Annotated in this window: 88 protein-coding genes and 1 tRNA gene (2 of these 89 running past the window's edge); 29 read left to right on the top strand and 60 right to left on the bottom strand. The window is 44.9% G+C overall.

All coding sequences use genetic code 11. The annotated features are described in order from the left end of the window. Positions 1-277, top strand: the 3' portion of a protein-coding gene (locus BFP72_RS04710; RefSeq protein WP_099598044.1) for a response regulator. It extends 128 nt beyond the left edge of the window; 277 of the gene's 405 nt are visible here — the last part of the coding sequence; its start codon lies off the left edge, out of view; it ends in the stop codon at positions 275-277. Between the two features lie 71 nt (positions 278-348). Here the strand turns inward: BFP72_RS04710 and BFP72_RS04705 are convergent, their stop codons facing one another. Then, the gene (locus BFP72_RS04705) at positions 349-1134 is read right to left on the bottom strand and encodes a glycosyltransferase (protein ID WP_099598043.1); all 786 of its coding nucleotides are present in this window, start codon (positions 1132-1134) and stop codon (positions 349-351) included. A gap of 215 nt (positions 1135-1349) precedes the next feature. On the opposite strand from BFP72_RS04705, the gene BFP72_RS04700 reads away from it, so the two are divergent. The 4 genes from BFP72_RS04700 to BFP72_RS04685 are packed head-to-tail and all read left to right on the top strand — an operon-like array spanning position 1350 to position 8344. Next, positions 1350-4415 carry a hypothetical protein gene (locus tag BFP72_RS04700; protein WP_099598042.1) on the top strand — a complete coding sequence of 1022 codons (3066 nt, stop codon included), beginning with the start codon at positions 1350-1352 and terminating at the stop codon, positions 4413-4415. A gap of 1 nt (position 4416) precedes the next feature. After that, positions 4417-5592, top strand: a complete 1176-nt coding sequence (locus tag BFP72_RS04695) for a hypothetical protein (RefSeq protein WP_099598041.1) — start codon at positions 4417-4419, stop codon at positions 5590-5592. Then, on the top strand, positions 5589-7163 hold the full coding sequence (locus BFP72_RS04690; RefSeq protein ID WP_099598040.1) for a cellulase family glycosylhydrolase: 1575 nt from the start codon (positions 5589-5591) through the stop codon (positions 7161-7163). Before BFP72_RS04695 ends, BFP72_RS04690 begins: the two co-directional genes overlap by 4 nt. After that, on the top strand, positions 7160-8344 hold the full coding sequence (locus tag BFP72_RS04685) for a glycosyltransferase (protein WP_221406472.1): 1185 nt from the start codon (positions 7160-7162) through the stop codon (positions 8342-8344). The genes BFP72_RS04690 and BFP72_RS04685 overlap by 4 nt, the downstream gene beginning before the upstream one ends. A gap of 8 nt (positions 8345-8352) precedes the next feature. Here BFP72_RS04685 and BFP72_RS04680 read toward each other — a convergent pair whose 3' ends face one another. Both BFP72_RS04680 and BFP72_RS04675 read right to left on the bottom strand, forming a co-directional pair. Further along, positions 8353-9597 carry an oligosaccharide flippase family protein gene (locus tag BFP72_RS04680; protein WP_099598039.1) on the bottom strand — a complete coding sequence of 415 codons (1245 nt, stop codon included), beginning with the start codon at positions 9595-9597 and terminating at the stop codon, positions 8353-8355. Beyond that, complete coding sequence (locus BFP72_RS04675) at positions 9581-9853, bottom strand: hypothetical protein (RefSeq protein WP_099598038.1); 273 nt, start codon at positions 9851-9853, stop codon at positions 9581-9583. Before BFP72_RS04675 ends, BFP72_RS04680 begins: the two co-directional genes overlap by 17 nt. 251 nt (positions 9854-10104) lie before the next feature. Here BFP72_RS04675 and BFP72_RS04670 point away from each other — a divergent pair, with 251 nt between their 5' ends. Then, positions 10105-12192, top strand: a complete 2088-nt coding sequence (locus BFP72_RS04670) for a lipopolysaccharide assembly protein LapB (protein ID WP_099598037.1) — start codon at positions 10105-10107, stop codon at positions 12190-12192. Here BFP72_RS04670 and BFP72_RS04665 read toward each other — a convergent pair. The 3 genes from BFP72_RS04665 to BFP72_RS04655 are packed head-to-tail and all read right to left on the bottom strand — an operon-like array spanning position 12179 to position 16001. After that, positions 12179-12904, bottom strand: a complete 726-nt coding sequence (locus BFP72_RS04665; RefSeq protein WP_099598036.1) for a LytTR family DNA-binding domain-containing protein — start codon at positions 12902-12904, stop codon at positions 12179-12181. The two genes, BFP72_RS04670 and BFP72_RS04665, sit on opposite strands and share 14 nt — an antisense overlap. Before the next feature lie 2 nt (positions 12905-12906). After that, positions 12907-14907, bottom strand: a complete 2001-nt coding sequence (locus BFP72_RS04660) for a PAS domain-containing sensor histidine kinase (protein WP_099598035.1) — start codon at positions 14905-14907, stop codon at positions 12907-12909. 8 nt (positions 14908-14915) lie between these two features. Then, complete coding sequence (locus tag BFP72_RS04655) at positions 14916-16001, bottom strand: FIST signal transduction protein (RefSeq protein WP_099598034.1); 1086 nt, start codon at positions 15999-16001, stop codon at positions 14916-14918. A gap of 264 nt (positions 16002-16265) precedes the next feature. Between BFP72_RS04655 and BFP72_RS04650 the strand changes: the two genes are divergently transcribed. Beyond that, complete coding sequence (locus tag BFP72_RS04650; RefSeq protein WP_099598033.1) at positions 16266-18677, top strand: DUF4114 domain-containing protein; 2412 nt, start codon at positions 16266-16268, stop codon at positions 18675-18677. 903 nt (positions 18678-19580) lie between these two features. Here the strand turns inward: BFP72_RS04650 and BFP72_RS04640 are convergent. From BFP72_RS04640 to BFP72_RS04615, 6 genes are all read right to left on the bottom strand, one after another. Beyond that, on the bottom strand, positions 19581-20147 hold the full coding sequence (locus BFP72_RS04640; RefSeq protein WP_099598031.1) for a hypothetical protein: 567 nt from the start codon (positions 20145-20147) through the stop codon (positions 19581-19583). A gap of 10 nt (positions 20148-20157) precedes the next feature. Beyond that, on the bottom strand, positions 20158-20598 hold the full coding sequence (locus BFP72_RS04635; protein WP_099598030.1) for a hypothetical protein: 441 nt from the start codon (positions 20596-20598) through the stop codon (positions 20158-20160). Between the two features lie 174 nt (positions 20599-20772). Then, positions 20773-21429: a response regulator transcription factor gene (locus BFP72_RS19255; RefSeq protein ID WP_099598029.1), complete on the bottom strand. Its 657-nt coding sequence runs from the start codon at positions 21427-21429 to the stop codon at positions 20773-20775. Continuing rightward, positions 21422-23989: a PAS domain-containing protein gene (locus BFP72_RS04625; protein ID WP_099598028.1), complete on the bottom strand. Its 2568-nt coding sequence runs from the start codon at positions 23987-23989 to the stop codon at positions 21422-21424. The genes BFP72_RS19255 and BFP72_RS04625 overlap by 8 nt, the downstream gene beginning before the upstream one ends. Positions 23990-23998: 9 nt before the next feature. Next, entirely contained in the window at positions 23999-24445 is a 447-nt protein-coding gene (locus tag BFP72_RS04620) for a response regulator (RefSeq protein WP_099598027.1), read from the bottom strand. Positions 24446-24452: 7 nt separating this feature from the next. Further along, positions 24453-25577 (bottom strand): PAS domain-containing sensor histidine kinase, encoded by a 1125-nt coding sequence (locus tag BFP72_RS04615; RefSeq protein WP_099598026.1) that lies wholly within the window; start codon positions 25575-25577, stop codon positions 24453-24455. A 426-nt stretch (positions 25578-26003) separates the two neighbouring features. Between BFP72_RS04615 and BFP72_RS04610 the strand changes: the two genes are divergently transcribed. From BFP72_RS04610 to BFP72_RS04595, 4 genes are read left to right on the top strand one after another with little or no spacing between them, the layout of a single operon-like run. After that, a complete protein-coding gene (locus BFP72_RS04610; protein WP_143519938.1) occupies positions 26004-27761 on the top strand; it encodes an ATP-binding protein in 1758 nt (585 codons plus the stop codon). Then, entirely contained in the window at positions 27758-28174 is a 417-nt protein-coding gene (locus BFP72_RS04605; protein WP_099598024.1) for a response regulator, read from the top strand. Before BFP72_RS04610 ends, BFP72_RS04605 begins: the two co-directional genes overlap by 4 nt. Positions 28175-28208: 34 nt before the next feature. Then, positions 28209-30161, top strand: coding sequence for a response regulator (locus BFP72_RS04600; RefSeq protein WP_099598023.1), 1953 nt, complete (start codon positions 28209-28211; stop codon positions 30159-30161). Positions 30162-30182: 21 nt separating this feature from the next. Further along, entirely contained in the window at positions 30183-30515 is a 333-nt protein-coding gene (locus tag BFP72_RS04595) for a hypothetical protein (protein WP_099598022.1), read from the top strand. Positions 30516-30794: 279 nt separating this feature from the next. Here the strand turns inward: BFP72_RS04595 and BFP72_RS04590 are convergent, their stop codons facing one another. Further along, positions 30795-32828 carry a DUF2264 domain-containing protein gene (locus tag BFP72_RS04590; RefSeq protein ID WP_099598021.1) on the bottom strand — a complete coding sequence of 678 codons (2034 nt, stop codon included), beginning with the start codon at positions 32826-32828 and terminating at the stop codon, positions 30795-30797. A gap of 176 nt (positions 32829-33004) precedes the next feature. Here BFP72_RS04590 and BFP72_RS19120 point away from each other — a divergent pair, with 176 nt between their 5' ends. After that, positions 33005-33166, top strand: coding sequence for a hypothetical protein (locus tag BFP72_RS19120; protein WP_158233286.1), 162 nt, complete (start codon positions 33005-33007; stop codon positions 33164-33166). A 14-nt stretch (positions 33167-33180) separates the two neighbouring features. Here the strand turns inward: BFP72_RS19120 and BFP72_RS04585 are convergent, their stop codons facing one another. From BFP72_RS04585 to BFP72_RS04570, 4 genes are all read right to left on the bottom strand, one after another. Further along, a complete protein-coding gene (locus BFP72_RS04585) occupies positions 33181-33441 on the bottom strand; it encodes a methyltransferase type 11 (protein WP_099598020.1) in 261 nt (86 codons plus the stop codon). After that, entirely contained in the window at positions 33441-33878 is a 438-nt protein-coding gene (locus BFP72_RS04580; RefSeq protein ID WP_099598019.1) for a VOC family protein, read from the bottom strand. The genes BFP72_RS04585 and BFP72_RS04580 overlap by 1 nt, the downstream gene beginning before the upstream one ends. Before the next feature lie 98 nt (positions 33879-33976). Then, positions 33977-34357 (bottom strand): nuclear transport factor 2 family protein, encoded by a 381-nt coding sequence (locus BFP72_RS04575; RefSeq protein WP_099598018.1) that lies wholly within the window; start codon positions 34355-34357, stop codon positions 33977-33979. A 16-nt stretch (positions 34358-34373) separates the two neighbouring features. Beyond that, entirely contained in the window at positions 34374-34760 is a 387-nt protein-coding gene (locus tag BFP72_RS04570; protein ID WP_099600683.1) for a VOC family protein, read from the bottom strand. Between the two features lie 114 nt (positions 34761-34874). Here BFP72_RS04570 and BFP72_RS04565 point away from each other — a divergent pair, with 114 nt between their 5' ends. Then, positions 34875-35867: a GlxA family transcriptional regulator gene (locus tag BFP72_RS04565; RefSeq protein ID WP_099598017.1), complete on the top strand. Its 993-nt coding sequence runs from the start codon at positions 34875-34877 to the stop codon at positions 35865-35867. Positions 35868-36030: 163 nt separating this feature from the next. Here the strand turns inward: BFP72_RS04565 and BFP72_RS04560 are convergent, their stop codons facing one another. Both BFP72_RS04560 and BFP72_RS04555 read right to left on the bottom strand, forming a co-directional pair. Continuing rightward, positions 36031-36234 (bottom strand): hypothetical protein, encoded by a 204-nt coding sequence (locus BFP72_RS04560; protein WP_099598016.1) that lies wholly within the window; start codon positions 36232-36234, stop codon positions 36031-36033. 95 nt (positions 36235-36329) lie between these two features. Next, on the bottom strand, positions 36330-36557 hold the full coding sequence (locus BFP72_RS04555; protein ID WP_143519937.1) for a hypothetical protein: 228 nt from the start codon (positions 36555-36557) through the stop codon (positions 36330-36332). Between the two features lie 699 nt (positions 36558-37256). Between BFP72_RS04555 and galB the strand changes: the two genes are divergently transcribed. Further along, entirely contained in the window at positions 37257-40004 is a 2748-nt protein-coding gene (gene galB / locus BFP72_RS04550; protein ID WP_099598014.1) for a beta-galactosidase GalB, read from the top strand. Between the two features lie 20 nt (positions 40005-40024). Next, the gene (locus BFP72_RS04545; protein ID WP_369824014.1) at positions 40025-42691 is read left to right on the top strand and encodes a sialate O-acetylesterase; all 2667 of its coding nucleotides are present in this window, start codon (positions 40025-40027) and stop codon (positions 42689-42691) included. 388 nt (positions 42692-43079) lie between these two features. Here the strand turns inward: BFP72_RS04545 and BFP72_RS04535 are convergent, their stop codons facing one another. Genes BFP72_RS04535 through BFP72_RS04525 form a run of 3 tightly spaced genes read right to left on the bottom strand, consistent with a single transcriptional unit; the run spans position 43080 to position 44922 of the window. Then, positions 43080-43814, bottom strand: a complete 735-nt coding sequence (locus BFP72_RS04535; RefSeq protein WP_158233285.1) for a GNAT family N-acetyltransferase — start codon at positions 43812-43814, stop codon at positions 43080-43082. 5 nt (positions 43815-43819) lie between these two features. Further along, on the bottom strand, positions 43820-44269 hold the full coding sequence (locus BFP72_RS04530) for a DMT family transporter (RefSeq protein ID WP_099598011.1): 450 nt from the start codon (positions 44267-44269) through the stop codon (positions 43820-43822). A gap of 53 nt (positions 44270-44322) precedes the next feature. After that, positions 44323-44922: a Crp/Fnr family transcriptional regulator gene (locus tag BFP72_RS04525; protein ID WP_099598010.1), complete on the bottom strand. Its 600-nt coding sequence runs from the start codon at positions 44920-44922 to the stop codon at positions 44323-44325. A 191-nt stretch (positions 44923-45113) separates the two neighbouring features. Here BFP72_RS04525 and BFP72_RS04520 point away from each other — a divergent pair, with 191 nt between their 5' ends. Continuing rightward, positions 45114-45608, top strand: coding sequence for a DUF6702 family protein (locus BFP72_RS04520; RefSeq protein WP_143519936.1), 495 nt, complete (start codon positions 45114-45116; stop codon positions 45606-45608). A 19-nt stretch (positions 45609-45627) separates the two neighbouring features. Then, positions 45628-47721 carry a YHYH protein gene (locus BFP72_RS04515; RefSeq protein WP_099598008.1) on the top strand — a complete coding sequence of 698 codons (2094 nt, stop codon included), beginning with the start codon at positions 45628-45630 and terminating at the stop codon, positions 47719-47721. A gap of 132 nt (positions 47722-47853) precedes the next feature. Here BFP72_RS04515 and BFP72_RS04510 read toward each other — a convergent pair whose 3' ends face one another. Further along, entirely contained in the window at positions 47854-48945 is a 1092-nt protein-coding gene (locus BFP72_RS04510; protein WP_099598007.1) for an endo-1,4-beta-xylanase, read from the bottom strand. Between the two features lie 12 nt (positions 48946-48957). Then, the gene (locus BFP72_RS04505; RefSeq protein ID WP_221406471.1) at positions 48958-49782 is read right to left on the bottom strand and encodes an SDR family oxidoreductase; all 825 of its coding nucleotides are present in this window, start codon (positions 49780-49782) and stop codon (positions 48958-48960) included. A 171-nt stretch (positions 49783-49953) separates the two neighbouring features. On the opposite strand from BFP72_RS04505, the gene BFP72_RS04500 reads away from it, so the two are divergent. Continuing rightward, a complete protein-coding gene (locus BFP72_RS04500) occupies positions 49954-50979 on the top strand; it encodes a LacI family DNA-binding transcriptional regulator (protein WP_099598006.1) in 1026 nt (341 codons plus the stop codon). Between the two features lie 124 nt (positions 50980-51103). Further along, on the top strand, positions 51104-53929 hold the full coding sequence (locus BFP72_RS04495) for a glycosyl hydrolase 115 family protein (protein WP_099598005.1): 2826 nt from the start codon (positions 51104-51106) through the stop codon (positions 53927-53929). Positions 53930-54073: 144 nt separating this feature from the next. Here BFP72_RS04495 and BFP72_RS04490 read toward each other — a convergent pair whose 3' ends face one another. From BFP72_RS04490 to BFP72_RS04470, 5 genes are all read right to left on the bottom strand, one after another. After that, positions 54074-54685: a hypothetical protein gene (locus BFP72_RS04490; protein WP_143519935.1), complete on the bottom strand. Its 612-nt coding sequence runs from the start codon at positions 54683-54685 to the stop codon at positions 54074-54076. 363 nt (positions 54686-55048) lie between these two features. Further along, positions 55049-55774: a YoaK family protein gene (locus BFP72_RS04485; protein ID WP_099598003.1), complete on the bottom strand. Its 726-nt coding sequence runs from the start codon at positions 55772-55774 to the stop codon at positions 55049-55051. Beyond that, positions 55758-56252 carry a lipocalin family protein gene (locus BFP72_RS04480; RefSeq protein ID WP_143519934.1) on the bottom strand — a complete coding sequence of 165 codons (495 nt, stop codon included), beginning with the start codon at positions 56250-56252 and terminating at the stop codon, positions 55758-55760. Before BFP72_RS04480 ends, BFP72_RS04485 begins: the two co-directional genes overlap by 17 nt. 147 nt (positions 56253-56399) lie before the next feature. Then, positions 56400-57788: a HAMP domain-containing sensor histidine kinase gene (locus BFP72_RS04475; protein ID WP_099598001.1), complete on the bottom strand. Its 1389-nt coding sequence runs from the start codon at positions 57786-57788 to the stop codon at positions 56400-56402. Then, complete coding sequence (locus tag BFP72_RS04470) at positions 57785-58474, bottom strand: response regulator transcription factor (RefSeq protein ID WP_099598000.1); 690 nt, start codon at positions 58472-58474, stop codon at positions 57785-57787. The genes BFP72_RS04475 and BFP72_RS04470 overlap by 4 nt, the downstream gene beginning before the upstream one ends. Before the next feature lie 253 nt (positions 58475-58727). On the opposite strand from BFP72_RS04470, the gene BFP72_RS04465 reads away from it, so the two are divergent. The 9 genes from BFP72_RS04465 (at position 58728) to BFP72_RS04425 (ending at position 67020) form a co-directional block, all read left to right on the top strand. Beyond that, complete coding sequence (locus tag BFP72_RS04465) at positions 58728-60380, top strand: ribulokinase (protein WP_099597999.1); 1653 nt, start codon at positions 58728-58730, stop codon at positions 60378-60380. Beyond that, positions 60377-61078, top strand: coding sequence for an L-ribulose-5-phosphate 4-epimerase (locus BFP72_RS04460; protein WP_099597998.1), 702 nt, complete (start codon positions 60377-60379; stop codon positions 61076-61078). Before BFP72_RS04465 ends, BFP72_RS04460 begins: the two co-directional genes overlap by 4 nt. A 72-nt stretch (positions 61079-61150) precedes the next feature. After that, positions 61151-62647 carry an L-arabinose isomerase gene (araA, locus tag BFP72_RS04455; protein WP_099597997.1) on the top strand — a complete coding sequence of 499 codons (1497 nt, stop codon included), beginning with the start codon at positions 61151-61153 and terminating at the stop codon, positions 62645-62647. A gap of 189 nt (positions 62648-62836) precedes the next feature. Further along, complete coding sequence (locus BFP72_RS04450) at positions 62837-64168, top strand: cytochrome ubiquinol oxidase subunit I (RefSeq protein ID WP_099597996.1); 1332 nt, start codon at positions 62837-62839, stop codon at positions 64166-64168. A 3-nt stretch (positions 64169-64171) separates the two neighbouring features. After that, positions 64172-65236 carry a cytochrome d ubiquinol oxidase subunit II gene (gene cydB / locus BFP72_RS04445; protein ID WP_099597995.1) on the top strand — a complete coding sequence of 355 codons (1065 nt, stop codon included), beginning with the start codon at positions 64172-64174 and terminating at the stop codon, positions 65234-65236. Positions 65237-65242: 6 nt separating this feature from the next. Continuing rightward, a complete protein-coding gene (locus BFP72_RS04440; protein WP_099597994.1) occupies positions 65243-65539 on the top strand; it encodes a hypothetical protein in 297 nt (98 codons plus the stop codon). Positions 65540-65690: 151 nt separating this feature from the next. Then, entirely contained in the window at positions 65691-65888 is a 198-nt protein-coding gene (locus BFP72_RS04435; RefSeq protein ID WP_099597993.1) for a hypothetical protein, read from the top strand. Positions 65889-66118: 230 nt separating this feature from the next. Further along, entirely contained in the window at positions 66119-66373 is a 255-nt protein-coding gene (locus BFP72_RS04430; RefSeq protein ID WP_099597992.1) for an autorepressor SdpR family transcription factor, read from the top strand. Further along, a complete protein-coding gene (locus BFP72_RS04425; RefSeq protein WP_099597991.1) occupies positions 66370-67020 on the top strand; it encodes an SdpI family protein in 651 nt (216 codons plus the stop codon). Before BFP72_RS04430 ends, BFP72_RS04425 begins: the two co-directional genes overlap by 4 nt. A gap of 28 nt (positions 67021-67048) precedes the next feature. On the opposite strand, the gene BFP72_RS04420 is transcribed toward BFP72_RS04425, so the two are convergent. The 28 genes from BFP72_RS04420 to BFP72_RS04285 form a co-directional block, all read right to left on the bottom strand. After that, a complete protein-coding gene (locus BFP72_RS04420) occupies positions 67049-67741 on the bottom strand; it encodes an NUDIX domain-containing protein (RefSeq protein WP_099597990.1) in 693 nt (230 codons plus the stop codon). Between the two features lie 194 nt (positions 67742-67935). After that, on the bottom strand, positions 67936-70230 hold the full coding sequence (locus BFP72_RS04415) for a beta-L-arabinofuranosidase domain-containing protein (protein ID WP_158233284.1): 2295 nt from the start codon (positions 70228-70230) through the stop codon (positions 67936-67938). Between the two features lie 87 nt (positions 70231-70317). Then, on the bottom strand, positions 70318-71301 hold the full coding sequence (locus BFP72_RS04410) for a glycoside hydrolase family 43 protein (RefSeq protein ID WP_255397154.1): 984 nt from the start codon (positions 71299-71301) through the stop codon (positions 70318-70320). An 89-nt stretch (positions 71302-71390) separates the two neighbouring features. Next, positions 71391-73049: a family 43 glycosylhydrolase gene (locus BFP72_RS04405; RefSeq protein ID WP_099597988.1), complete on the bottom strand. Its 1659-nt coding sequence runs from the start codon at positions 73047-73049 to the stop codon at positions 71391-71393. Positions 73050-73202: 153 nt separating this feature from the next. Beyond that, entirely contained in the window at positions 73203-73403 is a 201-nt protein-coding gene (locus tag BFP72_RS04400; protein WP_099597987.1) for an HTH domain-containing protein, read from the bottom strand. A 51-nt stretch (positions 73404-73454) separates the two neighbouring features. After that, complete coding sequence (locus tag BFP72_RS04395; RefSeq protein ID WP_099597986.1) at positions 73455-74456, bottom strand: arabinan endo-1,5-alpha-L-arabinosidase; 1002 nt, start codon at positions 74454-74456, stop codon at positions 73455-73457. Next, entirely contained in the window at positions 74456-76039 is a 1584-nt protein-coding gene (locus BFP72_RS04390) for an arabinan endo-1,5-alpha-L-arabinosidase (protein WP_099597985.1), read from the bottom strand. Before BFP72_RS04390 ends, BFP72_RS04395 begins: the two co-directional genes overlap by 1 nt. A gap of 7 nt (positions 76040-76046) precedes the next feature. Next, the gene (locus tag BFP72_RS04385) at positions 76047-77585 is read right to left on the bottom strand and encodes an alpha-N-arabinofuranosidase (RefSeq protein WP_099597984.1); all 1539 of its coding nucleotides are present in this window, start codon (positions 77583-77585) and stop codon (positions 76047-76049) included. Between the two features lie 4 nt (positions 77586-77589). Further along, positions 77590-79605 (bottom strand): alpha-L-arabinofuranosidase C-terminal domain-containing protein, encoded by a 2016-nt coding sequence (locus tag BFP72_RS04380; RefSeq protein WP_221406470.1) that lies wholly within the window; start codon positions 79603-79605, stop codon positions 77590-77592. A gap of 74 nt (positions 79606-79679) precedes the next feature. Then, on the bottom strand, positions 79680-81305 hold the full coding sequence (locus tag BFP72_RS04375) for an arabinan endo-1,5-alpha-L-arabinosidase (protein ID WP_099597982.1): 1626 nt from the start codon (positions 81303-81305) through the stop codon (positions 79680-79682). Between the two features lie 181 nt (positions 81306-81486). After that, on the bottom strand, positions 81487-83241 hold the full coding sequence (locus tag BFP72_RS04370) for a RagB/SusD family nutrient uptake outer membrane protein (RefSeq protein ID WP_099597981.1): 1755 nt from the start codon (positions 83239-83241) through the stop codon (positions 81487-81489). An 18-nt stretch (positions 83242-83259) separates the two neighbouring features. Then, the gene (locus tag BFP72_RS04365) at positions 83260-86469 is read right to left on the bottom strand and encodes a TonB-dependent receptor (protein WP_099597980.1); all 3210 of its coding nucleotides are present in this window, start codon (positions 86467-86469) and stop codon (positions 83260-83262) included. A gap of 19 nt (positions 86470-86488) precedes the next feature. Next, positions 86489-88210 carry a hypothetical protein gene (locus tag BFP72_RS04360; protein ID WP_099597979.1) on the bottom strand — a complete coding sequence of 574 codons (1722 nt, stop codon included), beginning with the start codon at positions 88208-88210 and terminating at the stop codon, positions 86489-86491. A gap of 58 nt (positions 88211-88268) precedes the next feature. Beyond that, the gene (locus BFP72_RS04355) at positions 88269-88472 is read right to left on the bottom strand and encodes a hypothetical protein (protein WP_099597978.1); all 204 of its coding nucleotides are present in this window, start codon (positions 88470-88472) and stop codon (positions 88269-88271) included. 175 nt (positions 88473-88647) lie between these two features. Next, positions 88648-93006, bottom strand: a complete 4359-nt coding sequence (locus BFP72_RS04350; protein ID WP_099597977.1) for a two-component regulator propeller domain-containing protein — start codon at positions 93004-93006, stop codon at positions 88648-88650. A gap of 244 nt (positions 93007-93250) precedes the next feature. Next, positions 93251-93658 (bottom strand): cupin domain-containing protein, encoded by a 408-nt coding sequence (locus BFP72_RS04345; protein WP_099597976.1) that lies wholly within the window; start codon positions 93656-93658, stop codon positions 93251-93253. A gap of 21 nt (positions 93659-93679) precedes the next feature. Beyond that, a complete protein-coding gene (locus BFP72_RS04340) occupies positions 93680-94849 on the bottom strand; it encodes a glycoside hydrolase family 105 protein (protein WP_221406469.1) in 1170 nt (389 codons plus the stop codon). 31 nt (positions 94850-94880) lie between these two features. Beyond that, positions 94881-96137, bottom strand: coding sequence for a DUF4861 family protein (locus tag BFP72_RS04335; protein ID WP_158233282.1), 1257 nt, complete (start codon positions 96135-96137; stop codon positions 94881-94883). A 129-nt stretch (positions 96138-96266) separates the two neighbouring features. Continuing rightward, entirely contained in the window at positions 96267-97205 is a 939-nt protein-coding gene (locus tag BFP72_RS04330) for an alpha/beta hydrolase (protein ID WP_099597974.1), read from the bottom strand. A 48-nt stretch (positions 97206-97253) separates the two neighbouring features. Beyond that, positions 97254-98732, bottom strand: a complete 1479-nt coding sequence (locus BFP72_RS04325) for an Ig-like domain-containing protein (RefSeq protein ID WP_158233281.1) — start codon at positions 98730-98732, stop codon at positions 97254-97256. Between the two features lie 41 nt (positions 98733-98773). Beyond that, positions 98774-100462, bottom strand: a complete 1689-nt coding sequence (locus BFP72_RS04320) for a glycoside hydrolase family 28 protein (protein ID WP_099600678.1) — start codon at positions 100460-100462, stop codon at positions 98774-98776. Between the two features lie 35 nt (positions 100463-100497). Next, positions 100498-101478, bottom strand: coding sequence for a pectinesterase family protein (locus BFP72_RS04315; RefSeq protein WP_099597972.1), 981 nt, complete (start codon positions 101476-101478; stop codon positions 100498-100500). 1 nt (position 101479) lies between these two features. Continuing rightward, entirely contained in the window at positions 101480-102694 is a 1215-nt protein-coding gene (locus BFP72_RS04310; RefSeq protein ID WP_099597971.1) for a glycoside hydrolase family 105 protein, read from the bottom strand. Continuing rightward, positions 102691-104055 carry a polysaccharide lyase family 1 protein gene (locus tag BFP72_RS04305; protein ID WP_099597970.1) on the bottom strand — a complete coding sequence of 455 codons (1365 nt, stop codon included), beginning with the start codon at positions 104053-104055 and terminating at the stop codon, positions 102691-102693. Before BFP72_RS04305 ends, BFP72_RS04310 begins: the two co-directional genes overlap by 4 nt. Then, positions 104055-104819, bottom strand: a complete 765-nt coding sequence (locus BFP72_RS04300) for a rhamnogalacturonan acetylesterase (protein WP_099597969.1) — start codon at positions 104817-104819, stop codon at positions 104055-104057. Before BFP72_RS04300 ends, BFP72_RS04305 begins: the two co-directional genes overlap by 1 nt. Before the next feature lie 77 nt (positions 104820-104896). Then, complete coding sequence (locus tag BFP72_RS04295) at positions 104897-106165, bottom strand: hypothetical protein (RefSeq protein WP_143519933.1); 1269 nt, start codon at positions 106163-106165, stop codon at positions 104897-104899. Between the two features lie 24 nt (positions 106166-106189). Then, positions 106190-107830 carry a RagB/SusD family nutrient uptake outer membrane protein gene (locus tag BFP72_RS04290; RefSeq protein ID WP_099597967.1) on the bottom strand — a complete coding sequence of 547 codons (1641 nt, stop codon included), beginning with the start codon at positions 107828-107830 and terminating at the stop codon, positions 106190-106192. An 11-nt stretch (positions 107831-107841) separates the two neighbouring features. Next, positions 107842-110952, bottom strand: a complete 3111-nt coding sequence (locus tag BFP72_RS04285) for a TonB-dependent receptor (RefSeq protein ID WP_099597966.1) — start codon at positions 110950-110952, stop codon at positions 107842-107844. 587 nt (positions 110953-111539) lie between these two features. Between BFP72_RS04285 and BFP72_RS04280 the strand changes: the two genes are divergently transcribed. Then, entirely contained in the window at positions 111540-112340 is an 801-nt protein-coding gene (locus BFP72_RS04280; RefSeq protein WP_099597965.1) for a response regulator transcription factor, read from the top strand. 315 nt (positions 112341-112655) lie between these two features. On the opposite strand, the gene BFP72_RS04275 is transcribed toward BFP72_RS04280, so the two are convergent. The 3 genes from BFP72_RS04275 to BFP72_RS04265 all read right to left on the bottom strand — a co-directional run. Further along, positions 112656-112726: transfer RNA gene (locus BFP72_RS04275), tRNA-Cys, on the bottom strand. A 130-nt stretch (positions 112727-112856) separates the two neighbouring features. Further along, entirely contained in the window at positions 112857-114806 is a 1950-nt protein-coding gene (gene rpsA / locus BFP72_RS04270) for a 30S ribosomal protein S1 (protein WP_099597964.1), read from the bottom strand. A gap of 148 nt (positions 114807-114954) precedes the next feature. Next, positions 114955-115343 carry the end of a sigma 54-interacting transcriptional regulator gene (locus BFP72_RS04265; RefSeq protein ID WP_099597963.1) on the bottom strand. It continues 1126 nt past the right edge of the window, so the window shows 389 of its 1515 coding nt (coding positions 1127-1515); the start codon falls outside the window, past its right edge; it ends in the stop codon at positions 114955-114957.

Raw genomic sequence — 115343 nt, 5'->3', positions numbered from 1 at the left:
TCTAGATTATATGAAGACTCATGAGCAAAAAAATCAGGTCAGTCCAGATTTGGTATTTTTGGATATTAACATGCCCGGAATGACCGGGTGGGAGTTCTTGGAAGAGTATGATAAAACTACTCCTTCGAGCAGTCATCACATGGTCCTCATCATACTCACTACCTCGAACAATCCCGATGACATCAATAGAACCCGCTCCACAACCCGTGCGTCAGAGCACCATACCAAACCGCTCACCAAGGAAATGTTGTCTGATATCATAGACAAGTACTTTTAGAATGGTACTATCTGCCGTAAACAAAAAAGCAAAGGTAAAAGTCCCCCCTTTCCTCAGCTCAAGTGGTTTTCTCAACTATTGCTGCTGACAGCTTTCTCCTTCGGTTGGAATACTGGTTTGAATTCGTACTCCAACCAAATTTTAATCAGGTTCCAAGGTATCATTATGGAATCCTTGACACTCAATTTTGATCCCTCCATGTGCACCCATGTCTTAAGTGGTTTCTCCATGAAAATCCCTAAAAAAGAAGTTTTCCCCATTTTCTTCTTGAGTCTCAACAAGATTTCGACATCAAATAACCATCGTGAAAAGAAAGATTTGTCATAAATCATATGGATTAGGTCCCTATGAAAAACCTTTGCTCCACATTGAGTATCCGCAATCCTTAGACGAGTAATCATATATATCAGGATTCTGATCATATCACTAACGAATTTTCTAATAGGGTTCCTCTCAATCTCATTAGAGCCATCATTCATATTTCTTGATCCAAAGACTATTTTTATAACCCCTTTTGATTTCTCCATTTCATGAATCAGATCACCATACTCCTGAAATGAAGTGGACAGATCAGCGTCCAAAAAACCAATCGTTTCAACTTCTGTTTCTTCGTGCAAGAACAACGCTCCTTGTCTTACCGCATTGGCTTTTCCCGCATTTTGTTCTACGTTGAAGACATGAACATTTTCGTGAACAAGGTTTTTGATACCGGCCAAGGTTGATCGAGTAGGATCGCCACTACCGTCGTTGACAAAGCAAAGTGTGACATCATGATGCTTTTTGGCAAATTCAATGAATGTATTTAGATCTAATCTTGAAGATTCATTGTAGCATGGTATTACGATTCCGTGTTTCATAGTATCTTTTATTTATCAAATGATTACATCACAAATATTGCGGGATTTCAGACCACACTATTTCATTTAAAGTCGAGATACCGAAATCATATGATGACTAGCAGATTTTGATAGTTGAGTAGTGTTTTTAGAAAAAACACACATTCGACACTTGTTTGATTCAGTTGGACCAACAATGCTAATAAGAGACAGGTCAAACGTACCATCTTCGTGATATGATCGACGACAAAAGACAGACATACAATATACTGGCGCTTGCAGTGGCTATTGGATTAATCTTTCATGGGGCATCCTTTTTTAGCACACTAGAAGGCACCTATGATATTTATGTCCATATCTTCTTTGGTGATCACTACCGCCAATCTTGGTTTGATCCATGGGAGCCTAGCTGGTATACCGGATTCAGTCTGATCAGTTACCCTCCTTTGACCCACCAACTGATGGCTCTACTCTCTTTTATTGGAGGGCTCAAGTTCGCAGCTTTTTTACTTGCATTCGCGATTGTAGTCTTGTACGTCACTGGGGCCTACCGTTTTGCCAAACTCATCACCGCCAATGATGAATCAGCTGCCTATGCCGCTCTTATCGCTGTGTTTCTACCCAGTGTGGTAGAAGCCTTTCATGTATTTGGACAGATTCCTATGATGATGGGAATCAGCTGGCTATTGCACGCTTTGCCTGAGATTTACCTCTACGTACGCTATGGGAAATTTCGATATTTCTTCAATGGCATGAGTCTGATCGCTGTTGCTGTCTGTTCACATCACGTGACACCTATTTTTGGGATGGTATTTTTCGTAGTACCGCTCATGGGTACAGCAGTCATGGATGGTGCCAGACGTGAAGTTGGGAGCTACGAAAAAGTAGGCATTCTTCTCTTTATCAAATATGTAAAAAAGTATCTACCCCGCGTCATCTTCTTTGGGTTCATGACTATAGTAGTAGCCATGGTTGTCATCTTACCATATTGGATTTGGTCCAAAAGCGACCCTATCACACAGGTACCTATACCGCATGGATCACGTGACAACTTCACCGAAGTATTCAGTTCGGGCTTGGTCTTTTTTATCATACCCTGGGGGTTCTTGTTGATGATCTGGCCCTATTGCTTTTATCGCTATTTTTCTAAGCGAAACATCTTCTTGGGGTTGTCCTTTGCCATGCTTACTTTATTGGGTACAGGAGGCACCACTCCTATTCCTAAGATGCTATTGGGTGAAAATGCATTCAATATCCTAACCTTGGAGCGCTTCACCTTTTGGGCCACTATATATGCGATGCCCATGGCAGGGGAGTTCCTTTGGCAGTTTTCCAAAGGGGATCTTTATGAGCAAATCATACAGAAAAAATCAAAAGCAGTTCACTCGGTTTACCTCTTTATTGTGATTATCAGCATGTTTTTCAGTGCTGGCTTCACGATGAATCTCAGCTTTTTTCGCCCGCTACAACCAGAAACAATTAATCTAAAACCTATTCAGAACTTCCTTCAGAGTGACAAACATTACAAATGGCGCTATTTAACGCTCGGCTTTGGAGACCAAATGGCTTGGCTGTCTGCCAATACAGATGCACTGACCATAGATGGCAACTACCACTCTGCCCGACGTGTACCTGAGCTAACCACTCGTGCCATCGAAAGATTAGAAAACTCCAAATACCGAGGAGTCGAAGGAATTGCCACCCTACAGCAGTTCCTCAGTTCGCCAGAAACCTTTCACCTCAAGTATGTCTTTTCTAATGACAAATTCTATGACCCCCTACTTTACTTTTCGGGTTGGTTGAGAATCAAATCCCTCAGCAACGGCATCACAGTTTGGGAAAGGTCGGACGTCTCTGCTCTACCTGCGGTTTTACCTAAGAAAGACATTCCTAGATTCCAAAAAATCATGTGGGGAATAGTGCCACTATGTACACTTCTCATTGCATTTTTCTTCAATGTCCAGCTCCATTGGATACATCATGTCTCTGGATCAAAAAAATTAGACGATGACTATCGCAATCAAGAAACACTGCGCAAAATCCGTCCGATCTTTTACTATACCATCAAGTACTGGCTGCTAATGATCATCCTGCTCTCATTGGTTCTAGTGGCAAAAATCTACCTCATGAATGCCAAACAAATTGATCCAGAACGTGTCGTACAATCCTACTACGATGCATTAGACTTTAAAAGGTTCGACGAAGCGCACTCATATATAGATCCCGCCGACAGCCTGACGCTGGACTTTTTTCTCTTGGAAACTTCAGTAACCGATGGAATCGTCGATTCCTATGGAAAAATCAATTCAATCCATACGAAGGTATTGACATCCACCTCAGAATACGCCATGATAGAGACACAATTGGAGTGGATCACACCACTCGAAAGCTATCACAAAACGCAAATTCATGAAGTCATAAAACGAGGTATAAAATGGTACATCAAAGCCACAGAATTCAATAACTATATCCCCGCCGATCAGTTCTCAGATGTCCCAGAAGTGAGTTTTCATAATCAGGGCCGACGCAAAATCACTACCAAGGAAACTTTCCACGAGGACGTACTTGACAGGCCTGTTCTACGTATCGTACAAGCCAATATGGTCAAAAAAGGAGAAGAGTATCACATAGTCGGCTTGATTCAGAATGTAGACAGTTACCCCGCGGACCTCACAGTCAAGGCAACTCTTCTCGGGCAAAATCAGCAAGTACTTACAAGTTATTATGACAAATTCCACTTGACACACAAACTGCTCCCCAAGGAGATGACTGCCTTCCGTATCGACTTTGAGGCAGTGGCTTGGAACGAACTGCAACTAGATTCTCTCTCCCATATGCCTACCCCGGCTACTTTCAAACTCGAGGTATTAGGAACTGTCATCGTTCAAGACTTGTACAAGAGTATTGCTACGCAAGACTTGCATATCGATAAAGAGCAAATCTCTGGACGACTCTATAACTATGGTCACCTTACTTCCACGATTACCGAACTGGTGTATTCTTTCTTTGATCAGGATCAACAAATACAATGGGTAACAACCTCTCTCGCAGAAAAGAGTGTGTTCCCGATGAAGTATGCAAATTTCCATAGTCGAAACCTCTCACTAGATAGTCTGGAACTAATCCCTTTGCAGTCACAAGCCATCTTACAAGTCAACGGCCTAGACAATGACGGCATAGTGTCCAAATATGAGTCAAAACATCCTGTTCCTCTATTTCAACTCACTCCTTACCCAGGAGAACAATGTAGATTCGTAATGATTAACCTCAACAATTTTGTTGGTAGCCCTGGACCATTCTAATATGAGACATTATCTACTGACCCTGTCATTTTTGTATTCTCTAGCCCTGCAGGCTCAACCCGAATTAGAGGTGAATCTAGAGCCAAGCTATACCGCTGGTGAAACCGTCACACTTACTTGTCTTGGCACGGATTTGCCAGACAAAATGCTTCTCATCTATGCCTATGGAGTCGAAACAGTAGAAGGGCAAGTAGCATCAAAGAAAGTGACATTCGCACTACCTCAAAACATCAGCCTGATAGCAGGATTGATCAAAATAAAACTGCTGGCCGGAAAACAAATGGTATGGAAGGGAGAGACTCAAATCATGGCAGATCAAAAGGCTGAAGTAAGCATAGAGGCCTACTGTGGGCCAAAACACTTGATCGTAAACAAAACAGACTTTGCAATGATTACAGCCTCACTACTTGATGAATATGACAACCCATATCCGGACAATAGCCCATTGGAAATAGAATACTTACATTCACATCACATCTCCACCTATGCCATATCTATGAATAGTTTGGTCGCCTACAAAAGAGTATACTCCCCTCAAACCATTGGCACGGGCTCAGTCTCTGTCAAAAAAGGACAGGTCGGATCCAAAGAGTTTAGACTCAGCTACTACAGCAATGATCCCGTTGACTACCGACTGAAAATATCTAGAGAGCATGACTTTGCAGATGGCAACCAAATCATATATCTTGAAACAAGCAAAATAGAAGACGATAAAAACAATACAATTGAAAACGGTACAGCTGTCTATTTCTACATTTATGACACTACTGGGCAACTCAATGCTCAGTTGATTGGCCAGACCATATCCGGAGTAGCCCAAGTCAGCCTACCTGCGCCACTTGACTCCACCACATGGATACTCCACTCTAGCATACCTGGATACGCTACAGGACAGAGCGCTCAGCTCCACTTCAAACAAGCGATCAGATCATTACCAGTATCACAAAATGATCATGGAATCATCGTAGGTCCAGTACTCAGTTTTATGAATCAGCAAGTGAAGGATGGAATCAATATAAAAATGGTTCTAAAAGGAGAAAATTACCACTACGAGACCTCTTCCCCGATCAAATCAGGGTACGCCCACCTCACATGGCCATTGGACATGAAACCAGGTGACTACAAAGCCACCATCAGCTTGAGCCAACTAAGCACAACCATAGCAATAGAACGATGAGAAATTCCAAGAAACTATCGATCATATACATGTCAACCAGTTTTGTGGTCATTCTATTCCTATTCTTCTATGGTGCATCACAGTTCCTTACGTTTTTCAAAACAGGTGCCGAGCGCAGTGACATGTTGCTATTGGATTCTCACCATATCAATCACTTCTACCAACCCAAAATTCAGTGGGTCAACGTAGGACAGAATGAAGGTCGAATTTTTGAGCCCTATGCTCAAATCAAAATGGGGAAAGACTATTTAGCGTCCTACTTTTATCAGTTTCAAGCATTCAAAAAACGAGAAAGTCAAGGGCTAAATGATTATTTCACCGAGCAGTTTAGGGCGAAACTGTTGCCTCTACTTACGCAATTCATTGAAGACAAAAAAATGCTGGATGCAACCACCATCTCCCATGAGGTTGAGCTTAAATTTTATTCTCAAGATGGCACAGTGGCTACCTTGGAAGATCGTGTAGTCAGTTTTCATAAAATCAGACAACTGGATCAACCCGAAATCTCCTTCTATGATACCTCCCAGTACCAAGTAATGCTCCTCTTAGAAGACAATCATTGGCGTATTCGCCACAAAGTGAGTCAGCCATTGTCCAACCAAAACAAAGTCTCCTCCCCCTCCAATCAGAGCCAAAAAGTCAAAGACCTAGAGCTACTAGTAGAGGGCGAACCGTTTCATATCCAGGGCATCAACTACTATCCACAACAGTATCCCTGGCAAGAAATGTGGCTCAATTATACCTCGATCGATTTCGATTCGGATTTCACACTGATCCAAAACCTAGGGTTTAATACACTAAGGATATTCGTGCCATACGGAGAGTTCAGTGATCCTGGTACTTCAGGGCAGCATCTAGATCACCTACAAGACCTCATGGACAAGATAGACCGTCACGGTCTAAAAGTCATCGTGACGCTTTTCGACTTTTTCCTAGGGTATGACGTAGTAGACTGGAGCCTCTCTGATCGTCATGCAGAAAAAATCGTGATACGACTAAAGAACCATCCTGCCCTCTTGGCTTGGGACCTGAAAAACGAACCAGACCTAGACTTTGACACGAAAGGCAAACAAGTAGTACTAGACTGGCTCTTTTTTATCAATAGAAGAATCAAAACCTATGACCCACATGCTGTGACCACAGTAGGCTGGTCAGTACCAGAACGAGCACACCACCTTGCCGATGAGTTGGACTTTGTCTCTTTCCACTACTATGAAAAAACAGGACAATTGGCTGGACGAGTAGCCGCTTTGCGAGATAGTATGGAGGTATCCAAGCCACTATTTCTTGGTGAGGTAGGAAAACACAGCTTTTCTGCATTTTGGTACCCCTGGAGCAATAGTCCCGAAGACCAAGCCAATTATTACCAAAACATTCTATCCGAATCCACCACTCTGGGTTTGCACTTTGCCACATGGACACTTTATGACTTTTCGTCGGTCCCTGCCAACGTCGCAGGTAAATGGCCCTGGCAAAGGGCACCTCAAAAGGCTTATGGAATAATCGACACCAAAGGGAATAAGAAAAAAACTTATTCCATTATTCAAAATCATCTAAACGAAACAAAATGATAAATCAACTGAAAATTGGAATGGTATCTGCCTATCCACCTAGCAAGACGACACTCAATGAATATGGCTTTCATCTCACTCGACATTTCCATGAGAAAGAGGAAGTGACAGAAATTCAATTGTATGTGGAACATCTAACTGACAATCAAGAATATGAAACAGACAGTGACAAACTACAATTCATTCCATGTTGGCAATTCAACAGCATGAACAATGCCTTTTCTATTCTAAAGCAGGTTCGAAAACACAAACCAGACGTAGTAATCATCAATTTGCAATTCCTATTATTTGGTGACAAAAAAGTAGCTGCTGCTTTGGGGTTGATGCTCCCAGGCTTATTGAGATTGTTTGGTTACAAAAACATCGTCCTACTGCACAACATCATGGAAGAAGTAGACCTAACCAAGGCAGGGTTAACCTCTAACCCGATTTTGAAATGGGCTTACGGTCTGATAGGAAACATCCTCACACGATTTATTTTAACTTCGAATCTAGTAGGTGTCACAATTGAGAAATATGTTGACGTATTGAAAGCTAAATACAAAAAAAACAACATCGTATTGCTGCCTCATGGATCATTTGAAGTACCTCCTATTCCAGACTACAGTATCCCAGAGGGACCACGTCAAGTCATGACGTTTGGCAAGTTTGGTACATACAAAAAAGTAGAGGTACTGATAGAGGCCATTGTAGAAGTCAGAAAAAGAGTAGATATGCCCATAGAACTCGTAGTAGCAGGTACTGACAACCCAAATGTAGCCGGTTACCTCAAAGGAGTCCAGGAAAAATACAAAGAGGTGCCTGACATGGTATTTAGCGGATATGTAGAAGAGGAAGATGTACCTCGAATATTCAAATCATCGACAGTTGTTGTTTTTCCTTACACTTCCACTACTGGTAGCTCTGGCGTCTTGCATCAGGCGGGCAGCTATGGCAAAGCAGCCATTTTACCTAACCTTGGAGACCTAGCTCTATTGGTCGAGGAGGAAGGATACCGAGGGGAATTCTTTGAACCGGAAAATGTCGAAAGCCTAGCAAAAGCTATCGAACGCTTATTGATAGATGACGAATATCGCAACCAATTGGAACGAGCAAATTTCCGAGCTGCGGCCTCTTTGAGCATGGCGGACATTGCTGATTGGTATTTGATCCATATGGACAAACTATTGACAAGGCACTAGTCTATCTACTAGGCCTTGCTGACAAAAAACATCCCCTGAATGAACAACAAAATACTCAGGTTGACAATCTGTACATAGATAATTTGGATCAAACTATCATGAAAAAAGTAGATGAGAAGTACCTGCAAAAGTCCCATAAAAATGGCAATATACACAGGCAAATACTGATCTATCGACAGGAAATAATAGACAAACACATTGGATAGAGCAAAGAGCATCGTGGCAAAAGCATAGAGCCAGAGATAAGGAGCTATGCTTAAATATGCCTCTCCAAACAAAGTCAACACAATCAAGTCTGGAAAGAAAAAAGCAATAGCAGCTATGCCCACAGAGAAAGCTGAGATCACGATGATGTACTGTAACAATTGTGACTTAAATGCCTTACCTTCTTTGCGAAGCTTTACAATACGTGGAATCAGAATCATCACGACCATCCAGGTGACGAAATAAATCATGCGGCCAATCAAAGCCATAGACGTATAAAGACCTGCTTGATGGCTGTCAAAATAGTGCTTGACCATGAAGATGTCACTGTAATTTATTATAATCTGCGCGCACTCATAAGCAGCCGTCAAGAGGAAAAATCGCCACACCAATTGTGACTTATCAAACCGAACCGTATCCATCACTACCGTAGAAGTCCTACCCATGCTCTTATACCCTACCAAAACGGAAGCCACAATAGCAATAGACACCCAAGTAGTAGATTCTCCCCCCAACGAAAAAATAAGGGCAAAAGTCATCAACAGCCTAACCCACATTTCAGCTTGATAAGAAGTCGATAGTTCTATGAATTTCTCCTTCCCTTGCATAAACCCTCTCTTCACACTCATCAGGAAATAAAGCGGTAAAGCCAAAGAGAACACAAGCAATGCCCATATGTCATCTATATGAAAGTAGTCTGAAATAAATCCACTCCCGAGCATCATCCCAAATGACAGTACCCCGCCAGCATATAGGCTGATTTTGCTGACCCATTGCCTGAAAGCGATCTGATCTACTCCATCCAGTTCGATGCTAAACTTGGCAGAGACGATCTGAAAAGTCATCGCCAAAAAAGAAAATGCCAACAGCAGTGTGACCAAAATCCCTGCCTCCGAAAACTGTGCAGGTGTCAATACTCTACCTAGTACCAAATTATAGAGATAGTTGCCGCCATTGACAATCATTGTACTAATCAAGAATACTCTTACTGGCGTAAAATACGCTCTAAACTGTACTGATTTTGAGAGTGATTTAGTTGCTAAATACATGATCAAACTGGGTTTTTTGAATAAACTTTTGAATAGAAGGATGAGAGCAGTTGGTATACTTCACTTCTCTATGCTGTCTTCTAAGTTTCACATAGAGCATGACTAAGGCATTGAACTGGGCTAAATCAATTTTCTTACATTTCTCCATATTGATTCTAAATTCTTTTGCATCGATTGCTCTGCTACTGACCATGGATACAAGTTCTTTCCAATTAGATGGCTCCATGACGTCTCCTGCTGTGATTTGTATTTTCATTGTCCTTAAAGTTTAAAATTGCTTGTCCTCGTTGTGAAGACTTGAAGTAAAAGTATCTACTCCCAGGATGCTACACGGGTAGGAAAAGATGGAGCGCACGATTCACCAATTCAGTGGTCATTTAAGTCAGGTAAACAGATGAATCACACCGATTTACCATTCGACCCATGATACCTGCATTTCGTCGTAGACTCCCTCCCTCACCTTATTATAGATCTTACTTTTGAATCACCAATTAAATCACGATCACCATGCAGACCTGGAACACGAACACTCACAAAGTGGCATTAATCATTCTCTTATTTACTCAAGTATTACACACCTATGGTCAAGAGATGACTGCTGGCTTTGCTATGCTAGAGGCTGGGCAATTCCAATCTGCTGAAAAATTCTTCCAACAGACCTTGATAGATTATCCCGACAACAAAACAGCCAAACTGTGCTATGGGCGTGCTACAGGGCTATCAGGAAATCCCGATTCTGCCATTGCCATCTTTAAAGCGCTTTTGGTCAAATACCCCCGTGACATGGAAGTCAGGCTGAATCTCGCTGAAGCCTACCTTTGGAAAAAAGATGGCGAGTCAGCTATTGTTGACTACATTTCAATACTAAAAGAAGATTCGACCTTATTCGCCGCGCAACTCGGTTTGGCCAATAGCTATTCGATGACTCAAAACTATGGTTCTGCCTATTCAACCATCCAAACAGCGATCGACCTTGATCCAGACAGCCCGCAGGCTGCACTTTCGAGAAAATACATTACGCTTGGACTCGCCAACGAACTAGCATCCAAAAATCATCTCTACGATAGTGCCTTGGTGATGATCAATAAAAACATAGCTTTCAATCCCAGTGATCAGGAGTCGCTGCAACTCAAAGCAACCATCTATCTCGTAGCAGGCAAATTTGAAGATTCATCCTCTACATATCTTCATCTTTCGGACACCTTGGTTTCTCTGAAAGGTCAATCCCTCACAGCCCACTTGCTAGAAGACAATGAGATGGCCTTGAGCCTAGCAGATTCTTTGGTAAGCAAAGCTTCCATGCAAAAGGACACTGCCAAAATCATGGATGCCCACCTCCACTATGTAACTGCCCTGCTATGGAATGAGAAAATCTCAAAAGCAGATGACTATTTAGACTCCTTGTCATCCGTACTACCTTTTAGTCCTGAGATACTTGTCACCCAAGCTCAAATCGCGATGTACGCAGCAGACTTCAAGAAAGGATCAATGAAATATGATGACTACTTGGCTCTCATGCCAGGGTCCTTTGGTGGCAATCTTGGTAAAGCAGACGCTATGCACGCGCTCGGTTTAGATGATGCTGCCTACCAATATGGGTTTCGCACTTTGTCATACTACCCAGGACAAAAAGATGCTGCCAATTTCATCAATCGGCTCAATGCACAGCATAGTCCTCATGCGTTTGTAGGGTACATCTATACACGCTCTAGTGACGGAAGTGTATCCACAAGCTATCAACTGGGTGGAAAAATCAGCATCACTCCAAGGTGGTCTGCTACGATGGATCATCAAAAAAAATACTACAGTTCAGTGAATACCGAATCAAGTACCTCGTATACCGAGAGTAGCAGTATTTCTTTGAGTCACCAGTTGAATGCGACCATCAAACTGCAAGCAGTCTATGGCCTATCCAAGCTGCAGCTTAACGACACGACCAATGCAGACTACCGCAGTACGATGGGCCTGTCAGCACAGCTGAGAATTTCCAAATCTCAGTCGCTGACCATTGGGTACTTCAGCGAAGTGCAAGACTTTAATCAAGCATTAATTCAACAAAAACTGAAGGTCTCCAACTTTATGATCAAGAACTCATTCTTTTGGAAAGAAAGAAAACTGGGATGGTACTCTGAGCTATACAGAAGTTATTTTTCTGATGGGAATACCAAAAACCTTTTATTCACCTCTGTGTACAGAAGCCTTACTAAAAAACCAGCTATAAAAGCGGGTATCAACTATACGATCATGAGTTTTGGTGAGGCAAAACCCGCGCAGTACTATTCGCCCAGTTTATACCATCAGGTAGAGTTATTTTCTGGTTTGATGTACGACAAGTTACCGATTGATTTGAGCTGGGACTTGGCTGGTGGGTATCAGATCGTCGATAGCATGAAACAACCCACTTGGAGAACCCAACTAACACTATCAAAGACGATGGGCAGGTTGAATGCTCAAATGAGTGGAGCATATAGCTCCATCTCTAGTTCTCAATACAACGGGTTTTCTCACTTAGAATTGCGAGCACAGCTCACTTTCAGATTGACTCACAAGCCCCTCTTCTTTAAAAAGATATCATCTTCTACTATATCGGATTAAGTTTACTAAGGAGATGTGCTCGTTGACCTCTAGAAATAGGAATGACCTGCTCCTTGATCAACAAATTATTCTCCTCTATGTCGACCACCTTATTGACATTGACTATGTAAGATCTATGGACTTTAACAAACTGATCCGGATCCAGACTACTCTCTACATTTTTGAACGTAGTGTGTACGATGTATCCTTTCTCCTCTGTCTTGAAAATCGCATAATCCCCTTTAGCTTCTATGAATAAAATATCATCAATATTGATTCTCACTATCCGTGAATTGGCCTTAACAAAGAGACTTTCCCTATTAAACACTCCTTCATCACTGGACTGGGTGCTTTTAAAATTCTTGTGATTTTCAATGGCTATTTCTATCCCAGCATTAATATCCTTGATGCCATAGGGCTTGACAATGTATCCATAAGGGCTATGCGTAGATGCCTTTTTGATGGTCTCTTTGTCAGCAAAAGCCGTAGTAAAAATGAATGGAACTTTAAAATCAGAACGTATTTTCTCTGCCACATCGATTCCACTTTTTGTCCCCTTGAGTTGAATATCCAACAACACAAGTTCGATATCTTCCTTTTCTAAAAAGCCAATAGCTTGATCATAGGATTCGGCAATACCGACGACTTTATGATTCAGTATTTCTAGAATCTCTGATAGTGATTCTGCGATTTGACTGTCATCCTCGACAATCAATATAGTGTATGCATCCATATTTAGGTTGTTTTAGGTATTAATATAGTGAATATTGTACCCTTATTTAACTTGCTTTCTACATTTATCGTACCCTCGTGTAGTTTGATAAACTCATGCACAATGGCCAGACCAAGACCAGAGCCTTGAATATTCCCTACATTGGAAGCTCTAAAGAAAGAATCAAACAATTTTTCCACTTCATCCTCAGGAATACCCATACCAAAATCCTCAACATGGATCTTGACGACATTAGGTGCTTCAAAATCCACTAACAACTTCGGACTCTTTGCTTCTGGACTATACTTGAGAGCATTCTCCAATAGATTGCTCATAATATGCCAGAACAAATTTTTATCCACAAACACCGGACATTCTGTACCCTTGATAGCAAACTGAATTGGTTCTCTGTCATAAACTAAGTTGGCCAGTACTCTTTCCTTGATGTATACTGACAAAAGAACCTTCTCTGGGTTGAAGGGTACTTTATTAGAATCTACTTGCCCGATAATCAATATGTTATTTATCAATGTATTTAGCCGCTCAACATTGTCATTGATTCGAGTAATGTTCTTTTGCAGCCTCTCTCTATTCAAATCCTCATTGTTGATCAACTGAAAGGAAGCCAGCTCGGTATTGGATCGGATAGTTGTCAACGGTGTACGCAACTCATGAGAGGTCATGGATATAAATTGAGATTTCATATTGTTTAGCTCTCTTTGTCTAGCAATACTCCGTTCTAGAGTTGCTTGCCCTTTCTTTACTTCTGTAATATCTCGTACAAATGCGCTTATGTAATGTGTGTCTTTGAATGGAATAGGAAAAACCGTCAACTCAATAGGAAATTCATGACCTTTTTTATGCAACCCTGTAATCTCTATCCTCTTGTTCAATACCGGTCCCTCTCCTGTTTTGTGAAAGTGCGACATCCCTCTATTGTGAGCTTCACGATGTTGCATAGGGATAATCGTCTCGCTCAACCCCTTCCCCTTGACTTCCTCAAAAGCATAACCGAAGATCACCTCGGCTTGAGGGTTCCATTCTATGATTAGCCCTGCTTCATCTATAGTGATCAAAGCGTCCAGAGACATTTGAAACAATTTATCAAGTCTATAGTCTTTGAACTGATTGTCTTCTTCTAACTGCTTCTGATCACTAATATCCAGGTGGATACCAATTGAGCCAATCAATTCACCATTTTGATCGTAGTTTGGCGAAACACTGATAATCACCCACTTTTTATTGCCTTCCTTGTCATGAAGCATGACTTCATAAGAACCTGATTCTCCTTGTCCCCTTAGGTGATGTTCTTCTGAAAATTTCTGAATTGCTTTGCGGTCACTACTTCCAAGAAAAATATCAGAAGCCTTCTTGCCTTCAAGTTCTTGCCATTCGTACCCAAATTGTTCAAGAAAGGACTTATTTGCATGTTGAATCAAGTCATTGTTGTCTACTTCCAACAACCCCAAATCAATGTTATCTATAATCCTTCGATATTTATTCTCGTTGGCAATCACTCGTGCCTCTGCCAATTGACGTTGGGTTATTTCTTGCTGAAGATTTTGATAAGAAAACCCACTTTCAAGACTTATTGCAAACTGTTTGATTACATCACTAAATGGGTAGAAAGCCTTATAATTGAACTCCTCCTCTGGGATATTGTCACTAAACAATTCCAAAAGACCAAACTCTCTTAGTTTAAAATACCCGTACTTTCCTGTCAAGGTGACATCATCAAACAAGGAATGCTCACAAAAAAAAGACTCCTCCGTAGCAAAGGCTTCATTGAATGTTTCGAGAGAAATCTCTCTGAGGCATTCGGTTTTAGGCATAGAATAGATCTTGCTAAAAACAATTTTTTGATTGTCCCCTTTTTTTATTCGCCATACTGCACCGTATTGTAGAGATTTTCTTGAAAGAAATTTTCGAATGAATTTTCGTGCGGTATCCTCTGGATCCCTATAGTTGAGGTTGGTGAGACTCAGTTCATATAATAATGACAACAAGTCTAGACTTAAGTTCATATGGTCATTTAATAGGTGGCAGCTACGACTATGGTTTTGTTATATAAATCTAAAAAGCCTCCTTTTGATGTTGAAACCTCTCCAAGTGATAAAACCCCCTCCACTTTAAGCTGATCATTGCTAGCCTTTACCACTTCCTTTATCGCTAGGAGCTCTTCGCCAAACTCAGATTCTAGATACATAACCCTAGTTATACAATCTACTAAGAAAATATCAAGAGGAAAAATATCTTTGGTAGCCTTTTCTGCAGCTTTCCCAGCACTTCGGATCAAATTCGGTTTGGTTCCTGACAATATATTCAGGCTAGCATTTTGTGGGATTTCGCCGAGGCATAGCAACGCTCCTTGTTCATTCACAATGATTGGATCCCTAACCATATCTTCTTTCCCTTCTCGTGCAATCCCAAACGGATAGCCTTGCGATATTTCTCCGAATTCATTCTCAGAAAATTGATGAGAAGAATGTGATTCGACGATTTCCCGATAAGTATCATATGCTGGTTTCCAGTTCAGCTCTATGATTTCATTTCCCTCAGTCTTGTTGGCTACAAATGGCCCTTGGACCTCAGTCCAACCATGGTTTACTCCCAGGTTGATCTCTCGACCTATTATCAAAAGCAATGCGGCATCCTCAAAAAACCCTTCATTACTAATGATACACGGGTTTTGCACCAAACTGGCTGAGCCACATCCTGCCCCCACAAAATTCATTTGATTCCAATACTCTTCGTACAGACCGTCTAACAGCGTAGATACATGACTCATCAACCCATCAAACAATACTATACATGAATTCATATCTTCAGAAGCCAGAGGTAGTTGCTGAGCTATCGGTACTTTATTGAGGTCTTTGATGAGTACGGGTTCGATTGTGCACGCTTCCACATGCTTCAATATAATACCACTTTCAAGATGCTCATTTTCAAAAATGATCATTGGAAATACCCCTCCTGCAAGTTTCAATCCTCTCTGATTGGCTCCTTCGATAAGTTGACGAACATCTAAAGGAGTCTTTTCTCCTACAAGGATGAGGTTCACTGCACTTGGACTAAAGTGATCGAGTATTTCTGATATATGGCTCGTGTTCAGTAGCATGACTTAGTGTTTAAATTATGAAATCAGCTGAAAATTACTACAACCCAAGAGCAAGCCATAGACTCTACGACGAATGGTACTTTTAAGGGGTCGAGCTGTCGAAGTTATCGTCGAATTGCAAAATCATATGCACAGGCTCTAAAATGCAGGTCACCCTTCGATTTCTGCCATCCAACGAAACTCCACTCAAAGGCACTTCTGAGTATTATATCCTTGTATCCTCAATCAGGGAATGGAACACCCCTTCCTCTAAACACTAGAAAAATGAAAAAATTAATTTACACATGCCTACTGACCCTCCTGTATATCCCTCTCATGGCTCAATATCAATTCCTCGGTGGTTTCGACCGACAGGGAGTACCTGACTATTTAGATGGAAGAGATGCTCTTTCTCAAGAATTGCTCAACAACATAGATGCCTCACTCCCAGAAAGCAAACCTGTACCGACTTACAACCCACATCTGATCTCTTCAGGATATGACAATGATATCCAATTGCTGGATAGTGCCGATGTATGGGTAACCTTCGTCAAAGAAGGCGCGGGATACAGAAACGTATTGGGATTCTATACATACAACATGGATGCACCTTATACTTCTACTCCTCCCAAGGAAGACATTACCATTATCTTTCCCAATGTATCCGAAGAAGGCCTTGGGGGAGGCTTGCATGCTGGGGATAGAGTAAAAATCGGGACTTTCTCTGCAAACACAGGTATTGGCTGGGTACTCATTGCCGATGGATACAGAAACGACAATGTCACAGACGGACACTGGGTACTCTACTCTAACCCTGATTTTAATCCAGAAAGTAAAAAATCAGACCGTTACCACAATGTCCTGCTCAACGATCCCGAAGGTGATTTGATCATTTTGGGCTTTGAAGACATCCGAAGAGATTGGCAAAGCTGTGATCAAGATTTCAATGACGCTATATTCTATGTGACCGCCAACCCTATCGAGGCGATCGAAAGAAATAACATTGCTCAGATCGTGGATAGCCAAAACATAAGCTCTGGAAATGACGGAGGTCTAGAAAGCAATGGAGATCTAGCCACAGCTATTGCCAAACGTCAGCTGAACCGTGTCAAAAGCAACGACAACCACAACGTCAAAGCAAGACAGGTAACCATGTCTGCTCATATGCGCAGCGCAAGAACAAGCAGTACTCAGACCTACTTACCCTCCGAGGGTTTTACAGGACAAGAGGATGTAAGAGTATCAAGCCCTGAAGATCTGATAGGTCTCACTAACGCCGATGAGGTATTCGCAACCGACTACTACATGGCCGAGCAAAGAGTAGCCGCAGCCTTGCTTACTAAAACCTCCACTTCTGTATACAATCACTCCAAAAATGTATGCGATAGACTCAATGGTGGTAGCATAGAAGAACTACGCTCAGTTGAGCTAAAAGGCCATCAAGTCATCTTTGCCAAAATAAAACTTGACAATACAACTACAGAATATGCCTCTTGGTTTTCGGCACAAGACAATGACGAAGATTACAAAGTCTACAGCCTATGGAATATTGACAACTATCCTCCAGGTGACTATCTAAATTTCCAAGCATGGGGTACAAGCCCTGCTCAGGTCTTTCATACCATCTCCCATATACTGGATCAATTGGCCAATGAAAAAACTGTCCTGCCCAATGAGCAAGGAACACAAATACCCAAAGTTTTGGTCAAAAAGGGAAGTTACAGTCAAGGCAAACTTACCTTAGAAATCAACAACCCAGAGCATGTGAAGCAAATTGAGATATCTGGCAACCTTAGAGCGACTGAAAGCAGCAATTATTCACCCTATACTGAAAGCATTGTTCTCTCAGGTGAAAACACCGAGACCATCAGCTTAGATATCGAGAGTCTCTTCGACGCGGGCATCTCGGTCCAGGTACCTAACGAGACTGCCTTTGATGCTCTATATCTAGCAGATGGCGCCTGGGGCACTGACTACAACGAACAATACTCGACGTTAGATGAGTTCAACATCGCAGCACCTGAATACACAGACAGAAACAATAGCCAATACATATTGGAACGCAACATTGTAGTCCAAGGAAAAAGCTCAGATGTGGTGAATATTTTTAGGAATGTAATGGCAGGTCATGGAACACTTGACGTATCCAGATTTAGCTCATTATCATTCGACATCAATAGCAGCACGCAGTTGGAGGTAGTCTTACTAGAAAAGGGGCTTACTGACTGGTCTCAACGTCTTAAAACCACGATCAGTCGTACATCTAGCAACCAAAAAATAGTCTTACCATTTGATCAATTCAAAAGAGAGGGAGTAAATACTGGCCAACAGATCGAATCAATCCAAGCAGTCATCTTCTCCTATATCAACACCAAGGGCGAAGAAGAAAGTTTCGAGTTTGAGATCAGCAATCTACGTCTGGGCAATGAACAAGTAATCATGGCAATAGGTACTGAAAGCCGCCCTCTTGATTTTCAAATGTATCCAAATCCCGCCAACGGACAGGTCAACGTAGAATTTGTAGAGGAGACCAGTGGGCAGATCAGTGTCTTTGACATGGAAGGAAGACTGATGGAGCTACAAGAAATCGGACTATCAACCAAAAAAAGCTTGGACCTCAACCTAAAAGCAGGTCTGTACTGGGTAGTCATAGATGGATCATGGGGTAGACAGTCCAGAATGTTAAAAGTAAACTAGAGACACAGGATTAGATAATATATAGACAGCCTCTCTGAAGTGATCAGAGAGGCTTTTTTGTGATTCATCTCTCGTGATTGCCCTGCCCCTACGGCAGCCCTAGACTAAAACCACATGTTTTGCAAAAAATCTCTATAAGTATTGAACATATTATGCTAGAATCAATAGGCGATAACCCTGATGTACTTGAACGGAACACTGTATGAGAGCTAAAAAAGTATGAAGGGAACTACTTGCCTTCATATTTCAATAAGTCAGGCCTAGAATTTTCATAGAAGTATGAAGCAAAAAAAACACGTCTTTCAAAAGGATCAATTGACAATCCAATGGACATCAGTAAGAATACACAGCGAGAAACTCATGTCGTCGTTGTAAACCAAAAAACACGCTACAAAATCGAATTTAGAGAAATAAAGTGTACGATCGGCCCTGATATTGATCAGCGCAATCCGAACTGCAAACCTGTTCCTTGTTTGACCCAAGTAGCCATTAAACACTGGCGCAGAGGTTCTATTCAATCCCTAGATGGTGTGGGGAAATAAGGAAAATCAACTCTGCCTTACTCTCATTCTGTTCAAGATTAAACATGCAACAAACATCACCTGTCCAGACATGGACGGGAATAAAGATTGGCAAAAGCAAACAACACCCCCCATTGTCACAGATGGTAAAGGACGAATCATCACAGGGCAGAAAAGTCCATTTTGAAACTCCACACCATCAAGTAGTGCAGCTCTCACACCTCCAGATTCTTCTGAGCCAAATAGTTTTCAATCCCTACCCTACAAGCTGACTCTTCACTACCGACCCTGGCCATATATCAAAAAAAGTCCATAGCGAATGATCGCAGTGGACTCCTATAGCTTGTTGTAGATCTGTAAGGAATATTGCCATTGATGGCTTTTAATAATCAATCCTCAACTGGATTGAGATGTCTTGTGGTGCCTTTTCGTTACCTCCGAAGTATGGGTACAGCATATAATAAACGCCTACGTTGCAAACTCTACCTCTATCTATGGACACTGAAGGATATTGATCAAGCTTGAAGATGTATTGTGACTCTGTCACTTCAAGGCTATAGTTGGAAGGCTCATTGAGTCGCACTGCCCCGATTAATTCTGTTTTTCTTTCACCATCCACATAGCAGTAGGCATGAATTTCCAACTGATCGTTGGTCCAACACCAGCCAAATCTCGCACTGTTTTCATGGTGCATGCTGTTGCAATCCGAAAACCCAAGAAGCTTGTTGATGTCATATTGGTTTTCTGCAACTTCACATTTGTACATCGCTGATTCATCAAAAACCACAGTAAAGTTCAGTTGGTCCGACAAGAGGGAAGACTGCTTGTAGGTTGACCAATGTTCTCCTTTTTTGATGGTGTAGGTCTGGTATGGTTCTACCCACTCTTGCTCACACCCTACACTAAAGAGTAACAGGACAAATATCGATAGTAGTATAGATCGGTCCATAATTTTCAGATTATAATGTCCAAGAAAGTTTAGTATTGATGGCTGCTTCGGTGGCGCGGATACCCAGCCCTAAAGCGAAGGACAGGTGTCTAGAGACCTTGATCTCCGTCTCGACCGATGGAGTCACAATGACGAATCGTCTACTACTCAAGCCAGCTCGAAGCACCCCGTTCAAGATGAGCTTATCACATTTAGTCATTGGAACTGACAGAGCTAGCCCCGTAAATTCGTAGTTGGACTTGGTGGTTTCATTGAGCCCTGCTAGGTTCTTTTGATAAAAACCTCCTATCCCAACATTGTTTTTCAAACGGTAACTAATTTCAGTTCCTGTCTGTAATCCCATCGCAGTTTTTTCTACGAGAGCACTCACTCTCAATTGTTGAGCACTGCACCAATTGGCGATTAGTATAAAAATTATAATAGTGATGGTGATTTTCAAGAGGCGCTTCATGGCTATTGTCTTTTCGTTAGATTTATAATCCAAAAGTTGACAATTACCCGCACTCTTGTAAGCCGTAAATGTTGTAATATGGTTTTTAGGTGATTTCAGTAAAGTCCGCTTTCTGCCTCCCAAAAGGTAATTAAGCACTCACTACAGCGACGCTTTACTGATACTCAGAGTCCATCACAACTCCGTAAACCCGTTCTTGATGGCAAATTTGATGAGTTCTACAGTGTTTTTAAGACCAAGTTTTTCCATAATGTGACTCTTGTGAGAGTCCACTGTTCGAGGACTGATAAATAGTTTATCAGAGATTTCGATATTGCCCAAACCTTGACACACCAATGTGAGCACTTCTTCTTCTCTCTTGCTCAATTTTCCAGATCCCGCTACTACTGTACTGTTGTTGGTCTTCTTCTTATAGTAGTTCTTAAAAATGGCATCTGATACTTTGGCATCAAAATACTCTTCACCATCATGTACTCTATTGATAGCCTTGACCAATACATTTTTCCTCACATCCTTTGGAAGATATCCAGATACACCATACTCTAGGGCTTCTGAGATGAACTCCTCCGAAATCTCCATAGACATGAGGATGATTTTGGTTTCTGGAGCTGTATCCTTAATCTTCTTGAGTGCTTCTATCCCAGTCATTTCAGGCATCATAATATCCATCAGTACGATATCAGGAGTATGGTGCTCTACTTGGATTATTGCCTCCAAGCCATTGACCGCCTCAGCTACTATATTGATGTTATCCTCGTACTTGAGCATAGCAGTAATACCATCTCGAATGAGACCATGGTCATCTGCAATTACTAATTTTATTCTATTCATTCTTGTTTAGGTTTTCGTAAGGAATAGTAATTGATATTTCTGTTCCTCCTCTAGGTTTTGATTTGATATTAAAATACCCATGAAGCACTTTTGCTCTTTGACTTAGGTTGGTCAGTCCATTACCCTGTTTTACTTTGGGATCATTCAGATCAAACCCTACACCATTATCTTTCACACATACTAACAACCCGTCACATTCATCTTTCATTGTGACTAAACCTTTGGTGGCTTTGGAGTATTTCAGCATGTTGTTTATAGATTCCTGCAACATACGGTACACGCTACGTTTAGCATTTTCACTCAATTTAACAGTTCCTACACTAAATTCTGTATCTATATGCAAACCAACCAAGTCATTGGACTGAGTGCACAGTTCCATAACAGCCTTTTCTAAACCTAGTTCGTCCAAGACTTTGGTTGAAAGATTACGAGTTATCCTTCTGGCCTCATCAATTGTCATTTCTAGCGTATTGTGAATTTTATCCAACTGCTCATCTCTCGACGCTTCAGGCATCCCATCTAGAGCTGATAAGTTGAATTTGGTAGCAGCCAAGAGTTGACCAATTCCATCATGAACTTCTCGAGCAATCCGAGCCCGCTCCATTTCTTGGCCTTCTATCATGACATTGTCCATCTCTCTTTTGTCTGAAATGTCCTCAATAGTACCTAGCAAATGATCTGGTTGACCATTTTTATCCTTTTTCACTCTACCTATTGCTCTCACAGTTTTGACACTTCCATTCGGCAGTTGAATACGGTGCTCTATGTCATATTCATCCGCATTGGATAGTGCGTCGAATATTTTTTTTCGTGTCAGTTCACGGTCAGCAGGGTGAATTCTCTCAATGTAGTTGTCAAAATTGGGCCAAATGCTACTCGTCTGTAGCGCCAAGATGGACTGAAATTGATCCGTACAATGGAGAATATTTTGTGCTATGGTCCAATCAAAACTACCTATTTGTGCGATAGCTTGCGCCTCATTTAACAATTGTCTATTCATAACGAGGCGTTGATGAGTATTCCTTTGCTCGGTGATATCCTGCACAGTCCCGACTATTCTTTCTACCATATTATTTTCATTCAAGACTATCCTACCCTTGGTACGCACCCAAGCGACCCCATGCTCCTCTTGGATCACCCTATGCTCGATATCCATATTTTCTCCCTCTAGGATAGCATTTTGCAAAGATTTAAGGCATTCTTCGCGATCATCAGGGTGACATCTATTGATAAAAACACTGTAGTGCCATGTTCGTTTAGTCAATGACAACCCGAAAAGTTTCATGGTACCAACAGACCCCGTGATAAGTTCCCCTTTGATGGTAAATTCCCAACTGCCTATATTTGCGATATTTTCAGCTTCAATCAGTAAAGCCTCGCTTTGCTTTAGTTTTTCTTCAGCTTTCACCCTAGAAGTAATATCTCTAGCAGTACCCACAGTACCTATCACTTTCTTCCTGTTATTGAGGATAGGTGTATTGTGACAATCAAGGTAGACAACTCCTCCGTTTTCATTCAAAAAAGTAAGGGTAGACCTCACGTGCTCCTTGGTGCCTATCGCAAGTTTGTCTGCTTCCTCTAACTCACTCGCAAAACCTAAATTCATAAAATCCTTATCCTTACTTCCCAAAACATCCTTTTCTTTCACCCCAAACATGTCTTCAAAAGCTCTATTAACCATGACATATTTACCTAGTTGGTCTTTTTGATACACCACATCGGCAATAGTTGACATCAGCGTCTCCCAAAGTTGATTCTTCTCTCTCAGCTGCCTTTTGGTATTCACGCTTTCGGTAACGTTCTCAAACACCCCAATAAAAACTTCGTCACCTGAGGCATTTTGATATGGGATACATGTGCATTGAATGAAACGATCCTTTTTCTTATTTCGCAATATGATAGCGTTACTCTTTGCAGACTGCTCTTCCTTTAGCCACCGCTTAAGAGGTGCCTTTTCCTTAGCGTCCAATAAGTCATAAATGAAAGTCTTTGTCTCCATCATTTGATCTGTCATCCGAAACAAATATTTTCCGAAATCATTGATAAATAAAATACGACCATCCAGACTCATCTCACTGATACCAATAGGGGCAAATTGAAACAACTGACGCTGATGTTCCTTCAGTAATCTTAATTCCTCTTTATTCTTCCTATCCTGTTCACGCCTACTCAATTCTAACAAGGCACGTTTGACCACCATAGGTAACCGGGGCAAATTATCCTTGAGAACAAAATCTGTAGCTCCCATTTTCAACAAATCCACGGCCTTCTCTTCGCCAAGCGTGCCTGTCACGATAATGAATGGCATTTCGGGATTGAACTCAATGGCGTCTTGCAGTGCCTCTGTGCCATTGAACGATGGTAAATTATAGTCTGATATGACCAAGTCTGGCTTAAAAAAATGCAGTTGCTTCTGGTAATCCCTTTTATTGTCAACTACACAAGTTTCCATTTCTATTCCTTCTGTCGATAAACTTCGTTTGATCAAATCCACTTCAAACGGAACATCTTCTAATATTAAGAAACGATATTGGGGCTGTGTTAGGCTAGTAGGTTTCATAAATCCTTGTTATTCGATAGCTCTGTTAGTCATAGTCCAGTAGAGTCCTATCTGATTGCATGCCTCAGAAAAAGACTGGTAGTTTCCAGGTTTTACCACGTAACTATTGACACCTAACTCATAACATTTATTGAGGTCTCCTTCCTGACTGGATGAAGTCATCACGACGATAGGGATATTCTTTGTTCTGGAGTCTGATTTTAACAGACTAATAATCTCTACCCCATTGATTTTGGGAAGGTTGAGATCTATCAAGATAAGTTTAGGTTTTACAATTTGTCGTTTCGGTACATCGTCTTCTTCATTAAGCAACAATTCTTTTACTTCCTCTCCGTTCTTCAACCAAATTAGCTTGCTGTCCAATTCTGTTTTTTTCAAGGCGCGAATTGTAAGCTCAGCCTCCCAGTGATTGTCCTCGACAAGTACGATTTCTATGTCATTTACATTATCTATCATAACTCACTTATTTCGTAGTGTCATACTTAATCAACGAAAAATAAAAAGTGGCGCCTTGACCCAGAGTGCTCTCCGCCCATATCTTTCCTCCATGTTTTTCTACAATACGTTTGCACAATGCAAGCCCCACTCCCGTCCCTTCGAATTCTTCCTGAGTATGAAGTCTCTGAAAGACAGAAAATACTTTTTCATAATATTGCATGTTGAAGCCTGCTCCATAATCCTTAAAACTCAATTCAGTCATATTACCATGATCCTTCCAGCCAATGTCAATTCTCTTTTGCTCAGAAGCGCCGCTATATTTTAGAGCGTTGCATAATATATTGATCCCTACCTGCTTGAGCATATTTCGATCTGCATACAGTGTTGGCATATCCTGACTCAGGTTAATCTCAAATCCACTAATATCCTGTATTGACTTTATGTAGGCCAAGCAGTCTTCCACAAACTGCCCTCCATTGATCTCTACTTTATTTAATTCAGACTTGCTCAATCTTGAAAATGACAAAAGTGACTCAATCATATTGTTCATATTGGAAGCATTGTGTATGATATTGGAAAGCATACGATTGGCCTCTTCGTCCAAATTATCTGCATATTCTTCCTTTAAGATCTCAGCGTATGCATTCATGATCCTGAGTGGGGCTCTCAAATCATGTGAAACAGAGTAGGAAAACTGATCTAGATCTGCATTTTGAGCCTCTAGTTTCTCGTTGAGTTCTTTGATAGGTGTGATGTTATGATGTGCTCCTAACATTCGTGTAGCATTGCCCTGAGCATCACGAATAGCAAGTCCCCTACACCTTATCCATACAGTGCTTCCATCTTTGTGAGTATATCTCACCACTTGATCATACGGATGTGATGGATCCGCCACATGCTTATAAAAATTATCTGTAGCTAGCTGTAAATCTTCTTGATTAATGATATCTTGCCAAGCTGTTGCCTTGTGCGGCATTTCTTTAGGATTGTACCCCAACTCTGTCCAGAACTTTCCATTCATCCATTCATTTTCTGGCTTCTCAAGATCCCAAAACCACAACCCATCCAAAGACGACTCTTGCAAAAAATCAAAAATCAGATCTTCCTTTTTGATCTGCTCATACAGTTCGCGTTTCAAATAGTTCTCCATAGCACATACTTTACAGTTTTTTCAAGTATACAAACACCGTAAGCCATGAATCTATGAAAACTATACCTACCTGTAGGTATGTATGGCCCCATATGGCATATTCCATTTGAGTGCGCTTGGGCAAACACTCTTTGACACGAACTACTGATCATGTCAAATAGGATAATATATGTATAGACATAAAGAACATATATAATGTGGTGTTACATTAACATAAATTCTCTCATCTCGCTGCTTTAATCAATATAGCAAAAAAACACGAATTTCTTACACAAAAGAAACTGCATACTCGCAGTTTAACTTTAGTCTTGATTATTTCCTGAGCCTAATCATAGATTCCCATATAAATAGCTTTACGGAAATCACCTATACCAATTGGATGACGCAGAGTCTAGTTTTGAATCAAGCAATCAAACAAATAGAATCATGGACACTTCAATAGGATACTTTCAGATGCCCGGATTAATCAGCTCTGGGATATTGATTATAGCTACTCTCATTATGTTCCGCATATATGGTTCGATGAACGGAGGACTATATCGAATCATCTGGTGGGTATCACTTGTCCTTCTTCTCACTTTTCTGGTTTTCAATCTTAACCTTACCTTACAAGCACTGTTTCAATCAAACTGGGAGCACAACATTTCCCTCCTGTCTTTACAACTGAGTGCTTCTGTCTTTTCGCTGGTCGTCGTTTACGCAGGACTCAAGACCACCACCGAACTCAAAACAACCAACATATCCAAACGCTATTTGGACAAGGTGATGGAATCCATGAGTTCCTATCTCATTGTCACGGACAAAAATTATCACATTCAGAAGGTAAATGAAGCCCTGTGTATAGAAATGGGAGTTGACGAAACCCAAATGAAGGGAACCAATGTTAGCTCCATATTTTTTGATTGCAATATAGAAGAGCTCGTACAAAACTACTCTGAACAAAGTGAAGCTTATATCATGTCGCATAATACAGAGTTAAAATCTGTCATGCTGACTGGAGAGGTCATATATCGAAATTCGGGCGAGGTTGATGGTTACGTTTTCATTGCGTTCAACAACTATCAAAAGGAAATCACCAGATTGTATTCATACTTCAGATCCATTTTTGATCACTCAGAATTTGCCATCATCACTACTGACCTAGATGGGTCTATCACAGGAGCCAACCCCGCTGCTGAGCGGTACTTCGAACAGAGCGAAGAAGACATGGTCATGTGTATGACTCCTGAGGACCTACATTCTAGTGACTGTTTACATGAAATGGTAGAACAAATAGAAAGCGATAACGAGGAAAATGCCATGAACACCTTGCTTCGTCATGTGAATGAAGGAAAAACGATAAATCAAGAAACACTCATGCGAAGAAAAGATGATAGACTCTTCCCTGCTCTGGTCACTATCAATGCTATTAAGGATGATGGAAAGGCTATCGGGTATTTCGAAATCATCGCTGACCTTACTGAAAAGAAAAAAGCAGAGGAAGAACTACGCAAAGTAAATAAAGAGCTAAAAGATTTTGCTCATATCGTCTCACACGACCTAAAAGCTCCTCTTAGAGCGATTAGTTCTCTTTCTAGCTGGCTGCAAGAAGACTACGCAGAACAGTTAGGACAGGAGGGCCAAGAGCAATTCAAGCTTATCAACAGTCGAGTAACAAGAATGGAGAACCTAATCAACGGTATTTTGGAATACTCAAGAGTAGGCAGAGCAAAAGGAGAAGAAATAACAGAAGACCTAAACGAAATAGTACAAGATGTCAAAGATGCCATCGTACCCAAAGAGAACTTTGAGGTAAGCATCGAAACTCATTTACCAACTCTAAATATAGATAGAACCAGAGCTCAACAAATCTTTCAAAACATAATAAGCAATGCCGTAAAATACATGGACAAAAGCCTTGGAGAAATTAAGATCAACTGCCAACAAGACAATGGTAACTGGGTCTTTAGCGTCAAGGACAACGGTCCAGGCATTGAAAAACAATACTTTGATAAAATTTTTCAAATTTTTCAAACACTTAACCCTAGAGATGAATACGAAAGTACCGGTGTAGGATTGGCCATCGTCAAAAAAAGCGTAGAGCTATATGGCGGCAAAGTATGGCTCGAATCCATCAAAAACCTAGGAACCACCTTCTTCTTTACACTACCACAAAACACATCAAGATTAAACCTACAGTCATGAAAAACACACTACCCATACTTCTAGTAGAAGACGACAAAGTTGATCAAATGACAGTCAAAAGAGGTCTTTTTCATCTCAAAATGGAGAATGAATTGATCATCAAGCAAAATGGATTGGAGGCACTAGAGTACCTAAATGACAAGTCAAACACTAGACCTGGAATCATACTACTAGATCTCAACATGCCCAAAATGAACGGTATAGAATTCTTGCACGAAGTAAAAAAGGATGCCTCTCACCAACTCATCCCTGTCATAGTGATGACAACCTCTACACAAGATCAAGATCGAATTGACAGCTTTCAAGAACAAGCCTCTGGCTATATGGTCAAGCCAGTTGACTATCCACAATTCCTAAATACACTCAAAACAATCTGTACGTATTGGCTGACAAGCGAAATAGCACATTGTTAATTGAAACAAATTTCACACACCAAAGCAACTTATCATGAAAACGAAAATACTTTTAATTGAAGACGACAAAATTGATCAATTGGCATTCGAAAGATTTGGCAAAAGAAACATGCCTGACTATCATATTGATATAGCAGGATCAGTAGCCATCGCAAAGGAAATACTCTCTCAAACAGCATACGAAATTGTTATTACCGACTATCAATTGGGAGATGGCGATGCTTTTGATGTCATACCTGAATGCATCGATAGTTCTGTCATTTTTGTCAGTGGCGCTGGCAATGAAGACGTGATCATTGAAGCCATGAAAAACGGAGCGCAAGATTATCTAATCAAAGACAGCTCACGCAATTACCTCAAAGTGCTACCCATCATCATTGACAAAATCCTCAAACAGCGCAAAGACAAAAAAGCACTCAAAGCAGCTGAAAAACAGATCAACCAACTGTCTTTGATCTCTAAAAAAACGACCAACCCTGTCATTTTATTAGACAAAGATCAAAACATAGAATGGGTCAATGATGCCTATTTAGAAATCACCCAATACACTGCGGATGAAATCATTGGGCAATGCGCAGGTATCCTGCACCCAGAAACTAACCCTTTTGATGATGAAATAATCATCAACAAAGTCATAATCAACAAAGGGTCTCATTCTTTTGAATCCATCAATTACACTCGATTTGGCACTCACTATTGGGCACATAATTCTCTTACACCCATTTGTGACGAAAATCATAATATAACGCACTACGTTATTGTCCAAACAGACTTGACTCAAAACAAAGAAATGGAGAAAGCGCTCATTGCGGCAAAAGAAAGTGCCATAAAATCTGAAAAAGCAAAGGAGGCTTTTCTAGCCAACATGAGTCACGAAATCAGAACGCCATTGAACAGCGTGATTGGATTTACCAAACTGATGGCAGCTACACAGCTCAATATAACACAGCATAAATACATGGAAGCAATCAACTGGTCTTCCAACCATCTCCTGAGTTTGGTCAATGACATACTGGACATCAGCAAAATTGAGTCAGGGAAAATTCAGCTTGAAAAAACTGTTTTTGACCTTAAGCACACCGTTGATTCTTGTATGGAATCATTCTCCGTACCAATTTGTCAAAAGAATATTAACATCAAGATAGACATAGACGAGAGTTTACCTCAATATTTTCATGGAGACCCGGTTAGAGTCAACCAAATCCTAACAAACCTGATAAGCAATAGTATCAAATTTACCGAAAGGGGTACTATTGGACTAAAGGTCTTCAAGAAGAAATCAGACAAAAATGGATACAGAGTTGGGTTTGAGGTTTCAGATACAGGCATTGGCATTCCGAAGGACAAAATAGATCATGTGTTCGAAATCTTCACGCAAGCCAACTCCGATACAACCAGAAAATATGGAGGCACCGGGTTGGGACTACCTATCGTGAAACAACTCGTGGAGATACACAAAGGCAATATTTATGTCACAAGCAAGATAGGTAAAGGAACAAAATTTGATTTTTCTCTACTACTCGAAGAGGCTGAAAGCCTTGAAAAGGTCATCCATCAAAGTAAATTTCTAGATTCCGAGATTCAAACTAAAAAAATACTGATCGTTGAGGATCACGAAATGAGTCAATTCTTAATCAAATCTACACTTGATGGACAAAACCTAGATTATGACATTGCCAAAAATGGGAAAATTGCCATTGACATGTTGAACAAAAAAGAATACGACATCATTTTGATGGACCTACATATGCCTGTAATGGATGGAGTCAGAACCACTCAAATCATCAGAAACGTCTACAGTGAACCTCTCAAGAATATACCTATCATAGCCATGACGGCAAGTGCCATGAGTAGTGACATAGACACTTGCATGAATTGCGGCATGAACGATTACATTTCTAAGCCATTCAAAACAGAAGAGCTATTTAGTAAAATTCAAAAATGGTGTCACTCCCCCCTTATGCTAGAAACAAAAGAAGCGTCTTAATTCGAACCAATAACAACCACGATGATGAATCTCAACTATTTCAACACTCTTTTTCCAAATCAACCAGAAATAATCGAAACCGTCATAGACTTAACAATATCCGAATTTCCTCAATTCAAACGTGACGTAAAACGATGCGTCAAAAAAGTGGACAAAGTTGGCTTGAAAAAGCTTGCTCACAAATGGCAATACACTGCTAAAATTTTAGGAATAAATGAGGTATGGAATAATTTGGATGCCTTTCGAGAATGCGAAAAACTAGGTGAAAGGAGAATTAAACAATTGACAACAAGTGTTATTACCCAACTCGAAGTTGTCGTTGATAAATTGCATGAATTACGAGTCTCGGCTTAAATACCATAGAAGGAGTTGAAGCCGAGACTCCTATTCAGTCAAACAGATATTGAAAATTTCATGATGTCAGCAATGACAAATGATTGCCCAAGCGATAGTACAACGGTACTATCGCTTTTTTCCATGGGCCTATGATCCTCCCAGATGAATATTACTGCGTTATGCTGAGAAAATAAATCGATACAAAGCTCTCCGAAAGCTCAACTAAGAACTGACTACAATCATATACTCTGAGCGAATCAATTCTTGGTATTGTAGCCATCTTGTATTCGCAAATACTCAGTATATAACCTTTCGGCTACCATCTGGCATCAAGAAGCTGACTTCTTCCTCTACTCGGAACTCTTTCACAGGCATTAGTTCTTCTTTCGTCCATGCTTCACCTGATCGCTTCCAAAGCATCAGTACCGCATAAATATTGCTATCTGAGTCAAAAGAATATGATGAAACAGCATTTAAAACCGTACTTTGATGACTGGCCGGGTTCAAACCTCTCGACGTGACTACTTCTACACTATCCCAACCGCTAAGGGGGATCATCGCCAATTGATATTCGCCATTGTCAATGATGGACGCTTCATACTCTCTTACTGTCTGTGTACTACTGGTAATCTCCTGATCCAACTTCGGCAAGGCATAGTGTCCCAACCGCATGTCAATAGCCCTGTTGCTCAGGTTTCTGTCCACTCTCAGGATACCATTCGGCAGGGGCATTTCTGCCAATTGCATTTTGATACTTCCATCGGTTTCCAGTACTACATCTCGGTAGTAGATTTCCTCCTCGTACTTTCGGAACGTGTATAGTCTAAATGCCTCCCACTCTTCTTTGGCATTTTTGATCAGGTAGTTCATCGCTACTTCTCCATCCGGCCCATCCGCTTGCCATGGGAAAGCACTGTTGTACGATAGACGGTTGTAGTTTTCTGTGGACCGGAATTTTTGCCAGTCATCCGCTACTTTCTCATGACACCAAATCCGTACTTCCGAAGCACCAATGTTCGGGTAGTCCGTAATCAGCAGGTTGCTAATGTCCTGAAATTTATTGTAGACCTGACCTTTTTCGAATTCCTTTTCCCATGGACCATTATTTTCTTGGGCCGTCCAAAAAGGACTGTCCTCTGGGATCAGAAGCCCCAGAAAAGCTTTTCCCATCCAGTAGACACTACCGCGACAGCTATAGTTCTGCACCGCTGGCTCAAAATGATCATAAAAACCGAGTGTAGGCACACCGTCTTTCATGAATGCTGGGTTTTGCAAAAACTGCAGCAAGACCCCAGACGAGATTCGACGCAACCAGCCTAAATTGATATCCTTACCATCCAACTGCCCCATAAACGGAAACGGCGCGATAGACCCCATCCGATAACTGATGCTACGCCCAAACATAATCATCTCTCCATGCTCACTAAAGAGATAAGGATAGTTGTCCACCATGTCCTCGAAATTGCTAAGAAACTTCGCAGATATCTCAGGATAATACTGATTGCCAAACACTTCGCTCCACATAGAGCCGTAGAGTTGAAACGCCCACATGCTATAATAGTCGTAAGCTGGGGCATCATTGTACCAACCATCGGCCCGGTAGTGCTCGAGGGATTTGTGGAGGTACTCTACGAGCAAATCTTCGTTCACATCATATCCCTGACCTTTAAAGAAACTTAGGACAAAAATATTGAAGAACTTCCAGTTGCTGGGTACGGTCGGACCATCCCCATAGCTGAGCATGGTAGCCGCCAATTTGTCTTTGTCTTGCTGACTCAGTGGCTCCCAGAGTATATCCGGAGCTACGAAAAGCGACATTCCTAATGCTCCAAATTCCACCAAGATCTGAGTAGGCCCTTGCTCTTCTCTCCTATGAGGAATGTATGACGCATCTGTGGAGTCTAGCAAGTTCAAAATCTGATGACGGTAATACTCCGCTACTCCAAGCCCTCCTATCGTCAGCTCTGGATCGTCTTTGAGCAAAGGGGCCGCTACAAACAGCGTACGACAGAGCCCTTCGAGTTTCTCCGTTGGGACACTATTCTCATCATGGGGATAACTTTTACCAGGCAACTTCGGGAATTTCATGGGATCGTCCAGATCATCCACATAACTAAATGCCCCCTCTAACAAATATAAAGCTGCGTCCTTCCAATGCTGGCGGGTCATGCCCGTATAGGGACTTATTTCAAAATCGGGATTCACTACATCGAACACATTCTTGCTTCGATCTTCTTGTTCTACTACCGCTTTTTTTTCCTCACAAGAAAATATCCACACACTTGTAACAATTAGAACTAAGACACTGACACTAAGCCTTTTCAATTTCATATGTATATTTTTTCATTAGAATTATTTGATGAGCGAAACACTAAAATCCTCCGTCATAACCCATAACCAAACATGAACCCAAGCTCAAGATAAGGCTTCTGTCACATGATAAACCCTGCGAAGATCGCTTCACAGGATTTAAAATTATACATTTATTTTATCCCTTTTTGGGATGAATGAATCAAGAAGCAGATCAGATAGAAGAGGTCAAAAATTCCTTTGCGATCTTTCAGGACAAACGTGGTGTACCTCGCTCCTACCAAATCCAGTCTCGCATAGCGATACATCGTCAAGGACTGATAAGATACCCACACCTGCCAACAGGTAACTTGGAGTAACCTGTTGGCTAATCTTAGTACAGTCTTTCGATCATATGATTGAACCCCTCCACAACTTTGATGATTTCTCGGATATCTACCTCACCCTCTGGACTCTCCACTCTCAAGATGCGGTCACAATCGCCCAAGTCGAAATTAATACTCAGGTCAGGCCACTTGGCTGATAAATATCCCAAAATGCTACTGGCCTGCCCTTCATCGGTGACGTTGGTTTTAAATACTTCTACCGTAGACAAAAGCGGGTCATGAGGAATCAAGGTATCGCTTTGGTTCATTATTTCTCTCCACAGTTGAACATCCACTGCACTCCAAACTGATCAATGCAGCTCCCATAGTAGTCCCCCCAAAACATCTCCTGAAGCTCTTGGGTCACTTCTCCGCCTTTGGACAACCCATCAAACAAACGCTTGGTTTCTACACGGGTATCCGGCTGGAGATTGATATAGGCATTGTTTCCAAAATTCAATTGGAACCCCATCGACTCAGGAGCGTCTGTCCCCATGAGGTTGTGACAGCCCAATATTTTCAGTTCGATATGCATGATTAGATTCTTGTCCTCTTCGGACATAGGAGGCATCCCTTCTTGTGGGGGAATATCTCCAAACCGCATAGGACCATCTCCGAAGAACTCCCCTCCAAAAATGGACTTATAAAAATTGAATGCTTCCTCTGTGTTTCGAGAAAAATTGAGATAGGTGCTTACTGCTGCCATGGTTATTGGATTTAGTTTAAACTGATATATTTATTTCGCCAAGTTGGCGCTTAACTCCTCTACTGATGTGGGTATTGAGAGGTGAATACCTAGAACCTTCAATGGGTAGTTTCTATCACGTAAGAATGTATTTCTTTGATGATGGAGCTACCAGCACTGGCAAAGCGATACACATCACAAAAAGCGTAGGTCTTATCCGTCATCTTCATCTCCCCTTGGAGTGAAGCATCTTTGCCATGGGTGATGATTGTATGTATGATCACTTCATCAGCTACATAGTTTTTCATGGCATTGATTGCTTTGGAGAACTGTTCTTTGCCTTGGATGGATTGGTCTCCGTAGATTTCCCAACGTATATCATCGCTGACATGCTCGATGATGAAATCCACATTCCCTTTGGCAAATGCGATGTTAAAGTCTTTGAGAAAACCCTTCTTAGGAGCGTTTCCACAGTCTGGGGTTACAGTTATTTTAGTCATTGTATCATAGTTTTCATCAATGATCGCTCATGTATAAAAGATTCCACCGGTGCCCATCTAGATCAGCAAAGGCACAGCCGTACATCCATCCTTGAATGTCAGCCGGCGGTGAAAATACTTCACCGCCTAGCGCTGCTACTTTCACAGCCATATCATCTACATACTCCTTGTCTGGTGCCCCTACCGAGATGAGTACTTCCGTACTCTTAGAGGTATCTGTGATGGTTTGTATAGCATATTTTTCGAACTGTGCGTGAGTCACCATCATGACAGGCACACCTCCGATTCTGAATCCAATCATGTCGGGAGCATCACGCAAGGCTTCAAAGCCTAACTCACTAAAAAAGGCTTTCGTTTTCTCTAGGTCTTTTACCGGCAAATTGAGCCACAAATCTTGTTTCATCTTTTCTTGGTTTTTGATTGTATCAAAGTTCATAAAAATCATATTCAAACACGCAGTGTCAATACGACATTGTAAGGGGTTGATCACGACAAGGTTAATTCGTAGCTTGCTCATATGAAACACATCTCCATTCTCGTACCCGAAGGGGACACTAGCCTCAGCAACCTAGAAGCTACCCACAAGATGTTTACGATGGCCAATGGCCATTTGGAACGCACAGGGCAATGCCCTCTCTTTGATGTGCACTTGGTCGGTCAGACCAAGGAAAGTCAAATCAGCAACGGTATATTCAGTATAAAGCCAGACCTAACGATCGACGAGGTGGATCATACTGACCTCATCATCATCCCCGCCATTCATGGGGATATTCGTACGGTTTTGAAGCTCAACCAGGCTTTCGTCCCTTGGATCATCGATCAGTATCAAAAAGGATCTGAAGTAGCAAGTCTCTGCATCGGAGCTTTCTTACTGGCCCAAACGGGGCTTTTGGATGGAAAAAACTGTGCGACGCACTGGCTGATGACGAGGGAGTTTCGAGAGATGTACCCTGATATCAATCTCGTGGATGATAAAATCATCACCGACCAACAGGGTGTCTACACGAGTGGTGGCGCTTACTCCTCATTGAACCTCATCCTCTACCTCATCGAGAAATTTGTCGGTAGAGACATGGCAGTACTCTCTTCCAAAATATTCGAAATCGACATCAACCGACACAGCCAATCCCCCTTCATTATCTTCAAAGGACAAAAGGATCATGACGATGATGTCGTAAAGAAAGCTCAAGAATATCTGGAGACCCATTATGCTGAGAAAGTGATAATGGACGAACTCTGTGAGCGTTTCGCTGTAAGCCGAAGAACCTTTGAACGAAGGTTCAAAAAAGCGACCACAAACACAGTCATCGAATATATGCAGCGCATACGAGTCGAGGCAGCCAAAAGAGACTTAGAAATAGGCAAAAAGAATGTCACCGAGGTGATGTACAATACAGGCTACAATGACGCCAAGGCTTTTAGAGAGGTATTTAAGAAACACGTAGGAATCAGTCCATTAGAGTACCGGCAGAAGTACATGAGAGGATATGCTGAGCAAAATCATCCATAATATGATTCAGCTATAGATACAGTCGAAGCTAGTCAAGCCAGCAACGCAAGTGATGCGGAAACTTATCCTATCGAACCATTCGATAACAATGCCAACGCAATCACCTATTAGAAAATATTCAAAATACCACAAAAAAATAGTCCGCAATACAATTGCGGACTATTCATTCTCTATATCCAAAACTGTCAGGTTTGTTTCCTCCCTTAAAAAGGCCACTACAACTACATTCGCCTTTACTGTTTTCTATGGTAGCAAGCCACAGGTTGTTGTCCAATACACAAATATCACTGACGACCAAACGCTCGTCAATGCCCTCTCCTTTGATCTCTTCTATCCGCCAAACATCCCCTAAGAGTGCGTCTCTCATCAACCCACTGCCAAAAGCCCCCCATCACACGCTCGATACTCCTAACGTCCAGCCAAGATGATCCCTCGACAAGCAAAACACTCTCGCTGTGCTCATCAAACCAATACAGACCACCATAATTGGTACCTATGAGGGTCTCCATTGTCAATCTGATGAATCACCCGAATATCATCCACTAGCAATTCAGACATAGCTCCACCTTTCCGATAGCTCTGAACCTGATTGGACTTGAGATCGATCATGTACAACCCATCCTCATAGGTACCCGCCCACAGTCTAGATTGATCATCCTCCAATAGCGACAATATGGCTCTAATGGCCAATTGCTCTTGAAACCTGACGGAGACTTATCCGATCTTTGGATTGAGTGTGTTCAGTCCCTTTCCATCTGGACCTACCCAATACTCCCCATCACTGGATGGAGCCAGTCTCCAGATATTTTCATAACTCAGCGTTTGGTTATTGAATTGGCTATGGGTCAAATAGCGCACCTCTTCCCCCTCGGAGTTAGAAACATTGACGCCACTATTGTGAGTACCTGTTAGTGAGATCCTGTGACTCGTCTAACCTATGAAATTTATGTTGCGTGAATAAGTTTTGCGACTGCACAGAAGCACAGCTACACAGGAGAATAAATAAAATTAATCTAGTCTTCATTACTTATTAGAAAGTAGCTGTTCGAAAAATCAATACCTGGGTCATCCTACAAAACTAACCCATGACAACTCTAAAACTGAGAACTAACATGCAATGAAAGGGGGCTGATCAACCAGAATTTTGGTCCCCAAGCACTCCGTGCACAGCAGATACATACCTACTCTTCGGCCCCCAACAAGTCCCCAAGCAATCCAAACCACGCTTTAAAACCACCTCCACTTTCCTATCTTCCACTGCCTTACCACGCAAAGTTTCAGGCCAAGTCTTATGACATCTTTCAAAAACCAATATATTTACGCAATCGATTGTTTCAGTAAACGACAAGCTCTCTAGGTGAGTTCGATCCAAACAAATTCATCACTTTCATGACTATGAAGACAACGCGACAGTATCTCTATTTGTACCCCGTATTGGTATCCCTCGTGACCACATCACTCTGGAGCTGCCAATCCTCCCCTCAGTCTCCACCACGAGAGCGAATCTCCATCAATGACAATTGGCGATTCTACAAATATGAAAACATAGAGAAGACGGATAATCTCATCTACGATGTACGCCCTGAGATCACTGACACCAACGACGACAAACAGGCTGACTCTAAACCAACAGAAGCCGTCGAGGTAGAAGCCACCCAAGAAACGCTCAAAGCGTGGATCATGCCAACAGGCAATCGCTTCATCAAAGACCCCACGAAACACTACACCAGACCAAAAGGCAATCCCGGCAAAGACTTTCCCTTCGTTCAAAGTGACTTTGACGATCAAAATTGGCAAGCTGTGGAGCTACCTCATGACTGGGCCATCGAAGAGCCCTTCTACGCAGGATGGGACACTCCCGTAGGTGGTGGCATGGGACGACTCCCTAGTCCAGGCGTAGCATGGTACCGCCGAACCCTCGACATCTCTACTGCCGACCAAGGCAAATCCATCTTCTTGGATATAGATGGTGCCATGTCCTACGCTATGGTCTGGATCAACGGCCAACTGGCAGGTGGCTGGCCCTATGGGTACTCCTCATGGAGACTGGACTTGACTCCCTACCTCCACTACGGCGGACCGAACCAACTCGCGATACGCATCGACAACCCCGCACACTCCTCACGGTGGTATCCCGGTGGTGGCATCTACCGCAATGTATGGCTCGTCAAAACAGAACCTATCCACATCGCACAGTGGGGTACAAGCATCCGAACCAAAGACTTATCTGCATCCCAAGCGACCATTCTCCTAGACGTGACGATTGACCATGATGGGAATGAAAACCAAAACATAGCTATTCAAACAGACATCTTTGTACTCAACGAAGATGGGTCGATTGGAGACAAAACTGTCGCGGCATTCGCCAAAAAAACAATCAGCATGACTGCTCAAAACAGCAGTACGATCCAATCGACACTGACGCTCGACAACCCTCGACTATGGGGACCACCACCTACCCAATCCCCCAACCGATACGTAGCGATCACTACCCTCACCAGCGAGGGACAAACCATCGATGAGTACCGCACGCCATTTGGGATACGGGCCATTTCCTACGATGCAGACAAGGGCTTCTTCGTCAATGGCGAAAAAGTCTACCTCAAAGGTGTGAACCAACACCACGACCTTGGAGCTTTGGGAGCGGCTTTCAATGCCCGTGCGGCAGAGCGACAGCTCGAAATGCTCAAAGAACTAGGCTGCAATGCCATTCGTATGGCGCACAATCCTCCTGCTCCCGAACTACTGGAGATGACCGATCGCATGGGTTTCTTGGTCATCGACGAGATGTACGATTGCTGGGCGCGAAAAAAGACCCCGCATGATTTTCACTTGATCTTCCCAGAATGGCACGAGCAAGACCTCCGCGCACTGGTGCGACGTGACCGCAACCACCCCTCTATCATCCTATGGAGTACGGGCAATGAAGTCGGTGAGCAATACACAGGAGAAGAAGGGGCAAAAATTGCCCTGCGCTTACGAGAAATCGTCAATGAGGAAGACCCCACACGCCCTACTTCCGCATCGATGAACTATGCCAAGCCTGGCATGCCACTGCCAGAAACTATGGAAGTCCTCAACCTCAACTACCAAGGTGAAGGCATCCGAAATGCCCCAGCCTATGCCCACCTCAAAGGCATCAACACTTCGCCGCTTTACCCTCGCTTTCACCAAGCCTTCCCAGACAAAATCATCATCAGCAGCGAAAACGCCGCTGCACTCAGTAGCCGTGGCACCTACCTGTTCCCTGTCAATGAAGGTGTCAGCGCCCCTATCAGCGACGGTCTAGGTGGTGACCCCAAAACTGGCTATGTTAGTTCGTATGAGCTGTACACGGCAGACTTTGGTTCATCGGCGGATAAGGTGTTTGCTACTATCGACCAGCACCCCTATGTGGCAGGTGGATTCGTCTGGAGCGGATGGGACTATCTGGGAGAACCTACACCCTACTACCTCTCACGTAGCTCGTATTTTGGACTGATCGATCTCGCAGGATTCAAAAAAGACCGGTTCTACCTCTACCAGTCTCGATGGAGACCCGAGCTACCGATGGCGCACATCCTACCCCACTGGAACTGGTCAAATCGCTTGGGCAAAATCACTCCCGTGCATGTCTTTACTTCGGGAGACGAAGCAGAGCTCTTCCTCAACGGAGAATCTCTCGGACGCAAAAAGAAAGGAGCATACGAATACCGTCTGCGCTGGGATGATGTCCTCTACGAGCCAGGCGAACTCAAAGTCATCGCCTACAGGGATGGGAAAGAATGGGCTGAAGAGACGATCAAAACCACAGACTCACCTACTCAACTGACGCTCACAACAGACAGACAAAGCATCCTAGGCGATGGCAAAGACTTGGCGTTTGTCACAGTAGCGGTCACCGACCAAAACGGGCTCACAGTCCCCAATGCCATGAACGACATCACCTTCTCTATAGAGGGACCTGGAGAGATAATCGCCACGGACAACGGCGACCCGACGAGCTTGGTAGCTTTCCCATCCCTAGAACGCAAAGCCTTCAACGGAGTAGCACTAGCAATTGTAAAACCCAACAAAGGGCAAGCTGGGACGATTACGATCAAAGCAGTATCTTCTGGTTTGAAAAACGCAGAGGTCACGATTGAAGTCATTCAATAATTATCAATTTCAAAAGCATCATGATGAAAAAGCATTTTATTCTAAGTCTCCTATTACTATTTATACTATTTGGGGTATCCCAAGCGGAGATCCGTCTACCCAAACTCGTGAGCAATGGCATGGTACTCCAGCGCGATACGCCCCTCAAAATCTGGGGATGGGCAGACCCTAGCGAAGACATCACCGTCCGGTTCAAGGGTAAGAAATATACCACTACCACCAGTGCTACAGGAGAATGGTCCGTCACGATGCGCGCAACCAAAGCAGGTGGTCCCTACACCATGCAAATCCAAGGAAAAGACGACTCCATCACACTCTCCAACCTCCTCGTAGGAGATGTATGGATGTGTGCAGGACAATCCAACATGGTGCACTACCTCGGCGTACATCAGCAACGATACCGACAGGAGATCGCGGAAGCTAACTACCCCGAAATCCGTCAATTCCTCGTCCCTACCAACCCTCAGTTGCAGGGAACAGCGACGGATATTCCACAAGGAGAATGGAAAGAAGCCAATCCCGAAAATGTATTGAAATTCTCTGTGGTGGCCTACTTCTTTGCCAAGAACCTTTACGATCAGTACCAAGTACCTATCGGTCTGATCAACGCCAGTGTGGGCGGTACTCCGATTGAGGCATGGATCAGCGAAGAGGGATTCGAGCCCTTCCCCTCCATCACCAAGACGCTCACCCAAAACAAAGACACAGCCTACGTCAATCAGAAAAATCGTATCGCACAAAAATACCGAGCAGCTGCCCCTCCACAACCACAGGACGATGGGCTCACCGCCTCTACACCATGGTATGACCTTAGCTACAAGCCCACCCATTGGCACAACATCAACATCCCCGGCTACTGGGAAGACCAAGGCATCCGCAACCTAGACGGTGCGGTATGGTACCGTCGAGAGATCGATATCCCTGCCTCGATGACAGGCGTAGCGACCAAAATATTCATGGGCAGAATCATCGATGCGGATCAGATCTACATCAATGGTACCCAAGTAGGTGGCAAGACCTACAAATACCCTCAACGCATCTACGATATTCCTGTGGGACTACTAAAAACGGGCAAAAACCTCATCACGATCCGAGTCGTGAACTATGGTGGCAAAGGCGGTTTCGTACCTGACAAGCCCTACTACCTCGCTACCGAAAACGACACCCTAGACCTCAAAGGCACATGGCAGTACAAAGTCAGTCAGGTGTTTCGTCCAAAAGCTCCTCAGCCCTCTGGGGTATCCGCACAGCACCAGCCCACTGCTCTCTACAATGGCATGGTGGTTCCCTTCACCCAGAGCCCTATCAAGGGAATCGTCTGGTACCAAGGAGAAAGCAATGGCGGCAATCCCCAAGCCTACGAAAAACTCATGGAGACGCTGATCCAAGATTGGAGAACCAAATGGAACGACAGCAACCTGCCCTTCCTCTATGCACAGCTCCCCGATTACATGGATGTAGACTACCTCCCTACCGAGAGCAACTGGGCTGAACTAAGAGAAGCACAGCGACTGGCTCTCGATGTACCCAATACCGCCATGGCTGTCACGCTAGGCTTAGGCGAATGGAACGACGTACATCCAGACAACAAGAAACCGGTCGGAGACCGTCTCGCACTAGCTGCCAAAGCACTAGCTTATGATGACAAAAAAGTCGTCTACTCAGGACCGATGTTTCGGTCTGCGTCAGTAGAGGGCAGTCAGGTGACGCTTTCCTTTGATCATGTCGGCAGTGGATTGATCTCTCAGGATGGCGAAGCGCTGAGGTGGTTTGCACTGGCGGGGGTTGATCAAAACTATGTTTGGGCGGATGCCAAAATAGAAAACAATCAGATCGTCCTGTCTAGCGATGAGATCAATCAGCCCATCTATGTCCGCTATGCGTGGCAGGACAACCCTATGGACGTCAACTTCTACAACCAAGAAGGGCTACCTGCCTCCCCCTTCCAGACCCAACTGACCGATGCGCTATGGTTTGGCAAGAAAGCCACCGTCGTACTGACCTACGACGATGCACTCAACGTCCACCTCGACAATGCCCTACCCGTACTGGATTCGCTGGGGCTCAAAGCTACCTTCTACATCTCTGCTGATGCGCCTGGCTTCAAGTACAGAACCTACGAATGGAAGAAAGCTGCGCAAAACGGACACGAACTGGGCAACCACACCCTCTACCACCCTTGCCTCGGTGGAGACGGACGCGCGTGGGTATCCGATGACAATGACCTCAGAAACTACTCCGTGCCTCAGATGGTGCGGGAGATCGACATGACCAACCTCATGCTCCAGACGTTAGATGGGAAGTCAAAACGCACCTATGCGTACACTTGCGGTGACAAGGAGACAGGTGAAGGTTCATTTGTGAAGGAAATAGAAGGAAAGTTCGTGGCGCTACGTGGTGTCCAGTCTGGGCTCAACCACCTCGGCACCCTAGACATGACTGACCTCCGCTGCAACTCCATCGTCGATACCCCTGCATCAGATATGATTGCCTGGGCGGAGCAAGCCAAGAAAGAAAATGCCATGCTCATCCTCCTCTTTCATGGGGTCGGTGGAGAGCATTCGCTCAATGCTGCACTAGCTGATCATAAGGAGTTCCTAGAGTACCTCCAGGCCAATAAAGACGACCTATGGATCACCACTCTAGAAGATGCTGCAAAGCACATTCTCAAACAACAGAAGAAGTAGCGTGAAGCTTTTGAGAACCGAGAGGCAAGAGCCACAAATCAAGAAATAAGAGACTAGACTGACTGGCTCTTACTGCCTGCCAGTCTAGTCTCTACGAGCGGGAGCCCTTTTGCATTTGGGTTGATTTGAACGAAGAAAAATATGTCCCGACAATTACAGCGAAAAAAATTGCCGAAAGAATTCCAATTGAAATGGCGGTTAGCACCGAAAGCGACCATTGGAATAATCTCACATCATCTGATATTAGGACTGGGAATCTTGTATACAAAGCAGTTATAAAGTGTATGAAACTGAAATTTACAGCACCTTGGGGTTTGCTCCTGACGTCATGGGAAGCAATCCATGACGTCAAATATACCCCTACAGCCTGTAGAAAGGTCCCCGTCATCTATTTGATGGCCAATTGGTAATTCTTTAGTTTGAACTGTTCTTCGAACCCTAGACTGAGGTATAGGCCTCTGCCCATCTCAGAGGCTTGCAGTGTGACGTACTGACTGCCATTTTGTGTAGCAATGCAAAGCAGTCGTTTCATCAGTTGGTTTGCGAGTCCTTTTCTACGTCCTACCGGTGCTATCCCCATGGCATGGATTCCCGTCACATCTCCTGTCTGATAAGTAATCGCTGTGCCAATGGCCTGATTTCGATAGTATGCCACGTAGTAGTGAATCTTTGAATGCGTATGCATCACTAAGTCAGGGTGAATTTCATACCCAAAAGCAGCAACAAACAGCTTGCCCCATGTGATCGCCTCCTCCCTCGTCGAAACCTGCGCAATTTTCACATCTACTTGTTCTTCATAGATCTCATCCAGTTTCAGTAACATCCCTGTTTGTTCAAAGAGTTTGACAAACCCATTTTGCGCCAGCATTTGCTCCGAATCACTGCCATAAATATCCCAATAGGGTACGATGAGATTAGGGGATTCAGCGAAAACACTTTCCTTGGCTCGTTTCAGTGTTTCTTGATCCAAATCATCACGAAACCACAGTCGATTGGGCCAAAACAAATCGTCACATGCCACATGACTGTACCCTGACGAAGAAACAAAACTTTCTTTGAAGTGTCCCGCCTCTTCCCATAAAGAAGTCAGGTTAAGTATATTTTGAGCAGTTGTTTTAGCCATACTATTCATGTCCAATTGATCAAAAAAATCCCTCCCATCATCGCAAGCAAACCTGCGATCCTTTTCATAGATATCGGCTCTATGGGTAGGCTAAGCCAGCCAAAATGCCCTGCGATGACTGCAAAGATCAACTGTCCACACAGCCCAAAGGATATCATCGTCGACACACCTAATTTAGGGATCGTATAATAGTACAAGCTGATGCCTACTACACTACAAAACCCTCCTGCAAACCATAAATAAATGGGTACTTCTTTCAACTGATCGATGGTAGGATATGTCTTGACCCCTACGAGTGTCATGAGCACGGCAAAAACACTGCTGCTGACAAAGGCCACTACGGATGCCAACAGTGGGTGTCTAAGCCATACGCCTAGGTGGGCATTGAGACCACCCTGGGCAGCCAAGAAAATCCCTCCGACGAGTGCGAGTAGATAGAGTATGTATTGATTCATACCACAATGATGCATGATCCAATCGTCGATTGCATTTACATAGGTTGATGCGACTACTTTTTTAGCGCTTTTCTGATTCTACTTAGTTGTGTGGGAGTGATCCCCAGATGAGAGGCGATATGATGCTGTGCTATGCGCTTATCCAACAGAGGGTGTTTCTCGAGTAGTTTCAAATAGCGTTCACTGGCATTTTCCATAACGATGGAAATTTCTCTTTGCTCCTTCTCTATGATCCAATTCCGCTCTATATAAGCGATATAAAAGCTCTTAATATCTTCATTTTCGTCCATCAATTGCTTATAAGCCATGAAGTTAAAATTGATCAATACAGAATCTTCCAAAGCATCTATGGCGATATAGGAAGGTGCCTGCAGCAGCAACGAAACCTTGGAAGCTGGAAAACTATGTTCTAGAAAGATGTTTTTGGTGTAAATATTACCTTGGCCATCTGCGGCAAAAGTTCGTAAGATGCCCCTGCAGATAAAGTGGATGTCTTTGGCCGTTTGCCCAGCCCTTAGGATGGTTTCACCTTTTTTGACAGCTTGAAACCGTATGATCTCTCGAATGAGTGACCATGATTTTTCTGATAATTTAGCATAGCTATTGAACGCATCCTTCAGTGCCAAAATGTATTTCTCCTTTTCAGTTTCCATACTCTGCTTGTATGTGCTTATGTACTATTTGCATTGGATAGCGAAGGTACAAGATTAGTAGATGTTGAAGAGCTAAATAATTCCCTCCACAACAAACTTACTACCAGAAGAGGATAGAAAAGTCCCTTCTCAGAGTAGGGTTTTTCTTTGACTACTCGTTTTACATGCAAACACACGAGAACAATCCAACGATGCACTGGAAAACACCCTTGACAATAGTACTGGTACTCTTCCTCATTCAAGGGAGTGATGCACACGATCTAAAACTCGGCTTGTTCGAATGCTACGTCAAGAATGACCAACTCTATCTACAGGTCAAGTTGGATAGGGAGCAACTCCTCCACGCAGTGACCCAAAGCTTGCCTGCTGATAGCCGGCAAGATGATTTTGAGGAGGCTATCTTCGGCTATATCCATCAACGTCTCGCCCTTTCTTTCGACATGCGGCCTGTCCATTTGACGTTCTTCTACATCGAATATGATACAGATTTCATTCGTCTCAGAGCCAAAATAACGAACCACGATCCTGACGATACAATCCACGACATAGCGGTACATATCACATGCCTGACTGAAACAGTAGCCGGTCAAGAAAATATCATTCAGTTTCATCTAAACGAACAAAGGAGATCTTTCAGACTCAATAAAAAACGCCCCTACACTCAATTCACATACCCGAACAGTTAAAAGAACACCCCTACGAACTATGAAAAACATCTCACTCAAAACAATACTCATCACAAGTCTCTGGATATCGTCGCTCGTATTCTTCTCCTGCGAAGAAGAACCGCTAGCCATCGAAAACACTCCTCCAACTATAGAAAATGTCTTGGCTGACATCAGTCTGCAAGCTGGGTTTGAAGAGAAAACAATTCCCTTGGGGAGTGTGTTTGGGGATGCAGACGAGGACGAAATACAGATCACCGCTAGCAGCAGCGACACGAAGGTCATCACTGTATCTACAGATGTCAGTTCGCTCGTGATCACCGAAGAAGGAATTGGACAAAGTACCCTCACTCTGCGTGCAGATGACGGCAAGGATGGCACGGTTTCTACCACCTTCAAGGTGACGGTATCAGAAGTTGAGGTCAACAATGCCCCCATGATCAAAGTCGCGTTGGAAGATCTGAATTTAGAGTCAGGATTTCAATCCAAAAGCCTCCCTCTGAGTCAAGTATTCGAAGACATAGATGGGGATGAGCTCGTACTTTCTCTCGCGTCAAGCAACAAACAGGTACTCACAGTCACATTAGATGGGGAAAACATGACGCTCACAGAAATCGGCGAGGGCAGTGCTACGGTAGAAGTGACCGCTACCGATCCCGAGGGCGAAACGGCTACTGACAGTTTCACCGTCCAAATCACAGACCATGGACCAGTCCTAGTCACAGCTCCAACGGACCTTTCTCTCACTCAGGGGTTCGGATCTCATGACCTCAGCCTAAGCTCAACCTTTGAGGACCCGACGCAAGCCGGGCTCAGCTACAGCGTCAACAGTGACAATGTACAAGTCGCTACAGTCAGCCTCTCTGACAATACACTGGTGATCACTGAGGTCGGGACAGGTACCGCTACGCTCACCATAGAAGCCAGCAACAGCACGCAAAAGACTGTCTCTACGAGCTTTGTCCTATCTATCACTGCCCAAACAGACGTGGAAGAGCTGAGCATCAACTTTGGAGAACATACAGGCAACAGCGTCCATATTGACAGCTGGACGACACTTGAAGCCACAGGCTATGCCCTTGTGATCAGTGATCAATCGACTTTCAGCCCGTTGGTGGATGGCTATGAACCTACCTCTAGTATCACATACCTCGGATCTGGGCAGCAGGTCCTCTACCTCGGCAATCAATCCGCAGCAGTGGAAGCCCTACTCTTAGGTACTATGACAACATACTACTTCAAAATATACCCCTACAACGGCGACTATCTATGGGACACAGAAGCACACACTGTACAATCCGCCAGTACCAACGACTGCTCCTACTCGAGCACCACGATCAGCGAAGTGTGCTTCGACTACAGTACCCCAAATATCCGAACAATCTCCTCCAACCAATACCCGAGCCACACAACAGGCAACTTCCCCAATGCTGACCCAACGGCGATCCAAGTGACTCGAAGCTTTGGTACCCAACCGTCTATGGCTCAAACCGTGACCTATGTGTACGATGAAACTGGCCCGCCTACACCCAGCAATCAGAACTTCTACCAATTTGGTATGGCCATCAATGGTGTGGAGTTTCACCCCATGGGGCTCAAACCATGGACCGACCCGAGTACAGGAGAGGAAAATTGGAAATGGCAAGAACAGGTCACCGAAGAGGGCAGCACACATCTAGACGCTTACGGTGCTCATGTGACGTCTCAGGGCAACTATCACTACCACGGAGACATCACAGGTCTAGCCAGTGATGAGGACGGTAGCCAACACTCGACCATATATGGCTTTGCAGGTGATGGTTTCCCTATCTACTACAAGTATGGCTATGTCGATCAGCAAACAACCACAAGCGGCATCAAAGAACTCGTATCAAGCTACCGACTAAAATCAGGTTCACGATCAGATGATGGAGTTGCTGGAACTGACTACCCAGACGGCAGTTACGACGGCACCTATATTCAAGACTATGAGTACGTCTCAGGGCTGGGAGATTTGGATGAGTGCAACGGACGATGGGGTATCACTCCAGAATACCCTAATGGCACCTACTACTATGTGATCACGACAGACTTCCCAGTCACCCCCAATTGCTTCAAAGGCTCGCCCGATGCAGACTGGATCATCGGAAGATAACACACCTGATGAAAAGATGACCATGAGTGTTTAGACACGTATTGCTCTAACCACAAAAAACGCAAGATCAGGTCAAGAGTCTCCTCTACATCCGGTCTTGCGTCTTCATTTCTTGGTCCTTTGATCTACGTCCTAAAACCCCACGACCTTCCAGTAAGCCTCCTTTGGTTGGTTATCCTCATCAAACAGCAAAGGATAATCTTTTCGCCCATTTACTGGAAAGAAGTCCAGCCAGCTGTACTGATCCGATACATTCCAAAAAGTCACCGAGGACAGCTTCTCTTTGTTTTCTCTAAACACGCGAAAAATCATGTCGTATTGATCGATCTGTTTTTGTTTCAGTTCGTCTGTAAAGGTATCGTCATCGTCTTCATTCTTGTCTCGGGGAGCGTGCTCTTTTGGATAGATCGAGACGTCAAGTTCGGTGATTTGTACTTGCAGCCCCATCCCCGTAAAACGATCAATCGTCGCTCTCAAGGTAGACTCACTCGGTTCGTACACAGACCAATGCCCTTGTATCCCTACTCCATCGATTGGCACACCGGCATCTTGCAGTCCTTTGACCATTTGATATATCTTCTCTCGTTTGACAGGATTGATCACCTCATAGTCGTTGTAAAACAACTGCACGTTTGGATCAGCCGCACGCGCATATTCAAAAGCCTTGGCGATAAACTCCTCTCCGCATATCTGATACCATTTGGAATCCCTATAGAATTGACCCGACTCATCCGATATCGCCTCATTGACCACATCCCATGCATAGATCACGTCTTTGTAGCGGGTCACCACATCAGTGATATGTCGCTCCAATCGTTGGTACAGGATCTCTTTGCTCACGTCATTCCCCAGCGAATCAACAAACAACCAATCTGGTGCCTGATTGTGCCAAAGCAACGCATGTCCACGTAGTTTCATCTGATTTTCCTTGGCGAAGGCCGCTACCTTATCAGCTGGTGCCCAGTTGTACACCTCCTCCTGAGGATGAATCGGTCCAGACTTCATGACGTTCTCAGGTGTCATACTGACGAAGTTGTCCTTGATCAACTGCGCCTGCACGCCTTGAAGTGCACTGGGCGATACTGCCACCCCTATCGGGAAATAATCCTTGTAATAGGTACTCAATCCCAAATCCTTACCTTCTTCGGTGCCTGTATCCTGACTCGGACTGCAAGCCAACAGCAGTGCCGACACTGCCCATATTTTCACATCTACTTTCATCATTATTAATTTAAACTACACCCCACTAAAAGCACTAAAACCTCCATCTACTGGCAATACCACCCCTGTCACAAAAGAAGCCGCCTCCGAACACAAGAACTGTACTACGCCGTTGAGTTCAGTAATCTCTCCAAACCGCCCCATGGGCGTCTTGGCAATTACTTTTTCACTACGCTCTGTGAGGCTTCCGTCCTCATTGAGCAGCAATTTTCTATTTTGATCCCCTATAAAAAAGCCTGGCGCGATGGCATTGACTCGTACTTTGTCTCCAAAACGCCGTGCCATCTCTGCAGCCATCCATTGGGTGAATGAATTGACACCCGTCTTGGCTACTGAGTAGCTCATCACTCGCGTGATCGCCGTATATGTCGCCATAGATGAGATGTTGATGATCGAGCCTGCTCCCTGCGCCGCAATAGCCTCGCCGAAAATCAAACTCGGATAGATCGACCCTTTGAGGTTGACATCCATGGCATAATCGATTTCGCTCAAGTCGAGATCGAAAATCTCTTGATCTTCCTTTTGAGTTGCACCAGGGACATTGCCTCCTGCGGCATTGATGAGGACATCTATGTGACCGTACCGATCCAGTATCTCCTGTTTGGCCGATCGGAGACTATCGACATCCATGACATCACATGATATCCCAATGATATCGGGATTGATGCGTTGGAGATTTTCCACCTGTGCATCCAGTTTATTGAGACTCCTACCGATCAGTACCACTTTGGCACCCACTTGAGCAAAATGCTGCGCCATACTGCCTCCTAGTACTCCCGATCCTCCAGTGACCACTATCACTTTGCCCTTTATACCAAAATCCATATTACTTCCATTCATTAGTAGTAGCTCTCTGCCTCTTTTGTCAACCTTCTATGGTTTATTAATCAAACCTCAAAAGTAGATCGTTTTGATTCGCAACACAATCGATTGCGTTATTTTCAGTGCAAATATTTAGGTCGAACCAATATTGGGCGTATTTTTGCCCTTGACAGAGTGCCAAATGCTACCATGAAGAAATCCAAAGAAATAACCATCTACGATATAGCCCATGCGCTCAACGTCTCGCCTTCCACTGTATCCAGAGCACTAAAAAAGCACAAAAGCATAGGTAAAGAGACCATCAAGAAAGTAGAAAAAAAAGCCATGCAAATGGGCTACCGCCCCAATATCGTGGCAGCCAACCTCCGTACCCAGAAAACCAACACCATAGGAGTCATCGTCCCACGAATAGACCGCCCCTTCATCTCCACGATGATCAGCGGCATAGAATCAGAGGCCAAAGCAAACGGCTACCACGTCATCTTTACTCAATCACACGACCGCACAGCACTTGAAATCGAAAATGCCCAGTTGCTGTTCAACTACCGTGTAGACGGAATCATCGTTTCCCTCGCTATGGAAACAACAAATTTTGAGCATTTCCAAGCTTTCAAAAACAAAGGAATTCCCTTGGTATTCGTAGACAGAGTGACCGAAACTTTAGATACAGATCTTGTCGTGATCGACAACTTGCAGTCCGCCCAAATCGCTACCCAACACCTCATCGACCAAGGATGTCAACGTATCGCTCACCTCGCTGGTGCGCAGCAGCGCAACGTCTACATCAATCGCCGCAAAGGCTATGAAAATGCACTGGAAGCAAACCATATCCCAGTGGACAAAAACCTCATTGCCGAACTCAGTCACCTCACTGCCGAAGAAGGCTATGCTGCAGCCAAGAAACTCCTTACCCAAAAACCGCGACCCGATGGCATCTTCACTGCCAACGACACCACTGCGGTCAGTGTCATCCAGTGTGCCAAAGAATTGGGCATCAAAATCCCAGACGAACTGGCTGTGATTGGGTTCAACAATGACCCCATAGGTACCATCATCGAGCCTTCCCTCTCGACAATCGATCACCCTGCACGTCAGATGGGCGAAATCGCCGCAAGACAACTACTCTCTCACCAAAATCACCCTGAAATAGAATCCTCCAACCTCATCAAGCTCAAAACTGCACTCATCCAACGTGCCTCTAGCCGTAGGAAATAGATCCACACACCCCGTTCGAAAGTTTGCATCACAGCGTACCGATACTCTTTATGATAAATATCAAACAATCGATTGCGTAAATCGAAAAACTATTTAGTTTTGACGTGCATCTATTCTATTGATTATGAAAAAAAGTACCCTCTCACTGCTATTAGTGCTCTGCCTATGGTCTGGGTGTCAAGACCAACCTTCTCGTTCAGAATCCGACCTGCACCACAGCCCAGTGAGCTTCAGTCCCTCTATCGGAGACTTCCCGGTATTCAGCGATGGGCAATTGGCGACTCTCGTGGTGTCCGAGTCGGAGGACCAAGGAATCCAAATAGCTGTCACTAATCTACAGGACGACCTACTCTTACTCACAGGGCAAAAAGCCCCTCTGGTACATCGATTGGAAGACATTCAAACCGACAAAGCCATCATCATAGGGTCTGCACAAAAACCTACAATACAATCCTTAGGTCTTGAACTACAATTCTTGGAAAACAAGTGGGAGCAATTTGTAATCCAAGGCCTAGACCATCCAACCTCTCAGGTTTCCGAATGCCTGGTCATCGCTGGCAGTGACAAGCGAGGCACCATATATGGAGTCTACCAACTCTCTCAACTCATGGGAGTCTCTCCCTGGTATTGGTGGGCAGATGTACCTGTAGTGCAGCAAGAACATATATTTGTCCGAAAGTCCCCCTACACCATCGGAGAACCTCGCGTCAAATACCGCGGCATCTTCATCAACGACGAAGCACCTGCGCTCACCGGTATGGCTTTCGACAAATTCGGAGGCTTTAATGCGGAATTTTACAGCCATGTATTCGAACTGATTCTGAGGCTCAAAGGCAACTATCTTTGGCCTGCCATGTGGGGCAAGTCTATCTACGAGGATGATCCACAAAGCCCCATCCTCGCCGATCAAATGGGAGTAGTCCTCGGTACTTCTCATCACGAACCACTCTCCAGAGCCCACATTGAATGGAGCCTCCACGGACAAGGACCGTGGAATTACAGCAAAAATAAGGAGAACCTCAAGCAATTTTGGAGAGAGGGCGTACAACGAATGGGTACAAACGAAAGCATCGTCACTGTAGGCATGAGAGGTGATGGAGACGAACCCATGACCGAAGGCACAGCCATCCAACTGCTAGAAAATATCGTCAAAGACCAACGCACAATCCTCTCGGAGGTCACCGGTAAACCTGCCAAGGAAACTCCTCAAATGTGGGCCCTCTACAAAGAGGTCCAAGACTACTACGACCAAGGCATGCGTGTAGATGACGACATCACCCTCCTACTCTGCGACGACAACTGGGGCAACATACGCAAACTCCCCACCTACGGCGATACGACTCGTGCTGGGGGCTATGGCATCTACTATCATTTCGATTATGTCGGTGGACCGAGAAACTACAAATGGATCAATACCACCCAAATATCACGCGTCTGGGAACAAATGACCACTGCATATGCCTATGGAGTGGATCAAATTTGGATTGTCAATGTGGGAGACCTCAAGCCGATGGAATTCCCTATTTCCTTCTTCCTAGACTTGGCTTGGGACCCTAGGGCCATCACTGCAGATCAAATCCCAGCCTATGGCAGGCAGTGGGCCAAACAGCAGTTTGGTACAGTCTCCGCAGAAGCCATCGCATACCTACTGGACCAATACACCTTATTCAACAGCCGTCGCAAACCCGAGATGCTATCCATGGACACCTACAGTTTGACACACTACAGAGAGTTTGAGCGAGTCGTCCGCGATTACAACGCCCTGGTAGAGCAGGCCAGGCAGATCAAAGAAGAACTACCTCCCCGCTACCATGATGCCTATTTCCAACTGGTAGAATACCCTATAGCAGCCAGTGCCAACCTCAATGAAATGTACTACGAAGTGGCTAAAAACCACCTCTATGCCCAACAAGGCCGAACCACTACCTCTGAAACGGCGCTGCGTGCTCGACAGCTATACGAAAAAGACAGTTTGCTCACCCTGCAATACCACAGCCTCCGAAATGGCAAGTGGAATCATATGATGTCACAAACACACATAGGCTATACATACTGGCAGCAACCTGACCATCAGTCCATGCCCACTCTCGTAGAAAAAAGCCTTCCTCTCACAGGAGCACATGCGGGTATAGCTCTAGAAAACTCAGAGCTATGGTGGCCCAATAATCAAACATTGTCCCTACCGAAGTTTGACTCTCAAAACAACCCCCACTACTACATTGAGCTGTTCAACAGAGGAACAGATGCTTCTAGCTATGACATCACCTCAAACCACAGAGCCATACTACTGAGCAAAAAGTCAGGTAACCTCACATTCACCGAACGCATCGAGGTGTCGATTGACTGGGCAGCCATGGACGACCAATCGATGGATGGATCCCTCACAGTATCAGTCAATGGGGAAGCGATCCCGATACACATACATGCCGATAAGCTAGCTTCTTCCACTCCTCCCGTACTCAACAACGGCGCATTGGCTTTCGAGGCATCAGACTATAGCCGCAAAGTAGAATCAGAGCATGTCACCTGGCTCACCGTACCACAGCTCGGCCGAACAGGCTCTAGTGTGATCGCACAGCCTCCAATGGCCAAATCAGCACTTACTCCCAATGCTCCGCATCTAGCGTATGATTTCGCACTACTCGAGGGAGCTCAAGTCAAAATCAAACTCTACACGGCTCCTACCCTCAACTACCACAACGACGAAGGATTGAGCTATGCCATATCAGTGGATAGCCAAGACCCAGTAGTAGTCAACATCCATCAAAACGACACTTTCCCCGAATGGGAGAAGAAAGTAGCCAACAATGCACACTACACAACCACGACGCATATACTAGACTCTGGTCAGCATACGCTCAAGATCTGGCACATCGACTCGAAGATTCCTATGCAAAAGATCGACTTGACCGTAGGCGATAAACCTTATAGCTATCTCGGAGTGAGATAGCCGTCGTTGTCCCCCCCCCCGAGCAACAGGCATCACAGCAAACAAAAAAGCACTCACCGATACTACGGTGAGTGCTTTTTTGTAGTCTGAACAACCCTACTCCTCTAAAGGATCAAGATTGTATCTGTTTTATGAATTGTACCTTTAGAACCTGTACGACACAGACAACCTAGCCGCCGAGTTGGACAACCCAACAGAATAACTCGATAGGTCAGTTTCGGTCTTCTCTACATTGCCATCCCAAGTATCCTTGAGTATTTGTGTCCCCGTCGAATAAGTAAAACCTGGTAACAACTCCACCCCGAAAACTAGACTTTCTTTAAAGACGTAATTGAAACCTAATACTAGGTTAATTCCAGGGGTATAATGTGTAATCTCGGTTTGTCTTGTAAAGGGATCTACTCTCTTATTATCAAAAGTATGTTTGGAAGAACTGTAGCTAAATGATATGTCTGCTCCAACTCTCAACTCCAAATTATCCACAATCTCTTTCCGGTATTCTCTACCTATTTGAACAGAAACCCCATTTGACGTGTCCTTACTATCAATACTATCAGATTCATTTTTCGATTGATAATTTTTCAGTGATAGCGTGTTGAATCTCCACATGGCACGATCCGTTCCCATTTTAAAAGTAAGTCCGAAACTGTCAAGGTTACTAAAAAGTAGTCCAATTTCCTTCTGTTTGGTAGTGTCTTGCGCGATCGAAAAGTAAGACATAGAAAGACACAAAAGAGTTAACAATGATTTTCTCATGTTATTAAGTTTAGATTTTGATTGAAAAAAATATAAATACCCCTGAGCCGCTATATGCAATTACCACGCCAGTATATACACATGTCGAAAACATTCATCAAAAAACACCTCATATGTCCTAGTCCCCATACAATAACCGATACCCTAGCAATGCATCGATCAGGGATTATCTTCTCGTACCAGCAATTGGGTAGTATTAAGTAAGTACTCAGACAAGGAAGAGCAGTCAATACTGCAGCTATTCTGTATGGCAAAAAATATTTCTGTGAAGTCCCGAGACAGTTCTGGCACGAGCGACGTGTTTCTACAAAAAAATAGAGTCGTACCAGACGACTCTACCTTTCACTAAACTTATGAAAATTCTTAACTGTCTTTGCTCTTTCGCATACTTACACGCAACTGAAAATAATCGTAACAGATGATGAAAAACAAAAACACGCACACGATATAAAAGACTTGAAAGGATATCTGAAGATACACAACCCCCGCCGCGATCCCCCCGAGCAAGTAGGAGACCATGATAGAAACCTGAATCTTGGCTTTGTCTCGTAGATGCTTCTTTTGTCTAAACTCGCGCTGAGTAAACATCGAAAACAGCATACCCAAATCTGTCGTGAGACCTGTAAGGTGAGTAGTCTTGACCGTCGAGTTAGAAATACTCGCCGTGAGGCCGTTTTGTATCCCCATCGCCAGCAGCATAAATCCTACCAATATCTCAGTCTCCACCAACGTCTCTAGATAATAAAACTGCAAATACCCCCCTACTACCAAGAGGCACATGATTTCTAAAATCAACGGCAAAGCATGTGCATAGTAGACGTTGATCCGATTGACATTGATGATGATGAAGTTTGCCAAAAATCCCCCGAAGAAAAAGAGCAAAATCCAAGTAGCTACGATCCCTGCTTGGTACCAGTTGCCCTTGGATATCTCTTCTGCGAGTACGGCATAGTGCCCCGTCACATTGGAAGTATAAGCAAAAAAAACGATGACTGAAGTCACGTTGACCATCCCTGCGGACATGGCCGTCAGTGCTCCTAGTTTGATGTTATCACTTAGTGACCTATTGTTATCAAATTTCCTCAGCATATGTAATTGTATTCGGCAACTTCTCAAAAATCATCTTCACTACACCTCTTGCCCCAATATCTGTGGAAAAATGAATTTCCATACGGTTCTCACTTAAGCTTTTGATGCTATAATGCTCAAAGGAATTGTTCTCATCGACTAGTTTGAGGATGTTTCCTCTTCCCTTAAGTCTCCAATCCAGTTTTTTCCCATTGCCTGACTCATCGTACAAGCCGATCTCTCCATTGGACCGAAAATGCCATACCTCTGCTTTGTGTATTACCATTTGTTCGCTGATCTCCCGTTTCATTTGATGATCGATCTCTAGCGATATTGATCCTTCGTGATCCTCTTCTACATCGAGTTTCTCGTAGTGCCAAGCTGTTTCTTTCCAAGTACCGACCAAGTGGTCATGAGGGTGCTCCCCAGAAGTAAGCATCACGGTGATCAATCCGACCATTGCTGATGCCACCGCCATATATATTATTGCCAATTTCATACTTTCTCTTTTTAGTTGATTTGTGACCTGACCAATTGAACTGATCCCAGTCTTCAAAATCAAAAGTAGAAGTGCAACCTTAAGATGAAGTAAAAACGAGATTAAGATGAGATTAGAATCTCTAAGAAGAAGCTTAAATCAATACCCTTACTCCGTATCTATGGGTTTTGGGGAAGGTTTGAGAATCACTCGCACGACAGTCCCACGATTGATTTCCGAGTGGACCTGTAGTTTCCCTTGATGCATCAATATGATATTTCGAGCCAGAGGCATGCCTATCCCGTACCCTTCATGATTCTTGGTGTTGGATGCTCGAAAATAAGGGTCGTAGATGAACTGCAAATCCTCAGCAGGGATACCTATACCAGTATCCTTGATCAGTATGATGATCTGATCGCTAGACACACCGAGCGCCACCCGTACGGGTTGATTGCCTGAATACTTGCAGCCATTCAAGATCAAATTGCTCAAAGCCAGGTGCAACAACGCCTCATTTCCGTCTACTTTGAGTAGGTCTGGATTGGATGGCAGCAGATTAAAATCTATGTTGACCTTACTGTTTGGATTGATCTTTTCGACAGTTTCTTTCACATCTAGGATCAACTGATCGATCCGGAAACGTACGAACTCTTGCTTCTTGCCATCAAACCCTGTCTGAGCGAGCATCAATAGCGCATGGGTCTTTTTATTGAGTTTTTCTGCCTCCTCGAGTATGGTCATGAGCGACTCGATGTAGTAGTCACTGGTCCTCATCTTGCTCAGAGCCACATCGGCTTCTCCGATGATAGAGGTGAGTGGTGTATTGAGCTCATGAGAAGCATTGCTGATGAAGTTCTTCTGACTCTCAAACGACGTCTCAAGACGGTTGAGCATATCATTGAAGGTCTTCGCCAAATTCCCGATAGTATCGTCCTTGTCTACTCCCAGTTTCAGTCTCATGTGCAAATTGCCCGAACTGATTTCCTTCACTTTTTGGATGATGTCTTTGATGGGCTGGATGATTTTTTGTGAAAACAAATAGGCCACTAAGAAGATGATCACAAAAGCAATCAACAAAGAAATGATGAGGATATTTCGGAAATAGGAAATGTGATGTGTGATGAAATAATTCTCTGCCGAAGCAATCACGACATACTTGTGACCAGCTGCAGATTCGTAGATCATGCCAAAATAAAATATACGTTGATCGTTGTAACTCCCTTTTCCTTTGTTCAGAATATCGTTGATAAAATCCTTTCGAAAAGCACTGAGATCATGCTTGTGAGGACTATGGTACAGTTCGGTTAGCTCAAAAATATCGATCTTCTCATCAGGCAGTTTTTCCAAATACTCTTGTCGCAATTCGCTAATCACCTGTACCTCCGTCTCATGTTCTACAAAAATCTTGGCCGTCGTGATGGCTCGTATCTCCAGGCGCTTATAAAAATCCATGAACGCATAATCAAAAATCGAATAGTAGATAAACCCACTGAACAATAAGGTATACGAAACGAATACGACCAGCAGTACTGCGATGATTTTGTTCTGAATTTTCATTCTTCTTCTTTCAAGACATACCCCATACCAATCACCGTTTGTATCAGACGTTTGGGAGTATGTCGCTCCATTTTTTTGCGTAGGTAGTTGACATAGACATCTACGACATTGGTCCCCATATCAAAATCTACTCCCCATACTTGCTCTAGGATAGCCATCCGAGATAGCACCCTACGAGGATTTTTGAGAAACATAAGCAAGAGCCTATACTCTGTAGACGTCAAGGAAATCTCTACTCCGTTGCGCCGTACTGTTTTGGTCTCATCATTGACTTCTACATCTGCAAACCGATAGGTCTCTTCGGGCATAGCGTCCGAACTGTTGTGGGAGCGGCGTAGCAAGGTCCGCATTCTTGCCAACAATTCAATAAACTTAAAAGGTTTGGCCAAATAGTCGTCCGCACCCGAATCCAAGCCCATGACGACATTTTCAGTACTACCTAAAGCGGTCAAGAAAAGAATAGGCACTTCGATCTTGGCTTGACGGATTCCCTTGCAGACATCCAAACCGTTGAGTGTAGGCAGCATGATATCGAGAATAATCATATCATATGTATTGGCCAGAGCCAAATCCAACCCTTGCTGCCCATCCATGACCACTGTCACTTCGTAGGCCTCTTCTGTTAGTCCCTTGTTGATAAATGCACAAACATGACTATCATCCTCTACCAGCAATATCTTCTTCACCTATGCTTATTTTCTTGATTGATCATTTGTAAACTACGGCGAAAAGATACGCAGATTTTCCAAACTGATGCACCTCCGTCTTCTCATATGACAAAACCCATCTCCATGTCTTTGATTTCACCATAGCGGTTATTTTCATTCTTTGTCTCATTTGATGCTTCTATAAATTTTACAAGTGTAAAATAAACACTTTATTAAAAGTTGCTATATTTGTCTAATAAGTGTGAATCGTACACGAATAAAAAAGCAAACAATGAAAGGAGAACAATATACCATTGGGCTAGACTTTGGCTCTGACAGTGTCAGAGCGCTGGTCGTCAATGTGGAGACAGGTGAAGAAGTAGCTACTGCAGTGTGCAACTACCCGCGATGGGCAGAGGGTCAGTATTGCATCCCCCACGACAACCAGTTTAGACAACACCCTCTCGATTATATAGAGGCAATGACCGATGTGGTTACCCGATCCATGCAAGAAGCCGGGTCAGCGGTGAGCAAAAACGTAATCGGTATCGGGGTAGACACCACAGGGTCTACACCCGTGCCAGTTGACGCAGCGGGCACCCCGCTAGCTCTCAACCCTGCGTATGCAGAGAATCCAAACGCCATGTTTCACCTTTGGAAGGACCACACGGCACTCCAAGAAGCCACGGAGATCAACGCACTCAACACACAATCAGACGAAGACTACCTCAAATACGTCGGAGGGATATACTCTTCCGAATGGTACTGGGCTAAAATAGCACACACCAATCGCGTAGATCCTGCCATCAAATCTGCCGCATATACTTGGGTAGAGCACTGTGATTGGATTCCGTTTCTCCTCACAGGAGGAAACAAAGCAGAAAATGTAAAACGTAGCGTCTGCGCAGCAGGGCACAAGGCTCTCTGGCACAAAGACTACCATGGTGTACCACCCAAAAGCTACTTGACACAGATCGATTCGAGCTTTGCGGAGTTTCGCACCGAACTTTTAGAAAACACCTATAGCTCTGATGAAACTGTAGGCCACTTGTCTACCGAATGGGCCAACAAGCTGGGTCTTTCCACGGATGTGGTAGTTGCCGTGGGGGCATTTGATTGCCACATGGGAGCTGTAGGTGGCGAGATCGAGCCAGGCTACCTCAGCAAAATCATCGGGACTTCTACTTGCGACATCATGGTAGCTCCTTTGGAGGCCAAAGAGCATCTAGTTAAGGGGATTTGTGGGCAAGTCAACGGGTCAGTGATCCCAAACATGCTCGGTCTGGAAGCGGGGCAATCTGCTTTTGGAGATGTCTATGCGTGGTTCAAGCGACTGTTGCTCTGGCCCGTAGAGCACATGAGTACGGAGTTGAAGGAGCAATATGCTACAGAACTGGATGATAAAATCATCCCCGCCCTCGCAGAAGCTGCAGCACAACTAGAAACAAATGCCACTGACCCGGTAGCACTCGACTGGATGAATGGACGCAGAACTCCGGACGCCAATCAAGCACTCAAAGGTGTACTCTCTGGTATCAATCTCGGCACAGACGCGCCACGATTATTCAAGAGTCTGGTCGAAGCGACATGCTTTGGTGCCAAACGCATCTCGGATCGCTTTGCAGACGAAGGAGTCGAAATCAAAGGCGTCATCGCGCTCGGAGGGATCGCCAAGAAGTCCAAACTCGTGATGCAGACGCTCTCTGATGTCATGCAGATGCCCATCAAAGTGGCTAGCTCAGAGCAGACTTGTGCTCTAGGAGCGGCGATGTTTGCGGCAGTCGCAGCAGGCAAATATGAGAAAGTAGAACAAGCGATGAAGGCCATGGGGGGTGGTTTTGAGAAGACCTATCAGCCCAATGCGGACAAAGCAGAAGTCTATGCACAGCTGTACGTAAAGTACTGTCAACTAGGAGAATCAATCGAAAAAATAACCATGCAATGAGCCCATATCAGAAAATAAAACAAGAAGCCTACGACGCTAACATGCAGTTGCCTCAACTGGGATTGGTGCTGTTCACTTTTGGCAATGCCAGTGCTGTTGACAGAGACAAAAAGGTCTTTGCGATTAAGCCCAGTGGGGTGCCCTACGAAGACTTGAAAGTCGAGGACATGGTGATTGTTGATTTTGACAACAACATCATAGAAGGCAACATGCGGCCATCATCCGATACTAAAACCCATGCGGTACTTTACAAAAATTGGGAGAGCATCGGTGGGATTGTGCATACGCACTCGACACATGCTACGGCATGGGCGCAGACACAATTGGACATCCCAATTTACGGAACGACCCACGCCGATCACTTGGCATTTGACATCCCTTGTGCTCCTGTGATGACCGACGAGATGATCGAAGGAGACTATGAGTATGAGACGGGGTTTCAGATCATAAATTGCTTCAAAGACAAGCACATCACCCCAGAAGAAGTACCCATGGTAATCGTGGCAAATCACGCTCCATTTACTTGGGGCAAAGATGTAAAAAAAGCCGTGTACCACTCTGCCGTACTCGAAGAAGTCGCCAAGATGGCTTGGATTACCAAGACAATCCATCCAGAAGCACCACGCCTCAAAGAGTCTCTCAAAAAGAAACACTACGAGCGCAAACACGGCAAAGGGGCTTATTACGGTCAGTCGTAAACCACACAAACAATACAATAAGCTTTGTATACCACAGCCCCCTAATAATTTGAATAGAAAACGATTAACACAATGATATCAATAGAAAAAAATCAAGTTTGGTTCGTGACAGGGTCTCAGCACCTCTACGGTCCAGAGACACTCAAACAAGTAGCTGCTCACTCCGAAGAAATCGCAAAATCATTGGATGCACACAACAATATCCCTGTAGAAATAGTATACAAAGGGGTCGTGACGACTCCAGAAGAAATCACCAAAATCTGCCTAGAATCCAACAACTCAGAGCACTGTATCGGATTGGTGCTATGGATGCACACCTTCTCCCCAGCGAAAATGTGGATCAATGGTTTGAAAGCACTCAACAAGCCTTTTCTCCATCTGCACACGCAGTACAATGCGGAAATTCCTTGGTCTACGATTGACATGGACTTCATGAACCTCAACCAATCGGCACACGGTGATCGTGAGTTTGGATTCATCTGTACGAGACTTGGCATCAATAGAAAGGTAGTCGTAGGCCACTGGCAAGACGAGCGCGTCGTAGAGCAAATCAATGTATGGACTCGCGTCGCATCAGCACACCACGACGCACAACATGGCAAAGTCGCTCGTATCGGGGACAACATGCGCGAAGTAGCAGTCACTGAAGGAGACAAAGTAGAAGCACAAATCAAATTTGGCTACTCGACCAACGGATATGGAGTAGGTGATGTGGTAGCACACATCGAATCAGCCACTGATGCACAAGTCAAAGCCTTGATCGAAGAATACGAAGCAACATATACTTTGGCGGACGCCATCCAAACGGGAGGTGCACAAAGAGCATCCCTCGAAGATGCTGCAAGAATCGAAATCGGTATGCGAAGTTTCATGACTGAGGGCGGCTTCACAGCATTCACCGATACCTTCGAAAACCTATACGGCATGAAGCAATTGCCAGGTATCGCTTCACAACGACTGATGGCTGACGGCTATGGTTTCGCCGGAGAGGGTGACTGGAAAACAGCTGCGCTTGTCCGTACCATGAAAGTCATGGCAGCTGGCATGAAAGGAGGCAACTCGTTTATGGAGGACTACACTTACCACTTCAGCACCAACGGCGACAGAGTACTCGGGTCTCATATGTTGGAAATCTGCCCATCGATCAGCGGTGAAAAAGTCAAATGTGAGGTGCACCCACTTGGCATTGGTGGCAAAGAAGATCCTGTCAGGCTGGTGTTTGACGCGGCGGCTGGCAAAGCACTCAACGCTTCAGTGGTAGACATGGGTGGCCGCATGCGTATGATCGTCAACAACGTCGAAGGAACTGCTCCTGAGCAAGACCTACCCCACTTACCCACAGCACGTGTACTTTGGGACGCCAAACCAAACCTAGAGATTGCGGCGCAAGCTTGGATCTTGGCAGGTGGTGCACACCACACAGTATACAGTCAAAACCTAGGCAATGAATACCTAGAAGACTATGCCGACATGGTAGACCTAGAAATCGTGACCATCGATGAAAACACGAACATTCGTGATTTCAAAAACACACTCCAGCACAACAACGTCTACAGACAAGTAAAATAGAGTTTTTAGTAATTAGTAATATAGTTTGGAGAGGTGCTTGTAGAGGCACCTCTTTTTTATTGAGCGAGTAGAGAGACACCCTATGTTCGACTTCCAAATTGTCATCATTGGCTGCAAACTTCCCTCCCAAATCTCTGTGGTCAAACCCCAATAGCCATTAACTTTGGCAGCTCATTCTAACCCTCGGACATGGAAGATATGATATTCTACGATAGGCTGCAGTTTGCATTCACTATCACCTTTCACTACCTGTTTCCCCAACTCACTATGGGACTATCACTGATCATTGTCTACTTCAAGTGGCAGTACCTCCGTACCCAAACCGAAACCTACAATGATGCCGCGCGTTTCTTCATGAAGATCTTCGCCATCAACTTCACCATGGGAGTCGTGACCGGTATCCCAATGGAGTTTCAGTTTGGCACCAACTGGGCCAAGTTCTCCGAACTGACAGGAGGTATCATCGGGCAGACCCTTGCCATGGAAGGCACCTTTTCCTTCTTCCTCGAATCGTCCTTCTTGGCCCTGTTCATCTTCGGTGAAAAGCTCATGGGGCAAAAACTTCATCTACTCACCGGGTTCTTGGTCTTCCTCGGTTCTTGGGCCAGTGGCTACTTCATCCTCGCCACCAATGCCTGGATGCAGCACCCTGTAGGATATGAGATCCTTGCCAATGGCAAATTTGTCTTGACCCACTTCTCCGCGCTCTTCAGCAATCCCTGGCTACTCCCCGCCTTCCTTCACAACCAAATGGCCTCTGTCGTCACCTCCTCCTTCGTCGTGGCGAGCATCGGGGCATTCTACCTCCTGAGCGAATCCAACGTCGCATACGGCAAACTCTTCCTCAGGACAGGTATTCTCTTCGGACTCGTATCTAGTCTATTGGTGGCCTTCCCTACTGGTGACTGGAATGCCAAGAATGTAGCCAAACACCAACCCGCAGCATTTGCGGCGATGGAAGGCATCTTCGAAACCGAAGAAGGAGGTGCAGAAATCGTCCTCATCGGCCAACCCAACATGGTCGAGAAGAAACTAGACAACAAAATCGCTGTACCCAACGTCCTCAGTTTTCTCACCTACCAAGAGTGGGACAAGCAGGTCATCGGCATGAACGAATTTGATCCAAACGAACTCCCAGACAACATCCCTGCCCTCTACTACTCCTATCACATGATGGTAGGTCTAGGCACCATATTCATCGCTGTGATGGTCTTGGCTGCTTTCCTGCTTTGGCGCAAAAAGCTCTATAGTACTGCCCCTCTACTTTGGGTCATCTTATTTCTATTTCCCTTCCCCTACATCGCCAACATCACCGGTTGGTATGTAGCTGAGCTTGGCAGACAACCCTACCTTGTCCATGGACTCCTCCGTACCATCGAGGGCATCTCACCCACCGTCTCATCGGGCAATACCCTCTTTACCCTGCTCGGATTTGTAGGACTTTACCTATTGCTAGGCCTGCTGTTTTTACTCCTTGTCGGAAAAACCATCTACACTGGACCTCACCCTCAAAAACACTAACACATGGAACTCTTTTGGTTTATCATCATCGCCATCGTCCTGACCACTTTTTTTATCCTAGACGGATATGATTTCGGTACAGGCATCATTCATTTATTTTTTGCCAAAGAAGAAAAAGACAAAGAAGTCATCGCCAAGGCGGCGGGCCTGTTTTGGGACTCCAACGAAGTATGGCTTGTCGCAGGAGGCGGACTCATGTTCATGGCCTTCCCTACCTATTACGCCTCAGTATTCAGTGGCTTTTACCTCCCCTTGATTCTCGTGCTTTGGTTGATCATCTTCCGTGCCATAGGCCTAGAGCTGCGAGGACAGTTTGACTATCCCATGTGGAAATCCATTTGGGACAAGTCCTTCGGAGTAGCCAGCCTTCTCATGGCTCTTTTCTTTGGCATTGGGCTCGGCAATATCGTCCGAGGTGTCAATCTCGGTGGTGTAGAAAATGGTGTATCTATGTACGAAGCACACTACTTTTTCCTCCCACTATGGAACGATGGATTCAGTCCAAGTGGCGTACACCCAGGAGTCATAGACTGGTTCACTGTCATCATCGGACTCATCGCGGTAGTGACTCTAGCGATCCATGGTGCCAACTGGATTCGCCTCAAAACCAACGCCAGCATCAACGAACAGCTCAAAAAGGTCACCTTTCGGCTCAGTATGACGCTGATTGCACTGACGATATTTTCCCTACTCGTATGGCACGTCATAAACCCCAGCCCCTTTGGCAACTTCGCTGACCATCCTATCTATATCGTTTTTCCGTTGATCTATTTGACAGGGATCACTGGGTTATTTTTCGCACCGACCGATTGGCTCAGGTTCTGCAGCTCGTCTCTCGTAATCATCGGAGGTATCACCTCTTCACTTGCCTCGATCTTCCCGGTGATTCTACCCTCTACCAATGATCTCAACGACGCACTCACCATCTACAACACCACCACCTCTGAATACGGGCTTTCTGTGGCAGTCGGCTGGGTGATCCTTGGCATCCTACTCGTAGCAGTCTACACTGTAGTACAAAAGAAACTCCTAGGAGGCAAAATCGATGACATGGACTATGGCCACTGATCTAATATGCTAGAGTCCGGTCTATCCCTGCTCAGTATCGGGTGTGGCATCTTAGGTGCCCACCTCACCACAGTGCTATTGCCACGACTCAGCTTTGGCTTGACAGGCAACACCATAGCAGGCGTATTTGGCAGTGTCTTCTTGGTCAAAAGTCTGGGTAGACTGGGATTCAGTCCCTCCTACATCATCGTCGACCAACAGGTAGACAGCCCTCTTCTACTTCTCAACTTGTTGATTTCCCTAATCAGTGGTTTTGGTGCTGTGATCTTCTCCCGCTTCATCCAGCGACAGTTCCTCCCCTAACCCGTTCCCCTTACATTTAGGCAATACACCTAGGTCCCAAACCCGACACTTGGCCCCAAAGTTGTCATATCGTCATTATGTATTCTGCTTTCAATATAGTAATATTACAAATTATTATATGATAAGTAATATTTAACCAATAAATACAGCTATGATCACACTAAAGAAAAAGTCCTTCTATATCCTAAGCATACTCTCCATCTATTTCTTAGCTTCATTTAGCTCCTGTGCCTCACGCAAATACCAAACAGACTGGATGGATCTACCTCACGCTCGCAAACTTGACAAGAAAAAAGGCAAGCAATCGAAGAAATTGCAAAAACACGCAGGCCCCGCTAAACAATACTAGAGGCCAATCCATGTGTACCCCTCTATGGGTATCACTACATTGTCTTGGTGTGTCCATGCCCAGCTACTCACTTCCCGTCCAGCCTTGATCAACCGCTGATTTAGTAGCATCATACTTTGGGTCAGCCTGTTTCCCTATTCCACAGGACACTCTCATCGTCTCAATCATTTCAAATGAATAATTTTGCTTTTCTCACTTAATAATTAGATATTTATCTAAATGTTTAATTAATGAACAAACTATTCAAGGCATTGAACGACGAGACACGACGAGAAATCATTGAAATGCTGAAAGACGGGGAAATGAATGCTGGGGAGATCGCAGATCGATTTCAAATCTCCAAACCCAGTATCTCTCACCATCTGGACATACTCAAACAAGCTGACCTCATCACTGGAGAAAAGAAAGGACAGTTCGTCATGTACTCGCTCAACACCACTATTTTGGACGATCTATTGACATGGATCCTAACCGTAAAATCATGAAAAACTTCAAAAAGGAAGGATTCTATATCCTCATCACGCTACTGCCTATACTATACTTAGGCGTCATCTACGAGACACTACCAGAGCAAGTCCCTGTACACTGGAACATCCAAGGGGAGGTCGATCGCTATGGTTCCAGACTGGAACTATTCATCATCGCCTCGATCGGACTATTCACTTACCTGACTTTCGCAATCATGCCCTTGATCGACCCCAAGAAAAAGATCCAACAGATGGGAGGCAAATTCAATCAGTTGAGAAACCTCCTGACCCTCCTGATGACAATCCTAACAGGGGTCATACTCTATTCCATACAGCACCCTTCCCTATCTACCGTTGATTTGATTTTTGTAGTCATCGGAGCAATATTTTTCGTATTTGGCAATTATTTCCAAACCGTCAAAGCCAATTATTTCATCGGTATACGCACACCTTGGACACTCGAAAACGAAACCGTATGGAAAAACACCCATCGTCTAGGCGGAAAAATATGGTTTGCTGGAGGTCTAGTGATTATCTGTACCAGCCTGTTGTTCAACGCCCCATTCAACATGTATGCTTTCATAGGGATTACACTTCTGATCACGTTGATCCCAGTAGTCTATTCCTACGTAGATTTCAAACGGATCACAAAGCCCAGTTCATAGGTCTATTAGGCTGCATTCGAGACAAGTGCTAAGGCTTCACTTGAAACTTATTACCCGTTTTGAGTTGTTGTTGGTACTTGTCCTCGTCAAACTGATACAAGAAAGCCCCTTTCTTACCTGTCGTACGCTTCTTCTCATTTAGTTTGACCAAGATATCAAGTGAATCGATGCGCTTGATGAAGTTACGCTTGTCCATTTCCGTCTCAAAGATCGCTTCGTACAAGGACTGTAGCTCTGGCATAGTAAATTTGGGAGGAAGGAGTTCGAACCCTACGGGGTAATGCTCTGCCTTGTATTTGAGGCGCTGGTGTGCTCGATCGACCATCTCGTTGTGATCAAAAATAAGATCGGGCATCTCACCCAAATCAAACCACGACGCATCGTGTTGCTTGCTCAGCTCCTCGTCATGATCCTCGATATTGATGAGCGAATAATACGTGACACTGATGGTCCGCTCTACAGGATCTCTATCGACCTGATTGAAACAAAAAAGCTGCTCCAAAAACACATCTTGTAGACCAGTCAAACCCAACAAAATACGGCTAGCCGCATCATCCAAACTCTCAGACTTCTTGGCAAAACCACCCATCAAGGACCATTTCCCCTTTTCTGGCTCAAAATCCCTTTTGATCAATAGAAGTTTCAGCTTATCACCATGAAACCCAAAAATAATACAATCCACTGCGACCAATAACCGGTCGTACTCTTTGTAAAGTGTCATAATCACACAAGTATAGACGAATCTCTGTAGAGATGAAAGCATCTACAAAGGCAAATCCCTTATTGTTTGCCCTCTTCTACGGTCAAGGCATACACTCACCCTACCTATTACTGACAAAAGATTGCTGTTGTCGTATGGTGCGAAAACCGCATTGCCTAAGCAGATGGCCAATGTACTAAACAAGGAAGATACCTCTACTGGGCTCGGAGCATCCTGACACCATACACTCCGCCTGCTGTCTTCCCTGGTAAGGACTCGAACCGAATACTTACCTTTTGTTTGCCTTGGGTGACATTTCGGGGTAGTTCGTAGACTTCATCATAAAACTCATCTGGTCTGTTTCTCTCCAGTTTTTGCGTAGCTATGATCTGCCCATCTGCCAATACTTGAAATTCACGATTGCCGGCATCTCCACCCCAGTAGGTGACCATCAGTTCGTTGCTCGCCTGTGGGTCGACCGTCATCTGAAAGGCAAACCATCCGTCGGTAGCATGTCGCCATTTGCGATTGAAGGCCTCACCCGATTCGGTGTTTTCTCCTACTAGCTCATGATCTCTCTCGGGCTGCATTTCTCCGATGCGCAGGACATCCATCGTCCGTGTATCGAGGATTTCTTGTGCGCGACGTTCTGCTTCGACTTTTTCCTTGTGGTTGGCCCAATCCTCCTCGTTGTAGCGATCGAGATAGACGACATACGGCTGCTCATACAACTGATAAAATGGCATCATCACTACATCCTGCGGATATCCAACCTGAGTCTTTCCACTCATCTTGGCAGCATCCCAATCAATCCAGTCATACCCCTCATTATCTGCCAAAAACACTGGGTAGTTATGCGGCTCCATCCCCTGAGGCAATGCTCCCGCCAAAAGGGTAGGGCCATAAAACATGGCTATTTTCTTATCAGACCCGAGTAGCTCCTCAGCGTGCAAGTCCATGGCCAGGCTCAGTGCTATCTCATCGCCTGCGGCCCATTTTTCATCCAATTTCAAATATCCATTGGTTAGCAGCCCCGATATGGGCTTACCATTGAGGGTCACCTGATGCCCCCTGCTCCATGCCGGTATTCTTAAGTAAAGCGACTGAAATGCCTCATCCACGTCTTTGATTTCAATCCGAACAAGGGCTGACTCGGGGTAATCGCTTTTTTGCGTCAAGCGAATATGGTCTAACGTCAACGCCGATGCGATGTACTGATCGATCACCACGGATTGATCAGGGGCTTCATAGTAGATCAGTCCTCCATACTTGGCGTGATTTTCCCAACCGCTCCCTACGCAGCACCAAAACGAATCGAACGGGTCGCTGTAGGTCTTTTCACCGCCCGCATCCAGCGGCACAAAATAGCAGACCATCCCCGTCTCTGGATTTTGAGAGGCCAGGATATGATTGATTAGGGCCTTTTCGATGTAGTCACCCCACTGCCCGTCAAACTCCCATGTATTGACGTGCTGGGTGAGTTTGATCATGTTGTAGGTATTGCAGGTCTCTGAGGTGCTCTCTGACAGTCGATGCTCGAGCTGTCGCGGCGCACCAAAGTGCTCGTGCTCACTGTTTCCGCCGTTGGCATAACTGTGATCATTCAATACCGTTCGTAGGAAATAAGCAGCGATGGTGCTGTCTTTGGTATCTCCTTTCAACTCATAGAGTTTGGCGGCTCCTACGATTTTAGGGATTTGGGTATTGGCGTGCTGACCGGACAATTGATCCGTCTGGTTGGCGAGTGGATCCAATACGGACTGGTGATAAAATCGTCTCGCCAGTTTCAAATATTTTTCATCTCCTGTGATTTGATAGAGCTTGGCCAGGATGTCGTTCATCCCCCCAAACTCACAGGTCAGCATCTCTTGAAACTGCTCCTCGGTCAGTCCATCGAATGTCGTATCGATCCAATCCGAAAACTTGCGCGCAACGCTGAGCGCCGCGTCATTGCCGGCGAACGCATAGGCATCTACCAATCCAGCGAGCAGTTTGTGCTGGGTGTACCAGGGCACCCATAGTCCATTGAGATCAAACCCTTGCGAACGGATGTCGCCCGCTGCGACTTGTAGCCACACGCTGTCCTGACCCGGGATTGCGCCGATGTAGCCGGTAGCCATTGCTTCTTGGCATTCCTGCAATTCGGACGTGATGTAATCCACACGCTCCTTGTACACCGCCTCTCCCGTGGCTGCATACATCATGGCACAGGCACTGATATAGTGCCCGAGTGAGTGCCCCGAAATCCCCCGGCTTTCCCACCCCCCGTAGATTTCACCTTTTGGCTCCAGCCCAGCATACAGTCGGTATCGATGCAGCAGGCGATCAGGCTCCAGCGCTTGCAGCCACTGGCCGTCTTTGATCATCGCGTGTTGGTAGGGGCCATCGAGTAAGCGCACATCCTGTATGTCTACTGGTGTGAGCACCAACCTATCGTTGGACGGACTGGATGCCTGCTGTTGGCAAGCGAATAGAAGGAATAGAAAAGGAATAAAATAAATTCGTTTCATGCTTAGGGTCATCATATCAGCGTAGGTATAAAAGCCATGGCGTCATGCACAGATTTCATGGCTCATACCTCAATGTCTTGTTATCAATTAATTCGCAATGGCGCTCACGCCGGCAGTCGTACGGGTGATGGGTTGGATGGTTCCATCTTCGTTGAAGTAGAGATTTTCGATGCAGACCGATCGTCTAAACTCACCCCCTGTCGGGAGTTGACCGTTGTGGTATACAAGGTACCAGTTGCCCTTGTACTCCACTACCCCTACATGATGTGTGGGCGAATTGGGTAATGCACCATTGAGGTTGCCCTTGTATTCCCAAGGTCCCTCCGGGCTATCGGACATGGCATAGTCGATCTCCTCTGGAAATCTCGCCGAATAGATCAGGTAATAAAAAGCGCCACGCTTGAACACCCAAGGCGCCTCCGTAAACTCGGGCACAGGTATCGTCTGTATCGGACCATCCAGCTCGATCATGTTGTCTTTGAGTTTGGCCCATTTCAGCACGGTATTGCCCCAGTAGATGTAGGCACTCCCGTCCTCATCGACGAATACTGCCGGGTCGATATCATCCCAAAATATGTCCGTCTGCTTGGTCATATCGTTGGTGATCAAAGCCTCCCCTTTGGCATCCTTCCAAGGGCCGGTCGGGTGATCTGCTACCGCCACGCCAATGGCCTTGCCTGGAATAGTACCGTGCTCTACGGTCACATACCAATAGTATTTGCCGTTCTTTTGCTCTGTGTGCGCTGCCCATGCCTGACCATTGGCCCACGCAAAATCAGTGGCACGAAGTTTGGCGCCATGCTGCTCCCAGTTGACCATGTCCGTGGACGAAAACAACAACCAGTCCTTCATCAGAAAGCCTTCTATCCCCTGTGCCTGCTCATCGTGCCCTGTATAGATATAGAAAGTATCGTTGGCAACAAAAGGCGCCGGGTCTGCGGTGAATACATTTTGGAAAATGGGATTTTGGGCAGTGATGTCCTTGTCCTTTTTAGACGCTTGCCCTTGTTTAGTAGTACAGCCGGCACCAACCAGCACGCCCATCAATATTACCAATGTCCTTTTCATCATTTAGTTAATTTAAAAACTTCTCAAAGCATACTAAACCAAACAAAGCATAACCTGCATCTGCTCGTAAGCAAATGCAGGTGAAACCAACGTTACCTCAGTATTTGAATTTTTCTATTTAATTTTTGTTCGTCATTTTGTAAAACGATCACATACAGACCGTTCTCCAAATCACTTACATCCAGTGAATAACTGTGATCCACAAAGTCCTCGTGCTTCACCAGTGCGCCCGCAGTGTTGTAAAGCATCAGAGAGGTAGTCAATTCCTTGTTTCCCGGCATCTTGATCTCTATAAAGTCCTGCGCTGGATTGGGATATGTCTGTACCAATGACGCATCGGCAAGCGACTTGTTTTCAATGTCGTCGGCTGTCCTTGCACCGATATTCACTGGTGTGAGACTAAACTGCTGATTGTAGCTGTTGCTGTAGCAGGTGTATTGGATCATGTTGGCGCCATCGCTCGAAGACACACCATTTACATCCAGACATTTACCACTGGCTGCAGAGGCTAAGGAATAATATCCTCCTCCCCGATCTACCAGGTGCCACTTTTGGCAGTCATTGTTGAGCCAGGACCACAACTGTACGTTGGCCAAATTATCCGCGCTGCAGTTGGCCACATCGAGTGCCAATCCACTGGCGCTGGCAGGTGATATTCTCCATGTACCGTTGCCCGCATCTGTGAAAATCCATTTTTGGCAGTTGTTGTTGAGCCATGACCACTGATTCACATTGGTTCCATCGGTATTGCCACAGTTGACGACATCCACTGTTTTCCCACTGTGCCTGGGGGCAATGCGGTAGGTTCCTCCAGACACCACGGGGCTAGGAGGAGCGCCTACATAGGGCCATCCATTGCTGTAGCCAAAATCTGAGCGCGTCATTAGTTTTGCATTCCCGTTATCATTCCCATCGTAAAAGTGATAGGTCAGACGCCCTTCTCCATAGCCAAAGTGTCCCGGACCGATGATATTTCCGTTTTGATTAGGCAGGAACACTCGCTCGTTGGTATATGGACCGGTGATACTCGTAGCTCTCGCTACCACCATGTAGTACGAACTATTGACTCCTCCACAGCATAGACCTCTCTGATAGTAGAGATAGTAATATCCTCCGTTCTTCATCAATCCAGGACCTTCTACTTGACCACTCACCAAGTGCGTAGATGATGAAATAGGCTTACCTGTAGCGGTACTCAATTCGATGATATCAATTCCGGTTTGCCAGTTGCCCCACGACATCCATAGACGACCATTGTCTAACAACAGCGCAGGATCGATGGCATTGTTGCCAGCGACGACCATACCCTGATCAGTCCAAGGCCCAGCCAAGTTGGTAGCCGTAGCGACTCCAATAGCCGCCGGGGCTCCATTGCCCGCACATGAATAATACAGAAAATAAGTGTTTCCAACTTTGATCACATCCGGTGCCCAAAAGAAGCCATTGAAGCCACTGACATAATTGCTGATCCATCCTGGCCAAGTCCCTATGGCAAACGGTGTCGGCTCTGGCCGCCAATCAGTAAAGTCAGCATTGCTGGACGACATAGCCCACACCCCATCGCCAGTTGTAAAAATCCAATACCTACCGTCGCTATTGCGAATCATGGTAGATGGATCATGACTAGGTGCATATTGTGCCTGCGTCACATCCGTGATCCAAAGTAGCGAAAACAGCAGCATCCCACCGAAATACATCGGTCGGAAAATGCCCAGACCCCTGCGGGTCGATTGTAGTAATTGTCTTATCATGATTATTAAATTGTGGATCTATCAACAGATCCGTTATACATTGTTGACAGGTATCTCCTGCTATTCAATGCTAACCCATGGTACGGCAACAACTTTTCCGTTTACTTTTTATTCTGATTTAAATACATGTAAATCAACCGATTACAGGCTTTCTCAAGACTCTATGACATACTTAGAAATCCGTCGAGAGTATTTAATATTATGCCCCTTTCTACGCAGATCGTTGATCATTTTTCTGACGGTTCGCTCCGAACAGTCAAACTTTTCGGTCAAATCTCTAGGGGAAGCCAATCTCCCTCTCTGGATCAGTTCTAAGGTGTACTCTAAATGTTTCCAATAGCTGAAATAATCCATATTCAAAGCTTTTTAGGCATTCACCTTTCCACCTCGTCTCTCTCCCTTTGCCTATTTGTTTTTCAATTCAATTTTTTCGGGCCAGCCGTCTTGGCTCCATTTGATCTCTTTTATAATCAATTTGGCATGACCATCGGCCTGCATGTCATAGCCATGAAAGACCAGATAGTCTTTCCCATCAAAAGTATAGGCACTGTTGTGCCCAGCGCCTGCCCAGCGATCATTGCCTTCTACGACCAGGGTACCGCCTCCCTGATTCATCGGCTTGCCCTCTCGATCTATGAAGGGTCCCAATGGACTTTCGGAGCGCCCCACCACTACCTTGTAGCTACTTTCTTTGCCCCTGCAGCAATAGTCCCAGGACACGAAGAGGTAATAGCTCGTGTCTTTTTTGAAAATAAAAGGTGCCTCTATCGCTGCGTCGCCTGGATCCTTGTCGTCCAGTTCGAAACTTCTCTCCCTTCGGGCAATGGTTTTCCATTCTTGAGGTTGGGCTATCGCCGTGCGGTTAGGGATCAGCTTCACCGCCTTCATCCCATCCCAAAAAGAGCCAAAAGCCATCCATGGATACCCTTCCTCATCCACGACGATGTTGGGATCTATGGCATTCCATAGGTCTCGGTAGGGTACGGACTGAATGATCATGCCCTGATCCTTCCATTGATAATTTGGAGATTTTGGATCTAATGTAACATTGGTAGCCAGACCAATGGCAGACGTATTTTTAGCAAAGGATGAAACCGAATAGTAGAGATAATATTTACCATCATAGAAAGATATGTCTGGTGCCCAGATATGTCCGGTGAAATCCGTGACGGCCTCCTTGGCCCACTGCGGGGGCTTGTCGAATACTCTCGGCTCAGAAGTCCAGGTTTTCAAATCTTTGGACGAATAGGCCGTGATTCCCCAACCGGTGCAGTAGAGGTAATAGGTACCCTCATGCTGGATCATGACTGGATCGTGAACCCCTATATCATATACGCCTTGAGCGAATACTAGTGGATACCACAAACTCAACCCAAACCCTATTACAATCCCCTTGATACTTTTCATTACTTCACCATTTTTTTACCCCAATATGCTATTCCTTCAGTGGTCAATCCCGTAAATAGAAGCGTCTCTCCAACCTCATTTTCCCAGTCTCTGCCTCGTTCTACTTTGAGTTTGAATGGAGCAGACTCTCCCTCCAGATCGAATATCAACCACGGAGACTCGTAGGTCCATGTGCCCACAGATGCGCCAGACACTGTACCATCCGAATGAATCGCCAAATCCATGCTGACTTGAAAATCAGGAGATACTTGTTCGTCCCCATAGCCTGGAACGACTTGATAGTCCATGACGATCTGCTCCCAATCACCCGCAACCTCACCGTGCTCCACTGACCTCTCCTCCTCAGCCGCATAACGCTCTGGGCTGACCATCGGCCACCCATCTTCGCTCCAGTGAATCTGTCGGACATGCAAGAGCATGTAGTAGCTATCTTCTCCTGGACGCCCTTGATGTGCCATATAAAATTCTTTGCTTTCCTGATCGATGAAAACAGACGGATGAGAAACTCCTTGCCAACCAGAATGCCCCCGAAATTTGTAGGGTGCCAAAATCATCGGTAGGTCATCCACCTCATCGTTCATATTACGACCCAGCATGTCATAGAATGGTCCTTCAGGATAGTCGGACCGTCCGACCCGGACATTGTACTTGGTCTGCAACCAGTCGTAGGAGAGAAACATGTAGTACTTGTCGAACTCCTCGTTGTAAATGATTTCGGGTCCTTCGATGTTTCCATTGATGCTATGCCCCGTAAAGGCTCTTTGTGCTACTCTTGTTCCAATATCTCCCGTTTGTTTTGGCAAACCCGTAGATGGATTCAATTCGATTTTGTAAATACCATCCCATGCCGATCCATAATAGAACCAATGTACTCCATCCTCTCCCACCACCACTGTCGGATCTATGGCATTGGTTTGTCGCGTAGAATTGTCCAAAGAAGTCACAACAAGCCCTCGTTCTTCAAATGGTCCATAAGGCTTTTCAGAGACCATCAACCCGATGGCACTAAGTCGAGGCACAGCCGAAGATATCGAATAGTACACGCGATATTCACTACCTACCTTCATGACATAAGGCGCCCATAAGTTATCAAAAGGTTCTCCTCCATTGGATCGGATATGGTCCAACCCCAATGGTGGGTACCCTCTATCAGACACCTGATCTGTTGGTAGGTTGTCTCCTCCTACTACCCAACCGACAAATTCCCACTCCACTAGATTTTTGCTTCGCCGAATTTGATGCCCGGGTCTGACAGATGTGCCATAAGCTACATCAGTTGTATAACAATAGAAAAAATCCCCATTGTCGATGATGGAGGGGTCATGCACGTTGTAGTGCGCCCAATCGTAAACATTCGAAATAGGGGCTAGTGTCGCATAAGTATCATGAAACTGAGAGAAATCAATAGGTCCATCACCTAGATTGGAATCCAACGTATCCGAAGGATCTTTGGTCGTAATACCCGTCGGCCCTAGGTCATCATCACAGGAGGTAAATACCCCCAGTGATGTGATCAAAACTATTACTACTATTAAAAACTTATTACCTACTACGATCTTCCTCATTTCCTTCACGCGTTTCATTTTTGATTTATTTCACTTCCAAGACTACTACCGAAAACGGTGGCAAAGTCACTACCCACTCTTCTCCCTTTTTCTTGAAGCCTTTGAAGTTCTCTGGAGCAATTAGCGTACCCTTATCAAAGGAATTGTAATCCTGCAATTTGTCCGATGACAAAATCTCTCCGCTCATTTTTTTGCTATTCGTTCCAAGCAATTGTAGGCTCACTTCCTGTGACTCTTTCGAATCGATGTTGACCAAAGAGATGTGCGTCACACCTTTGCTATCAACTGAAGCCGAACCCGATACAGCTGGCAATTTTTCATCCTTGTATACATAATCAGCAGTCGTCAACTCCATCGGCAATAACGTCGCGTCCTGGTGTACGTTGTACATTCTCATGACGTGGTAGGTAGGTGTCAGTACTAGTTTTTCCTTGTCAGTCAAGATCACAGCTTGCAAGACATTGACGATCTGAGCAAGGTTGGCCATTTTGATTCTGTCCGCATGGTTGTTGAAAATATTGAGTGTCGTCCCTGCTATCATGGCGTCACGCATGGTATTTTGCTGATACAAAACTCCCATGGTCTGACTTTCGGGTGCATCGTACCACCCTCCCCATTCGTCAACAATCAGATCTACTTTCTTTTCTGGGTCGTACTTGTCCATGATGGCTATATGCTTGGTGACCAACTCCTCCATAAAGAGTGCTGACTTCATCGTAGCAAAATACAAGTCTTCGCTAAAGTCTTTGGCAGGTCCCTTTTTCCCCCAATCAATCACCGAATAAGAATGTAAGGCAACTCCTTCGATCAGTGGTTTAGGAATGTCACGCATCAATACCTCGGTCCAATTGTAGTCCGCACCATTGGCCCCAGATGCAATTCTATATAGCCTGTCAGAGTTGGACCAATCCGTCATGAACGTGCTGTACTGCCTGAATAAGTTGGCATAGAACTCAGGCGCCATATTGCCACCACAGCCCCACATTTCATTGCCTACACCCCAATACTTGACGTTCCAAGGCTCGGTGCGACCATTCTCTATCCTGAGATCTGACATGGGACTACCCCCTTTGTGGTTGACGTACTGCACCCAATCTGCCAATTCTTTGACTTGCCCACTCCCTACGTTTCCGGCGAGGTACGGCTCTGCTCCAATCCGTTCACATAGATTCAAAAAATCATGCGTACCGAAACTGTTGTCTTCGGTGGTGCCTCCCCACCATTGGTTGACGATACTTGGTCTATCTGCACGATCACCGATCCCATCCATCCAGTGATAAGTGTCTGCGAAACATCCCCCAGGCCATCGGAGCACAGGTACTTTCAATTCGATGAGGGCATCGATGATGTCCGTCCGGACACCTTCTGTATTGGGGATCGACGAGCCATCTCCCACGTAGATTCCATCGTAGATACATCGTCCCAGGTGCTCGGCAAAGTGACCGTATATGTTCCTATTGATGATGTACTCCCCTTCGTCTGCTTGGATCGTCACCGTTGCTTTTTGTGCGTGGCTTGATACAACCAGTCCACATGCTACGATTGCTAATAATGCTTTTTTCATGTCCTTACTTTTTCACTCCTACTTTGATGATTGACAGAGACAACGCCTCTAAATCAACTGTCAAACTCTTTCCTTTTCTTTTTGATTCTACTATCCTTGGGCTGATTTTGTCGCTTTCGTCGAACGAATTGACAGCCTCCAAATCCTGTGTAGCCAGTACCTCTACGACTACTTGATCTCCCAGTTCAACACCTACCACATCGAAATTGGCCTGCATCGCTGAATTGTTAGTATTCACGATTTTGATGATAAGCCCTCCTGCCTTTTCGTCTCGTGTCGCTGATGCATACAATCCATCCTGACCTGTCACTGCTTCTCCATCTCTCTGAAGTGGAATGACGTGCGTACCGGGATTGTTTGCATAGAGTTTCTGCACATAGTAATTGGCCGTACCGTATGCGTCGAGGTTGTTGAACCAGATCATGTCTGGAGTCCATTGCCAGCCATCCGCATGGGCAAAAAGAGGAGCGTAAGACGTCAGGTTCACTACTTCTGCATTGCGCTCCAACCCCGTCATAAACGCCGCTTCTGACAGGGCACACTCCCAGTTGTTTTTGTTGTCGGGAGAAGCTATAGCGACACTTTGTGCAGCATATTCTCCGGCAAATATTTTCGGGCCGTTTCGGTCATAGTCATCATAGCGTTTGGCATTCGCCAAAAACCACTCGGGACTGTTGTAAAAATGCTCATCGATGATTTCTACGTTCATCTCTATGAGTTCTTGCATCGCATAGTCAAACTGCTCTCCCTCTGGGAAAGGTCCCGATCCTGAGACCACTATCATCTCTGGGTAACGAGCTTTGATGGCCGCATCGAAGACCTTGTAGCGCTTGATGTACTCGGGCCCCCACTGTTCGTTGCCCACTCCGATGTATTTCATATCAAATGGCTCTGGGTGCCCCATCTCTGCACGCAGTGATCCCCACTCGGTATCAGTCCCTCCATTGGCAAACTCAATCAGGTCCAGTGCATCTTCGATATAGGGGTCCAGCTGATCCATCGGCACGAGTTCACCGCTATTGAACTGGCACGCAATTCCACAACTCAAGATCGGCAAAGGTTCTGCTCCCAAATCCTCCGACAACTGAAAATACTCAAAGAATCCCAATCCAAAAGACTGGAAGTAATCTGGAGCCAAACGATGGGCAAACTCGGTATTCCATCGATTGATGAGAACTTCTCGTTGGTCTATCGGCCCCACGCTTTTCTTCCATTGGTAACGTTTGGATAGCTCACTACCCTCCACGATACATCCCCCCGGAAATCTCAAAAATCCTGGTTCCAAATCCGCCAAAAGCTGTACAAGATCTTTGCGAAGACCTTTGGACCTACCCATCCAAGTATCACGAGGAAAGAGTGAAACCATATCCAAATCAACCAATCCAGTTCCTTCAAAGATGATATTCAATTTGGCTTTGGCCTCTGTCGCTGTAGCTTGGATAGAAGCCTCGTAGTTACTCCATATTTTCTGATTTGGATCTACTACCGATTCACCGAGTACTTTGCCTAAGCTATCGATCAACTGCACTCTCATCTTCGTATCTCCGGAGGTCTCTGCCGCCTCGAGGGTGAGGTCGTAGGTTTCACCTTTCTTGATCCCCATGCCTCTGAATCCTTCGTTTCGGAGTTCAAAAGCCCCTGATTTGTTGACCTCTACTCGCAGAAAGTGGCTGTTCTTTTTGTCATATCCTACATTGACCACTGAAGCGAACCCTGATGCTTCGTTCATCGAATGGCGGTCACTGTTGGGCTGAGTCCACCCCATCATCGGCGTATCAAATTCGAAGGACCTGTTTTTGATCATTTCGGCATAGATGCCTCCATCCGCGGCGAAGTTGATATCCTCGAAAAATATCCCATACATGGTCGGCTCTACTTTGGCGATGGTTCGTTGATAGTCGATCCAAAAGTCAGCCGATTGAGCCTGAGAAGCTGGCTTTTCTGATGTGGCGTTGCTACAGCCCCAAGCGAGTACTGCACCCATTCCTATACCCAAAATGTGGTTTAAAATTTTATTCATGCGTTTATATTTCTTACACCAGATCCTATGATCTGATTCCTTTTGACTTTTCTTCTTTATTCTAGCCTTCGTAGCTACTGTACTTTTTTCCCCCAGATAGATTCTCCGTATGAATTCAACCCAGCGAATACAAGGGTCAATACTCTCGGGCTTGCCTCCCAATCCACCTCACGTTCTACACACAGCTGGGTACTGCCAATGGTGAGGATCTGCTGAGTCTCGTCAAATGACCAATCTCCAGTCATGGCACCCGTAGCTTTCCCATCTGCTGATAGTGAGAGAGCCAAAGAGGTCTGCTGTGTACCGTATTCGTAGCGTAGTGTGATCTGCTCCCAGTCACCGGCGAGTTCATCTTCACCAATTGCTTGTTCAGGGACAGCGGTGTATCGTTCGGGCATGACCACTGGCCATCCGTCTTCTGTCCATCGTACTAGTCTTACATGCCCCATCATGATGGCATTGCTATAGGCATTCCCTCCTGTATTGGCAGGCAGTCGAGCTTGTGAAGCATACAACCAATCTCCAGATTCTTCATTCATAAACATGGCATTGTGCGCAAAACCAACCCACCCTGAGTGATTGTCAAACTTGTATGGGTGTGTTAGTATGGGGTAAACATCCCCTCCGTTGGTCACACTTGATCCATTGTACCCCTTGTAAGGTCCTGTAACATTTTCTGCTCGGCAGACTCTCGTGTTGTAGGGTACATCCAAGCCGTCATAGGCCAAAAACAGGTAGTAATATCCCGTCTCAGCGTTATAAATCACCTCGGGACCTTCTGATCCCTGCCACCTGGAGCCCTGGGTACGAGTGTAGATGTGTGTACCCCAAGTGGATTCATCTGTGCTATCAAATGTGTGCAAAGGCAGACCTGTACCCGAATCCATCTGAACCGCAGCAATACCGCTATGCCATGAACCATAAAAAAGCCAATGCTCTCCTTCAGGTGTAATGACATAAGAAGGATCAATAGCATTGTACTTAAAATAACCACTCCAATCGTTGGTCGATGACCTCTGCCAATCAGTTCCCCGATCGGATACTGAACAAACGACCATCCCCTTGTCTTCCCAAGAGTTTTGCGAAAGATCAGAGGTTTCCATCATGCCTATAAAAGCCCTTTCTGTCCATGTATTGTCAAAATTATCTTGAGAAAATGGCAGTCCATTCCCAATCAGATTGTCTACGACAATACTGTAATACATGCGGTAGACGTTTCCGACTTTTCGCACGACGGGGGCCCAATGTCCAAATACGGGATTAACTATTGGATCCAAATCCACTCTAGCTCTCATGTTGTTTAGGGTGTCCTTGACCCAAGCGGGGGTTTCTGACATAGATGCTCCTATATAAGACCAATCAACCAAATCCTTGGATCGACGACCATGAAAGTGCCCATGCCCGTCGTGAGCATTTCCATAGGATGCATTGGTACCATACATGTAATAGTATTCCCCGTCATATACAACACTCGGGTCATGTACATTGGCCAAATTCCAATCCGATCGGTCATTCCATGAAGCCATCGCTGCATAATCGTCCACGTATGAAGGAATGGTATAGGTAGTATCCGTTTCAGTCTCTTCCTCTGTCTCTTCTTTTATAGTGATGCCGGTAGGTTCTAAATCCTCGTTGCTACACCCTGCAAACCATAGAGTCGCTAGGCTGACGGATAAAAACAGTAAATACTTATGTCTCATTTCTCATCTATTTATCTTAATCTGGTGCCATGACCTGCTCTATTTTTAAAGCCTGCAAATGCGGATTCACCAAATTTCACCTCGTTGTGTTTTATCATAATAGGTCCGTCGGTTTAACCTGAAAGGCATCCCTATCGACATACAAACAGTACATCGATAAGGAGTCTTTGTTTTTTGTTGTTTAGTTCAAGTCTACAACTGGTCGAATAGACCACTTGGCTTTGAAAGCAGGTGCATTGTCCTCATTCTTATTGGCCGAGTTGCCTTCCAAATTTGGGTTGGCATTGAGTGTCCCTTGGAATATTGGAAAATACTCATGGCCGGGGTTGAAATACTCAAACGAAGAATCATCCGCTGTAGCAGCCGTCAGCTCTTCGGTAGAAGCCGTGCCGTCTCGCTTGTAATAACCGTGCTCCACCAGCTGATTGAGACGACCTGCATCGTAAAAGAATCCCCAACGGAGCAAATCAATACCACGACCGTTTTCGCAACCGAACTCTTTCGGACGTTCAACATTCGCTATTTGCTCGAAAAGCGCATCAGCAGACGAAAAATCAGAAAGCTGAAGGTCTTCGAGTGCTACACGTCGACGTACTTCGTTGATGTAATCAATCGCAACCTGTGTAGGCCCATTGATTTCATTTTCGCACTCAGCGGCACGCAACAATACATCGCTATACCGCATCAATCGTAGGTTTACTCCACATTGCAACCCGTTGGTGATCGAACTGTATATGTTGTTTCGTGCATTGGTAAACTTCGCTATGGATATCCCACCTTGAGCATTGTTGGATAGTGGAGTTTCCGTTACCTCTTGCTGATAGACCATGTTGTTGCGCGGGTCTCCATTGGGGTATGCTGCAGTATTGAGGTCAGTGTAGTTGCTGTACTCTGGCTCGTAGGTGACCAATGTCCAGTACAAGCGAGGGTCAAGACGACCATCCGTGCTGTTTTCTTTTTTAAACAAGTTGTACAACCAAGGTGAGCCTGCTAGATCACCCCAGCTACCCAATTCCTGAGAAGCGAAGTTGCTTTCTACAGCATGCCCTTGAGTGGCTTCTCTACTGATATTTACAGGAGTCCATTCTTCGTCTGTACCTCCTGTGCCAAAATCCATAAACTGAACTTCGAATAGGCTCTCGGAGTTGTTTTCGGTGTCTTCCCTGAAATTGTCACCATAGTCAGCTGTCAGTGCATAGGTTCCATACATACCCGCGATAATGTCTTTGAGTACTGGATAAGCCTCGTCAAACTTGTGACGAAACATCAGTGCACGAGCCAGATATCCGGCAGCAGCTCCACTTGTTGCACGACCTTGTGCCCATTCTCCTCCTTCATTTCTCGAAGGCAACATTTGCATCGCTGCAGCAAGATCGATCTCTATCTGGTCAAATACCTCGTCTTGTGTATTGTTGGCCGCATACATTGTATTGATATCCGAGTAATCTGCATAGTCTACGATCAAAGGCACCGTCTGGTAGTAAGTAGCCAAATGGTAGTAGGCCAAAGACCTGAGAAAGAGAGCTTGCCCTGCGATCTGATTGTAAGCATCTTCTGACATCTCTACTTCATCGACTTTGGAGAGCACAAAGTTTGTACGGTTGATGATATGGTAGTTGTCTCTCCATGGCCACTCATCTCCAATCCCGATAGTACCTGGGGAGTTGAGGTTGTCATACTCCAAATACCACTGCTGAGAGGAGTTCCAGACTTCATCCCCACGTACAGCATCCAAAGTATAACCCACACGGGCAAATGTACCATCAAGACGAATACGGTTGTAGCATGCTATGATAGTCTCCTGAAGCTCTGACTCTGAATCCCCAAAATCGAAGGTTGTCTGATTGTTTGGATTCTGAACTTCGAGTTGGTCGTGACAGGCCATCATGCCTCCCATCAGTGCCAACGTCGTTAGAATTATATATATACCTTTCATATTGATACCTTATTTTGATTAGAATGAAAACTGAACACCGGCCAATATGGTCCGTGGTGTTGGGTACGACGCATAGTTATATCCAGGTGTGAACGTCCCTCCAGCAAAATCCACGTTGTACCCTTTGTATTTAGAGAAAGTGAACAAATTTTGACCAGTTGCATACACTCGAACGTTATTGACATAATCTCCAAACCAACTTTCTGGGAAGTTGTACCCGATTTGAATGTTGGCAATTTTCAGATAAGAAGCATCTTGGATGAAACGCTGACTGAACATATCGTTGGTGATAGAACCCGTCGATCTATTGGCCACACGAGGCACATCTGTGTCTGTGTTGGTAGGAGTCCAAGCATCCAGCAGCTCTGTACTCTTGTTGAGTGCTCCGTATGAACCTCTCAAGGTCAAGTCGACAAAATCGACCGCTTTGAATCCTGCCGCACCATAGGTCATGATGCTCAAATCCAAGCCTTTCCATGCGGCACGTGCATTCAACCCAAAGTTGTATTTAGGAAGACCGCTCCCCAAGAAAGTTTGATCTTCGTTGGTGATCTCTCCGTCATTGTTGAGATCAGCATAAGCTACATCACCGGGTTGTGCTCCGTTCTGGTTAATAAAGTTGCCCTCTGAATTGACACGATTGTCAATCTCTTCTTGAGACTGGAAAATCCCTTCATAGACATATCCATAAAATGAACCTACTTCACGACCTACCTCTGTTCGAGAAAAGGCATCTGTACGTGGTTCGTTTGACACACCCAATTTTTTCACCTCGTTGTTGAGAGTAGAGAAATTGGCAGAAACATCAAACTTCACAGGGCCATTGTTGTTGTGATAGGTCAACAAAAACTCCAATCCTGTATTGACCATCGTCGCAGCGTTCATCACTACTGTACCGTTGGTAGCTCCGGCATTGGCCGGTACGGCTACATCAAAAAGCAAATCCTCTGAAGTGGATTCATACCAATCGAAAGTGAATTCCAACTGATCGTTGAACATCCCTAGATCAAGTCCTATATCAAGGGTTTTCTTTTTTTCCCAGCTGATCCCTGTGTTTACATAATCGGATATAGCTGATCCCGTGACCTTATTGTTGCCCAAGCTATAGGTATAGTCACCTCTCGCCATGAGCCCCATATACAAGTAATCACCGATATTTTCATTGCCTAGTTCACCATAGCTACCACGAACTTTGAGTAGACTAATCAATGATTCGGATACAGGAAAGAAGCTCTCTCGGTCGATTCTCCAACCTGCTGAAGCCGAAGGAAACAACCCCAAATTGCTCCCTGGAGGGAAACGGCTCGATCCATCCTGACGTACAGTTGCCGAAATCAAGTACTTCTCATCAAAATCATAGTTGAGTCTCCCAAAATACGAGGCGAGTACGTGTTCGCTTTCAAAACTCGATGCTTGAGTCTCTTGCGCGTTGTTTACTTGCAAATAGTAGGGTTCGGGCATGTTATTACCTATTCCCGTAAGTCTATGATGAAGCTCTCGTTGAAATGACTGACCTCCAAGCAAATTGATATGGTGACGTCCAATATGTCCATCGTAGGTTACCGTATTTTCTACTAGCGAAGCGCTGTAGGTACGGTACTCCTGAGTCAGAGTCTCATTGCTCTTGGTCAAGTAGTTGGTCGTACTCTGTATGAAAGCAGGCACGAAAGTAAAATCCTTTACAAACGTCTTGCTGTATGACAAGTTTAGGTTGTAACTCAACTTGTGATTGTTGCTTTCCACTCCAAGCATGTCCAAGAAGTCTACATTGGCTGAGCCCGAGCCCACTATACGGTCAACCTTTGAGTTTCTCTCCAGCAAGTTGTTGGTAAGCAAGACATTGGTCACTCGCAAGTCTCCGTGAATATCGTCATAATATGTACCGTAACCGTAAGAATCATATTGATATTCTGATGCCGCTGAAAGCTTGTCATCTAATACCCAAGTCGATTCATCGTATGCCTTGATTGTCGGTGGCAACAGCAGCGCAGAGGCCATCACAGGGAATTGTGACCCATACAGCCCTTGCACGTACTCGTTGGCATTGCTAAGGGCCATGTTGTCCTGGTCACTGTGGCTGTACACGATATTGGTGTTGAATTTGACAAACTTGACGTCCATCGTGTTTTTAATACGTGCCGTGTAACGGTCGAAATTCGGTCCGGCACCTTCCATTGTTCCTTCTTGACTGAAATAATCAAGCGCTACATTGTAGGTATTGTTTTCTCCACCACCAGACAAGTTGATGTTGTGGTTTTGACGAATACCTGTTTTGAAAGTTTCATCGAACCAATTCGTGTCCACTTTTGGTGTACCATCGGCATTGTACAAATAATTTGCACTGTTTGAGTCGTATCCAGAAGGCACATCCATGCCACTGTTGCCAAATGCCATGTTTATATACTCTCCATATTGCTCCGCATCCATCACGTCATAGACGTCTTTCTCTACTTGATCGAATCCCACATAACCGCTGTAATCGATTCTCATCGGCTGGTTTTTGTTACCCGACTTGGTCGTAATGATCACCACGCCGTTGGCCGCACGTGCACCATAGATTGCAGCAGCCGATGCATCCTTGAGTACTTGGACTGATTCGATATCATTTGGTGAGAAGTCACGTATCGTTGTACCCATGATCACACCATCGACAATATAGAGTGGTGAGGTGTTGCCAAAGGACCCCACGCCTCGAATACGCACGGCAGGATCTGCTCCTGGTTGACCGTCCGAGGTGATTTGCACTCCGGCCACTCGCCCCTGGAGCATAGTAGAGATGTTGGAGTTGGATACTTTCTTCATCTCTTCGGTATCCACGATAGCCACAGAACCTGTAAGGTCTACTTTTCGCTGTGTACCGTAGCCCATGACGACCACTTCTTCGAGTTCTTGCATATCGATGGTCAACACGATGCTACCCAGATCGGTCCTGCCTCCCACCGTGACTTCTCTAGTTTTGAACCCAATGAATGTCACCATCAAGGTGGCGTCTGAAGGAACAGTCAGTGAGAAATTGCCATCCACATCGGTAATGGTACCATTCGTTGAGTTTTTTTGTTGTACAGTAGCACCTGGCAGTGGCTCTCCCGTATCGTCAACGATTTTTCCTTGTACTGTGATGTCGTCTTGCTGAGCCATTGACATCAGGTCGGCATGACCAATTCCATCTGCGAATGCTGCCGGTGCGAGCACCAGCAATCCCAACAGAATTATATATATATATTTCATAATTTAAATGCTTTATACCTTAGTTATTAACAATCACGAGATATGCTCCCTCAAGGACGAGCGCACAGTTCAGATCAGAACTATCCACTACTATACCTGCATACTCTTGGAAGTGAGTTTCACCTGTCGCATAGGTCACATCATAACGTATATCCGCTGTATTGTCACCATTGTTCGTCACGGTGATGACTACCTTGGAGCCACTTATGCTTGAAGTGAAAATGTCCCAATTCCAATCAGATGTCGGAGTGACTATGCCGTCATATCCACTTCCCCAGCCAAAATTATCCATGCGTACGACTGCATATTCGGACAAATCCGCTTTGCGAAGAATTGTACTAGGACTGTGATAATTTGCGAGGTTGTTGGAGTAACAGTACATGGTAATTATCGTACTCGAACCAGACGTCACTGCATAATCATCCGAAAATGCCGTCCACCAACCCGTGGAGAAATCAGTAGCACCTACTTGACTCGTGCCCTGTACTAGTGTAAGTGGACATGTAGTGGTCACTGTACTCGTAGCTCCTACATAAGAGATCTCAACGGTCTGAGCACCTGCGGCAGCTGGTACGGTACCAAACTGAAGATTTTCATTGGGCACAATGCCCGTTGACCCGTCAGAATATGTAGCCGTAACGACAATACCTGTCGTATTGAAAATGATTGGGTCACTGCTATAGAAATAGTATTCGGATATGGTCGGCAAGGTCGTCACTTCCATGCTCACGACAGAGTTGGTCACCTCCAATGTGTAATAGGTTGATACCGCCGAAGTATATTCGCCCTGCTTCGTTTTGCTGTATGCCACAAGCACAGTCTTCTCTCCGAGTGTAGTCATATCAGGCACAACGGTAAAAGAGATATCCGTAGAGTCGACTTGTGCAGATGAACCATCCGCGAATGTCACCGTAGCGATGGCATCTCCCCAGAAGTTTTCATTGCCTATCTCCACAAACGCCGGAGCTCCTTCCACTGCTATAGAGACCGGCTCCACATCGTCTACCACCGTGACTTGAGACGGCAATAGATAGGCCGTTTCTATCTCAAAATAGCTGCCATCACAAACCAAGAAAGCTATAATATCATCTACCGCAGAAACCTCCTGCTGGTAAGTCATAACTAGCTCTGTACCATTGGTCCCTAGGGCAGTAGCGGTCACATAGACATTGCCAGTGACAGAGTGATCCACTTCGAGTGTCACGTATGCGCCTTGCATGGTCGCACGGAAGTCATTCCAGATATCTCCATCTCCGTCCGTGTCGGGATAGTTTTGAGTAATCAAGGCCACGTCGAAAGCATAGCCTTCTGAGACCATACCTCCCCCCCAGCCAAAAGCATCCGAACGGAGGACAAAATATTCTGCATATCCGTCTCCATCACGGTCTGCTACCTCATTGGTCACTGCCAAGTTCCAGTTGTTCCAATTTTCTGCACCTGAGTGGTTGACAAACTCTAGATGCAAGCGTTTGTTTGCTGGTATCGTGAGGTAATCCGAGAAAGCTGTCCACCATGCAGAGCTGTTGTCTTCAGCTCCAACTATCGCTGTAGCGATATCGATATAGGTTGTATCTCCAGTGTCTAAGCCTGCTTTGGCCGCTGCAATTGAGTCGATCTTTGCTTGTAAGTCAGAGGGAGCATCAATAGTATAAATATCTAAATCTTCGTCACACCCCACCAAGCTAAATACTACAAAAAATGCTGCGCACAAAGCGCATCTTATCAGTATAGTTGTTTTCATAAAATTAAATTTTATTGTTCATTCTTTTGTATATAGGAAACATGTAAGTCTTATGGTCTTATCGGATCATCTCCGATGGGGTGAGCCCCCACAATGCTTCCTTATTGATGATGTATTTGGCTAAGGCCGCTTCGCCCAGTAATGGGTCTTGACGATGCGTATCCGCTACGCTCCCAGACACTCCGTGGTGCTGAGCAAGAATGGCCGTGCTTACCAACGAAAGGAGTAAGCACACGAAAAAACTTCTAGTAAAATCTTTCATATCATACTTAGTTGTAAATAGTTAAAAATTTAGTCTACAGGAGGGATCATGACCTCCCGTATCGTAAAGGTTGGCAATGGGGCGAAAAACAAGGTGGAGCTATGTCTTTTTGGGTTGGACTATTGTCTAAACAATATGATTATCAATTCGTTACAACCCATTGTTTGACAACAAATCACCGAGAAACCACTCGTCCTTCTTGGTATTGTTTAGGAGAATACCCGTAGTATTTACTAAACAACCGAGAGAAATACTTCGGATCATTGTAGCCTACAGTGTAAGCCACCTCAGAAACATTGAGCTCCAGCGCCTTGAGCAATTCCTTTGCTCTTTTCATTCGAAAATGATTGATAAACTCGGAGGCTGATTGATTGGTTAGTGCGCTTAATTTTTTGTGCAACAAACTACGACTGATACCCAAAGCTTTGACCAGTTCCTTGGAGCTAAAATCAGAGTTGACCATCTGCTCCTCAACGATCGCTATGGCTTGTTCTAGGAATTTCTGATCCTTTGAGTTTTGCGTGAGGGCAGCTGGACGTACGCCCTCCTCTGTCGCAAACTGCTCACGGAGCTGTCGACGGGATTCGATGAGGTTGGCAATACGCGCTTCCAGTAGTTCAAAATTGAAGGGTTTGGGCAGGTAATCGTCTGCGCCGATCTGTAGACCTTCGATCTGATTCTCTACCGACGATTTGGCCGTGAGTAGCACCACAGGGATGTGACTTGTACTGAAGTTGTTTTTGATGGAAGTGCACATCTCGAACCCATCCATCTCAGGCATCATCACGTCGCTGACAATCAAGTCAGGATTGTATTTTTCGGCGAAAGCCAATCCTTTGACCCCGTTGCTTGCTTCTATGATATTGTACCGCTCGCTTAGACGTAGAGAAATGAACTTCCTCAAGTCCAAATTATCCTCCACGACCAGTATTGTTCTGCGCTCTTGATCCATCACTAGATTTTCTGGAGCCATGGGTTCGTCTTCTCGAATCAAAAGTTCGTTCTTCAATATTTCGATCTGTGACTGGATGTTGGGGGCACTGCCCTCCATCTGATCCACACCATGAGCCAAGACACGTAGACAAGGGAACTGGATCTCAAATACCGACCCCTCTCCCAGCTGGCTACTCACAAAGATGTCCCCATGGTGAGCTTTGATCAGCTCCTCTGTGATGGCTAGCCCTATCCCTGACCCTCCGATCTTGAAGGCGTTTTCGGACTCTATTCTGTAAAACCGCTTGAATATCAAGGGAAGGTTCTCTTCGCTGATACCCGATCCCGAGTCCGTGATTTTTATACTAATGATTTCCTGATCTGCAGCATTGTAATCTTCCTCGAGTTTCAACTTGCATTCTTCTCTGGACGTACTACTGATCATCATCTTGACTTTCCCGCCGTTGGGCGTATATTTGAATGCGTTCGAAAGCAAGTTGTACAGCATGTTTTCTATTTTCTGCACATCGAACCAAACCTCCTTTGGCACCTCTCCCACTTCGTACCCAAAATCAATGTTTTTGATCTGTGCCAAAGGTTCAAAGGCTTCAAAAATCTGGAGGCAAAAGTCTTTGATGTCTCCTCGGCTTACCTTCAACTCTGCCTTGCCTTGCTCGATTTTTCTAAAATCCATGATTTCATTGATGAGATGAAGCAGGCGCTTGGCATTTCGATTGATGACATCAAGGTTGTTTTTCACATCCTCTCCAAAACTGTAGTGTGACATCAGCCGCTCCAAAGGTCCTATGATCAAGGTCAGCGGGGTACGAAATTCATGAGAAATATTGGTAAAAAAACTCAGACGTAATTGACTCACCAGTTTCAGCTTGTTGTTGAGCTCGAGCAGTTCATCACGGCGGTCACCTATCTCCTTGTTCTTGTTCTCCAGTTCTTGGTTCTGCCCTTCGATATACTTCTGCTTATCCTCCAAAGATTCGTTAGTCTTTTTCAACTGGATGGACTGATACGTCAATGCTTCCTTCTGACGGTTGATCTCGTCGGTACGTTCTCTCACCTGCTGCTCTAGCACGGCCTTTTGGCGCTTGAGGCTGTAGACACGGTAGCGGATATACCCCGAAACCACAGATACCATGATGACCAGCAGCAGCAACTGAAACCATGCCGTCTCCCAATAGGGTGGCTGAATGCTAATTTTGAGTTCGGTCGGTATGTCGTTGTAGATGCCGTTGGGGCCAGCTGCTTTGACTTTGAAAGTATACTCCCCAGGTTTCAAGTTGGTATAACTCGCAAAATGTCTTTTGGAGCCGATGTGATTCCACTGCTGATCAAATCCCTCCAGATAATAGGCAAAGGTGATCAAATCCGAATCCAAAAAATTGAAAGTCGAAAACTCAAATGACACTATCTTTTCCTTGTACGACAACTTGATGCTTTTGGCACTAGAAAGCAGGTCCTCACTGACTACCACACCATTGTAATTCTGGTTGGGCACGACTGATTGATCCAGTAGCTTCAGGTCTGTGATGACTACATGTGGTTGATCGATCTCGTCACTGATCCAGTTTGGATGTAGGGCATCCACCCCGTTCATTCCTCCGAAATAAAACTTTCCTTCCTTGTTTTGAAAAGAAGAAGACCAGTAGTACTGGTTATTGAGCAGGCCGTCTGACACGTAGAAATTCCGAGACGTCTCCTGCTGAGGATCAAAGCGACTAAGTCCATAGTCCGTACTGAGCCAGAGTGCATGATCTGCTGCTTCTTCGATTCCAAAAATGATGTTGTTGCTGAGGCCATCTCTCGTGTCGTAGCGTTGGATGATGACCGAATCTTCATCGATTGATATTTTGTTGATCCCCTGACCGTAGGTACCTGCCCACATGTACCCTTGGTGATCCTCGATGAGCGATATCACGTAGTTGCCGCTTATCGAATTGGCATTTTGACTTTCGTGCTGAAATATTTGGATGCTTTCGTTGGGCTGTAAGGGATCGAGCCGAAACAAGCCTTCACGTGTACCCACCCATACTTTTCCTCTAGAGTCCAATGCCAAGCACCCTACGGCACTGATCCCTGTTTTGTGATTCACAGACTGGATTTGTATCATCTCTCCTTTGGCCCGATCCAACCGATAGAGTCCCCCTAAAGTGCCGATCCATACATATCCCCAATTGTCCTCCATGATCGAAGATATAAACGCATTACTCGCTATACCATACACTTCATTCATTCGTAGAAATGGAGCTTCATCCCTCCCCTTGGCTAGGATATTGATACCTTGACCCCAAGTACCGATCCAGAGCTCCCCGTTCTTCATCCGGTATATTTTAGTCACAAAATCACTCGAAATGGCTCCCTGATCTGTGGACGAAATCTTGAAATGCTCAAACTCTCTGCTTTTTTTGTTCATCCGATTGAGTCCTCCCCCAGCTGTACCTATCCATAGGTATTTGTCTCCCTCGTAGATAGAATTGACTGTGCTATGACTCAGACTATTTGAATTGCCTATTTCAAACTTGATTTGCTCAAAACTGTTTTGTCGTGCATTGATGATATTGACACCTCCTCGCTCGGTTCCTACCCATACATTGTCCTCGGTATCTATCAGCAGACAATTCAAAAAATCATTGTTGAGACTGAAATTATCCGAGGGGTTGTTTCGGTAGTTGCGAAATACACCCGTCTCCTCATCTAATATTGACAAGCCGCCCAAAGTAGCCATGTAAAGCTGATTGGCACTCTCAGCTAGATCCATTACCGAGTTGTGCAGCAAACTGTTGGGCTCGTCTGGCTGATTGTAATAGCGTACGAAACCATCACTGACAGGGTCGTAGCGGTTGACGCCCACTTCGGTGGCAATCCATACCTGCCCGTCACGTGTCAACAAAATATCCAAGATCAAATTGGCCGTGATGCTTGTCCCATTTCTCTCCTCATACTGATACACCTGTTCCAACTGGAGGTCGTGATTCAATCTAAACAGTGCTGAATCTGTCCCCACCCATAGTTGCCCTTTGGTGTCATGTGCGATCGCATTGACTACCGTTCCTTTGAGTTCATTCGCACCTTCCCATCCCAGGTGCTGGTACAGTTGGACATCTCCAAGACTATCTTGGATACCCAATGATGTCAACCCTTCGCTTGAACCAATATGGAGCAACTCATCGCTAATATGAAGAGAATGTACGGCAGCCACTCTGGGCAAACCATAGGATGTGAGGTCAATTTGACGAAAGGTCTTGCTGTCATACAAATAAAGGTAAAGGCCCTTGCTCGTACCTACCCAAATGTTGCCAAAAGGATCTTCTAGTAGTGCATAGACAAAATTATTCCCTAAGGTAGATTCACGGTTGGGTTGGCTGTCAAAAGTCTCAAAAGTATATCCGTCGTACTTGCAGAGTCCATTCCAAGTCCCTAGCCAGATGTAGCCTTGGCTGTCTTGCAGCATGCAGTCGACCATGTTTTGGGCCAACCCATTTTCGGTGGTGAGGTGTTGAAAACGAATATTTTGCTCATGGCTAGCCCACGACAACCCGACAGCCCAAAGCTGCAAAGCCCATACAAGTATTCGTTTCTTCATCATCTGCTGCTTCGAATAGAGAAAAACTCCCTCAATCCTATTCCCAAAAGTACAAAACAAGTGTAACAAATACACTATAACAAACAACTATGACCTGTATGCGTCATATGTACAGGTGAAAACCAAATGCTCTACGCTACCCAATCCATTGGCTAGACTCTAAATTTTAGACTAAAAGATCTAGCCTCAAAGGAAGTATTCAAATCCAAACTCTCACCCTAGATGGCTTCATAGCTCCGAGGACATGCTATTCCTTTTGGTACTTTTTGATCACCAGGTATTTGAGTTCTTGCTTCCCCACATTCTTCAGTCCATGTTTGGACATAGATGGGCAGTACAGACTAGTATGGGGACCTGCTACAATGGTCTTCCCATCCAGATAAAACTCTGCTCTACCCTCAAGGATGTAAAACATCTCATCCTCTAAGTGATGGTGAGGGGGATGAGTGGATTTTCCAGGCATCACGACACTCATCTTGAGTGTGCGTCCATCCAAAAAGTCTTTTCCTATAAACCAATACTGGTAACCACTGTCTTTGATCACTGCTCGGTCTAGATCCAGTTCATTGACACAGTCCTCCATGGTGTACTCTTGTGCTTGAACACAAAACACCATCAACATGCCCCATACAGTCAATGCCAATTTCCTTTTCATAACTAAATTCTCCTTCTAAGGTTAAAATTCCATCACCGAGGCTGCCATGAGAATCGCACAATAGCCATGAGCGTGCTGATGGTCTCGCTCGCTTGGACAATCCACAGGTCTGACCTTCACGTATTCTTCTGCGTTGTCTTTGATCCCCATCCCAGGGTTAAAAGACGTGATAAGCGGCATCCCATCCGAATAGACTCGGATATACCCCTGCAAAGCCTCCCAGGCACGATCAATAGTCCAATCACAATCGTTAGCCAACCAGCCCGATTGTTTCCCTTTCTGCAAGGCATACAACATCATCCCTGTGCCGCTCGATTCTAGATAGTTGCCCACTAGATTTGGTTTAAGCATCATCTGATACCACATCCCCTCATCGGTCTGGGTCGCGACGATTCCTTGGACCAACTCCTGATAGAGGTGCATCATCCGTGCATAGTCTGGATGCGTATCAGGCAGGTATTCCAGCATGTCGACGAGTGCCATAGAGAACCAACCTACACTACGGCTCCATACCTCCGTAGAAGTCCCCGTGATAGGATGGGACCAAGAATGGTGCTTGGTATAATCCCAACCATGATACGGCAAATGTGTGGATATATCGAAAGTATGAGAAGCGATCAGTAGGGTCTGGAAAACCGCCACATCTATACTCCGCGAATCACCAAACATTCGGCCGTACTTGACCAAAAACGGGTTAGCCATATAAGCTCCATCCACGGTCATGACCTGCTCGTAGTGATCGTTATTCTTGTGCCAGTAGCCTCCGTCAGGGGTCTTATTGAATACAGAAGGAGCGTCTATGAGACCGATCAGATAGTCCCGCATGCGTTGGGCCGCCACTCTGTACCGCTCTTCTCCTGTCTCTTGATATAGAAACAAGCACAATACTCCAGGATGTATCCCATCCAACTCCTCTTTCAACCCACTGACCTCTCCTGCCGTCGATACATAATCATCCACGAAAGACTGGATGTATTTGAGGTAACTCTCATCACCCGTCTGGACATATATCTTCTCCATACCATGCAAAATTATGCTATTGGCATGATCCCAGTTTTTGCCAGTCATTGTGTTGATATTGGGCTGATAGCGACGAATGATGGCGTCACTGAAGTCAACTCCCCACTGGGTCGGCTGTCCCCAAACAGGCACGGCAAGCACCCATAACACCAATACTATGGATGCTCTCACTCTTCCGATAAGAAGTCCCTCTAGCAACTGATCAGTACACTAAGTTGGCAGACACAGGATGGTTGAGTCTATTCACCTTTTCCTTCAAGTAATCACTGAATTCTTCTTTGGTCTTGATCCCAGCCTTTTCTTGTTCCCAAGCTCCTAAGAGATAATAACTGAACTTTTTTGTCGTGGGTTTGAAAACCACCAAGTGGTCGTAATCACCTTCTTTGACATACTCCACGTCATTGACACGGTAGAGGATAGCCAACCCCAAACCATCTCCTGCCAAACTCTGCTCTCCATAGGTAGCGATATAGGCCCAACCATTGGCTCCCACGATGGATTCGAGTTTTTCTCCCTTGGGGTGCTTGACGAGTCCCGTACAAAACCCGGACACTTCCTTGCTCAATTGGACCGAATGCTCCACAGCACGATCACCCGCATCGATACGCAACGTAGACTCTAGGTCAGTGGCATTGGTCGAGGTTTTCCACCCGAAGTAGTTGGTCCGGATAATGGACGACAAGTCTCCATTGAGAGCAATCTCACATGTCACAGAATCCGTCGATTGAAAATGCTCAACAGTACTATCAATGTATTGACCGATAGAACCTACACCAAGCGACTTGCCTGCCTTGAGCACATCCATACCCCAAGGGGCCGGCTCGTGATACGAGTCAAAACCATCTTGACCGACTGCCTGCAACACCAACGTGTCTACTTTTTTACCAAAAATATCCATGGCATTTCTCCAATCTAAGTAAAAACGATAGCCTATTTGTTCGTTTTCCCATCCAGGGCCTTCGTAGCGGATGTAATACGAATGATCAGTGTGCTCAGCAGGCACTGAGAGATGACTGATGTTCTCAAACTCACCTCCTACATACTTGCGACCTTCCCAAGTCCCTCCTGTCTTGACAGAGATTTCTGCCTGTGTCCTTTTTGCGCTCACTACACGTGTCGCATTGCTCTGATTCAAACCAATTTCTTTGGTCTCATTGGGCTGGAGTACTGTTTTTACAATCACTTGATCCAGTACGCCGTCTGCATCCTTGTCCACCCCTTCTACCCATGCACCATCTGCCTGGTACACACCCTGTTTGAGATATTCCAATTGGCTAGGAATGGACGCAGGCAAATCTACAGTCACGACTTCCTGTCTCACTTCGTTCGAAGGGTTGAGAATTTGCAATTTCAATTCAGATTTGGTTGCTGCTCCTTTGGAAACACACCCCCCCACTGTCGCAGCACAACAAGCCACCACAAGGGCCTTACTCCATGCTGATGCACGTACATTTTTCATCGATAACATAAATTCATCTCAATTAGTCTATTCATAATTTCACAACCCTAAACTAGACAATACCCCTTCACTCGAATATTCATTTTTTAACATATCACATCCCACAGGCAGGAATCAATTCCCGATGAGTCATTCGCTTGGAAACAAGGCCTCCATAAAGGATAAAATCTCCGCAACAGTGGGGGCAAACCAAGGGTCAAACAACCAAAAAGTATGCGGGGTAGTCCCAAAAGTATAGGACTGATGGTAGATACCATATGCGTCATAGCGCTCGATCACATCCTCACGTCCCGCCCGAAAGCGTCGAGACGAACTGTTGACAAACAAAATCGGCGGATCATCTGCTGACACGTGTGAGAGCGGTGAGGCTTCCTCCCATGTCTCAGGTACCGACTCATACGCCCCACCCAGCCAGAGTCCTGCCACCTGGCCTTCTTGAGAATCTGGATGATGAAAGGCCAAAACACCATCCATATCTATGACTCCCTGCACTCGAGAAGAAGCATGCAGCGTCGAGTCTTCCATATCATAAAGAGCAAAACCGCCTGACAACCCAACCAGTGCAGCTATCTGTCCTCCAGCTGAGCTACCAAGTAGCACCATTCGACTCGTGTCCACTCCATAGTCACTCGCTCGAGTTTTCAACCAACGAACTGCATATTTGACATCCCTCACACCCGCAGGGTAAATCGCCTCTGGGGACAACCGGTACTCCACCGTAGCAGTCACGTACCCTGCCATTGCCAAGGTCTGAGCGAGTGGTTCGAGATGATCTGGAGCTCCTGAGATCCATCCACCTCCATGCACCATCACAATCATGGGCTGGTGTTCTGCAGGCCGTGATCCTTCGTACACGTTGAGGCACAAATCACGACCCGTATGTGTGGCATATACGACTCCTTTGTACTGCCGCAATTCGGCACTAGGTATAGCCTGAGCAACCTCAATCTCTGGAAATTTCTTTTTGTATTTGGCGTATGTGCCTTGGACTGTGTAGGAGGTGTCTCTCGGGTAACTCTGCCCCCATGCTCCTTGTACAGCCCAAAACAAAAGTCCCACTATATACATAGCGGGACTTAACTTATTACTAAAATGAATGAATAACACTTCTATTATTTATTGCTTTTCGAATGGTCCAATATCTGGAGCACTGCCCTGATATACTGTACCCAGATCAGTCCCTGCGTCGATGAGGGTGCTGCCTACTTTCAATTTCATAAACGCCACATCTGGCAAACTACCGTCTGCTTGACGATCTCCCAACAGCAGGTCTATGTCCAAACTCTCATAGTCATCTGTCGTAGCACTAGCTACATTCCAACTGTTGAATTCTATATCCTTGACGCTCGCATTGAGACTCCCTGTAGCCCCCACTACGACACTATTTTTCACAATAAGGACACCAAGGCTATTGTTGGAACTGAAGTTATAGTTGGTGCCATTGTCATACGCACCTCCATGGTAGATCTCTACCGATCCTCTGTTGCTGTTGTGATCAAACCCGTCGTGCGTATTGCCTGCGGCTATACAATTGGTATAGCTTGCGTTGTGCTTGAGGTCTTTGTCGTCGCTCCCACCTGTTTTGAACCCATTGCCGTCCCCTGCTCCTTCGGTTCCATCTTTGAGGTAGCCATTCTTGACAGCCCAGCAGTTTTCGTAAGTGGTCTTGATGTTGTCATTGTCCCTGAGGTAACCGTCCCATCCGTCATCCAAATTTTGCCATGCACGACACCCTACAAACTTGTTGCCTGATCCGACGGTCAGCTTCGCAGCAAATCCATCGGCATTCTCCAAGCTAGAATCTGCATTGAAATAGGAGTCACAGTTGAGTATCAAGTTGTCCGCCGCCCCTCCATCGAGTTGCAAACCTGTATCCGAATTTTCATAAAAAGCGCAAAATTCAATGATGTTGTAGCTGCCTTTGACTTGCATCCCGTTGTCTCCTGCTCCTTTGATATCAAAGCCCTTGAAGTGCCAATAGTCACCCTCCACCAGCATCCCTTGGTTGGACGAGCCTTCGCTCATCTGAGAAAAATCCAGTAGGGGACGTTCTGTTGCTTCGGGATCGGCTTTCATGAGGATTGGGCTATCTTCCGTACCCGAACTCTTGATTCTGATACGCGATGACATGTCATAGACGCCTCCTGCCAATAGTATCCAATCCCCTGGTGCTACCGCCGAAACTGCCGCTTCTAGCTCCGCCTGGTTCGATACGTTGATTGTCTGCCCAGGCTCTGGGTCTGGGTCTGTCGTCTCTTCTAGGCTAGAGATCAAGAGTGTCAATGTCCCCTTCACCACTTCTTGATCCATCGCGATAGCGCTCACTGTCACTGCACCATTCTTCTTGGCCGTCAGCAGTCCCGAATCAGAAATATCAGCGATTTCCGTATTGGACACAGACCATGACAAAGACTGGTTTTCTGACTCAGCAGGCAAAACAGTCGCCTCAACCTGCCGGGTCACATCACTGATCAAATTGTCCGCACTCAACTCGATCGACTCGACATAAATCGTCGCTTCAGCGCTCCCTTCGTCCTCTCCACATGAGCACAACAGCACTCCACACACGCTTAAAATCCCCCACACACTTCTCATCACACACTTCATTGTATACTTTTCCTAATTATCAATACGCATTAATTCAACTCAATAGACTTCAGGTTCACTTCCGCCCCAATATTTACATCTGCCTTATCGATCTGAGAGTTCGCCAAGACAAAATTCTTGGTCTCTCCTCCATAAATATTGATCGATGGGCTATCTGATTCTTCGACTTCCAAGCCTGTCAACTGCAAGCCTGAAGTGTTGAAAGTCGTCAGTGCCGATCCCTTTTGTTGCTTGATCACTACATTGGTAAACACGATATCATCCGCGTCTATGAGTGTGATTCCTCTTTCTCCTTCCAACATCACATTTTCCAACTGGATGTTTTTGAGTTTCATCTCAGGCAAACCTTGAAAAAACGCTGCTACACCAGAACCTGTAGAGGTCACATTCTTGATATAGATATCTCTAAACGACGGAGTGGTACGCGTCACCGCTACTTCTTCGGCCTTGGCCATGTCTTTGCCCACTGATCCATCAGACGCCACTGGAGATTCTCCTCCATAAAACAAATTGAAACGAATCGCCTCGGCTCCTATGTCAATCATGTCTATCTCAGAGATGTAAATCTGCTCTACTACTCCACCTCTACCTCTCGTACTCTTGAAGCGCAACCCACAGTCCGTACCTATGAATGTACAATGCGACACGTGAACATTTTTGACTCCACCAGACATCTCACTCCCTACGACGAATCCTCCATGACCGTGGTAGACAATGTTGTCCCTCACAATGACATTCTCAGTAGGAATATTTCTTTTCAGCCCGTCTTCGTCCTTGCCTGACTTGAAACAGATCGCATCGTCTCCAACATCAAAGCTATTGTTGTAAATCAGGACGTTTTTGCAAGACTCCAGATCCAGACCATCACCATTTTGTGAATACCATGGGTTGCGAATCGTCAGGTTGCGTAGGATCACATTCTCACACATGAGTGGGTGTAAATTCCATGCTGGTGAGTTCTGAAAAGTAGGCCCATCAAACAGCACTTTATTGCTCCCAATAATGCTCACCATCACAGGTCGTAGAAAGTCTTTCACCTCTTCGAATTCGGCCAAGGAATTAAGGTCTGGCACATTGAAATTGCCTGCGGTATCTCCTTTCTTAGACTTTTCACTAGGGTACCAAGTACGGTTGTCATCACTAGTCACACCGCCAGACTTTATAAATTTCTTCCACTGCGCTTCAGTCAATTTGCTCCGCTTCACGGGCCTCCATGAGTCACCTGATCCGTCAAACACTCCTCCTCCTGTGATCGCCACATTGGTCAAGTTTTTACCGTTGATGGGGGATGTACATCTGAACGTCTCTAACCCTTCGAAATTGGTCTCTATGATCGGATAAAGATCAAAATCATCGCTAAAGAGTACCAATGCTCCGTCGTGCGTATTCAAGTTGATGTTGCTCTGCAAAGAGATAGGACCTGTGAGCCAAATTCCTTTAGGAATGACGACCGTCCCACCTCCTTTTTGAGACACCTCTCGTATGGCTCGATTGATGGCTTCCGAATTTTCGGTCAGACCATCTCCTACCGCACCATACTCCTCTATACTCACTGTATAATCTGGAAAGGAAGGTTCTTCCACTTTGGGCATATCAAACTCTAGGCCGTCATACAAAAACGCCGTCTCGTCGACCGTCTCTACCGCTACCGTAGCATTGGGCTGGCATGCCTGCATACCGAGTGCGGCTATCAATACTACCCCTACAATTCTTTTCATGTCTATTTTCATATTCACTGTATTAAATCTCTTTCTTAAGGCTCTACTGTTGTTTGTTCGTTGGGATTCCACCCACCGAGGACTGTCACTACATCATACTTCTGCATCTCCGACGGACTCAGCTGATGTGACCAAGCGACACGCTCATCGGGCGCTGCTCCTGACCCTCTAGACTCGTACTCGGCATAGTATGCGGTTGATTCCGCATTGGGTTTGTCCCAATTGTGCCATCCCTCTGGTGCAATGTGCTCGTCCATCGTACATCCGATATATACCGTCTGTGCATAATCTCTCCAAGGCCGTCCCAAATAGACCGATCCCTTGGGTGCATCTCCTGATAATCTACAGTTGAGGAAGACAAAACCATACGCAGAGGATTCTACTGTACTCGCCGCTGTAATGTATCTCCCTCCCGTCTTCGAGTATATCTCACATTGCTCGAAAACTGCTGTAGACCAACCGAATATGTAATCTGTTGTCCCTTCGATGTAGCAGTTCTTGTAGTACTGCCTCGAATTTTTTCCGTGTGGGTAGAGCGTATCTTGGTAGCCCAAGAACCTACAGCCCACAAATGCCACTCGGTCTCCATCGACCCGTACTGCCACTGCCTGCCCTACGGGTCCAGACGAATTCTCAAACGTGAGATTCTCCGCTCTGAAACCATCGCCATAAACATAAAAACTAGATGACCCTGACGTACCGATGCGTTCTCCGAATCGGTTGAGCTTGTCCGCAAAATCGTCATAGGTCAACACCGTCTCTTTCACAGACTCACCGATGAGTGTGACGTTGGTCTTAGAACCTGCCAAGACCAACTTCTCTTTGTACACCCCTTTTTTAATCAAAATACGTGTCTCTGCTTTTCGGATATCCGGCACGGCATCCAGTGCAGCTTGTACGGTCGTATAATCCCCCGAGCCATCCAGCGCCACGACGAAATCATACTGATCCGCCTGCGCACTCGCTCCCAAGGTGCTACCAATCCAAAACAACGCTATGACAAGAGGCAATCGCATGTTACAGTTCTGTATTGAGGTTTTCGTATAACAAGGCTGCCATGATGAATGGCCCTATGCCTTTCGGGTCGTTGTCTCGAATCTCTTCGCCCACATAGTACTCGAAAGAGGCATCTCTATAAGGATCTCCACCTAATCCTGCTACACCACATACTTTGGTCAGACTGACTGTCCCATCAGCATTTTCTACCACATAGCCATTGAGCATCCCTTCGTAGGCCTTTTTGGCATTCGCCAAATACGCTTGATCGATGTATTCATATTTGACAGCCTTTAGTAGTGCGTAGGCAAACATGCTCGTGCATGATGTTTCGAGGTAGTTGCCTTCACGATCGCCCTGATCCAACACCTGCCACCACAGCCCTGACGCATCTTGGTAGGTGACCAAACCCTCTACGAGTTTATTGAGAATGTCTATCACCTCGTATCGTCTCGGATGATTGGCCGGGATGTAATCCAGTACATCTACCAAAGCCATCGCATACCAACCCATCGCTCGTCCCCAAAAGTGTGGAGAAACGCCCGTCTCAGGATTGGACCATTTTTGTTCTCTGCTCTCATCCCATCCATGGTAGTAGAGTTTTTTGTCTTGGTCATAGGTGTACTTGTCTACCAATGTGATCTGATGGATCACTTCGTCAAACAAAGCAGGTTCGTCAAACTCCGCACCGTACTGAGCCAAAAAAGGGGAGCCCATGTACAATCCATCCAACCACATCTGATAGGGGTATCTTTTCTTGTGCCAAAACCCACCTTCCGAGGTACGCGGGTGACCGTTCATTTGATCTCTTAGCGTATCGATCGCTTTGAGGTACTTTGGTTTTTGATCGAGTTTGTACACCTCCATCAATACTTTACCTGGATTGATTCGGTCGATATTGAAATCTCTTTTTTTGTAGGTCTTGATACTCCCGTCTTCGTTGATCATCGAGTCCAAAAAGTACTTGGCATAGTCTAGATATTTCTCCTTGCCTGTTGACTCGTAGACTTGTACCATCGCAGAGCATACCAAACCGTTGGTATACTCCCATTTGGGTTTCTCCCGAAAATCCAACAACCGAGGGTCAGGATTGCGCTGCATCTCCGAGTCCGCCATGCGTACAGACATGGGAGCCTCATTGCTTTCGGTCACGGTTTCTTGCTTCTCTTTACCAGTCGTCGTACAAGCCGCCAGTAATACGGATAGAATATAGATGTATGTTTTGGTTACCCTCATTTGTTCGTCTTTTTAGCCAATAGAAATTCGAAATAATACTCGATGTTGGTATAGTCACTACCCAAGTCGTACGCTTGATGATCCTTTGGATCTTTAGGATCTAGCCCATTCTCCTTTTCCCATCGATCACTCATACCGTCTTGATCTTTGTCTTTTGGTGCTTTGCCTCCGACCAATACGGGCCAGTTGCCTACATCGCTCTGTGTATCGATGATCCCGTTGGACTCCTGTCCATACCTAGCAGTACCCTCGGAGACCTCCGTCACGATGCGTTGATCCAAGACATCTCGTCTATGGCTCGCCCCTGCCTGTGCCAGCACAAGTGCCAACGCTTCGTCCGCAGACTGCGTAGTGACTCCCGCTACATCGATAGGTTCAGTGAGTAGGCCCTCGACAGGAAAATCCCCCTTGACACCCAAACTGTTGTCAGCGGTAATATCATCTTGCCCCAAGATCCTGTTGCCTGACAAGTAAAATGTTCCGTAAGGAGCGAAAGGCTCTACGATAATCCTTGCTTTTTTGCCTTGCGTAGCTGGACCAGGTTTGTAGTAGTTGCCGATCATGTTGTGGTTCCCCTCTTCGCCACCATAAGCACTGTTGGCCTTCCAGTTGTAGATAACGTTGTTGCGAAAGTCCACTATTTCTTCTTCGGGTACCTTGTGATAGCGCGCCCCACAGAATCTTGGATTTCGGCTCTTGTGATGTGCCAATAGGTTGTGATGAAAGGAAGCTTTTTTCCCTCCCCAGATTCCGCCATAGCCATGCTCACCTTTTTTATGCACCGAGTTGTTGAGACTCTCGCTGATGATACACCACTGCAACGTAAAGTTCTCATTGTCATAGAAGGTAGCCGTCTCATCTGTTCCCCAGCTGAATGTACAGTGATCGAGTATGATGTCCTTCTTTCGGGTGATACTGATGGCGTCATCCTGCTCAGCAGCCAAATCCCCCATACGCACGCGGATGTAGCGTATGATGACATTCGATGCGCTCACCTTGAGAGCATAGTTTTGCAAGCAGATACCTTCTCCTGGAGCGGTCTGCCCAGCGATGGTGACATTGCCACTGTTGATTTTCAATTCTGACTCTAAGACGATGTTGCCACTGACTGCAAATACAATCGTTCTTGGCCCTTTGGTCTCGATGGCTTCACGCAAAGTACCTGCTCCACTGTCTGCCAAACTGCTCACAATGAGCACTTGTCCACCTCTGCCCCCTGTCGTGTACTGACCATAGCCCTCCGCACTCGGGAATGCCAAAGTCTGCGCTTGCAATCCTATTGAAAAGAAGGTACAAACTACCGCAAGGCAAATTTGAATGTGCTTGAATGAAATAGACAATATAGACTTTTGGTCTAGCATCAATTATTTGTTTTTAGGTTCTCAGCCTTCAAATATTTCACAAAGGGAAAGCCCTGATTTTTCATTTCTTTGATGGCCAGTTGAGCCATCTGTTGTGCCCCATATTTGGAGAAATGTGTATCGTCCTGTTTGCCCTCTGGCTTGTAAGAAGACTCCCCCGGCTCTAGCCAGAGATATAGTTTTTTTGATTTTGGGTCTCCCATACTCGCGACGAGTTGCTCGGAATACCACTGCATGTCCACGAATGGCACGTCTAGCTCGATGGCCAGCTGTCTCATCACATAAGGATACACACCGTGTGTATCGATGAGAACACCTTCTTCATTGAATTTTCGTCTGACGATCGAACTAAATAATACTGGTTTTGCTCCCAAAGCGTGTGCTTCAGTCACATAGGTCTTGAGGTTGTTGCGGTAGCCGGTATACGGGTTCGTATAGCGTTCGGCATCTTTGCTTTTTTGGTCGTTGTGACCGAATTGAATGAAGACATAGTCTCCGGATTTGATTTGTGCTTTCACACGGTCCCACTTTCCTTCTTCGATGAAGCTCTTGGTACTACGACCATTCACCGCATGGTTGACCACTGTCACTGCTGAGTCAAAATAGCTCGGCAGCACTTGTCCCCATCCGTGTTCTGGATTGAGTTCTGGATCCTTTTTGTCTGCCATCGTCGAGTCTCCCACCAAATGAAGCGTGTAGGATTCCTGCTGATGACATCCACTCATCCATATCGTGAGAAGAAAAATCAGAAAATATTTCAACATTGATGTTGTCAAAAAATGAAATTGAGAAAAGAATACAACCAAGGTGACAAGCACCCTGGTTGTATGTATTCTAAATTTTAGTTGAGGTCTTGGTAAACCACTTTGAAGTCCATGACATAGTAGTCACCTTTCATTGTGCTACTTTCTGGATTTTCCTTCACTTCCCTCAATCTCACTAGGCACTGTGCTCCCCATTGAGTTTCGAAGTAAACAACTCTTCCTCCTACGATATCGACATTGGAATCACCATCGGCTAAGCCTCTGATATCAGTATCTCTTGTACTCGCTCCTTCGTCTGTCAAGGTCATAGCCAAGATATCGTCTTTGGTAGCTGCATCAAAGAATGCTTCGTCTCCTCTATCCAACACAGAGAAAGTGGTAGTATTCAAGTTCAATTCACCATTAATCTCGCTTAGTTTGAATTTATCTCCATTCTGACTTGATGGTGAGTAGAATCTAACTTTTGGCGTAGTATTGTCTGCATTGGTGATCATGAAATCAATGCCCATACCGTCAGGATCTGCAGTGATAGTCGCCATGTCATAGACAGCTCCATCAATCAGAGCTATACCGATTCCATTTCCTTCTGTTTTTCTCTTATCCGTACCGTGCAACTCCTTGCCGATGTATTCATAGTACAAGAATACTGGAGAGGCTACTACAGACACAGACAGTGTGTTCGTCGTTACGTTTCCTCTTTCGTCAGATACAGCCACTTCTAGAGCTGTCATCCCCATCTCGAAAGTGAATACTTCTGAGATGTCATATGAAGACTTTTCTTCACCTGACAAAGTCACGGTTTTGGTATCTCCTCTGACATCACCCGATATCAGTGTGTAGTCCACCTGAGTAAGGATATCTCCTGCTGAGGTCACGTTGCCTGTCAACGCCCCAGTAGGTTCTACGGACAAATCAATGACAAACTCCGACTGCTCCAAAGATAAGTTTGGCCCACCTTTCACATTGATTTTTCGAGAACCCTCTACGATATCTCCTGCTGAGTTTTCAGCCACCGCTTTGAGTGATGACATACCCAATGCATAATCAGGAGTCACATCAAAATCGTACGAACGACCGTCTCCCTCGAAGCTAGTCGCTTCGTCCAACACCAAGTCGCCATTGTCTGTAACGATACTGATCGTGACTTTGACCAAACTTGATTTGGATGAAATGTTACCTGAGAAGCCCGCTTGATCCTCACTGTCCAAATTGACTGGAGCATAATCTATAGGGTCCTGATCGATGCTGATGGTGATGGTTTCATTGCTACCACTATCGTCTTCGCTACATGCCAATACCGTCAATGACAACAGTATAGCAAACATATATTTTATATTCTTAAACATAATTCTTCTATTTAGTGATACGGATTACTTCGCGTAAGCAGGGTTCTGATTGAATTCTGGATTTTGATTCAAATCCAATGCAGACTGAGGAATAGGTCTCAATATCTTTTGTGTTCCATTGTTTCCTGCAAAGTTTAGTGTAGATACTTGTGGGTTGTGAGCAGAAGCTCTTTCCACCAACTTGCCAGTTCTTTTGAGATCAAACCATCTCTTGTACTCTCCCATCAACTCTCTACCTCTCTCATCGAGGATGACATCAATATCGATAGCTGTCAAGTCAGCCACATTGGCTCTTGATCGTACTTCGTTGATTCGATCCAATGCAGTAGCATCACTTCCTGCTCCCAAATAAGCCTCTGCTGCGACCAAGTAAGTCTCTCCCAATCGAGATACTACTACGTCTCTAGTACTGGTGTAGGCATCGTTTCCATTCGATGCAAATCTAGAAGTAGGATCATCAAACTTCTTGACAATGATTGTCGCGTAGTTTCCAGAGATATCTCCACCTTCAGGATCGTAATCACCATATTTATGATACCTAAAGTTCACCAACTCGTCAGCAGATAATGCACTCACATAGGCAAGACTGTCCGCAGAAGAGTACCATGATGGCGCATAGAAATGTACCACTTCCAAAGACGAATGATCCGCTACGTCAAAGTAATCATAGTATCTCGCGTATACTTCTGTCATGAAGGTAGCATCCCAACGCTCATCTCCTTGCTCGAATAAATCCAAAGCAAATCGAGTTGGACACAAGTTGTATGACTTGTATGGTGCATCACCTGCTACCTCAGTACCTCCTGTATACGAACCAAAGTAATTTTGTTGCTGGTTGCCCAACTCAGTCGGTGCAGTACTGATACTCGCTGCATCAAACTGCACAGAGAAGATCACCTCCTCGTTCATTTCATTGCCTGGAGTCCATAGCTCTTCGAAAGATTGCGTCAATGACTGCCCCCCGATCGCTGCATCCGCATAAGAAGCTGCTTTGGAGAAGTCATCGCTTGCAGCGAAACTCTCATAAGCTCTCGTCAAGTGTACCTTAGCCAAGATATCTTGAGCCGCTCTCTTAGTCACGTGACCGTCAAAAGTGCCATCTGGCAAATTCGGCAAAGCCTCTTCCAAATCCTGAATAATCAACGCGTATACATCTGCTGCTTCAGCTCTATCAAACTCAGTGATTGCTTCGTCTACGAGTTCTGTAATCAAAGCTACACCGCCATAAGACTGCACCAACAAGAAGTAAGCGTTGGCTCTGATGAACTTCATCTCCGCGACATGCTTGTCCAAATCATCCGTAGGCTCCGTCAATGTAGCATAGTGAAGCGCCGTATTGGCTCTTTGGATGGCTACATATGCATTCAAATAAATGAAATCTACGCCCTCGGCTGAAGCATTGAGCTGTGTATATCCAGCCAATCCTACAGGAGACTGGTTTCTTCCATCAGTATATAGATCAGTACCCGAAGCAAACATCCATGGATCTTGCCCATACAAAGTTCTCAGTGATGAATAACCAGCGTTGATCAACGCAGAGTATCCTTCTTCCGTCACATAAAAATCCTCAGCGGTCACATTTGATTTATTTTCCTCCTCAAGGAAACTATCACAACCTGCTAGAAAGATCAGTGCTACTATTAGTGTTGAAAATATATTTTTCATCTTTCCTTATTTTAAAATTTCAAATTAAGACCCAACTGCGTGATGACGTTGCTCACACCACCTGTGCTAAATGAAGCTGTAGCCCACTCAGGATCAAACCCAGTGTAGTCCGTGAAAGTGAATGGATTCAACACATTGACATAAATTCTCAATTGCTGAAGTTTCAATCTTTCGAGTGCACTGCTTGGCAAAGAGTATCCCAACGAAATGTTGTTCACCTTGACAAACGAAGCATCTTTGTAGTAGCCTACACCTGCACCTGATTGGTTCCAGTAGGTACCTTCGTTTCGCGCTTGTGGGTAGCTGGTAGAAGGTCTTGGGGTCAATCCCACATTGTTTTCAGGGACATAAAAATCAATATCCAATTTCTGACGACCTCTATCTCCTACATTTTCGAAGTTCTCGTGGAACCTGCTATAAGCCAATACGCCTTGTACAGTCGATAATGTAAAGTTGAAATCAAACCCACCTACAGTCAATCTAGAAATCAAACCACCTGTCCAATCGGGGTTAGATGATCCAAGGATCTTTCTGTCATCATCTGGATCGATCACACCATCATTGTTGAGATCCTTTACACGAGCCTGACCTTCGGCTTGATTGTACAATTCGGCGAGTTCAGCCTCATCCGCTTGCCATACACCGTCAAACTCGTAGTTGTAGTAGGCATTGATAGACTCTCCGATAAACAAGTTGTTTCCAACATCATCCTGCTCGTCTTGTCCATAGATAGACTCTACTGTGTTCACGTTTTTAGAGAAAGTAAATGTAGTTTCCCATGTGATCAGGTCAGTCTGTACGTTAGTTGTCGTCAACATCAACTCTATACCTTTGTTGCGCATAGAACCTGCATTCGCTACGATAGACTCATATCCTGTCTCAAGTGGCAAGGTTTGTACAATCAAAAGATCGTCATGCAATCTATCATAGACGTCAATAGAACCTCTCAGTCTTCTGTTTGCAAAGGCAAAGTCCAAACCGATGTTGAGTTCTTTCATTCTCTCCCAAGTCAATGCCTTGTTGGCGATTGAGTTGGCCACCCATCCATTGGCTGATCCGCCATTGTAGTCATAGTATGTCTGCTGAGTCAAGGTATTCACTGTGGCATATGGGTTGATGTTGTTGTTACCCGTAGTACCGTACCCTACTCTCAATTTCAAATCGTTGACTGCAGACACGCCGCTCAAGAAAGCTTCGTTGCTCAATCTCCAAGCTACTGCTACAGAAGGAAATGATTGCCATTGCTTACCTTCTGCCAAAAGAGAAGATCCATCCCATCTGTTGGTCAAAGTCACCAAATACTTTTCATCAAATGCATAATTCAAACGCAACGCGTAAGAAGACAACTGGCTTTTTCTGAACTCATTACCCAAGTTGTAGCTTGACTGCAAACCAGAACCTACGTTGTAAAATTCAGTCTCAAACGGCTGATTGTTTGATGACATGAACGACTCTTCCGTCTGAGTCACAAAAATACTTTGGAGTCCCATCAAGTTGATGCTGTGCTTGTTGATCTGCTTGTTGAAGTTGACCTGGTTGTCCCATGTGTAGTTGAAGTTTTGATAATTCTCTACTTCAGAAGATGCCAAATTGTTGTTTCCTGCACCATCATTAGTCAATACACCAGAGTACTTCCCTCTTCTATACGACTTCAATCCACCAGAGAATGTTGATTTCAACATCAACCACTCGACAGGCTTGTACTGTAAGTACATGTTACCAATCGTGTTCCACTGACTCTGCAAATCACTAGAGTTAGCGATCTCCAACAGCGGGTTGTATGTACTCGTTTTGTTGATCAAGTAGTTGCCATCCACATCCGTCAATTTACCTGGGTTTGGAAACAACTCATCTGTCTCGTTGAGCGCTGCATCTACTGCATAAGGGTGCAAGAATGGATTCAAACGGAAAGCCTCTTGCATCGCATAGCGGCTACCTCTTTGTGTTTCTGATTTAGCTACTGTAAAAGCCGCACCTACTTTGAATTTGTCATTGATCTCTTGATCGATGTTAGACCTCAATGTAAACTTCTCTAATCCTTCTTTCTCGATGTTACCCGTTTCTTTTTGGTAACCTGCACCTATAGTATATGAAGAACCACCGTTTCTATGGGCAATAGACACGTAGTTGTTAGACTGCATACCGGGTTGCAATACCGCATCATACCAATCATATCCGTCCAAATTCTGTACACGCTCTCTCAGTACAGAGTTAGAGCTCGTTGGGTACACTTTGTCATAGTACTCCTCAGGAGTCAAATCATCATAACCACTCGTAGTAGCCATGTATGCAGACAAGTGATAGTCATTCCAATCGCTATAACTCATCATCTCTGGGAGACGAGCTGGATTTTTGAATCCATAAAAAGCATCAAAGCTCACTGTGGTCCCACGTGGAATACTAGATCCACCTTTGGTCTTGATCATTACGACACCATTGGCTGCTCTAGAACCGTAGATAGCTGCAGATGATGCATCCTTCAATACGTCGAGTTTAGCGATGTCCTGTGGGTTCAAGAAATCAATGTTGTCTACAATCACACCATCCACTACATATAGCGGAGTAGCATCGTCACTGAACGACCCTTGTCCCCTTACTACTACGTTGAAACTATCACCAACTCTACCTGTAGAGTTGGTAACCTGTATACCAGGTACAGCTCCTTGTAGCGCCTGAATCGGATTCGTGACCCCTCTACCAGTGATCTCTTCTGAATCCACACCAGTGATTGCTCCAGTCACGTCGGTCTTCTTTTGTGTACCGTACCCTACGATGACCACCTCTGTCAAGGTCTCTGCATCTGGCTGCAACGTCACGTCAATCGAAGATCTACCGTTAATCCCTACAGTTTGTGTAGAGTACCCAATGAAACTGACAACCAAATTGGTCGCTCCTTCTGGTACCACCAATGAAAAATTTCCGTCAAAATCGGTCACTGTACCTGCAGATGTACCTTGAGCAAGTATAGTAGCTCCAGGGAGTCCTTCCCCTAGATCACTGACTACTGTACCACTGATCTGTGTTTGGGCAAACGACGCATAACTCATCATTATCATCATTAGTCCCAATTGAACTCTTCCCAAGCGTCTCAGGAATGATCCAAATAGTAATTCTTTAATCATACTTCTTTGTTTTGATTTAGAAAATAAGTTTTAAATCTCCGCTACGCCCCCTTGTAATAGTCTTCATGCAGTTCGCAGCGGTTTCTCAAAAGTGAGGATTCATTTTTCATTCAGCTATTCATTAATTAACACATGATCTGCAATCTTTTCACCCTGCTGGAATAGTCGCCTCAGTACATCTGAAGATTTTCAGATCACTCACAACCCTCTCAAGGAGATGATATTGCTATTGAAATGTGAATTTTTGCATAGCCTAGTTTGGCAGGGAAGGGAGCGTCACCCAGACATGAAATAAATGGAGTGACTCCAAGGGATGGACAAAATAGAAAAACCACATAGGTTTCCCTTTGAAATGATTCGTTCCTCTTTCATAATTCTTCTCATTGCTTCACAGCAAGAAAACCAATCCCGCGACAAGAAATGGACAGAAATCAACCCATTATGGGTAAAAAATGTACACTTAGGACAAAAAAACTCTACAGAGCATACTGACCCCAACCCTAAGCAAGAGCAACTGTACAACTAGACAACCAAGACATAGTGCCATTCTGCTTCCCCTTGCATATATTTAAACACAAAGACGACAGATGATGAAAGAGGGGGCGGAAGGAATTTTACAGCTATGGAAAGATACATTTACCAACAAAATCAAAGGCTACACTGGTTTTGATGAGGTAGAGAAATTCAAATACATGGCCGCCTTGTTTTCCCCAGGAAAACTCTACTACTACATCATCAACTTCCACGACTTGAGTTTCGAATACCTCCATCCTGGAATAAAAGAGGTCCTCGGTCTGTCTCCCAACCAGACCACCATCTTTGACATACTTCAACTACTCCCAGATGAGGAAGCCAAGAGCATTCATCAAAAAGAGACTTTTGTCCTGAGTTTTTTCGAACAGGTGCAGCCCTCCGACATACTCCATTACAAAGCCCTATATACCTACCGGTCCTTAGACAACAAGGGCTCGATGCACCAAATGCTACTACAGGCCGTCACGTTGAGCACGACTAACCTAGGTATTCCTGAACACGTGCTTTGTATCCATACAGACATCACACACCTGAGACTCTCTCCAGTGGAGCAGGTAAGCTTCATTCATCTTCAGGGTGGGCCAAACCATTTTCGTTGCGACCCTTCTTTGGGCAAGTTTGACCCCACGCATCGCTACCCGACCCCAGAGCAATTGACGTCCTCATTCAGCCCTAGAGAACTCGATATCATTCGTCTCTTAGCTCTAGGCAAATCCTCCGTAGAGATCTCCCAATCGCTCGGACTATCCTCTCACACGATTCGCACACATCGTGCCAACATCCTACAAAAAGCAAACTGTAAAAACACCACTCAACTAGTCGCTCAATGCCTCATGGAAGGAGTCTTGGTATGATATAACAAACCATAGCATCTCGAAAGATGGTAAAAATTTCTTATCCAGACCTCACTACAATCCAGGATCACTCCATTAAGTTCGAGGGCAATGAATCAATATTTGACACTCCCTATTAGGATCATTCAGGCACTATACTTTGGAAGACATCTGCGATTGCCACATTTCAAAAACGTTAACGAATGTCGAACAATGAATCGTTGAATAACCAAGAATCCATCATGTCTTCTCAAAAAAATACCGAGGGGTCCCGAAATCCTAGCTAGGAGTATAAAACAAAAAACCTCCATTGGAATTCCAATGGAGGTTTAGATGAGGTCCCGAGCGGATTCGAACCGCTGTACGAGCTTTTGCAGAGCTCTGCCTAGCCACTCGGCCACAGGACCATTTTTTGGTGTTGCAAAAATAGAATTATTTAAGTGCTGCGCAAACAAATAACCATCTATTACAACTTAAATTCTCTAACGAGATAGGAATAAAAAGGGTACGTGATTCACGTACCCTTTTTATGATTTATTATTCTGCTGATTCTTCTTTAGAATCAGCTTCTTCTTCTTTCTTAGGAGCGGCTTTTTTAGCTGCTGCTTTCTCTCCACCTTCCATTTGCTCTTTGAGAGCAGTCAAGGCAGCTAGATCACCCAAAGTAGACTTCTCAGACTCCGCGTTCAACTTATTGATCGCTTGTCCTCCTCCACCTTTTCCACCTTTTTTAGCAGGCTTAGCAGGTGCTTTCTCTACGATGTGGTCACTGTACGTGCCTACATGAGACAGTGCAATTCTTCTTTCGTCTTTAGAGAAGTCAATCACTACGAAATCAAGGCTATCACCTACTACTGGAGTAGACCCATCCTCTTTCTTCAAGTTTCTTGTCGATGAGAATCCTTCCAACCCGTAAGGTAGCTCTAGGATAGCTCCTTTGTCTATGATCGTATTGACCGTACACTTGTGAGTTGTTCCTTTCGCAAATACAGTTTCGAACGTATCCCAAGGGTTTTCTTCCAATTGCTTGTGTCCCAAAGCCAATCTTCTGTTGTCAACATCAAGCTCAAGCACTCTGACTTCTAGCTCTTCGTTTACATTGACAAATTCAGATGGGTGCTTGATCTTTTTCGTCCAAGACAAATCAGACACGTGAACCAAACCATCAATACCTTCTTCCAACTCGATGAACAATCCGAAGTTAGTCAAGTTTCTCACCACTCCTTTGTGATCAGTACCTACCGCATACTTCGTCAACACATCTTGCTTAGTCCAAGGATCTTCAGTCAATTGCTTGATACCTAGAGACATTTTTCGATCATCTCTATCGATAGTCAACACAACAGCCTCTAGCTCGTCACCGATTTTGATGAAATCCTGTGGGTTTCTCAAATGCTGTGACCAAGACATTTCAGACACGTGAACGAGTCCTTCGACACCAGGCTGGATCTCCAAGAACGCACCATAATCAGCAACATTCACAATCTTACCTTTCACTTTGGTACCGATCTCCACAGTAGAATCTAGAGAATCCCATGGATGCTCTGACAACTGCTTCATACCCAAAGAAATACGCTTCTTGTCATCATCAAAATCAAGTACAACAACATTCACCTTCGCATCTAGATCCAACACCTCTTCTGGGTGATTGACTCTACCCCATGAGATATCAGTAATATGAAGTAGACCATCTACACCACCCAAGTCGATGAATACACCGAAGTTGGTCATGTTCTTGATTACCCCTTCTAGTACTTGACCTTTCTCTAGGTTCTCTAGGATTTGAGCTTTTTGCTTTTCAAGATCTTTCTCAATCAAGATTTTGTGAGAGACTACTACGTTATCGTTGGTGTAGTTGATCTTCACAACTTTCACTTCCATTTTCTTGTCAACGAAGACATCAAAATCTCTAATTGGCTTCACGTCAATTTGAGAACCTGGAAGGAAGGCCTCTACACCGAAGATATCGACGATCAAACCACCCTTGGTTCTTCTCTTGACCATACCATCGATTACAAGGTCTTGGTCGAAAGATTTTTGTATATTTTCCCAAGCACTTACGATCTTCGCTTTCTTTCTAGATAGTACAAGCTGACCGTTGTTGTCTTCTTGTTCTTCGATGAAAACCTCTACTTCGTCACCCGCTTTCAAATCAGGAAATTCTCTGAATTCTGAAGCCGATACCAATCCATCAGATTTGAACCCGATGTTGATGATTACATCTCTAGGAGTCACGCTCACAACTGTACCCTTCACCACTTCTTTTTCTTCGATCGTGTTGAGCGAGCCACCGTATAGTGCTTCTAAATCTTCTCTGTCTTTGCTAGAATATCCGTCTCCGAATCCTTTTGGCTGGAATGAATCCCAATCAAAATCCTCTTCCACTTCTTTCTTAGCAGCTTTAGGCTTTTCTGTTGCTTCAGCAGCAGTTTCCTGTACTACAGGTGTTACTTCTTCTTTAGCAACTTCTTTTTCTTCTTGTGCCATTATATTACGCCCTGTTTTACAATGCAGCACCGGGCGGTCGCTACATCATTTATGTTACATACCCTGACGTGTATCAGGAGCCATTCACTTGAATGGAGCGCAAAGTTAAGTGATTTAATCAATAAAAAGAATGCCTTGCCAGTGAATCTTAATAGTCCTCATCGTTTTCTTCAAACCCAGAAAACATACTCCCTATCAAATCATCGATACGAAGACCATTTTCCAATGTATGCTTACTGAGGTAGCTATATTCCACCAAGGCGAATAGGGCAAACTCCATCAAAAAATAACGCAGCGAATCATCTTTACGCCCTTTGATTTGTTTTTCGACCAAATCAGCCAAACCTGGCACTTTGTCCAATTCCTTTCTATACTCCTTGTCTGGGTAGTCATTGAGCAAGTCAATCACATTTTCATTGCCAAACCACTCAGAGATCTTTTTGTAGTGATCCTGTTTGTCTTTGCTCTTTCGCAGTTCGTCTGGATCCTCAAAATAATCCGTAAACAAGGTTCGTATCGCTTTGCCAATCAAATTAT

Source organism: Reichenbachiella sp. 5M10, assembly GCF_002742335.1.
GTDB lineage: Bacteria > Bacteroidota > Bacteroidia > Cytophagales > Cyclobacteriaceae > Reichenbachiella.
The sequence above is the reverse complement of the archived record's forward strand: the minus strand, read 5'-3'. Positions and strand labels throughout refer to the sequence as shown.

Bases quoted from the DNA above. Each gene is read 5' to 3' on its own strand.
- BFP72_RS04705 (WP_099598043.1), bottom strand. From the start codon at position 1,134: ATGAAACACGGAATCGTAATACCATGCTACAATGAATCTTCAAGATTA.
- BFP72_RS04700 (WP_099598042.1), top strand. From the start codon at position 1,350: ATGATCGACGACAAAAGACAGACATACAATATACTGGCGCTTGCAGTG.
- BFP72_RS04695 (WP_099598041.1), top strand. From the start codon at position 4,417: ATGAGACATTATCTACTGACCCTGTCATTTTTGTATTCTCTAGCCCTG.
- BFP72_RS04690 (WP_099598040.1), top strand. From the start codon at position 5,589: ATGAGAAATTCCAAGAAACTATCGATCATATACATGTCAACCAGTTTT.
- BFP72_RS04685 (WP_221406472.1), top strand. From the start codon at position 7,160: ATGATAAATCAACTGAAAATTGGAATGGTATCTGCCTATCCACCTAGC.
- BFP72_RS04680 (WP_099598039.1), bottom strand. From the start codon at position 9,597: ATGTATTTAGCAACTAAATCACTCTCAAAATCAGTACAGTTTAGAGCG.
- BFP72_RS04675 (WP_099598038.1), bottom strand. From the start codon at position 9,853: ATGAAAATACAAATCACAGCAGGAGACGTCATGGAGCCATCTAATTGG.
- BFP72_RS04670 (WP_099598037.1), top strand. From the start codon at position 10,105: ATGCAGACCTGGAACACGAACACTCACAAAGTGGCATTAATCATTCTC.
- BFP72_RS04665 (WP_099598036.1), bottom strand. From the start codon at position 12,904: ATGGATGCATACACTATATTGATTGTCGAGGATGACAGTCAAATCGCA.
- BFP72_RS04660 (WP_099598035.1), bottom strand. From the start codon at position 14,907: ATGAACTTAAGTCTAGACTTGTTGTCATTATTATATGAACTGAGTCTC.
- BFP72_RS04655 (WP_099598034.1), bottom strand. From the start codon at position 16,001: ATGCTACTGAACACGAGCCATATATCAGAAATACTCGATCACTTTAGT.
- BFP72_RS04650 (WP_099598033.1), top strand. From the start codon at position 16,266: ATGAAAAAATTAATTTACACATGCCTACTGACCCTCCTGTATATCCCT.
- BFP72_RS04640 (WP_099598031.1), bottom strand. From the start codon at position 20,147: ATGGACCGATCTATACTACTATCGATATTTGTCCTGTTACTCTTTAGT.
- BFP72_RS04635 (WP_099598030.1), bottom strand. From the start codon at position 20,598: ATGAAGCGCCTCTTGAAAATCACCATCACTATTATAATTTTTATACTA.
- BFP72_RS19255 (WP_099598029.1), bottom strand. From the start codon at position 21,429: ATGAATAGAATAAAATTAGTAATTGCAGATGACCATGGTCTCATTCGA.
- BFP72_RS04625 (WP_099598028.1), bottom strand. From the start codon at position 23,989: ATGAAACCTACTAGCCTAACACAGCCCCAATATCGTTTCTTAATATTA.
- BFP72_RS04620 (WP_099598027.1), bottom strand. From the start codon at position 24,445: ATGATAGATAATGTAAATGACATAGAAATCGTACTTGTCGAGGACAAT.
- BFP72_RS04615 (WP_099598026.1), bottom strand. From the start codon at position 25,577: ATGGAGAACTATTTGAAACGCGAACTGTATGAGCAGATCAAAAAGGAA.
- BFP72_RS04610 (WP_143519938.1), top strand. From the start codon at position 26,004: ATGGACACTTCAATAGGATACTTTCAGATGCCCGGATTAATCAGCTCT.
- BFP72_RS04605 (WP_099598024.1), top strand. From the start codon at position 27,758: ATGAAAAACACACTACCCATACTTCTAGTAGAAGACGACAAAGTTGAT.
- BFP72_RS04600 (WP_099598023.1), top strand. From the start codon at position 28,209: ATGAAAACGAAAATACTTTTAATTGAAGACGACAAAATTGATCAATTG.
- BFP72_RS04595 (WP_099598022.1), top strand. From the start codon at position 30,183: ATGATGAATCTCAACTATTTCAACACTCTTTTTCCAAATCAACCAGAA.
- BFP72_RS04590 (WP_099598021.1), bottom strand. From the start codon at position 32,828: ATGAAATTGAAAAGGCTTAGTGTCAGTGTCTTAGTTCTAATTGTTACA.
- BFP72_RS19120 (WP_158233286.1), top strand. From the start codon at position 33,005: ATGAATCAAGAAGCAGATCAGATAGAAGAGGTCAAAAATTCCTTTGCG.
- BFP72_RS04585 (WP_099598020.1), bottom strand. From the start codon at position 33,441: ATGAACCAAAGCGATACCTTGATTCCTCATGACCCGCTTTTGTCTACG.
- BFP72_RS04580 (WP_099598019.1), bottom strand. From the start codon at position 33,878: ATGGCAGCAGTAAGCACCTATCTCAATTTTTCTCGAAACACAGAGGAA.
- BFP72_RS04575 (WP_099598018.1), bottom strand. From the start codon at position 34,357: ATGACTAAAATAACTGTAACCCCAGACTGTGGAAACGCTCCTAAGAAG.
- BFP72_RS04570 (WP_099600683.1), bottom strand. From the start codon at position 34,760: ATGAAACAAGATTTGTGGCTCAATTTGCCGGTAAAAGACCTAGAGAAA.
- BFP72_RS04565 (WP_099598017.1), top strand. From the start codon at position 34,875: ATGAAACACATCTCCATTCTCGTACCCGAAGGGGACACTAGCCTCAGC.
- BFP72_RS04560 (WP_099598016.1), bottom strand. From the start codon at position 36,234: ATGAGAGACGCACTCTTAGGGGATGTTTGGCGGATAGAAGAGATCAAA.
- galB (WP_099598014.1), top strand. From the start codon at position 37,257: ATGACTATGAAGACAACGCGACAGTATCTCTATTTGTACCCCGTATTG.
- BFP72_RS04545 (WP_369824014.1), top strand. From the start codon at position 40,025: ATGATGAAAAAGCATTTTATTCTAAGTCTCCTATTACTATTTATACTA.
- BFP72_RS04535 (WP_158233285.1), bottom strand. From the start codon at position 43,814: ATGGCTAAAACAACTGCTCAAAATATACTTAACCTGACTTCTTTATGG.
- BFP72_RS04530 (WP_099598011.1), bottom strand. From the start codon at position 44,269: ATGAATCAATACATACTCTATCTACTCGCACTCGTCGGAGGGATTTTC.
- BFP72_RS04525 (WP_099598010.1), bottom strand. From the start codon at position 44,922: ATGGAAACTGAAAAGGAGAAATACATTTTGGCACTGAAGGATGCGTTC.
- BFP72_RS04520 (WP_143519936.1), top strand. From the start codon at position 45,114: ATGCACTGGAAAACACCCTTGACAATAGTACTGGTACTCTTCCTCATT.
- BFP72_RS04515 (WP_099598008.1), top strand. From the start codon at position 45,628: ATGAAAAACATCTCACTCAAAACAATACTCATCACAAGTCTCTGGATA.
- BFP72_RS04510 (WP_099598007.1), bottom strand. From the start codon at position 48,945: ATGATGAAAGTAGATGTGAAAATATGGGCAGTGTCGGCACTGCTGTTG.
- BFP72_RS04505 (WP_221406471.1), bottom strand. From the start codon at position 49,782: ATGAATGGAAGTAATATGGATTTTGGTATAAAGGGCAAAGTGATAGTG.
- BFP72_RS04500 (WP_099598006.1), top strand. From the start codon at position 49,954: ATGAAGAAATCCAAAGAAATAACCATCTACGATATAGCCCATGCGCTC.
- BFP72_RS04495 (WP_099598005.1), top strand. From the start codon at position 51,104: ATGAAAAAAAGTACCCTCTCACTGCTATTAGTGCTCTGCCTATGGTCT.
- BFP72_RS04490 (WP_143519935.1), bottom strand. From the start codon at position 54,685: ATGAGAAAATCATTGTTAACTCTTTTGTGTCTTTCTATGTCTTACTTT.
- BFP72_RS04485 (WP_099598003.1), bottom strand. From the start codon at position 55,774: ATGCTGAGGAAATTTGATAACAATAGGTCACTAAGTGATAACATCAAA.
- BFP72_RS04480 (WP_143519934.1), bottom strand. From the start codon at position 56,252: ATGAAATTGGCAATAATATATATGGCGGTGGCATCAGCAATGGTCGGA.
- BFP72_RS04475 (WP_099598001.1), bottom strand. From the start codon at position 57,788: ATGAAAATTCAGAACAAAATCATCGCAGTACTGCTGGTCGTATTCGTT.
- BFP72_RS04465 (WP_099597999.1), top strand. From the start codon at position 58,728: ATGAAAGGAGAACAATATACCATTGGGCTAGACTTTGGCTCTGACAGT.
- BFP72_RS04460 (WP_099597998.1), top strand. From the start codon at position 60,377: ATGAGCCCATATCAGAAAATAAAACAAGAAGCCTACGACGCTAACATG.
- araA (WP_099597997.1), top strand. From the start codon at position 61,151: ATGATATCAATAGAAAAAAATCAAGTTTGGTTCGTGACAGGGTCTCAG.
- BFP72_RS04450 (WP_099597996.1), top strand. From the start codon at position 62,837: ATGGAAGATATGATATTCTACGATAGGCTGCAGTTTGCATTCACTATC.
- cydB (WP_099597995.1), top strand. From the start codon at position 64,172: ATGGAACTCTTTTGGTTTATCATCATCGCCATCGTCCTGACCACTTTT.
- BFP72_RS04440 (WP_099597994.1), top strand. From the start codon at position 65,243: ATGCTAGAGTCCGGTCTATCCCTGCTCAGTATCGGGTGTGGCATCTTA.
- BFP72_RS04435 (WP_099597993.1), top strand. From the start codon at position 65,691: ATGATCACACTAAAGAAAAAGTCCTTCTATATCCTAAGCATACTCTCC.
- BFP72_RS04430 (WP_099597992.1), top strand. From the start codon at position 66,119: ATGAACAAACTATTCAAGGCATTGAACGACGAGACACGACGAGAAATC.
- BFP72_RS04425 (WP_099597991.1), top strand. From the start codon at position 66,370: ATGAAAAACTTCAAAAAGGAAGGATTCTATATCCTCATCACGCTACTG.
- BFP72_RS04420 (WP_099597990.1), bottom strand. From the start codon at position 67,741: ATGACACTTTACAAAGAGTACGACCGGTTATTGGTCGCAGTGGATTGT.
- BFP72_RS04415 (WP_158233284.1), bottom strand. From the start codon at position 70,230: ATGAAACGAATTTATTTTATTCCTTTTCTATTCCTTCTATTCGCTTGC.
- BFP72_RS04410 (WP_255397154.1), bottom strand. From the start codon at position 71,301: ATGATGAAAAGGACATTGGTAATATTGATGGGCGTGCTGGTTGGTGCC.
- BFP72_RS04405 (WP_099597988.1), bottom strand. From the start codon at position 73,049: ATGATAAGACAATTACTACAATCGACCCGCAGGGGTCTGGGCATTTTC.
- BFP72_RS04400 (WP_099597987.1), bottom strand. From the start codon at position 73,403: ATGGATTATTTCAGCTATTGGAAACATTTAGAGTACACCTTAGAACTG.
- BFP72_RS04395 (WP_099597986.1), bottom strand. From the start codon at position 74,456: ATGAAAAGTATCAAGGGGATTGTAATAGGGTTTGGGTTGAGTTTGTGG.
- BFP72_RS04390 (WP_099597985.1), bottom strand. From the start codon at position 76,039: ATGAAACGCGTGAAGGAAATGAGGAAGATCGTAGTAGGTAATAAGTTT.
- BFP72_RS04385 (WP_099597984.1), bottom strand. From the start codon at position 77,585: ATGAAAAAAGCATTATTAGCAATCGTAGCATGTGGACTGGTTGTATCA.
- BFP72_RS04380 (WP_221406470.1), bottom strand. From the start codon at position 79,605: ATGAATAAAATTTTAAACCACATTTTGGGTATAGGAATGGGTGCAGTA.
- BFP72_RS04375 (WP_099597982.1), bottom strand. From the start codon at position 81,305: ATGAGACATAAGTATTTACTGTTTTTATCCGTCAGCCTAGCGACTCTA.
- BFP72_RS04370 (WP_099597981.1), bottom strand. From the start codon at position 83,241: ATGAAAGGTATATATATAATTCTAACGACGTTGGCACTGATGGGAGGC.
- BFP72_RS04365 (WP_099597980.1), bottom strand. From the start codon at position 86,469: ATGAAATATATATATATAATTCTGTTGGGATTGCTGGTGCTCGCACCG.
- BFP72_RS04360 (WP_099597979.1), bottom strand. From the start codon at position 88,210: ATGAAAACAACTATACTGATAAGATGCGCTTTGTGCGCAGCATTTTTT.
- BFP72_RS04355 (WP_099597978.1), bottom strand. From the start codon at position 88,472: ATGAAAGATTTTACTAGAAGTTTTTTCGTGTGCTTACTCCTTTCGTTG.
- BFP72_RS04350 (WP_099597977.1), bottom strand. From the start codon at position 93,006: ATGATGAAGAAACGAATACTTGTATGGGCTTTGCAGCTTTGGGCTGTC.
- BFP72_RS04345 (WP_099597976.1), bottom strand. From the start codon at position 93,658: ATGAAAAGGAAATTGGCATTGACTGTATGGGGCATGTTGATGGTGTTT.
- BFP72_RS04335 (WP_158233282.1), bottom strand. From the start codon at position 96,137: ATGAAAAATGTACGTGCATCAGCATGGAGTAAGGCCCTTGTGGTGGCT.
- BFP72_RS04330 (WP_099597974.1), bottom strand. From the start codon at position 97,205: ATGTATATAGTGGGACTTTTGTTTTGGGCTGTACAAGGAGCATGGGGG.
- BFP72_RS04325 (WP_158233281.1), bottom strand. From the start codon at position 98,732: ATGAGAAGTGTGTGGGGGATTTTAAGCGTGTGTGGAGTGCTGTTGTGC.
- BFP72_RS04320 (WP_099600678.1), bottom strand. From the start codon at position 100,462: ATGAAAAGAATTGTAGGGGTAGTATTGATAGCCGCACTCGGTATGCAG.
- BFP72_RS04315 (WP_099597972.1), bottom strand. From the start codon at position 101,478: ATGCGATTGCCTCTTGTCATAGCGTTGTTTTGGATTGGTAGCACCTTG.
- BFP72_RS04310 (WP_099597971.1), bottom strand. From the start codon at position 102,694: ATGAGGGTAACCAAAACATACATCTATATTCTATCCGTATTACTGGCG.
- BFP72_RS04305 (WP_099597970.1), bottom strand. From the start codon at position 104,055: ATGCTAGACCAAAAGTCTATATTGTCTATTTCATTCAAGCACATTCAA.
- BFP72_RS04300 (WP_099597969.1), bottom strand. From the start codon at position 104,819: ATGTTGAAATATTTTCTGATTTTTCTTCTCACGATATGGATGAGTGGA.
- BFP72_RS04295 (WP_143519933.1), bottom strand. From the start codon at position 106,165: ATGTTTAAGAATATAAAATATATGTTTGCTATACTGTTGTCATTGACG.
- BFP72_RS04290 (WP_099597967.1), bottom strand. From the start codon at position 107,830: ATGAAAAATATATTTTCAACACTAATAGTAGCACTGATCTTTCTAGCA.
- BFP72_RS04285 (WP_099597966.1), bottom strand. From the start codon at position 110,952: ATGATTAAAGAATTACTATTTGGATCATTCCTGAGACGCTTGGGAAGA.
- BFP72_RS04280 (WP_099597965.1), top strand. From the start codon at position 111,540: ATGATGAAAGAGGGGGCGGAAGGAATTTTACAGCTATGGAAAGATACA.
- rpsA (WP_099597964.1), bottom strand. From the start codon at position 114,806: ATGGCACAAGAAGAAAAAGAAGTTGCTAAAGAAGAAGTAACACCTGTA.